Source organism: Clostridium sp. AM28-20LB, assembly GCF_003480665.1.
Classification (GTDB): Bacteria; Bacillota; Clostridia; order Lachnospirales; family Lachnospiraceae; genus Otoolea; species Otoolea fessa.
Window position 1 is genome coordinate 1 of record NZ_QUJN01000002.1, and the last position, 115343, is coordinate 115343.

At 46.3% G+C, this 115343-nt stretch carries 108 protein-coding genes, 1 tRNA gene, 10 pseudogenes and 1 riboswitch (1 of these 120 running past the window's edge); of the genes and pseudogenes, 96 read left to right on the forward strand and 23 right to left on the reverse strand.

The annotated features are described in order from the left end of the window. From DW739_RS04670 to DW739_RS04755, 17 genes and pseudogenes are all read left to right on the forward strand, one after another. On the forward strand, window positions 1-840 hold an 840-nt coding region (locus DW739_RS04670; protein WP_118742855.1), incomplete at its 5' end, for a DUF4368 domain-containing protein. Next, complete coding sequence (locus DW739_RS04675) at window positions 837-1220, forward strand: TnpV protein (protein WP_003864567.1); 384 nt, start codon at window positions 837-839, stop codon at window positions 1218-1220. The genes DW739_RS04670 and DW739_RS04675, both read left to right, overlap by 4 nt. A 109-nt stretch (window positions 1221-1329) precedes the next feature. Continuing rightward, window positions 1330-1578, forward strand: a complete 249-nt coding sequence (locus tag DW739_RS04680) for a ferredoxin (protein WP_117460718.1) — start codon at window positions 1330-1332, stop codon at window positions 1576-1578. Continuing rightward, the gene (locus DW739_RS04685; protein WP_117460719.1) at window positions 1556-1846 is read left to right on the forward strand and encodes a molecular chaperone; all 291 of its coding nucleotides are present in this window, start codon (window positions 1556-1558) and stop codon (window positions 1844-1846) included. The genes DW739_RS04680 and DW739_RS04685 overlap by 23 nt, the downstream gene beginning before the upstream one ends. Window positions 1847-2091: 245 nt before the next feature. Further along, window positions 2092-2739: a hypothetical protein gene (locus DW739_RS04690; protein WP_117460720.1), complete on the forward strand. Its 648-nt coding sequence runs from the start codon at window positions 2092-2094 to the stop codon at window positions 2737-2739. A gap of 390 nt (window positions 2740-3129) precedes the next feature. Then, window positions 3130-3699, forward strand: coding sequence for a DUF6560 family protein (locus DW739_RS04695; protein WP_235837120.1), 570 nt, complete (start codon window positions 3130-3132; stop codon window positions 3697-3699). A 283-nt stretch (window positions 3700-3982) separates the two neighbouring features. Next, complete coding sequence (locus DW739_RS04700; RefSeq protein WP_019161659.1) at window positions 3983-4732, forward strand: hypothetical protein; 750 nt, start codon at window positions 3983-3985, stop codon at window positions 4730-4732. An 84-nt stretch (window positions 4733-4816) separates the two neighbouring features. Then, the gene (locus tag DW739_RS04705; RefSeq protein ID WP_182427940.1) at window positions 4817-6352 is read left to right on the forward strand and encodes a serine/arginine repetitive matrix protein 2; all 1536 of its coding nucleotides are present in this window, start codon (window positions 4817-4819) and stop codon (window positions 6350-6352) included. A 167-nt stretch (window positions 6353-6519) separates the two neighbouring features. Then, window positions 6520-7029, forward strand: a complete 510-nt coding sequence (locus tag DW739_RS04710) for a DUF5104 domain-containing protein (RefSeq protein WP_024720781.1) — start codon at window positions 6520-6522, stop codon at window positions 7027-7029. 338 nt (window positions 7030-7367) lie between these two features. Then, window positions 7368-7838: a hypothetical protein gene (locus DW739_RS04715; protein ID WP_022616344.1), complete on the forward strand. Its 471-nt coding sequence runs from the start codon at window positions 7368-7370 to the stop codon at window positions 7836-7838. A 197-nt stretch (window positions 7839-8035) separates the two neighbouring features. Beyond that, window positions 8036-8674, forward strand: coding sequence for a CHC2 zinc finger domain-containing protein (locus DW739_RS04720; protein ID WP_118742723.1), 639 nt, complete (start codon window positions 8036-8038; stop codon window positions 8672-8674). Further along, on the forward strand, window positions 8586-9962 hold the full coding sequence (locus DW739_RS04725) for a virulence-associated E family protein (RefSeq protein ID WP_117553180.1): 1377 nt from the start codon (window positions 8586-8588) through the stop codon (window positions 9960-9962). The genes DW739_RS04720 and DW739_RS04725 overlap by 89 nt, the downstream gene beginning before the upstream one ends. 248 nt (window positions 9963-10210) lie before the next feature. Continuing rightward, on the forward strand, window positions 10211-10408 hold the full coding sequence (locus DW739_RS04735; RefSeq protein WP_005335835.1) for a hypothetical protein: 198 nt from the start codon (window positions 10211-10213) through the stop codon (window positions 10406-10408). A 47-nt stretch (window positions 10409-10455) separates the two neighbouring features. Continuing rightward, a pseudogene (locus DW739_RS04740) lies at window positions 10456-11136 on the forward strand (DNA topoisomerase); the annotation flags it as partial. After that, the gene (locus DW739_RS04745) at window positions 11133-11978 is read left to right on the forward strand and encodes an LPD16 domain-containing protein (RefSeq protein ID WP_002304387.1); all 846 of its coding nucleotides are present in this window, start codon (window positions 11133-11135) and stop codon (window positions 11976-11978) included. The pseudogene DW739_RS04740 and the gene DW739_RS04745, both read left to right, overlap by 4 nt. 13 nt (window positions 11979-11991) lie before the next feature. After that, a complete protein-coding gene (locus tag DW739_RS04750) occupies window positions 11992-12588 on the forward strand; it encodes a YodL domain-containing protein (protein ID WP_002304389.1) in 597 nt (198 codons plus the stop codon). Then, complete coding sequence (locus tag DW739_RS04755) at window positions 12585-12791, forward strand: transposon-transfer assisting family protein (protein WP_002578948.1); 207 nt, start codon at window positions 12585-12587, stop codon at window positions 12789-12791. Before DW739_RS04750 ends, DW739_RS04755 begins: the two co-directional genes overlap by 4 nt. Before the next feature lie 48 nt (window positions 12792-12839). On the opposite strand, the gene DW739_RS15050 is transcribed toward DW739_RS04755, so the two are convergent. Beyond that, window positions 12840-13433, reverse strand: coding sequence for a hypothetical protein (locus DW739_RS15050; protein ID WP_021386789.1), 594 nt, complete (start codon window positions 13431-13433; stop codon window positions 12840-12842). 163 nt (window positions 13434-13596) lie between these two features. On the opposite strand from DW739_RS15050, the gene DW739_RS15055 reads away from it, so the two are divergent. The 5 genes from DW739_RS15055 (at window position 13597) to DW739_RS04775 (ending at window position 23348) form a co-directional block, all read left to right on the forward strand. Next, window positions 13597-13935 (forward strand): TnpV protein, encoded by a 339-nt coding sequence (locus DW739_RS15055; RefSeq protein WP_118199520.1) that lies wholly within the window; start codon window positions 13597-13599, stop codon window positions 13933-13935. A 1502-nt stretch (window positions 13936-15437) separates the two neighbouring features. Further along, on the forward strand, window positions 15438-21140 hold the full coding sequence (locus DW739_RS04760) for an LPD11 domain-containing protein (RefSeq protein WP_223385287.1): 5703 nt from the start codon (window positions 15438-15440) through the stop codon (window positions 21138-21140). Then, entirely contained in the window at window positions 21140-21472 is a 333-nt protein-coding gene (mobC, locus tag DW739_RS04765) for a plasmid mobilization relaxosome protein MobC (protein WP_002578947.1), read from the forward strand. The genes DW739_RS04760 and mobC overlap by 1 nt, the downstream gene beginning before the upstream one ends. Window positions 21473-21588: 116 nt before the next feature. Next, complete coding sequence (locus DW739_RS04770) at window positions 21589-21873, forward strand: hypothetical protein (RefSeq protein WP_002578946.1); 285 nt, start codon at window positions 21589-21591, stop codon at window positions 21871-21873. Window positions 21874-21935: 62 nt separating this feature from the next. Continuing rightward, entirely contained in the window at window positions 21936-23348 is a 1413-nt protein-coding gene (locus DW739_RS04775) for a relaxase/mobilization nuclease domain-containing protein (RefSeq protein ID WP_002578945.1), read from the forward strand. Between the two features lie 278 nt (window positions 23349-23626). Here DW739_RS04775 and DW739_RS04780 read toward each other — a convergent pair whose 3' ends face one another. The 12 genes and pseudogenes from DW739_RS04780 to DW739_RS04845 all read right to left on the reverse strand — a co-directional run bounded on the left by DW739_RS04780 (window position 23627) and on the right by DW739_RS04845 (window position 31420). After that, entirely contained in the window at window positions 23627-24496 is an 870-nt protein-coding gene (locus DW739_RS04780; protein ID WP_118742724.1) for a zinc metalloprotease HtpX, read from the reverse strand. Between the two features lie 49 nt (window positions 24497-24545). Beyond that, complete coding sequence (locus tag DW739_RS04785; protein WP_002304397.1) at window positions 24546-24809, reverse strand: DUF1292 domain-containing protein; 264 nt, start codon at window positions 24807-24809, stop codon at window positions 24546-24548. Between the two features lie 16 nt (window positions 24810-24825). After that, the gene (locus DW739_RS04790) at window positions 24826-25080 is read right to left on the reverse strand and encodes a hypothetical protein (RefSeq protein WP_002588965.1); all 255 of its coding nucleotides are present in this window, start codon (window positions 25078-25080) and stop codon (window positions 24826-24828) included. A 9-nt stretch (window positions 25081-25089) separates the two neighbouring features. Next, on the reverse strand, window positions 25090-26130 hold the full coding sequence (locus DW739_RS04795; protein WP_002304399.1) for a hypothetical protein: 1041 nt from the start codon (window positions 26128-26130) through the stop codon (window positions 25090-25092). Window positions 26131-26149: 19 nt separating this feature from the next. Next, a complete protein-coding gene (locus DW739_RS04800; RefSeq protein WP_002578944.1) occupies window positions 26150-27019 on the reverse strand; it encodes a hypothetical protein in 870 nt (289 codons plus the stop codon). Between the two features lie 503 nt (window positions 27020-27522). After that, window positions 27523-27826: pseudogene (locus DW739_RS15340) on the reverse strand (toxin zeta); the annotation flags it as partial. A gap of 286 nt (window positions 27827-28112) precedes the next feature. Further along, complete coding sequence (locus tag DW739_RS04820; RefSeq protein WP_002304402.1) at window positions 28113-28658, reverse strand: AAA family ATPase; 546 nt, start codon at window positions 28656-28658, stop codon at window positions 28113-28115. Window positions 28659-28718: 60 nt separating this feature from the next. Next, window positions 28719-28867: pseudogene (locus DW739_RS15345) on the reverse strand (zeta toxin family protein); the annotation flags it as partial. Between the two features lies 1 nt (window position 28868). Then, window positions 28869-29066: pseudogene (locus tag DW739_RS04830) on the reverse strand (antitoxin); the annotation flags it as partial. Next, window positions 29067-29834, reverse strand: a complete 768-nt coding sequence (gene erm(B), locus DW739_RS04835; protein ID WP_279221036.1) for a 23S rRNA (adenine(2058)-N(6))-methyltransferase Erm(B) — start codon at window positions 29832-29834, stop codon at window positions 29067-29069. Window positions 29835-29838: 4 nt separating this feature from the next. Next, window positions 29839-30183 carry a helix-turn-helix transcriptional regulator gene (locus tag DW739_RS04840; RefSeq protein ID WP_198957774.1) on the reverse strand — a complete coding sequence of 115 codons (345 nt, stop codon included), beginning with the start codon at window positions 30181-30183 and terminating at the stop codon, window positions 29839-29841. Window positions 30184-30283: 100 nt separating this feature from the next. Beyond that, window positions 30284-31420: a site-specific integrase gene (locus DW739_RS04845; RefSeq protein ID WP_002304408.1), complete on the reverse strand. Its 1137-nt coding sequence runs from the start codon at window positions 31418-31420 to the stop codon at window positions 30284-30286. A gap of 382 nt (window positions 31421-31802) precedes the next feature. Here DW739_RS04845 and DW739_RS04850 point away from each other — a divergent pair, with 382 nt between their 5' ends. Then, window positions 31803-32180: a helix-turn-helix transcriptional regulator gene (locus DW739_RS04850; RefSeq protein WP_002578940.1), complete on the forward strand. Its 378-nt coding sequence runs from the start codon at window positions 31803-31805 to the stop codon at window positions 32178-32180. Window positions 32181-32342: 162 nt separating this feature from the next. Here the strand turns inward: DW739_RS04850 and DW739_RS04855 are convergent, their stop codons facing one another. Together DW739_RS04855 and DW739_RS04860 are read right to left on the reverse strand one after the other, a co-directional pair. Then, window positions 32343-32897: an ImmA/IrrE family metallo-endopeptidase gene (locus DW739_RS04855; protein WP_002304410.1), complete on the reverse strand. Its 555-nt coding sequence runs from the start codon at window positions 32895-32897 to the stop codon at window positions 32343-32345. 51 nt (window positions 32898-32948) lie between these two features. Beyond that, the gene (locus DW739_RS04860) at window positions 32949-33398 is read right to left on the reverse strand and encodes a helix-turn-helix transcriptional regulator (protein WP_002304411.1); all 450 of its coding nucleotides are present in this window, start codon (window positions 33396-33398) and stop codon (window positions 32949-32951) included. Between the two features lie 286 nt (window positions 33399-33684). Between DW739_RS04860 and DW739_RS04865 the strand changes: the two genes are divergently transcribed. From DW739_RS04865 to DW739_RS05010, 29 genes and pseudogenes are all read left to right on the forward strand, one after another. Beyond that, window positions 33685-34248, forward strand: coding sequence for a hypothetical protein (locus DW739_RS04865; protein WP_002304412.1), 564 nt, complete (start codon window positions 33685-33687; stop codon window positions 34246-34248). Window positions 34249-34510: 262 nt separating this feature from the next. Next, complete coding sequence (locus DW739_RS04870; RefSeq protein ID WP_002304413.1) at window positions 34511-34816, forward strand: helix-turn-helix transcriptional regulator; 306 nt, start codon at window positions 34511-34513, stop codon at window positions 34814-34816. A gap of 514 nt (window positions 34817-35330) precedes the next feature. Then, a complete protein-coding gene (locus tag DW739_RS04875; protein WP_002578938.1) occupies window positions 35331-35738 on the forward strand; it encodes a type II toxin-antitoxin system PemK/MazF family toxin in 408 nt (135 codons plus the stop codon). Between the two features lie 6 nt (window positions 35739-35744). Continuing rightward, window positions 35745-35981 (forward strand): helix-turn-helix domain-containing protein, encoded by a 237-nt coding sequence (locus DW739_RS04880; RefSeq protein ID WP_002304418.1) that lies wholly within the window; start codon window positions 35745-35747, stop codon window positions 35979-35981. Window positions 35982-36098: 117 nt separating this feature from the next. Next, a complete protein-coding gene (locus tag DW739_RS04885; RefSeq protein WP_002304420.1) occupies window positions 36099-36722 on the forward strand; it encodes a helix-turn-helix domain-containing protein in 624 nt (207 codons plus the stop codon). 4 nt (window positions 36723-36726) lie between these two features. Beyond that, entirely contained in the window at window positions 36727-38100 is a 1374-nt protein-coding gene (locus tag DW739_RS04890; RefSeq protein ID WP_002304423.1) for a site-specific integrase, read from the forward strand. Between the two features lie 85 nt (window positions 38101-38185). Beyond that, window positions 38186-38491, forward strand: a complete 306-nt coding sequence (locus DW739_RS04895; protein ID WP_002304425.1) for a hypothetical protein — start codon at window positions 38186-38188, stop codon at window positions 38489-38491. Between the two features lie 751 nt (window positions 38492-39242). Next, window positions 39243-39857 (forward strand): ParB/RepB/Spo0J family partition protein, encoded by a 615-nt coding sequence (locus DW739_RS04900; protein ID WP_242995809.1) that lies wholly within the window; start codon window positions 39243-39245, stop codon window positions 39855-39857. Beyond that, window positions 39775-40110: pseudogene (locus DW739_RS04905) on the forward strand (AAA family ATPase); the annotation flags it as partial. The gene DW739_RS04900 and the pseudogene DW739_RS04905, both read left to right, overlap by 83 nt. Further along, window positions 40104-40406 (forward strand): annotated as a pseudogene (locus tag DW739_RS04910) (NifB/NifX family molybdenum-iron cluster-binding protein); the annotation flags it as partial. The pseudogenes DW739_RS04905 and DW739_RS04910, both read left to right, overlap by 7 nt. A gap of 264 nt (window positions 40407-40670) precedes the next feature. Then, a complete protein-coding gene (locus DW739_RS04915; protein ID WP_015516636.1) occupies window positions 40671-40880 on the forward strand; it encodes a DUF6219 family protein in 210 nt (69 codons plus the stop codon). 3 nt (window positions 40881-40883) lie between these two features. After that, window positions 40884-41339: a thioredoxin-dependent thiol peroxidase gene (gene bcp / locus DW739_RS04920; protein ID WP_118293336.1), complete on the forward strand. Its 456-nt coding sequence runs from the start codon at window positions 40884-40886 to the stop codon at window positions 41337-41339. Further along, a complete protein-coding gene (gene yaaA / locus DW739_RS04925; protein WP_118522287.1) occupies window positions 41339-42088 on the forward strand; it encodes a peroxide stress protein YaaA in 750 nt (249 codons plus the stop codon). Before bcp ends, yaaA begins: the two co-directional genes overlap by 1 nt. A gap of 127 nt (window positions 42089-42215) precedes the next feature. Beyond that, complete coding sequence (locus tag DW739_RS04930) at window positions 42216-42623, forward strand: transcriptional repressor (RefSeq protein WP_107000938.1); 408 nt, start codon at window positions 42216-42218, stop codon at window positions 42621-42623. Beyond that, complete coding sequence (rbr, locus tag DW739_RS15290; protein WP_107000937.1) at window positions 42616-43797, forward strand: rubrerythrin; 1182 nt, start codon at window positions 42616-42618, stop codon at window positions 43795-43797. Before DW739_RS04930 ends, rbr begins: the two co-directional genes overlap by 8 nt. A gap of 16 nt (window positions 43798-43813) precedes the next feature. Further along, window positions 43814-44113 (forward strand): annotated as a pseudogene (locus tag DW739_RS04940) (L-lactate dehydrogenase); the annotation flags it as partial. Window positions 44114-44140: 27 nt separating this feature from the next. Continuing rightward, window positions 44141-44515, forward strand: a complete 375-nt coding sequence (locus tag DW739_RS04945; RefSeq protein WP_107000936.1) for a desulfoferrodoxin family protein — start codon at window positions 44141-44143, stop codon at window positions 44513-44515. A 90-nt stretch (window positions 44516-44605) separates the two neighbouring features. Continuing rightward, on the forward strand, window positions 44606-44764 hold the full coding sequence (locus DW739_RS04950) for a rubredoxin (RefSeq protein ID WP_107000935.1): 159 nt from the start codon (window positions 44606-44608) through the stop codon (window positions 44762-44764). Window positions 44765-45337: 573 nt separating this feature from the next. Then, window positions 45338-45610 (forward strand): annotated as a pseudogene (locus tag DW739_RS04960) (antirestriction protein ArdA); the annotation flags it as partial. A gap of 115 nt (window positions 45611-45725) precedes the next feature. Then, a complete protein-coding gene (locus tag DW739_RS04965) occupies window positions 45726-47159 on the forward strand; it encodes a phospholipase D family protein (RefSeq protein WP_118493301.1) in 1434 nt (477 codons plus the stop codon). Between the two features lie 18 nt (window positions 47160-47177). Beyond that, window positions 47178-47849, forward strand: a complete 672-nt coding sequence (locus DW739_RS04970; RefSeq protein WP_107000933.1) for a response regulator transcription factor — start codon at window positions 47178-47180, stop codon at window positions 47847-47849. After that, entirely contained in the window at window positions 47849-48892 is a 1044-nt protein-coding gene (locus tag DW739_RS04975) for a HAMP domain-containing sensor histidine kinase (RefSeq protein ID WP_118482275.1), read from the forward strand. The genes DW739_RS04970 and DW739_RS04975 overlap by 1 nt, the downstream gene beginning before the upstream one ends. A gap of 31 nt (window positions 48893-48923) precedes the next feature. Next, window positions 48924-49986: pseudogene (locus DW739_RS04980) on the forward strand (FUSC family protein). A gap of 120 nt (window positions 49987-50106) precedes the next feature. Next, a complete protein-coding gene (locus DW739_RS04985; protein ID WP_243023732.1) occupies window positions 50107-50328 on the forward strand; it encodes a calreticulin in 222 nt (73 codons plus the stop codon). A 140-nt stretch (window positions 50329-50468) separates the two neighbouring features. Further along, on the forward strand, window positions 50469-51701 hold the full coding sequence (locus tag DW739_RS04990) for an ATP-binding protein (protein ID WP_118742727.1): 1233 nt from the start codon (window positions 50469-50471) through the stop codon (window positions 51699-51701). 74 nt (window positions 51702-51775) lie between these two features. Continuing rightward, window positions 51776-51949, forward strand: a complete 174-nt coding sequence (locus tag DW739_RS14850) for a hypothetical protein (RefSeq protein ID WP_182426183.1) — start codon at window positions 51776-51778, stop codon at window positions 51947-51949. Window positions 51950-51980: 31 nt separating this feature from the next. Continuing rightward, window positions 51981-53621: a hydroxylamine reductase gene (hcp, locus tag DW739_RS04995; RefSeq protein ID WP_118742728.1), complete on the forward strand. Its 1641-nt coding sequence runs from the start codon at window positions 51981-51983 to the stop codon at window positions 53619-53621. Window positions 53622-53999: 378 nt separating this feature from the next. Further along, window positions 54000-54485: a YbaK/EbsC family protein gene (locus DW739_RS05005; RefSeq protein ID WP_118742730.1), complete on the forward strand. Its 486-nt coding sequence runs from the start codon at window positions 54000-54002 to the stop codon at window positions 54483-54485. A gap of 26 nt (window positions 54486-54511) precedes the next feature. Then, window positions 54512-55339: a Tim44-like domain-containing protein gene (locus DW739_RS05010; protein WP_022359143.1), complete on the forward strand. Its 828-nt coding sequence runs from the start codon at window positions 54512-54514 to the stop codon at window positions 55337-55339. Between the two features lie 135 nt (window positions 55340-55474). Here DW739_RS05010 and DW739_RS05015 read toward each other — a convergent pair whose 3' ends face one another. Continuing rightward, the gene (locus tag DW739_RS05015; protein ID WP_118742731.1) at window positions 55475-56431 is read right to left on the reverse strand and encodes an alpha/beta hydrolase; all 957 of its coding nucleotides are present in this window, start codon (window positions 56429-56431) and stop codon (window positions 55475-55477) included. 68 nt (window positions 56432-56499) lie between these two features. Further along, on the reverse strand, window positions 56500-58308 hold the full coding sequence (locus tag DW739_RS05020; protein ID WP_118742732.1) for a phosphatidylglycerol lysyltransferase domain-containing protein: 1809 nt from the start codon (window positions 58306-58308) through the stop codon (window positions 56500-56502). 489 nt (window positions 58309-58797) lie between these two features. On the opposite strand from DW739_RS05020, the gene DW739_RS05025 reads away from it, so the two are divergent. Then, window positions 58798-59988, forward strand: coding sequence for an iron-containing alcohol dehydrogenase (locus DW739_RS05025; protein ID WP_022359140.1), 1191 nt, complete (start codon window positions 58798-58800; stop codon window positions 59986-59988). A 190-nt stretch (window positions 59989-60178) separates the two neighbouring features. Here the strand turns inward: DW739_RS05025 and DW739_RS05030 are convergent, their stop codons facing one another. Then, the gene (locus tag DW739_RS05030; RefSeq protein ID WP_118742733.1) at window positions 60179-61468 is read right to left on the reverse strand and encodes a RelA/SpoT domain-containing protein; all 1290 of its coding nucleotides are present in this window, start codon (window positions 61466-61468) and stop codon (window positions 60179-60181) included. A 413-nt stretch (window positions 61469-61881) separates the two neighbouring features. Here DW739_RS05030 and DW739_RS05035 point away from each other — a divergent pair, with 413 nt between their 5' ends. Beyond that, window positions 61882-62865, forward strand: a complete 984-nt coding sequence (locus DW739_RS05035; protein WP_118637596.1) for a 3'-5' exonuclease — start codon at window positions 61882-61884, stop codon at window positions 62863-62865. Between the two features lie 158 nt (window positions 62866-63023). Here DW739_RS05035 and DW739_RS15350 read toward each other — a convergent pair whose 3' ends face one another. Continuing rightward, window positions 63024-65393: a TIGR01906 family membrane protein gene (locus tag DW739_RS15350; protein ID WP_347560982.1), complete on the reverse strand. Its 2370-nt coding sequence runs from the start codon at window positions 65391-65393 to the stop codon at window positions 63024-63026. 440 nt (window positions 65394-65833) lie between these two features. On the opposite strand from DW739_RS15350, the gene DW739_RS05050 reads away from it, so the two are divergent. Beyond that, window positions 65834-66496, forward strand: a complete 663-nt coding sequence (locus tag DW739_RS05050; RefSeq protein WP_107000922.1) for an HAD family phosphatase — start codon at window positions 65834-65836, stop codon at window positions 66494-66496. 140 nt (window positions 66497-66636) lie between these two features. On the opposite strand, the gene DW739_RS05055 is transcribed toward DW739_RS05050, so the two are convergent. Further along, window positions 66637-67539, reverse strand: a complete 903-nt coding sequence (locus DW739_RS05055) for an SH3 domain-containing protein (RefSeq protein WP_118471699.1) — start codon at window positions 67537-67539, stop codon at window positions 66637-66639. A gap of 576 nt (window positions 67540-68115) precedes the next feature. Here DW739_RS05055 and trmB point away from each other — a divergent pair. From trmB to trxA, 3 genes are all read left to right on the forward strand, one after another. Next, a complete protein-coding gene (gene trmB, locus DW739_RS05065; protein ID WP_107000919.1) occupies window positions 68116-68751 on the forward strand; it encodes a tRNA (guanosine(46)-N7)-methyltransferase TrmB in 636 nt (211 codons plus the stop codon). Window positions 68752-69001: 250 nt separating this feature from the next. Then, complete coding sequence (locus tag DW739_RS14855; protein ID WP_181357206.1) at window positions 69002-69145, forward strand: hypothetical protein; 144 nt, start codon at window positions 69002-69004, stop codon at window positions 69143-69145. A 61-nt stretch (window positions 69146-69206) separates the two neighbouring features. Then, a complete protein-coding gene (gene trxA / locus DW739_RS05070) occupies window positions 69207-69524 on the forward strand; it encodes a thioredoxin (RefSeq protein ID WP_107000918.1) in 318 nt (105 codons plus the stop codon). Window positions 69525-69785: 261 nt separating this feature from the next. Here the strand turns inward: trxA and DW739_RS05075 are convergent. Then, a tRNA-Lys gene (locus tag DW739_RS05075) sits at window positions 69786-69858 on the reverse strand. 735 nt (window positions 69859-70593) lie between these two features. Here DW739_RS05075 and nrdD point away from each other — a divergent pair. From nrdD to DW739_RS05090, 3 genes are all read left to right on the forward strand, one after another. Next, window positions 70594-72783, forward strand: a complete 2190-nt coding sequence (nrdD, locus tag DW739_RS05080; RefSeq protein WP_117796798.1) for an anaerobic ribonucleoside-triphosphate reductase — start codon at window positions 70594-70596, stop codon at window positions 72781-72783. 47 nt (window positions 72784-72830) lie between these two features. Continuing rightward, the gene (nrdG, locus tag DW739_RS05085; RefSeq protein ID WP_118522276.1) at window positions 72831-73328 is read left to right on the forward strand and encodes an anaerobic ribonucleoside-triphosphate reductase activating protein; all 498 of its coding nucleotides are present in this window, start codon (window positions 72831-72833) and stop codon (window positions 73326-73328) included. Between the two features lie 208 nt (window positions 73329-73536). Continuing rightward, window positions 73537-74511, forward strand: a complete 975-nt coding sequence (locus tag DW739_RS05090; protein WP_118742734.1) for a hypothetical protein — start codon at window positions 73537-73539, stop codon at window positions 74509-74511. Window positions 74512-74706: 195 nt separating this feature from the next. Here the strand turns inward: DW739_RS05090 and DW739_RS05095 are convergent, their stop codons facing one another. Continuing rightward, window positions 74707-74946 (reverse strand): helix-turn-helix transcriptional regulator, encoded by a 240-nt coding sequence (locus tag DW739_RS05095; protein WP_022359127.1) that lies wholly within the window; start codon window positions 74944-74946, stop codon window positions 74707-74709. Between the two features lie 215 nt (window positions 74947-75161). Then, a complete protein-coding gene (locus tag DW739_RS05100; protein WP_117796802.1) occupies window positions 75162-76079 on the reverse strand; it encodes an AraC family transcriptional regulator in 918 nt (305 codons plus the stop codon). Between the two features lie 449 nt (window positions 76080-76528). Here DW739_RS05100 and DW739_RS05105 point away from each other — a divergent pair, with 449 nt between their 5' ends. The 35 genes and pseudogenes from DW739_RS05105 to DW739_RS05290 all read left to right on the forward strand — a co-directional run. After that, window positions 76529-78199, forward strand: a complete 1671-nt coding sequence (locus DW739_RS05105; RefSeq protein WP_118742735.1) for a beta-L-arabinofuranosidase domain-containing protein — start codon at window positions 76529-76531, stop codon at window positions 78197-78199. Continuing rightward, window positions 78139-78513: a TnpV protein gene (locus tag DW739_RS05110; RefSeq protein ID WP_001129922.1), complete on the forward strand. Its 375-nt coding sequence runs from the start codon at window positions 78139-78141 to the stop codon at window positions 78511-78513. Before DW739_RS05105 ends, DW739_RS05110 begins: the two co-directional genes overlap by 61 nt. Before the next feature lie 366 nt (window positions 78514-78879). Further along, on the forward strand, window positions 78880-80799 hold the full coding sequence (gene tet(O), locus DW739_RS05115; RefSeq protein ID WP_002596250.1) for a tetracycline resistance ribosomal protection protein Tet(O): 1920 nt from the start codon (window positions 78880-78882) through the stop codon (window positions 80797-80799). Window positions 80800-80850: 51 nt separating this feature from the next. Next, window positions 80851-81024: a cysteine-rich KTR domain-containing protein gene (locus tag DW739_RS05120; protein WP_008724758.1), complete on the forward strand. Its 174-nt coding sequence runs from the start codon at window positions 80851-80853 to the stop codon at window positions 81022-81024. Between the two features lie 490 nt (window positions 81025-81514). Further along, window positions 81515-82024 carry a sigma-70 family RNA polymerase sigma factor gene (locus tag DW739_RS05135; protein WP_002596252.1) on the forward strand — a complete coding sequence of 170 codons (510 nt, stop codon included), beginning with the start codon at window positions 81515-81517 and terminating at the stop codon, window positions 82022-82024. 95 nt (window positions 82025-82119) lie between these two features. Continuing rightward, on the forward strand, window positions 82120-82551 hold the full coding sequence (locus tag DW739_RS05140) for a sigma-70 family RNA polymerase sigma factor (protein WP_002596253.1): 432 nt from the start codon (window positions 82120-82122) through the stop codon (window positions 82549-82551). Between the two features lie 76 nt (window positions 82552-82627). Continuing rightward, window positions 82628-83101: a sigma-70 family RNA polymerase sigma factor gene (locus DW739_RS05145; RefSeq protein WP_002596254.1), complete on the forward strand. Its 474-nt coding sequence runs from the start codon at window positions 82628-82630 to the stop codon at window positions 83099-83101. Window positions 83102-83256: 155 nt separating this feature from the next. After that, window positions 83257-84288: an AAA family ATPase gene (locus DW739_RS05150; protein WP_002596255.1), complete on the forward strand. Its 1032-nt coding sequence runs from the start codon at window positions 83257-83259 to the stop codon at window positions 84286-84288. A 330-nt stretch (window positions 84289-84618) separates the two neighbouring features. Then, a complete protein-coding gene (locus DW739_RS05160) occupies window positions 84619-84798 on the forward strand; it encodes a hypothetical protein (RefSeq protein WP_004613323.1) in 180 nt (59 codons plus the stop codon). A 6-nt stretch (window positions 84799-84804) separates the two neighbouring features. Next, entirely contained in the window at window positions 84805-85770 is a 966-nt protein-coding gene (mobV, locus tag DW739_RS05165; RefSeq protein ID WP_002596256.1) for a MobV family relaxase, read from the forward strand. Between the two features lie 8 nt (window positions 85771-85778). Next, window positions 85779-86633 (forward strand): ParB/RepB/Spo0J family partition protein, encoded by an 855-nt coding sequence (locus DW739_RS05170; protein WP_002596257.1) that lies wholly within the window; start codon window positions 85779-85781, stop codon window positions 86631-86633. Between the two features lie 45 nt (window positions 86634-86678). Continuing rightward, the gene (locus tag DW739_RS05175) at window positions 86679-86909 is read left to right on the forward strand and encodes a PC4/YdbC family ssDNA-binding protein (RefSeq protein WP_002596258.1); all 231 of its coding nucleotides are present in this window, start codon (window positions 86679-86681) and stop codon (window positions 86907-86909) included. Between the two features lie 70 nt (window positions 86910-86979). Next, window positions 86980-87171 (forward strand): hypothetical protein, encoded by a 192-nt coding sequence (locus DW739_RS05180; protein WP_002596259.1) that lies wholly within the window; start codon window positions 86980-86982, stop codon window positions 87169-87171. A gap of 54 nt (window positions 87172-87225) precedes the next feature. Then, a pseudogene (locus DW739_RS05185) lies at window positions 87226-89083 on the forward strand (recombinase family protein). A 39-nt stretch (window positions 89084-89122) separates the two neighbouring features. Then, window positions 89123-89473, forward strand: coding sequence for a hypothetical protein (locus tag DW739_RS05190; RefSeq protein ID WP_182427941.1), 351 nt, complete (start codon window positions 89123-89125; stop codon window positions 89471-89473). Between the two features lie 4 nt (window positions 89474-89477). Beyond that, window positions 89478-90515: an ABC transporter permease gene (locus tag DW739_RS05195; protein ID WP_118628367.1), complete on the forward strand. Its 1038-nt coding sequence runs from the start codon at window positions 89478-89480 to the stop codon at window positions 90513-90515. 11 nt (window positions 90516-90526) lie between these two features. Then, on the forward strand, window positions 90527-91651 hold the full coding sequence (opp3C, locus tag DW739_RS05200; protein ID WP_243023734.1) for an oligopeptide ABC transporter permease: 1125 nt from the start codon (window positions 90527-90529) through the stop codon (window positions 91649-91651). An 11-nt stretch (window positions 91652-91662) separates the two neighbouring features. Next, the gene (locus DW739_RS05205) at window positions 91663-92742 is read left to right on the forward strand and encodes an ABC transporter ATP-binding protein (protein WP_118522274.1); all 1080 of its coding nucleotides are present in this window, start codon (window positions 91663-91665) and stop codon (window positions 92740-92742) included. Then, on the forward strand, window positions 92739-93677 hold the full coding sequence (locus tag DW739_RS05210) for an ATP-binding cassette domain-containing protein (RefSeq protein WP_118742738.1): 939 nt from the start codon (window positions 92739-92741) through the stop codon (window positions 93675-93677). The genes DW739_RS05205 and DW739_RS05210 overlap by 4 nt, the downstream gene beginning before the upstream one ends. A 193-nt stretch (window positions 93678-93870) precedes the next feature. Next, window positions 93871-95559 (forward strand): peptide ABC transporter substrate-binding protein, encoded by a 1689-nt coding sequence (locus tag DW739_RS05215; RefSeq protein ID WP_118742739.1) that lies wholly within the window; start codon window positions 93871-93873, stop codon window positions 95557-95559. A 256-nt stretch (window positions 95560-95815) separates the two neighbouring features. Continuing rightward, the gene (locus DW739_RS05220; RefSeq protein ID WP_118742740.1) at window positions 95816-96523 is read left to right on the forward strand and encodes an FCD domain-containing protein; all 708 of its coding nucleotides are present in this window, start codon (window positions 95816-95818) and stop codon (window positions 96521-96523) included. A 585-nt stretch (window positions 96524-97108) separates the two neighbouring features. After that, a riboswitch (molybdenum cofactor riboswitch) is annotated at window positions 97109-97228 on the forward strand. A gap of 193 nt (window positions 97229-97421) precedes the next feature. After that, window positions 97422-97862: a DVU_1555 family C-GCAxxG-C-C protein gene (locus tag DW739_RS05225; protein WP_107000907.1), complete on the forward strand. Its 441-nt coding sequence runs from the start codon at window positions 97422-97424 to the stop codon at window positions 97860-97862. A gap of 85 nt (window positions 97863-97947) precedes the next feature. Continuing rightward, a complete protein-coding gene (locus DW739_RS05230; RefSeq protein ID WP_022359117.1) occupies window positions 97948-100869 on the forward strand; it encodes a molybdopterin cofactor-binding domain-containing protein in 2922 nt (973 codons plus the stop codon). Window positions 100870-101283: 414 nt separating this feature from the next. Beyond that, window positions 101284-103578 (forward strand): pyridine nucleotide-disulfide oxidoreductase/dicluster-binding protein, encoded by a 2295-nt coding sequence (locus DW739_RS05235; RefSeq protein WP_182427942.1) that lies wholly within the window; start codon window positions 101284-101286, stop codon window positions 103576-103578. A gap of 5 nt (window positions 103579-103583) precedes the next feature. Then, complete coding sequence (locus DW739_RS05240) at window positions 103584-103820, forward strand: DVU_1557 family redox protein (protein ID WP_022360474.1); 237 nt, start codon at window positions 103584-103586, stop codon at window positions 103818-103820. Between the two features lie 41 nt (window positions 103821-103861). Next, entirely contained in the window at window positions 103862-105391 is a 1530-nt protein-coding gene (gene trsS, locus DW739_RS05245; RefSeq protein WP_207665576.1) for a radical SAM (seleno)protein TrsS, read from the forward strand. Window positions 105392-105420: 29 nt separating this feature from the next. Next, a complete protein-coding gene (locus DW739_RS05250) occupies window positions 105421-107310 on the forward strand; it encodes a DVU_1553 family AMP-dependent CoA ligase (RefSeq protein ID WP_118742743.1) in 1890 nt (629 codons plus the stop codon). A 130-nt stretch (window positions 107311-107440) separates the two neighbouring features. Then, the gene (locus DW739_RS05255) at window positions 107441-107842 is read left to right on the forward strand and encodes a NifB/NifX family molybdenum-iron cluster-binding protein (protein ID WP_022360477.1); all 402 of its coding nucleotides are present in this window, start codon (window positions 107441-107443) and stop codon (window positions 107840-107842) included. Window positions 107843-107853: 11 nt separating this feature from the next. After that, on the forward strand, window positions 107854-109539 hold the full coding sequence (locus DW739_RS05260) for a DVU_1551 family NTP transferase (RefSeq protein WP_118742744.1): 1686 nt from the start codon (window positions 107854-107856) through the stop codon (window positions 109537-109539). 21 nt (window positions 109540-109560) lie between these two features. Beyond that, window positions 109561-110580, forward strand: a complete 1020-nt coding sequence (locus tag DW739_RS05265) for a molybdopterin-binding protein (RefSeq protein WP_118742745.1) — start codon at window positions 109561-109563, stop codon at window positions 110578-110580. A gap of 69 nt (window positions 110581-110649) precedes the next feature. Continuing rightward, window positions 110650-111726, forward strand: coding sequence for an XdhC/CoxI family protein (locus DW739_RS05270; protein WP_182427943.1), 1077 nt, complete (start codon window positions 110650-110652; stop codon window positions 111724-111726). 390 nt (window positions 111727-112116) lie between these two features. Beyond that, complete coding sequence (modA, locus tag DW739_RS05275; RefSeq protein WP_118742747.1) at window positions 112117-112977, forward strand: molybdate ABC transporter substrate-binding protein; 861 nt, start codon at window positions 112117-112119, stop codon at window positions 112975-112977. A gap of 263 nt (window positions 112978-113240) precedes the next feature. Then, entirely contained in the window at window positions 113241-114020 is a 780-nt protein-coding gene (gene modB, locus DW739_RS05280; protein ID WP_118742748.1) for a molybdate ABC transporter permease subunit, read from the forward strand. After that, complete coding sequence (locus DW739_RS05285) at window positions 114017-115105, forward strand: sulfate/molybdate ABC transporter ATP-binding protein (RefSeq protein WP_118742749.1); 1089 nt, start codon at window positions 114017-114019, stop codon at window positions 115103-115105. Before modB ends, DW739_RS05285 begins: the two co-directional genes overlap by 4 nt. Before the next feature lie 22 nt (window positions 115106-115127). Continuing rightward, window positions 115128-115343 carry the 5' end (the start) of an NTP transferase domain-containing protein gene (locus DW739_RS05290; RefSeq protein ID WP_182427944.1) on the forward strand. It continues 774 nt past the right edge of the window, so the window shows 216 of its 990 coding nt (coding positions 1-216); its start codon is at window positions 115128-115130; its stop codon lies beyond the right edge, outside the window.

The window sequence follows — 115343 nt, forward strand, 5'->3', positions numbered from 1 at the left end:
AATCCGGCAGATTGTTATGAATGTTCCACTTATAATCTTGCTTATCAGAAGTATGATCGTCACTGTACTTGCCACCATATTTCAACAAAAGCACTTAAAAGCATCATTCTGAAAACCATACAAGAGACTTGCCATTATGTTTCTTTGAATGAGCAGGAGTTTGTCTATTCTCTGCAAGAAGAATCGGCGATGAAAGATATTGCTGTTTCTGAAACTGTAAAAAACCGCATTGAAAGAAATCAGAAGCGAGTTCACGAACTGGATATGCTTATCAGGAAAATCTATGAAGATAATGTGATTGGAAGATTGCCGGACAGACTTTTTCAGAGTATGCTTACTGATTATGAAAATGAGCAGAACGAGCTGAACAAGATTATTGAGACTGACACCGCTGATATGCAACGGATTATAGGCGGTCAAAATAATGTGGAGCGTTTTCTGAAGCTGGTCAAAAAGTATGAGAACATTACAGAACTTACTCCTGCCATGATAAATGAATTTATCGACAAAATACTGGTTCACGAGCCACAAGGCAAAGGTGCAGACCGCACCACAGAGGTGGAGATATATCTTAACTATGTCGGGCAATTTCAAGTACCTGTGGAGCAGCATGAACCAACAGAGGAAGAAAGGATTGCTGCTGAAAAAGAGGCGGAACGACTTCGCAGAAAACGAGAATCCAATCGTAAGTATATGAAAAAGATTCGTGAGAAATCAAAAGAATTTGCGGAGCATGAGCGTATAGCAGAAGAAAAAAGCTCTGATAGCAATGTGTGTGTTGAACAGAACGCCACAAGCAAATCAAATCGGCAAAAAGTGAAAGGAGAAAAAATAGCATGACAGAATTGAAACCACGAATCCATGATGAATGTAACGGTCTGGACTATGTTCTTGTGGGCGATTACTATGTGCCGGACTTGAAGCTACCGGAGGAACATCGCCCTATCGGTATGTGGGGCAGACTGCACAGGACATATTTGGAGCAGTACCGCCCTGCAAGGTTATCTGCCCTCTGTTTATCCGGCGAACTGCATACTTACCTTGCTGACCTGAACGAACAGGCAGCAGAAAGGTGCAGCCTTATCATTGAGCAGATGAAACAAGCCGAGGGTGTGACCGAAACCATGAAAGCAGACAATCAGATGTTGTGGGTACAGTCCATGAACTCTATCCGTAACCGAGCCGAAGAAATCATCAGACAGGAAATGATTTACTGCTGATTTTATCAAGTCCAAAACCAACAAATTTATATCGTCAACGAAACGACAGGTATTTCCTTATGAAGTGTCTGTCGCTTTTCATTTATCAAACTTTAAGGAGGAAAACACAATGAAGATGAACCGGAATGAAATGGAAGCCCTTTATGCCTTTGGCTGTCCGAACCTGAAAGCAACTGTCAAGCGTTTGCGTATGGTAGCTGCCCTTGCACCCGATCCAGTGGCGAAGAAGCTGTTTTATATGCTTTCCGTCAAGCTGAGTGCTGAGGGTGTTGAAAGGTGGTATTGCTGCTTTTACTGCAAGCTGCGTGTGTTGAAAAACCATAGGGAGGGCTGCTATGGAGAGACTGACGAAGATTGAGAAAGAAACAATCGTTCTCTTTAATGAGGGCGAGGACAAGGCAAATATCTACACCCACAACGCCGGATTGAAAAAGAGGTTGGCTGCTTTTGCTAAGAAGTACCCTGACCTTTGCAGACTGGAAAAATCCAATGTTCAAGGCGGTGTTTCTTATGAGCTGGCAAAGTCCCGTCTGTCTATCCGCTTCCTGCCGCCCTACAGTGAGGAACGCAGACAGAAAGCCAGCGAATATGCGAAAAAGTATGGGCTGAACAGTCAGCAGGGATAGTGTGATAATCAGGGCTGATATGCGGTTAAAATGTCAGGTGCAGACCTGATGTTTTGACCGTTGCCTATCGCCTGTGAGGAAAGTATCGGGGACTATGAAATTTGCAGAAATGTGCGTTACGGGTAGCAAGATAAAAAGCTGTGAAAATTTAATGCCACTTCGGAATTATTAACACTTATTTGTAGATTTAAGGTATGGAGATATGTTAGAATAGCAATAAATAATGACGAAAGGGTAATTTTTATATGATGAAACTTAGTGAAAAAACCAAAAATTTCATACTATATGGTGTTGAAAATAAAATAGAGAGGAAAGAGATTTATAAATTTGATGGAGCAATACTTTTTCTCTGTTTTTTAGCAATGTTTATAGCAGATTCAACTCCGTCGCCCTCTTTTTACAGAATTTTTTTAATACTATTCTATGTTGTTTTCGTAATTGCTACATTTTCAAAATCAGATGTGACTGGCGAAAAAACTTTTTGGATTCATGGCATTCAAGGTTTAGGAATGGGCATTTTGTTCGGTTGGTTTGGAACTATTCTCATATTTTCAACATTAGAAAAGGAAGATTATAGTTCTTATATGGCTATTTTATTGATTGTATATATAATAAGTGCGATAGCATATACATGTTTAGTTATGTTTCTCATAAAAAAGGATATATATAATTCAGATTCTAATAAAAAAGTTATGGGAGGTTGGAGTTTCGTTTGTTTTGGAATGCTCGGAATATCCGTCGCTAAAATAATGAGTTCTAAAATACCATATATATCCATGATTAGGATAGCAGGTTTGGGATTTTATGTTCTTTCGTTACTATGTTTAATGAGTATATTTTTTTTCGTGAAGTACTTTTTGATAAAAAAATATAAGCTAAAACCGAATGAATAAATAATCTTTATATTCCACATAAATGATAATCAGCTGCATAGTTGGTCGTTTTTGTTTATCCATTTACAGACTATTTGTAATCTGCCACAACTGAATATGACCATTAAGGTCAGATGAAGAAACCGATGTATTGAGCGTAAAGCGATCATGCGTCGGTTTTTCTTATTTCATGAGCTGACAGAATTCCGACTGTATATCACCCGTGAGGAAAGTATCGAGGACTATGGGTTTTGAGGAAATGTGCGTTACAAGGCTTGAACAGGAACTCTGCACACAAATTTTTCTTCCATTCGTTAAGTTGATGAAGTATAATGAAATATGAAAAATTGAGGTTTTTAATGCTCGATTTCAAACAATCATTTTTATATATCTGGAACTATGGAGGGCAAAATGAATGATTTTTTACGAATGTGTTTTAATATAATTACACAAATAGGTCCCTATTTAGTTGTACTTCTTCTTTTGAAATATCTTGTAAATCTTCAACAAAAGAGAGCTAAAGAACGAGAGGAAGAACAGAAAAAGGGAATAATTAGGACGCATTATATAATAAAAACCGAAAAAGTACTTACTATGTTTTTTGTATTGGCGGTGTTTCTTTTTGGGGGAGCTACGGTAGCCAGTGCTATTCAACAAGATGATTTATTGCCACCAATTGGTTTTAGTATTTTCTTTATTGTTTCTTTAATCGGCTCATTGAACATGATTATGTGGAAATTGGAAGTGAACGGAGATGAAATCACATGGCGTTCAACTTTTGGAAGAAAGAGAACTTTTCGCTTTGAAGATATTACATATTGCGAGATGAAGGGAAATTCTATTCGTGTATATGTCAATGGCAAAAAATTATTCACTATTGACAGCGGTGTTGATGATAGTGAATTTATGGAGGATATAGAGAGAAGAAGAATCCCTGTAAAATCTTACTGGGCAAATCAGCATAAGAAAAATCGTAAATGACATAGATTTTATAACAGTACGATGTTAAACAACTGAATATGACCTTCAAGGTCAGATGAAGAAACCGATGTATTGAGCGTAAAGCGATCATGCGTCGGTTTTTCTTACATGAGCTGACAGAATTCCGACTGTATATCACCCGTGAGGAAAGTATCGGTGACTATGGATTTTGCATAAATGCGCGTTACGGGTAAGTAAAAAACTACTTGATAGAGTGTGAATTGAATTGTTCATGTCGGTATGATATAATTTACTGAAATGAAGCAAGAAGGTGGACTTTTGTATGAAAAAATTTTTGAAAATATTGCTAATCATTATAGGAATAGTTTTTTTAATTTTTGCAGCGCTGATATGTATTGGACTGTTTGTTGATTATGATGACCATATTGAAAATGGTCGTTATACTTATGTTCCGGAAGAAGAAAACAAAGGAAATGAGTATATTGAGTTTAAGTTGACAGATAATGGCAAAGACGATTCTAAACTTACATATTATAACTCTATCGAAGAAGCTATTTTGAATTCCCCCTTAAAAGCAGAACATGAAAATTTATCAGCTCCAGAAGATTTTCTTAATCATGTTGATGAAATATTGCATATATGGAATGGCAAACAGTATGATACGGTTTTCTATCGGGCAGGAAGTGATAACGATCCCGTTCAAGGTTTTGTGATTGTACGCTGCAAAAAAAAGATAGAAAATGAAAGTACACAATATGCGTTTGTAAATGCTACACCAGCTACCACTACACCAGATACCACTTATGGGGGAGACTTCAAAAAATTTATCCATTTATCTTTAACAATAAGTGATATTCAACAAGACTTAAATCCAAATTATCCGGATACCAGATTCGTTTTTGGCTATGCACATGATAAAGAAATTTACTCATTAGAAGTAGAAGGTCAAAAGCCAGATGGGATTATAGAATATGAAGAATATGGTAGAACGATGTATATGTGGTATTATAACGATTTGAAAAGCAATAAAAGAGGCGATTGTCTGAGCTACTCAGTAGATGTGCCAGAGTAATTTTTCAAATTGGCTAATCTGCCACAACTGAATATGACCGTCAAGGTCAGATGAAGAAACCGATGTATTGAGCGTAAAGCGATCATGCGTCGGTTTTTCTTTTTGCAAAATAGTCCGGTGGACTGTTTTGTAAAACCGAAGGAACTGACAGAGCTTGGGACGGGGCGAAGTCAGTTTGTTCGGGCGGGAGTACGGAGGGTGCAACCCTTTGTGCATGGGTACAGGGAATGCAATATCCCTGTGCAGGTCAAGGGCGGCAGCCTTGCCCAGTTAAGTGGCGTTTCGCCACTTAATACTGGGTATTACTTGACGCAGAAAGCCGCAAGGAATCAGCTTCGCTGCCCTTCTCCCCTGTCGGGGAAATCAAAAAGAAAAGGAGGAACTCATGTGAAATTAACAAGACACAATGGACGAGCCGGAAAGAATGGCGTTTATAACCCGAAGCACAATGACCGCAGTTTTGACATTGCCAACAGCGAACACATTGACGAAGAACGAGCCAAACAAAATCTCTATTGGGACTGTTACAATGGCTTCCGCAATTTCAAAAATCCCGAAAAGGAAAATGAGCTGTCTGCCACTTTTGAAGATGTGGAACAGCTTTTTTATCGTCAGCGGTATCGTGATTTTGTGACCGGACAGAACGAAAGAAATGTGAAGAACCGACACCCTGAAAGAAATAAGGAAACCGGAGATTTACTCAAAAGCAAAAAGACCTGTCCAGAGGAAACGGTCTATCAGATTGGAACGCTTGATAATCATGTTCCACCGGAATTGCTCATTGAGATCGTCACAGAATTTATGGAAATCGTAAATGAGCGTTTCGGTTCTCATGTCCATATCCTGAATTGGGCTCTGCACTTGGATGAAAGTACCCCTCATATTCACGAGCGTCATGTGTTCGACTGTGAAAATCAATATGGGGAGATTGCCCCACAACAGGAAAAGGCTTTGGAAGCACTGGGGTTTGAACTGCCGGAACCGGAGAAGCCTGTCGGAAGAAAAAATAACCGCAAGATGACTTTCGATTCAGCTTGCCGAGTGCTGCTGTTTGATGTGGCGAAAAAGCATGGCTTACAACTGGAAGAAGAACCGGAATATGGTGGTCGTGCATATCTGGAAAAACAGGACTATATTCTTTTCAAGCAAAAGGAGCAACTGGCAGCACAGGAGCAAAAGCTGGAAGAACTCACGATGAAGATTGAGGATGTGGAAGCTCTGGTGGACGAGGTTGCCGATATTGCCTATGACAAGGCGGTTGAGGTCGTTGCTGATACTGTGAAACTGGAAACGCACAAGGAGGATATTAAGCTGGTGGAGCAGTCTAAGGCATGGGTTCTCTCCCCTGAGCGTAAGGCTTCAAAGAAAGAAATCGAGTATGCAACGAAACGATTGGATGGCGTGATTGCCAGAATCACAAACGCTATGAAATCAACCATTCAGAAAATTCAAACCACGCTGATGAAACCGGAGGTCAAAAAAGCCGGAACGGAGCAAATCAAGAAGAAAGCCAAAAGTTCCATTATAGAGCAGTTGAGCCGAAAAAAGAAAGAAATGGCAGAGCGTGAAGTCAGCCGGACACTTCCGGCGAAAAGCAAAAAACAGGATATGGAACTCTAAAGCACTTGCTGTTTTCACTTTGAAAATGACAGGTGCTTTTGCTTTAGGAAGCAAGAAAATATCTTCCATTCTTTAGGTTGATGAAGTATAATGATAGTAAGAAATTTTTTGTAATGACCTTAATCCAATAAGTGATTTTGCAATTATCAAGTAAAGGATGTAATTATATGAAGAAAGTACTGTTGCTTTTCAGTGTGATTATTATACTCGGTTTAACAGGCTGCTCTAACAAATATTTCAATGACTGGTTTAGCTCTGAACAAAATGAAACGGATAAGATGTGTCAACAAATTATCGAGGCATGTAAGCAACAGGATTCAGAGAAACTCAAATCTCTATTTTCCGAAGAAAGCAAAAAGAACATTGAGAATTTAGACACTGAAATCTCTGCTTTTTTCGATTATATTGAGGGCAGTATCCAAAGTTTTGAGGGCGATTGTGCATCATCAAGTGAAAGCAACTATGGTAAAAGGAAAACGGAATTGGATGGTATGTATCTCATATTGACAGAGAAGGAACGGTATTGTATGAATTTTTATATGTATAGTGAGGATGATGAAAATGCCCAAAATGTGGGGATATATAAAATTGAAATTGCATTAGAGAGCGAAGTGGCTGAGGATAATTTTATATGGGATAATCCCCCAAACGGTATTTTTGTTGGAGGACAAAATTGATTTTTGTTATGAGAGAACATTAAAGTATAAATTTCGGATGGTATAAGAAAAACTGACTACAATTAAATCTTCACAGCTTTACTAAGCAAGAGATCCGAATGATATGCTCCCTTCATGATGACAGTTTGTTTTTTCACTGTCTCTCATAAAGGGAGCATATCAGAAAAGGTCTCCTGCTTTTTTTCCCAAAAACTGAATATGGAACTCTAAGGCACTTGCTGTTTTCGTTTTGAAAATGACAGGTGCTTTTGCTTTAGGGAGCAAGAAAATATCTTCCATTCTTTAGGTTGATGAAGTATAATGTAAGCAACAAACTTGAAGTTTAAGGGAATGATATTATGGATTTTGCTATATTTAGATTGTTTATAAGAGTTTCATTATTTGTTATAGCTTTAATTGCTTGCATTATCTATCTAATTAAAAAAAGAAAACTTATCTATTCGATATTTTTTGATAAAGAAGCGATAAAAAAAGAATATACTGGAAAAAATGATATAATATTTCTTCGATTGGCTAATACCATTCTTGTTATAGTAGCTATTCTTTTAATCTTATATTTGAAAGATTTTGTTTTAGATATGCCTTACATCATAAACAAACAGTATAGTTATGCAGAAGGATATGTAACTGAACAATCTCATGGTGGTGCAGATATATCTTCTGAAAGAAGAAGTATTTTTCTATATGATAAAGTTAAAGATGATGAAATCGAAATCACAGTATTTTCAAGGTATGTTGATAAAAATACTTATTTAAAGGTACAATATCTTCCGCATACGAAATATGGTGCTATTGTAGAAAATAAATAATTCATTCTAAAAAGAAAAATCCCAGTTTGTATAACTGGCAACCCAACCACAATTAAATCTTCACAGCTTTGCTAAGCAGGAAATCTGAAAAGGTCTCCTGCTTTTTTGCACCTAAAATTAAATATGGAACTTTAAGGCACTTGCTATTTTCGTTTTGAAAATGACAGGTGCTTTTTTCGTTTCAGGAAAGGAGTCACATGAATGTATTTGAAATTGTAAAAGAAAATGTTACTGCCCGACAAGCCGCAGAAGCCTATGGCTTGAAAGTGGGTCGCACTGGTATGGCGTGCTGTCCGTTTCACTCGGATAAGTCCCCCAGTATGAAGCTGGATGAACGCTATTACTGTTTTGGCTGCGGAGCAACCGGAGACGCTGTTGATCTCACAGCGAAGCTATTCGGTATCGGGCTGAGGGAAGCTGCTGTCAAACTTGCTGAAGATTTTGGTCTTAACTATGACAGCCGACAAAAGCCCAGTGTCCGCCCTCGTATTCGTGAGCCGACACCGGAGCAGAAATATCAAAAAGAAGAAAATCATTGCTACAAGGTGCTGACGGATTATTTTCATCTTCTTAGAGAATGGGAAAAGAAATACGCTCCTAAACAGCCGGATGAGGAATGGAATCCCCTGTTTGCAGAAGCACTGTATAAGAAGAACTATATCGAATATCTACTTGATATTCTTCTGTATGGTTCATTGGAGGAACGAAAAGCACTTGTGGCAGAACAGAGAAAGGAGGTGTTGAAACTTGAACAACGAATTGCAGAACTGTCAGCAGACAGAACCATGCACAGTAGAAGAAATCCGAAACAGCTTAGAGCAGAGCGAGAAAGGTAAGGTTTATAATACTGCCGCAAATTATAAGCGTGTTCTGCAATATGACCCACTTTTGAAAGGAGCTATCCGAAAAAATCTTCTGACCGAAAGAATCGACATTGTGAAGCCCCTCGGTTGGTATCGTGACAGCCCGACATTGACGGATGTGGATGTGAAATATCTGCTCCTATATTTTGAAGAAAACTATGGATTGACCGTAGAAAAGAAAATCATAGACGCAGTTGCGGTTATTGCCAACGAAAACCGTTACCACCCTGTCTGCGATTTTCTCAATGCCCTACACTGGGACGGAACGGAACGCATACGCTTCTGTCTGCACCGCTTTCTCGGTTCTGATACAGATGATTACACCTATGAAGCATTGAAGTTGTTTCTGTTGGGTGCTATCTCACGAGCCTTTAAGCCGGGGTGCAAATTTGAGGTAATGCTCTGTCTTGTAGGCGGTCAGGGAGCCGGAAAGTCCTCTTTCTTCCGTTTGCTTGCGGTCAATGATGATTGGTTCTCTGATGACTTGAAGAAGCTGGATGATGAAAATGTGTACCGCAAAATGCAGGGGCATTGGATTATTGAAATGTCGGAAATGATTGCAACCGCCAACGCTAAGAGCATTGAAGAAATCAAGTCCTTTCTGAGCCGCCAAAAGGAAACCTATAAGATACCCTATGAAACACATCCGGCAGACAGAAAACGACAATGTGTGTTTGGAGGTTCTTCCAATACCCTTGACTTTCTTCCCCTCGACCGAACAGGCAACCGCCGCTTCGTTCCGGTTATGGTCTATCCTGAAAGGGCTGAGGTTCATATTTTGGCAGATGAACAGGCTTCAAGAGAGTATATCAATCAGATGTGGGCAGAAGCTATGGAGATTTACAGAAGCGGAAATTTCCGTCTGAGATTCAGTCCGGCTATGAACGCTTATCTGAAAGCCCACCAAAAGGACTTTATGCCGGAGGACACAAAGGCAGGACAGATTTTAGACTATTTGGAACGCTATTCCGGCAGCATGGTCTGTTCCAAACAGCTTTATAAGGAAGCACTGGGGCATGATTATGACGAACCGAAACAATGGGAACTGCGAGAGATCAACGACATTATGAATAACGCTGTCACAGGCTGGAGGGCGTTCAGCAATCCTAGGTATTTTCCAGAGCCTTACCGCAGACAAAAAGGCTGGGAGCGTATCAGGAACGACAACGAGCCTGACAACAGCATGGATGGTTTTCAAGAAATCCCGACAGAGGAAATGGAACAGTTAGGGCTTCCGGAAGAATGGTTGAAGCAAAAATAAAAGCTCGTTGTCGCTTCGGTTGTCGAGCCGGTTGTCGGTCTGGTTGTCGGGCAAAAATCCCGAAAGCCTTGATATTGCGGCACTTTTCCCTCTCTGACAACCATGACAACCAATATTATAAAGAAAAAGGAAATAGTAAAAAGATAGTATCGCCCGATAAAGAAAAAAGGTTTTCTGATGTCCGTTGTCGGAACTTCGTTGTCAGACCTTTCCTTGTCGGGCTTTTTTCATTCAAGGAGGAATATCGTATGACAAATATTGTGAACAGTACACTACCCACCCCAAATAACCATTCGGAGAAAAACAAACCGGATGGAGTTTTTGTGATTAAGCAAGGCAAAACAAATTATAAAGTCAAAGTGTTTTTTGACCATAGTAGCGGTTTGACTGCTGAGGACAGATTGAAACGCATTATTCAGGCAGAAGCAGAGAGAGAATCTGCGTAAGTAATATAAAAAATATCCACGCACCCCCTTGACAAAAGCTTTCAGAGGATACTCTGCTTTCTGCTATGGAAACTGCCGGTGCGGACGAAATGCCTGATGAGGTGGAGCGCAAAGGTTTGGGAACGCCTGCGACCCGTGCCGGTATCATTGAGAAGCTGGTTCGCATCGGTTTTCTGGAGCGTAAGGGTGATAAGAAAACCAAACACCTGATTCCGACCCACAAGGGTACGGCTCTGGTAACAGTCATGCCGGAACAGATTCAGTCCCCATCCATGACGGCGGATTGGGAAGAAAAATTGTTGCTCATTGAGAAAGGCGAATATGCCAGCGAGGACTTTATGGACGAGATCAAAGATGTGATTGCCGGTCTGATTCAGAACTATGAAGTAATCCGTGATTCCGAGGTTATGATGTCGAAAGAAGCCAATTCTATCGGCAAATGCCCGCTCTGCGGCAGTGCTGTAGAGGACAAAGCCAAGGCATTTTTCTGTTCCAACAGAGCTTGCAAATTTGCCCTCTGGAAAAACAATCGCTACTTTGCGAGCATCGGCAAGAGCATGACTTCTGCCACGGCGCAGAAATTGCTTGGTTCCGGCAAGGTAAAGCTCAAGAATTGCAAGTCCGAAAGAACGGGCAACACCTTTGATGCCACCGTCTTTATGGAGGTATCAGATGATGGCAAAACGAAGTTCAGTATGGAATTTGAAAATGGAGGAAAGCGCAAATGACAAATGAGTACAACCCGGATGGTAAGGAAATCCGATTTATCGACAGCCATTATAAGGATTTGTTTCATATCCCCGATGGCAGCTGTGTGCAGATTCACTACCCGGATGAAATGGTTGTGAAGCCCTGCACCTTCATTGACGAGTATCATACGCAGATCGGATACAATGTGTTTCATATCTGCCAGTTTGCAGAAATTATGGAGCGCAACGGCGCAAGCTATATGCCGGAGCCTGAGATTATGGGCGATGAAGCCGCATGGAAGGTCGGAAAGGATAGAATCCTTGCGGTGCAGACCTGCGAAGATGGTTACGACTACACCCTGTTGGATGAAAACTACAACGAGATTGATGGCGGTCAGGTTGATAACCCTGAACTGTCCATGCTCGAAGTCCGCCGGGATATTCTGGAATCCTTCGGGCTGGAGCGCCGGGAACTGCGGGCAATGTTCTATGAGGATGTCATGGAGCAGGCTTTTGAAGTCGGCAGACAGGCGGTGGTGGTCAATGACCCTATCGCTGAGCTTGCTTTTAAGCTCGACCGTTTTGCAGAGAACTTCGACCCCTATGAATATATGGATCAGGTCGATGATGTGCAGGCGCATATCCAAGAAATCAAGGCAGATCTTGCCGCTGGTAATACGGCTCCGTATCGTGAGTTCCTGAATACAGCCATTGAAGAAGCCCGTGAGGAAACTGCGGTTGAGGTTGCCAAAGTGCTGAAAAGTCAGCTGGATAAGCTCGACTCTCCGAAGCGTGAGTCGGTCATGGAAAAACTGGCACAGGCCGCAGAAAAAGCTGCGCCTGCCAGTCCCTCTCCCAAACGCAAAGAGCCTGAACGATAAGGAGGACACGGATATGAAAAACGAAAAATGGGATGATGTTCACGGAAATACCACCCCGGATGACAGAATGGTTGCTTTTCTGGAAAGCCCCACGGATTCCTATGCGATTCTTCAGCTGCGGGAAGATGTAGACGATAATATCCCGCTCATGTTTGCAAATTACAGCTACCTTCAGAAGAAAGAAATGGAGCCTGAGATTGACCGTTACGAGGTGGTCTATCATGGCTCCATTTCTATGTCCGAGGATGTGAATCGGCAGCTGGAAGATTTGTATGTAAAGTTCAATATTGACCACCCGGATGATTTCCGTGGTCACAGTATGTCGGTCAGCGACATCGTAGCCTTAAAGGTAGTCGGTGAGGTATCCTTTCACTATGTAGATTCTGTTGGGTTTCAGAAGCTGGAAAACTTTATGAAGTCCGAAAACTACCTGAAAAACGCAGAGATGGCAATGGAAGATGATTATGGGATGATTGACGGTATCATCAATAACGGAAAAGCGTCCGGATTAGAGGAACGTCCTTCGGTGTTGGAGCAGTTAAAGGAAAAGCCCGTGCCGGATGTTTCCCATAAGCCGCCCAAGAGCCACCCGGAAAGGGAGATTGAATGATGGATTTCACACAGGATGAGCGGAACATGATGATGCTTTACAGCCCTGGCACAAGGTCAGGGCTGTGTGAAGCACTGACACTGATGAAGGAACAGCTTTCGGAGGACGAGTCAGAGCTTTTTGCTTTGGCAGACTCGGTTCTCCGTAAAGTTTCAGCCATGGACGATGCCGCCTTTGAGAAGCTGAACCTTTATCCGGATTGATAGGATTGGAGGGATACAATGAACGCAAAAGAGCGATTTTATTCCGGATTAGCAAAAGAAACGATTGGGAAAATCACCTCGAACACAGATAACTGGACTTCGTTTTTGAGAACGATGTCCCGCAACTATGAGTTCACCTATCCGGAACAGGTGATGATTTATGCTCAGCGCCCCAATGCGACCTTTTGCAAGCCCTATGAGGACTGGAACGCTGAAAATTACCGCAGATATGTAAAGCGTGGCTCTACCGGCATTGCTCTGTTTGTGATGAACAGGGATAAACCGTATCTGCGCTATGTGTTTGATGTGGCGGATACCGGCGTTCGCCGTTCTTCCCCGGAACTGAAACCGTGGGAGGTGACGCCTGAAAACCGCTCCTATGTCATGGAAGCGATGGAGCGTACCTTCGGTGTTGCCGCTGACGGGGTACTGGAAGCACAGCTTGAAGATATTGCATCCGCACTGGCGGCTGAGTATTGGGACGATTACAAAAAGCAGTTCCTCGACATCGTTGCCAACAGCTTCCTTGAGGAGTATGATGAACTCAACATCGAAGTAGCTTTCAAAAATGCGGTGGCAAACAGCGTATCCTATACGATGTATTGCCGGTTCGTGGAAAGTCCCGACAACTACTTCGAGCATGAGGATTTCCAGAAGGTGTTTGATTTTAACACCAGACAGACGGTAAATGCCCTTGGTACTGCGGTGAATGCCATCAGCACAAGGATGTTTCAGGAAATCGAAAAAGCGATTGGAGAACATGAGCAGATTAAAGCTACCGAAAGGAGTACAGATTATGAGCGAGATGACTTACAGACAGGCCGGAGATTATCAGATTCCGAACCTTCAGTTGGAGAACGAGGGAGAGAAACCTCTGGGCAAGTACGGCAGGATGCGTCGAGCATTTTTGGAACAGAACAATCCGATGCTCCTGAACGACATGATTCTGACGGAGAGCCTGTTCCCGCACCTGTGGGAGATCGAGGAAACAGCGAAAGCCAGAGTGGAGTTTCTGATGGAGCAGTACCTGAAGGACAGCCCCGCACCGGACAAGGAAACGCAGCAGATGGCGTGGGTGCAGCACATGAACAGCCTGAAAGCACAGGCGGAGGAAGTCGTGATGACGGAGCTTATCAACAGCTGAGTCTGAACCTTTTCCTCTCCGAAAATGAACAAATCAGTTTTATCGACCGAGCAGAGAGCTTTACGCCCTCTGCTTTTTCTTTTGCCCAGGAAGAAATCGACCACTTCCTTCTGCTTGGTAGCAATACCGATGAAGCCCGAAAAGTCGTAGCGCTGGAATATATGAAGCAGAAGCCGTTGGAAGAAATCGTTCAGACCTTAAAGCAGGTCTATCACGGCGGCTATGGTCTGAAAGAAGATAGCGGGAATATCTGTGCGTGGTATGCCGAGGACGGTATCCACCTTGCCAAAGGTTCCTCTGCCATTGACAGCCCCAGAGCGCAGATCGTTTCTTGGGAAACGGTTGCCGAGCGCATTGGAGAACTGCTTGAAAATGGTCGGTTCGCAACTAATGTGGAACTGGTAGAAGCATCCGGATATGAGCGTCAGAAGTTGGCAGAATCCCTGTGGCATCTTTATCACGATTTGAGTGAAGAAGCCCGTTCCAGCAACTATCTGGCAATTCTTCATCAGGAACCGTTTCGTGGTTTCCCTGACGAAACCGCAGACTTGGCTGAAAAGTTGGATGACCCTCGTTTCCACGCAACCTTGGTACAGCAGTATTCGGAATTTAGAAAAACCCTTGCGGAAAATCCCGATCTGCTTCGTTTTCACTATCACAAGCTGAATCTCATTCAGAAACAGCTGTATGAGTTGAATATGCCTTTGCGTGAGTATCAGACCGATATGATGCAGATGCCCCTTGTCCGCCAGTTCATTACGGATGATGAAGTCAATGCAGACTTGACCCGTGGAAGCGGCTTTTCCGGTGGTAAAGCCCGTATTTATAACTACTGGCAGGAGAATCATTCTGCCAAGGAAAAGATGGACTTCCTGAAGCATGAATACGGAACCGGTGGTCATTCCCATGCCTGCTCTGGTGCAACGCACAGCGGTCAGGATCACGATGCCAAGGGTGTTGCTTACACCAAGAGCGGTTGCGATAAATTGCAGATGTCCTGGGCGCAGGTGGTGCAGAGAATCGACGGTCTGATACGAAAGGGACGCTACCTCAGCCCGGAGGAAGAAGCGGAACGACAGGCTATCGAAGAAGCTAAAACTGATCCGTTGGAAGATGTTTATGACCGTTTCGCAGTGATTGATACCGAGGATGGCGAGTATGCGATCTGGGATAATCAGACCGATGACTACTATGTAGACCCGGAAGGCGTTACGGAATACTTCACGGACGAATGGCTTGCCAATGACTATTTGGAGGAAGTTCGTCAGTCCGTAGCTGCGATGGAGTCGGTTCAGCCAGAAGCGCCTGTGGCAGAGCCTGCCGAAGTTGTGGAAGCATCTGCTTCCGAGGAACCGAAATGGAATTATCAGGTCGGTGACACGGTATATCTGGACGATACAGCTTTCCGTGTGGAGCAGATCACGGACAGAGAAGTTCAGCTGCGTGACCCTACGCTTGCTTATCCCATCTTCCGTGCCGAGAATCGTGAGAATTTCGAGCGTATGCTCTCTCAGGACGAAAGAAACCATGCGGTAAGGGTTGATGCCCAAACCGAAGAAAAGCCCGTTACAGAGGATTTTCTGGGCAAAACCGAACCGAGGGACTACACCCCTGAGTATCAGCTGTTAGACCGTCTGCGTATGGACTGCGAATACTTCCTTGGTGCAGGACAGCACAGCGAAAAGCATCTGTGGGCAGGCAACCGCCATGCACAGATTGCCAAGATGCGTGAGCTGTATGAAATGATTCCCGACAAACCAGAATGGCTGACACCTGAGATGATTAACAGCTACGAGGAGCGCATGGCTCCCCGCTATCTGGTTGCCGCCTACCATCACTTTGAAAACGGCTTCGATGATAAACTGGACTACTACACTCTGGAAGAAGCGGAAAAAGCTGCCCAGGGCTATGTGGACGGAACCATGGAGGATGACGGATTCAAGTACGATGGTGCTGCCGTTTACGATCAGCAGGAGCATAAGTGCATCCGTATCTATGGGGACTACCCTGACGAAAAGGCACACGCACAGGTCAGAGCCAGTGCGGAACCCGAACAGCAGGAACCGGAACACTTCATCGATCATTTTTATGTTGCCGAGGACATTCAGAAGCGGGGTGCGCTGGACATCAAGGAATACAGTTCCTTTGATGATGCCCTGCGAGCCTACTATGCACTTCCTGACACGCAGAGAAAAGCCCTGGGTGCAATGAATACCAGAGATCTGCCGGGTAGTCTGGACTTCGTACAGTGCGTAGATGGAAAGGACACCATCATTCAGGATTATGCCCAGGTGGACGGATGGCAGAATGCCGAAGTCATGGACATTATCGCTCAGCTTGAGCAGTCCATCACCACCAGAGAAATCCCACCTGTTCCTGCGGTGAACTTCCACATCACGGATGACAACATCGGTGAAGGTGGACCGAAGCAGAAATTCGCAAGAAACATCGCAGCCATTGAAACTCTGTTCAAACTGGAAAGCGAGAACAGGAACGCCACTACCGAAGAACAGGAGATTTTGTCGAATTATGTCGGTTGGGGCGGTCTGGCAGATGCCTTTGACCCGGACAAGGGAAATTGGGCGAAGGAGTATCAGACACTGAAAAACCTGCTTTCCGAAGATGAATATGCTGCGGCAAGAGCTTCCACCCTGAACGCACATTACACCAGCCCTACGGTCATTCGCTCCATCTACGATGCGGTCGGACAGATGGGCTTTGAAACAGGAAATATTCTGGAGCCTGCTATGGGTATCGGCAACTTCTTTGGTATGCTCCCTCCTGAAATGCAGAGCAGCCGTTTGTATGGTGTGGAACTGGATTCCATCACCGGCAGAATTGCTCAGAAGCTCTATCCCAACGCAGAAATCAAAGTAGCCGGTTTTGAAACGACAGACCGCCGAGACTTTTACGATCTGGCTGTGGGTAATGTCCCTTTCGGCAACTACAAAGTGTCCGACAAGCCGTATGACAAGCTGGGATTCTCCATTCACAACTATTTCTTTGCCAAGGCTTTGGATCAGGTTCGTCCCGGTGGTGTGGTCGCTTTTGTGACAAGCCGTTACACCATGGATTCCAAGAACTCTGACGCAAGGCGATATATGGCGCAGAGGGCGGAACTGCTTGGTGCAATCCGTCTGCCAAACGATGCCTTTAAGAAAAACGCAGGCACGGAAGTCGTGTCCGACATCCTGTTCCTGCAAAAGCGTGACCATCCGATTGACATTGTACCGGAATGGGTAAACCTTGACCGCACCGAAGAAGGACACACCATGAACAGCTACTTTGTCGCTCATCCTGAAATGGTTCTGGGCGATACGGTGGAAGAAAGTACCGCCTACGGCATGGACATTACAGTGCGTCCCATTGAGGGCATGGAACTGTCCGAACTTCTGAAAGAAGCAGTTTCCCACATCCAAGGAACCTATCAGGCTGTGGAGCTTCCCGAAGCTGACAAGGGTAAGGAAATCGAAACCATTCCTGCAACCCCGGATGTAAAGAATTTCTCTTATACCGTGGTGGATGGCAATGTGTACTTCCGTGAAAACTCCCTGATGCGCCGTGTAGACCTGAATGAGAAAGCAAAAGACCGTGTGATGGGCATGGTGGAACTTCGTGGTATCGTCAACGAGCTGATCGAATATCAGCTTGAGGATTACCCGGATGAAATGATTACTCAGAAACAGGCAGAACTGAATGATGCCTACGATGCGTTTGCCGCAAAGAACGGGCTTATCAATAATCGAGCCAATGGTCAGGCATTTGCTGACGATTCCTCCTACTATCTCCTGTGTTCTCTGGAAAATGTGGATGAGGACGGCAATCTGAAAAGCAAGGCGGATATGTTCACCAAGCGAACCATCAAGCCGGAACGCAGAGTGACGAGCGTGGATACGCCGTCCGAAGCTCTGGCAATCTCTATCGGTGAGCGTGGCAAGGTGGATTTGCCGTTTATGGCACAGCTGCTTGGAACACCTGGAGAATACGATGCGATTCAGGCAGAGCTTCGAGGGGTGATCTTCAAAGACCCGATGGCTCCCGATGCTGTGGAAGTTGGATGGCAGACTGCCGATGATTACCTTTCCGGTGATGTAAGAAGCAAGCTGCGTGTCGCACAGATGGCGGCAGACAGGGATTCTTCCTTCCACATCAATGTGGAAGCCTTGCAGAAAGCACAGCCGAAGGACTTGGATGCGTCCGAGATTGATGTGCGTTTGGGTGCAACATGGATTGATGCCGATTATATTCAGCAGTTCATGGAGGAAACCTTTGAAACGCCGTATTACTTGCGCCGTTCCATTGAGGTCAAGTTCTCCGAGCTGACCGCAGAGTGGCGCATCAACGGTAAGAGTTCTCCCAACTACAACGATGTGGCGGCGTATGTCACCTACGGTACAGAGCGAGCCAACGCATATCGGATTCTGGAGGAAACGCTGAATCTGAAGGATATTCGTATCTATGATACGATTGAAGATGCAGATGGTAAGCAGAAGCGTGTCCTCAATAAAAAAGAAACTACCCTGGCACAGCAGAAACAGCAGGCAATCAAGGATGCGTTCCGAGATTGGATTTGGAGAGATCCGCACAGACGAGAAACCCTTTCCACCAAGTACAACGAACTTTTTAACTCCACCAGACCTCGTGAGTATGATGGCTCTCATATCCGTTTCGGCGGCATGAACCCGGATATTACCCTCCGTGAACACCAGAGAAATGCTATCGCTCATGTGCTATATGGTGGAAATACGCTGCTTGCACACGAAGTTGGTGCGGGCAAGACCTTCGAGATGGCTGCATCGGCTATGGAGAGTAAACGGCTTGGATTGAGCCAGAAATCCCTGTTCGTTGTGCCGAATCACTTGACCTTACAGTGGGCAAACGAGTTCCTGCACCTCTATCCGAGTGCCAAGCTCCTTGTTGCCACCAAGAAGGATTTTGAAACAGCAAACCGTAAGAAGTTCTGCGCTCGTATCGCAACGGGTGACTATGATGCAGTCATCATCGGTCACAGCCAGTTTGAAAAAATCCCGCTTTCTGCCGAACGACAGGAACGGCAGCTGCGGGAGCAGATTGATGAGATCGAGGGTGCGATTGCGGAGCTGAAATGGCAGCGTGGCGAAAACTTCACGATCAAGCAGATGGAGAAAACACGAAAATCATTGGAAGCCAGACTGGACAAGCTCCTTGCCGCTGACAAGAAAGATGATGTCATTACCTTTGAGCAGTTGGGTGTAGACCGGCTGTTTGTGGACGAAAGCCATGCGTTCAAGAATTTGTTCCTCTACACAAAAATGCGAAATGTGGCAGGTCTGTCCACCTCCGAAGCCCAGAAATCTTCGGATATGTTTATGAAGTGCCGCTATATGGATGAGCTGACCGGCGGGCGTGGTGTGATCTTTGCAACCGGTACTCCAGTAAGTAACTCGATGACCGAGCTTTATACGGTCATGCGCTATCTCCAGTACAGTACGCTCCAGCAAAAGAACCTGACCCATTTTGATTCCTGGGCATCGACCTTCGGAGAAACAACAACTGCGATTGAGCTTGCACCGGAGGGAACCGGCTATCGTGCCAGAACCCGATTTGCGAAGTTCTTCAACCTGCCTGAACTGATGAATATGTTCAAGGAGGTTGCCGACATCAAGACCTCTGACCAGTTGCATCTCCCTGTTCCCGAAGCAAAGTTTGAAACGGTTGTGGTTCAGCCCTCTGAGTACCAGAAGGATATGGTGGCTTCCCTTTCAGAGAGAGCAGCAGATGTTCATGCCGGTATTGTAGACCCGTCCGTCGATAATATGCTCAAGATTACCAGCGACGGACGAAAATTGGGACTGGATCAGCGGCTAATGAACACCCTGTTACCCGATGACCCTGACAGCAAGCTCAATGCCTGCGTGGGAAATATCCTGCGTATCTGGCAGGACGGTCAGGCTGACAAATTGACCCAGTTGGTGTTCTGCGACCTTAGCACACCGAAAAATGATGGAACCTTCAATGTCTATGATGATGTCAAAACCAAGCTGATTGCAAACGGTGTGCCTGCGGAAGAAGTTGCCTTTATCCATGATGCAGATACCGAGGCAAAGAAAAAAGACCTCTTTGCCAAGGTTCGTACCGGGCAGGTGCGAGTGCTTCTTGGCAGTACGCAAAAGATGGGTGCAGGAACCAACGTCCAGGACAAATTGGTGGCAGTTCACCACTTGGATGTGGGTTGGCGTCCGTCTGATATGACCCAGAGAAACGGTCGTATCATCCGTCAGGGCAACCGGAACAAAGAGGTTCAGGTGTATCAGTATGTGACCGAGGGAACCTTCGATGCCTACCTGTATCAGACCTTGGAAAACAAGCAGAAGTTTATTTCTCAGATTATGACCTCCAAATCACCGGTTCGCTCCTGTGACGATGTGGATGAGCAGGCGCTGTCCTATGCGGAGATCAAGGCGCTGTGTGCCGGCAATCCGCTTATCAAGGAAAAGATGGACTTGGACATTGATGTGGCAAGGCTGAAGGTGCTGAAAGCTGACCACCAGAGCCAGCAGTACCGTATGGAAGATAAGCTTCTGAAATACTTCCCGGCTGAGATTGAAAAGCAGACAGGCTATATTCATGGCTTTGAAGCTGATATTAAAACCGTGGAAGCACACCCGCAGATTGCCGATGGCTTTTGCGGCATGGAAATCATGGGCAAAGCCTACACCGAAAAGGCAGATGCCGGTGAAATCCTCCTTGCGGCTTGTAAGGACACGAAAAGTGCCGATCCGGTTCCTCTTGGCAGTTACCGTGGCTTTCAGATGGAGCTTTCGTTTGACAGTTTCCGGAACGAGTTCGATGTGACCCTGAAGGGCGCTGTGAGCCACAGAGTAGCCCTTGGAACGGACGCACGAGGAAATATCACCCGACTGGACAATGCCCTTGCAGGCATCCTTGAGCGCTTAGAACGAGCCAATGAGCAGTTGAATAATCTCTACAATCAGCAGGAAGCAGCCAAGGCGGAGGTTGGAAAACCGTTCCCGCAGGAAGCAGAGCTGACAGCCAAAAGTCAGCGACTGGCAGAACTGGATGCAGCCCTGAATATGGAGGACTCTGTGGAAAATCGTGACGAAAGAAGCGAGTCAGAGCGTCCTTCTGTGTTGGCTGATCTGAAATCCAAAGCGGAGCATATCCCGCCTGCAAAATACTCTGAAACCCGTGAGGAGGTGTTGTAATGGCAAAGCGAGATCAGGATGTTCATTTCCTTGCATCCAAGGAGGAGGTCGAGCGAATCCATGAGAAGATGGACGAGCTTGGCATCCGCAGCATGGGAGCCTATCTGCGGAAAATGGCTCTGGATGGTTACTGTATCAGACTGGATTTGCAGGATGTGAAAGCCCTGGTTTCGCTCCTGCGAATCTGCTCCAACAACCTGAACCAGTACGCAAAGCGAGCGAACGAAACAGGCAGCATCTATCGTGCTGACATTGAGGATTTGCAAAAACGGCTGGAGGAGATCTGGACGGACATGAGAGAAGTTCTTGTTCGCCTGTCCTCAATCCAGTAATCCGACAACTTGTTGGGAAGTCGCAGTTTCGGCTGCGGCTTTTACATAAGGGTTGACATCATTGCGTTATGGAAGATACCCTTGTACAATATAATTAAAAGAAAGGGGTTGAGCCTATGAAGCTGGTATTGAAGATATTGGCACTGCCGGTGCTGTTCGTTGTAAAAGTGATTTGCATTCTTGGAAATCTGCTTACAAATGTTGTGTCCTATGTAATTGGTTTATTGCTCTTGGTCATTGGCGGATCTGCGATTTACTGCATTGTAAAGGCTTTGTGGCAGTCCCTGCTTATTCTTGTGGTTCTTGGAATTGCGACAATAGCAGCGGTGTTCTTGCTCGTCTGGGCTGTTATGAAAGTCGAGAATATTGGAGAAAGTCTGGGAGCATTTATCAGGTCATAAGATAATATCAGAGAAAAGTCACCGACCGGTGGCTTTTTCTTTTTGGGAAGGAAGTGATGGGAATGGCAGCGACAAGATTGATTGCACTCCATGTGAATAAGGGAAAGACGGTCGCTCAATGTTTGGCAGACAGAACCGACTACTCACAAAATGCCGCAAAAACCAATGATGGCGAATTTATCAGTTCCTATGAGTGTGATCCAAAGACAGCAGATGAGGAATTTCTGCTTTCCAAACGGCAGTATCAGCATATTACCGGCAGACAGCAGAAGAACAATATCATCGCATACCAGATACGCCAGTCCTTTAAGCCGGGAGAAATCACCCCGGAAGAAGCGAACCAAGTCGGCTATGAAACAGCGATGCGATGGACAAAGGGAAAACACGCTTTCATCGTTGCGACCCACATCGACAAATCCCACATTCACAATCATATCATTTATAATTCGACCTCGCTGGATGCCACACGGAAATTCAAAAACTTCTTTCTTTCCGGTCTGGCGGTGCAAAGACTCAGTGATATGGTTTGCCTGGAACACGGGCTGTCCATTATTACACCGAAGCCGTATCGGGAGCGCCAGAAAAGAACTGTTTATCCCAAGAAGCGTACCCAGCGTGACGAATTATGTGATGCGATTGATGCGGTGCTGAAGCAGAAACCAAAGAGCTTTGATGGCTTTGTTCAGGCTCTGGCTGACATGGGATTTGAGTTCAAGGATGGAAAGCAGCCTGCGTTCAAGGGCGAGAATCAGAAGCGTTTCATTCGGCTGCGTTCCCTGGGCGAAGGATATAGCAAAGAGGAAATTCAAGCGGTTATCTCCGGCAAGAACCTGCACAAATCAAAAGGCGGCTCTGCCAAGGCTCCTGCCCCGAAGCAGTTCCAGATGCTGATTGATATTCAGGCAAAGATGGCCGAGGGCAAGACGGTCGGTTATGAAAAGTGGGCGAAGAAGTTCAACCGAAAAGAAGCTGCCCGAACGGTAATCCTACTGAAAGAAAAAGGCTTGGGCAACTACGACGATCTGACTGCTCATATTGAAAATCTGTCTGCCCGGTTCGATGCGCTTTCTGATTCTATCAAGGTCGCAGAGAAACGTATGGTTGAGGTTCAGGCGTTGCAGCAGCACATCAAAAATTATCGCAACACAAGGCAAATTTATATCGAGTACCGCAAGTCTGGATATAGCAAAAAATTCTTTGAAGAACACCGTCAGGAAATCACAATTCATAAAGCGGCGAAGCAAGCCTTTGATGAATTGCAGATTACAAAGCTCCCGTCCATGCAATCATTGTATGAGGAGTTTCATCAGCTGGCAGTCCAGAAAAAGCAGGACTACGCTGAGTACCGTCAGATCAGAAAAGAGAAAGAAGAACTGCTGATTGCCAAACGGACGGTTGAAACGATTTTGAATATCGACAGGCAGAAAGAGCAGGAAAAAGAGAAAGAGAAAGAGGAAAAGAAGAACTTCCGTTAAAGCAAAAAGCCACGGTCTGCACTCCCCAAAGGGTGCGGATCGTGGCTGCTTTTTTGCTTTTCGATTTCGGTGCTTTCAACCATGGGCAAATTTTTATTCTACTGTTCTTTGAGAAACGATTGAAAATCGTGTAGCCATCATCGGCAGATGATGTTCAAAGGGGATTGGGGATGCTTCCCCAACAAGCAAATTTGCGAAGATTGCACCGAAGGGAAAATCGAGAAAATGAGTGAACCTGTACAGGTTTACACTGCTTGCCAATTTGTGAGATTATGAATTTAGTATCGAGAATAGGGTACACCTAAATTTTGCAATGCTGCAACCCTATCATCGTTGCATGGATGAGTTGAGTATATTGCACTGAGAAAACCATCATGCGGAACATCTGAGATATGTTGGTCTAATACCGTCGCTAATTCAAGACCAAAACCAATTTTATAAGCAAATTCATCAGCCAGATACTCATTTTGTCTCATAGACCACATCAGAAAAAGCATACAGAACTTTACCCATAACCAAGAAAGTGCTGTTGATATTCCTGCGAAAACTGCGGTAATTATACCCATTACACCACTACGAGAGCATATTGCGAACAGCCCCATGATTGCAGAAAAAATCCAGTAGGATATTTTGATTAACAGGAGGCACCCGGATATAAATATATTGCCCCCGCCAATCAATAATTGGATAACAGTATGTCCGTATGAGAGATGTCCGATCTCATGGGCGAGAATTCCAAGTATCATATCATCGGAGAGTAAAAGCAATCCGTCAGTTATGCATAGTGTTTGCCTACCTAGAGCAAATGCATTTGGAGCAGGATCATGGATAATCTTCACTTTCACTTTTTTAGGACAGTATGATGTGTTCTCTTTTGCTTTATCTAAAACATATTGAACCAGCGGGACAACTCGAAGTTTTATATCTACTCTTTTTATATCGCTTGCTCCTGCGAAGGCAGCCAGGCACATTTCGCCTAATGGGGATAAGCTGATAGCTACTGTGAAAAAGTAAATACAAATCAGTTCAACAATGCTTCCTGACGAACTGAACACAGCAACAATCAGCAGAATATTAAGAGTAAAGAACAGAAGAGTTCCTAAGTTTGAGAAGCGAACAATTCTGCCTACACGATGCCAAATATCCATAATGCACCCCCCTTTTATCGTGTTGTTGGTTTGAGCTTGCATTGTTTAATTACTCAAATGTAAAGAAATCTTTGTTTCGCTCTTTGAACAGAGCAAAGACAGTCTCTAACACAAATTCGTTTTCAACACCAACATATTCTTCTGTTTCATCGTCAATTTCTTTCAGCTGCAAAATAACAACTTGCCCATCCGAATCTCCAATAGGAAGCAGGACAACATATTCGTTCTGGCGATACGGTATTAAGTCAAGAAATTCAAATTCAACTTCGTTCCCATTCTCATCATTCAAAGTTATAATGTTGTCTTCATCCATGTCGTCGTTCCTTTTCTTAATATAAATAATTATCGTTGATAATGATGCCTAATAGTTCAAAGAGATTATCCTTTTTGGAAAGAATGCATTTTTTCATGGCTTGTTTAATTTGTTCCGTTGAAATGCTATCAGGCAACATTTCCCTTGGGACACCATGACCGAATTGCCGAAAATACTGTTCTTCGATTTCATAATACTCATTATCAATTTTCGGTTCAGGTGTATTAAGGAAGCTATTCATAAAATCTGCAACGCTCTTGTTTTTGTCCATTGTATGCACCTACCTTTCTCTGCTCAAGACCCTAACATGATTATCTGGTCTAATAGAATCAATCATTGAAGAAAAAATACCAAACGCTGTAGGAAAGAAATTTGCTAATAGCTCTAATTTGCCTTGGTCTCCCATAGACGCTTCAAAAAAGTGGGCAAAGGCTTCTGCTTGTAGATTGCCCGGTCTCGTCCAATAGTTCCTTGAGTGACCATAATTTCCGTGCAATTGACCATTTGTTGTCGCATCAATTAAGTCCGAGAAGGAGTGAGCTGAATCCTGCCTAATACGGGTCAGAAAAGCAGTTTGCTTTTCCACTGGAAGATTGTTATATAAGCTCAGGATTCTTTGTCCGTCCTCAACCAGTGCCTCAGCAAATTCTGGAGTATTGGATAGATTGCTCCGATAGTTGCACGAAGCATGGTCGATCATGTGAGCAAGCTCGTGGAAATAAGTTGTTCCTGCACCTCTTGGATTTGTCATATCAGAAGCTGCATTGTAGTAGACTCCTCGTGAATGCCCTATATAATTTCCCGGTGAGTAATGTGCTGTCTGATCCGGTGGATATTCAGAATCTTGTATCATCAGTTTACCAGCGAAATGGTCAAACACTTCTCTGACATTCTGCTCTGCATTTTCATGGCGTTGTGATATAACAGCGATATATCCGTCTGGTGTGCTACCTTGGGTTAGCACGCCAAGGCAATACTGATAAGACGAATTACCAACATTAGGTGTTTGCAGACCCTGGAGGAAAGAATTTCGTGCAGAAGGAGTGTCCAAATTAACATTATCATATTCTTGTACACTTTTGGCAAGTGAAGCAACGTATTTTTCGGCCTGAAGCATAATCTGTAAAATATCATTCAGGGCTTTGTTGCAATCTTTTACGATAGTTCCCAGCTCATCGTACTTCTTGTCATTCCATCCAATTCCCAATTGCTGATATTTCATCTTCACAGAACTTCTTGTAGTTTCGATAGAAGAAATGGAGGTCCGCATATTTTTCAGTATTGTCAGTAATTGAGTTGCATCAGCATTTACGTTGCTCAAACACTCACCTCCTCATTTGTTAATCATTTCGAGTGTAGCTACCTGTTACTAAAACCGGGATATATGTATCAAGCGATTGAGCTGCAAGTGTTCGATGTCGCCCATCACTCTGAAATACATAATAAGAACCTACCTGCGCAACCTGGACAGGATTATTGTAATAGCTACGAATGGTATCATCTAACACTGGGTTTTGTGAAAGCTCATCCAAAGACATTCCTGACTCAGTATTTTGACGAACATCTTGGATGTGCGAAGCTCGCCTTAGAATGTTTTCTCTCGACCATCCCTCTCGACCATTCCGTGTCCAAAATCCTTCCGGGTTCCCAAGTTCTCGGTCACTGAGATAAACTCCTTCAATATCCCTTGCTCTAACGTATACGAGTTCTGGATTTTCATTTCGAGAAAAGGTATAGTTCCCGTTCTCCCAATAATCTCGATATTCTTCATAGTGATTTCCACGGGAAAAATATCGTTCAGCTGATAGTCTGTCTTGAACAAATGCAAGATTAGAACCAAAGGTATTTGACTCAAAGGTGGTTGTATCTGCACTTGATGGTGTAACAGCAAAACTACTGGTCTGAGGTGTGCTTGCAGATATTCCATTTGTAGATCCTAGTTGAACACTTTCGTATTCACTAAGGCTCTTGGCGAGTAAAGCCACATATTTTTCTGCTTGAAGCATAATTACCAATATGTCATTGAGAGCCTTGTTGCAGTCTCTTACAACCACGCCCAACTCGTTGTATTTTTTATCTTGCCATCCAGCACCTAACTGTTCATATTTCATCTTTACAGATTTTTTGGTAGTTTCGATGGAGGAAATGGAATCCTGCATTTTTTTCAGCATTGCGAATAGCTGAACGGAGTCAGCATTTACCATACTCATTTCATCACCTCCTGGCAGCGGATTTTGTGAAGTGCAAAGCGGCGATGTGTCAGGAAAGTCTGACACATCACTGCTTCGGCAAGATTTAATTTAGAGAGGAAAGAAATTGTTCCAACTCAGCAGCGGTCGGTGCAATGTACGGTTTCATCTGGTAAGTATCCTTAACACCGTCTGTGAAGTATACGCTCCTTTCTTTTTTCGTTTTGTTGGTTCATTTTCGCCAGTGTGTTCGTGTCGTTTGCTGTGACGAGAACGCAACATAGACACAAAGAAAACACAAGGGCGAGCTTGCTCGTTTATATACCCTTGTGTTTTCGACTGGATATGTTAAGGTAACAAACAGTAAATGACACGTTACAGACTGCAAAATGTACCAACTGAAAAAAGAAAGAATACCGTTGTGTGCTTTATTTCTCGATCAGCTTTTCAAACATGAGGAAAGGTTTTTATAAAAAAAGAGTAGTTACCGTTTTTTGGTAACTACTCTTTTCCTTTTTTAAGGTTTAAAGTCCTGGAAGTTTAGGTGTTTTGGGTATTGGTGGTGTAGGTAGCTGCAAGCTTTCCAATTTTTGTTGAATTGCTTTAAATTCAGGGGTTTCTTGGTGTTGATTTTGAACCATTTTTTGCTCTATTCTCTCCAAAGTCGGTTGAATTTCTTTCCCTGATACTTTACGATTTAATTCTCTTTCTAAGGTCTCTTTCGGACTAATGGAAGGCGTTTCTAAACTTGAATAGAAGTTTCACTCCTTCTCTATTATAAAGCCTTATATCGCTAAATAAGCCCGTTTTATGAAGGGTTTCTAAGCTGAAATGAACGGGTTTACACCCGGCCTTGACCTCCGCCCGCTGTCCCGCTGAATGGGTGGACAAGGCGGCCAATCCCTCAAAGTGCTTGGACGCTCTCTTTCTGATTTTGGAGCGTTTCTTTTCTAAAAATTGAAATGGGCGGGAAGCCATTTTAGGGCTTTCCCGCCTTGATTACTTTTTAGCAAAGACGGGCGTGACTGTCAACGGCGGCGCATGAAATGCGCCGTTCATCTTGACCGTTGACTGGCTCGGCTGGCTTTGCTATCTTCCTGACAAATGGGAATGTCTAAGATAGTAAAGACGTCCCACATGCAACTCTTTCTTTTATTGCGGAAACCGTATCTTTAATTGTGAATGTAGTTGTGTCTATGACATTTGATTCATATATCCCCAAACCGGAAAATTGCTCCCACATTGTTTCCACTAATTCAATATTTGTTTTTCTATCTAATTTTGAGCGTTCCACAGCTCGCTTCATAGTTTCTTTTTTACTCGCTCTTAATACAATATAGTGTACCTCGTAATCTTCTTGGGCAAGAGCTTTCCATGGCTCCAAAAACCATGGCCCGACAATCCCATCTACAATTACATCATATCCGCCACGAGCATATCGCTTTGCAGCTTCTAAAAAGGCTTCAATGACAACCAGATTTTGCTTGTTGGATTCTGGCAAATGTGGTGGTATTGCGCCTTTGCTTAAGTAATGAAAAAAGTCATCGGTGTGCATATGCACTGATTTATCCATATCTGATTCCTTTGCGACAATTGACGCAGTTGTTGTTTTTCCTGTCCCCGGTGAGCCTGTAATCACAATAATTCTTCCTTGATTCATCTGTATTTTCCCTCACAATTTGAATTTATCACTTTGTTCCTGCCTGCTCAATCATCTTCTTCGCAAACTGGTTTTCCCTGACCCTGATTGCCCACCAAGTAAAAAAGCGGTTGGCGATTCAACCGCTTTTTTACTTGAACCAATTCTTCTAAATTATCATTTAAGCGATTCTCAAACTGTTTGTCAGTAAAATTGACTATATTTGCCATATTAAGCCACTTTCTCTTTATTCAAAACTTGTTTTGAGTAACGATTCATTGACCGCCAATACTCATGAACGGCTTGTAATTCTTCTAAAGAATAATCAAAAAGATTTACACGTTTTGCAAGCTTTAATTGGTTTAATAAATTGACTTCCAATAATTGAGAGTCATTTTTATTTAATTCATGGTTCAAAACATAGTTTAATTATTCCCTCCCGTTAAATAATAGATAACTATTAAAAATAGACAATACTTGCTCATAAGTAACGGTACTTAAATTGTTTACTTTGGCGTGTTTCATTGCTTGATGAAACTGATTTTTAGTAAACAGTTGACGATATTCTCGATTGACCCATTTTGAAACAAAGTACGTATATAGCTTCCAATATTTATCTGGAACATCTGTGGTATGGCGGGTAAGTTTTATTAAGACACTGTTTACTTTTGGTTTAGGATGAAAGCATTCCGCTGGCAGCTTAAGCAATTGCTGAATCGAGACTTGAGTGTGCAAGAGCAACCCTAGTGTTCGGTGAATATCCAAGGTACGCTTGTAGAATCCTTCTTCAACAATCAGATAGATGTCAGACGCATGGCTTTCAAAAACCACTTTTTTAATAATTTGTGTGCTTAAATGGTAAGGAATACTCCCAACAATTTTATACCTCTGTTTGTTAGGGAATTGAAACTGTAGAATATCTTGGTGAATTAAAGTGACACGAGTATTCAGTTTTAATTTTTCTGACGATAAGTTGAATAGATGACTGTCTAATTCAATAGACGTTACCTGTTTACTTATTTTAGCCAGTTTCGTCGTTAAATGCCCTTTACCTGTTCCAATTTCGTAAACGGTATCGGTTTCTTTTAAATTCAATTGTTTTATTATTTGGTTGAGTACTTTTTCACTCGTTAAAAAGTTTTGAGAATATTTTATATTTTTGTTCATGTAATACCCCTTTTTATTTGCTGTGAATATTCGCTCATTTTTCTTCCTCAATAAAAACTCTACCAGCTAACCAACATTCGTCTAATTCATTTGGGAATAATTCAAGCTGGCGAATCATATAATGTGTACTTGGAATGTAATCAAAATAAAACAATAGTGCTAGATATAAACTCCATGGAATTGGGCGTGTCCGATTTTCGTAGGCACTATAAGTTTGTCGTGAAATACCAACAGCCGAAGCAATTTCTTCTTGTGATGCACCAACTTTTCCTCTGAGTGCGGGTAACTCAATCGCCAATTGAGTGGCCAAGTTCTCTTTCTCATCTTTACTAAAATTCCAAAACTGCTTATAAGCATCTCGCCCTACAAATTGAATCAATAAATCTCCTCCTGGGTATACTCTTTCGTAGAGTACATTACTCCACGAAAAAACACCGCCAAACACTGAAAACTCAGCATTATTTGACGGTGTTGACAATTTATTTGACGGCTAATAAATCAGAAAGCCGTTGCATATTTTCTCTTTTTAAATCCATGGATGGGTGTACATAGCGATTCATTGTAATATTCACGCTGGCATGACCCAATATTTCGCTGAGACTTTTTACATCGAATCCAAGCTCTATGCACCTTGTAGCAAATGTATGACGTAACGAGTGATAATTTGCGGAGGTGATTCCGCTGTTTTTCAATACCTTCTTAAAATGATTTTGCATGGTTCTTGGTTCTAATGGATTCTGATCGCTATTGGTTAGGATGTAGCCAGTAGAAGAAGCTTTGTGTGCTGTAAGAATAGTCATTAAGCCATGGGGTACTGGAATAGTACGGATGGAGCAAGCACTTTTTGGTGTGGTAACAACAATCCTTGTCTTGTATTCACTGTTGGTTCTATCTTGGATTCTCTGGAGCGTTTGATGCACGTGGATTGTGTAATCTGAGAATGAAACATCTTCCCATCGTAACGCACAAATTTCACCTACTCTGAGACCAGTGAATAAACATACTAATATACCAATATTGCAGGAATCAAGATTAGAATACAAGTATTGGCATAATTTTTCCTGTTCAGCACGACTCAAAACTCTCATTTCCTTCGTTTGACGTTTTATCTGTATAGATCGTGCGTCACAAGAAATGGCTTTCCCGTTTCGGGTGGCAAATTGTAAGACATTTCGAATTAGAGATAAAATATCTGAAACAGTTTTAGAGGAAAGTCCATTCTCCTTTAATCCACCAGAAACAAGGAAAAAATTACACTGCGTTTCAATAAACTCGTGTGTTATATCACGCAATTGTTTGCTTCCGAACACAGGAAGTATATACGAGCTGAGAAGATTCCTATATTTGTTGCTTGTAGATTCCTTCACTTTAGGACATATAGCTTGAAACCATTCCATAGCAACCTGTTCAAATTGATCTGAGCTAATTTCTGGATCGACAGTGACAGAATTACTCGTGCACGAACTTTGACTGATAAGTTTTGCCTTGACTTCTCGATATGACTTTGCATAAACATAACCGTAATTGGCTTTGCCTGTAGAAGATCGGGACTTAATGTATCTTCCTTCCCATCTGCCGTCTTTCCTTTTGTAAATATTTTCTCCTTTTCGTGCCATAAGGTACACCTCCTTCAATATGACTATAATTCTGACGGCAAATTGTGACTTTGGAACTTTCTAAGATGGATTTTTGTGCAAAACCTCGTGTTTTATGTCCCTAACATATTGACAAACAGTGCGACAATTTGTAAAATAAAGATATAAACTAAAAAAAACAGAGAAGAATGCGATTCGTGGAGTAATGTACTCTACGAATTTTTTATTTTAAAGAACCTCAAGATAGCTCATATTGTCGTCTTGGGGTTCTTTTCATTCTATCATTTAATGCAATCTGCCTATAAAATTTTATCATATTGCATTTATAAATGCAACTTGCACCCGATGTTGGTTGTTGAGATTTTTGGTACATTTTATAATGTATAGCAGAATCATACACAGCATGGAGGTGATTGAAACGCAACCGGAAATTGATTACGTTAAGATTGGTCAGCGCATTAGAGCTGCCCGACTGGAAAAGGGTTATAGTCAGGCTGATTTGGGTGCGTTGGTTGGTTGCTCGAACAATCATATGAGCCATGTTGAAGTTGGACAGACGAAAGTTTCTTTGGCAATGCTTCTAAAACTGGCATTCGTCTTGGAAAAGAACTTTGACTATTTTTTACTGGATACCCCATATGCAAAATGCGACAGCATCATTGATAATGAGATTGCTGCAAAACTGAAAAAGTGTAATGTAACAACATTGATAACCGTAGGAAAGTTGATTGATGTCTTGATTGACCAGCAAGAGATGATAAAAAAAGCGGAGCTTGATTGATATAATGAAAAAGAAGCCCATTGACGGTACAGAGTGAACTGCTATGGGGTTCTTTTTTGCAGCACAATATACTGATTCTTTAAGAAGCAAAAAGTCCACCAGTCATGATGCACTACGCATCGTACTGGTGGACTTTTTCTGTAAAGATATAAAAATAGATATTCATATATCGCCATAACCAATGTCGTTATCGTAGGCATGAAGATCTTCTTTCAGGAAATCTGCTTTACGAATATACATCGAATTTACCAGCTCTCCTTTTTCGTGGAGCAGGCTGAATTTGTAGTCTAATAATGCTGCCGGTACATAGAGCATTTTAGCCGTTTCAAAAAATGTGTGTTCCGAAAGGCATTCCAGGACTTTCCCATCTTCTAACAGAAGCTCCGCCGCAAAGAAGTTTGCTTCATTTTCTTCGATTGATCTATCATCAAAAACTTCCATTTCTTGAAAGCCGTGCATCATAGCGATTTTTGTATGCAGGACAGCGTGTCCTAATTCATGTGCGACTAATATACGCTCCAGGATACCGTTCACATTGTGATCTATCACGATATTCTTTTGTCTGGACTGGTAATAGAAGAAGCCCTTCAATTTCTTCTGTAAATCGTAATAGTGGATTTTGATACCTAACAGCTGACATAGCTCGTAAGGGTCTCTGGTGTGATATTTTCGCACAAGCTTATCGACAGTTTCAATGATATGCTCTGCCGTTTTCATTTGCTTCACCTCCGAATCGCACACAGAAAACATATTCTGTGCTTGAGGATTTTACTCTTTATCTTTATGCTTTCTGTATTTCTTCGGAGTGTACTTTTCCCGTGCTGTTTTCTTAGAGTCCATATAAACTGACATAATCGCCTGGAAGAATACATCTTTTGCGTCCTCGTCCAATTCTCCACCGGCAAACAGAGAATTTACACGACCCAACACTTCCTGAGCTTCTTTTGCTCCTTTTGAACCGAAGTTTTCCTTTGCCTCTAAAATAAACATATCCTGATCTATATGGCTCTGGCTATCCGTTTCAGATTCGTCCAAAAGATAGGACACAGAGATATGCAGTGCTTCAGCAAGTTTTCTGATGTTGCTTTTTCTGGGGAGTGTTCCGAGCTGCTCATAGGTGTAAAGGGATCTTTCGGAAATGCCGGTCATCTGGGCAAGCTCCGTTTGAGATAGGTTCATAGCCAAACGAGCTTCTTTAATTTTTTCTCCAAATGTCATGGTAGTATCCTTCCTTTCAAAAAATATTTATTCGTAACTTCCGATTATTTGTTGACAAACTTCTGGAAAATGCTATAATAAGAATCATAACAGAAGTTTTAATTCCACTTAATTATATATCGGAACTTTTATAAAGTCAAGAACTTCCGATTTCACTTCTGTTATTTTAATCAAATATCGGAAGTTATAGTCATTCTTGTCCCATGGTATTTGTTTCCCTTTAGCCAAGTGACAGGAGTTAGAAAGGAATTCTTATTTTATGGATTAGGCTGAAAGGAGATTCTGAATGAGCAGATATAATACACAGGTATTAAGCAGTATTCGAATGCTTTGCCGGATGCAGAACATTGACGAGAAGGTTCTGTATGAAAGAGCAAAGCTGATTTTATCCATATATCGAGAGGTGTGCTGGTCTACCATTGATCGTGCGAATGATGTATGTGATACCCTTATTTGTACTTACGGTGACAGCTTAGATGGTGCATTGATTTATCTGGAGAACTTTGCTCCGGATGAAGCGAGAGAACGATTTGAAGAACGCATTCGCAGCTTATTTGAGACAAAGTGGATCATTGAACTGGTAGATATGGCTATGTTGAAAATCAGAGAATATCCAGATAAAGGCGCTCTGTACTGTGAGATTATCTCAAAGGCATATCTCAACCGCTTCAAGTACAGGGAATCAGAAATGCTGGAGGTTTTGAATATGGAACGCAGCACCTACTATGACCGAAAGAAAGAAGCGATACTGTTATTTGGTCTGTCACTTTGGGGAACAGCCATTCCTAAATTGAAAGATTTCCTGGAAAGTGCCCGGGAGGAAGAAGCATTGTGTTATTGTGAATGCTAAGACAGGATTTTAGTCCGACTAAAATCCGATGAAAATACGACGGTTCCCCTACTGAAAGTCCGACTTGTCCAGTGTTAAAATGGCTATGCTGGGAGATAGCGGCATAAAATTGAATAGAGAGAGTTACGCCTCGTGCCTGTAATGGGTACGGGGCTTTTTTTATACCTGCCTATTTTCCCCCATAATTAACACAAAGGCATGAACGAGAGCTTGGAGTAATTTACTCCGGCTCTTTTTTTATGCCTGCAAGGAGGACAGGCAGATGGCAAAGGGTATTGAGAATCGGGCACGATCTCCTCCCGCTGTTTTTGATTTTGCAACTTCACAAATTCAAAAACACGGAGGAACGAAAATGTATTACGACTTGGTTGAAAGCGGAAAAAGAATTAAAGCCTTGAGAAAGGAACATGGGCTTACACAGGAACAGCTTGCGGAGCAGTTAGGTGTTGCCGCAAACACCATTGCACGAATTGAAACCGGCAACAGAGGTATCTCTATTGATTTGGCAATCGAACTGGTTGTGCGCTTTGAGACAACCCTTGATTACATATTTTTAGGTCGTGAATAACCTCAAAACTATACCTACGAGGCAATAAAAACTTGCATGAGGAACAGGTACAATTTAGATACAGCCAAAGAAAATCGGCTGCTTGATCCTTGAAAACTGAATACACAGTCATCGAATACGTTCCTGTTGCCGGTGCGAGAGCATCAGCCACATCAGCGGTACGCCGAGACGTATCGGATAGAGAAACAGAACGACTTTCTTCTATAAATTAAGCGCTTGTCTCTCTCCCGATGCCAGCGATCAATACTGGCTTGTAAATATTGGGTTGCTCCCAATACGGCCATGAAAGCAACAGGATTAAAGATACTTCTCTACGGAGCTGGCGGAGAACCCGGCAGAGGTTAGATTCCTATGGAACTGATTCGCAATCAGTCGTTCGGTGATTCCCTGAGGGCGTAAGCCCTCTTTCCCAGGGGTGCGTGGCAAATATGGGACACATAGACTTTTGGACTGACTGCCTGATTCCTTTCTGGCAGTCAGTTATTACATAGCCAACGAAAGGAGGTCATGGCACATGATGAAAGAAAATTGGGTATATTGCCGTGGTGATATTTATTGCGCCAAGCTGGACCCGGTAGTTGGGTCGGAACAAGGCGGCATCCGTCCGGTTATCGTCATTCAGAACGATACCGGTAATAAACACGCTCCCACATTGATTGTGGCAACGGTCACCACCAGAATCCATAAGAAAGCGAATATGCCGACGCACTTTGTTATTTACGACAATCCTGCATTCAAAGAAGCGTCCGTTGTTCAGCTGGAACAGATTCGTACCATTGATAAAAGCAGGATTGATAATTACTTAGGTAAGGTAACGCCCCGTGAAATGGTAGCGATTGAGAAAGCCTTATCTGTCAGCCTGGCAATGGAACAGCTGAAAAAGCGTTCCCCAAAACATAAAGCAAAGAGAGCGAAGGAGTGAACATAAATGTTTGAAGAAAGAATCGCTGCCATGAATCAGCGCACCGAAGAAGCGATGGCTGCTAACGCAGTTCAGTTTGATAAGAGAACCTATACGGTTGATGAGATTCAGGATATTCTGGGCATCAGCAGAACCAGCGCATACAACCTTGTGAAAAAGAAAGTTTTCCATAGCGTCCGCATCGGTGGCAGTATCAGAATCTCCAAAAAGAGTTTTGATGAGTGGTTGGATCATCAAATGTAAGATTTGTCAAGGGCGTCGTACAACCCGGCGACAAACTTCAAAACATATTGAGAGTTCGATAAAATGTAGCCATGACAAGAAACACATGGCTACATTTTTTACATAGGAGGTTGTACGATGGCGGAAATGAGAAAACGCACGAGTATGTCTGTTCTGGAAATGGGCAGGATGCTCGGTCTTGGTAAAACGGAGTCATACTGGCTCATTAAGAAGAATTACTTCAAAACCATTCTTGTCGGCAACACCATGAGGGTGATGATCGACAGCTTTGAAGAATGGTATGCCAATCAGTTCAAATACCAGAAGGTCGATGGAACCCCTCCCGGCGAGGAATTGAAGAAAACTACATATTCAATGGAGGAGCTTGGACAGCGCCTTGGGCTGAAAGAAGCGACTGCTTACGAACTGGTTGCCAAAGGGCATTTTGATGTGGTCGATGTCCTGGGCAAGCGCAGAGTGACAAAGGAGAGCTTTGAAAGATGGTATGCTTCTCAAACCGATTACCGCACGGTAGAGGATCAGGAACTGGATGCAGATATTATGGCATCCACCTACGGTCTGCCGGAAATGGCAAGAATGCTTGGGGTACATCGTCAGACCATTTACTATATCGTTGCCAATGAAGATTTTGAGCTTATCAAGGTTGGCAGGTATAAGCGAGCTACCAAAGAGAGCTTTGAAAAATGGTATCACAATCAGACCCGCTACCAGTTAGCGGAAGATAGACAGGAAAGGAGCTGATTACATGGCATCTATCGTTAAGAGAAAAAAGAAGTATTCTGTGGTTTATACATACACCGATGAGAACGGCAACAAGCGTCAGAAGTGGGAAACCTTTGAAACGAATGCCGAAGCAAAGAAAAGGAAGTTGCAGGTTGAATATGAGCAGGAGTCCGGAACCTTTATTCCCCCTTCTGCTAAAACCGTCAATGATCTTTTGGATGAGTATATGTCAATCTATGGTGTGAACACCTGGGCGATGTCTACCTATGAAAGCAGAAAGAGCCTGATTGCAAACTATATTCGTCCCCTCATCGGTGATATGAAGCTGGAGGATGTCACGCCGAGAATCATGGACAAGTATTACCGAGATTTGCTTTCTGTCAAAGCGGTTTCTTCTAAGTATGTAAAAGCCCGTACAGAATATCTGACTCCGCATACTGTCCGAGAGGTTCACAAGACATTGCGAAATGCTTTCAATCAAGCGGTCAAGTGGGAATTGATGACCAGAAACCCTGTGGAGCACGCTACGCTGCCGAAAGAAGAACACAAGACCAGGGATATCTGGACAGCAGAAGTGCTCCAGAAGGCTCTGGAAGCCTGTGACGATGATATTCTTCGTCTGGCTATTAACCTTGCCTTCTCCTGTTCCCTGCGAATGGGCGAGCTTCTGGGGCTTACCTGGGACTGTATTGACATTTCCCCCACCAGTATTGAACTTGGTCAGGCAAGCATCTTCGTTGAAAAGGAGTTGCAGAGAGTAAATCGTGAAGCGATGGCAGATCTGGACGGTAAGGACATCATGTTCAAGTTCCCACCGACCTTCGCCAGTACGCATACCGCATTGGTTCTCAAAACTCCTAAGACCAAAACAAGTGTCCGCAAGGTGTTCTTACCGAAAACCGTAGCGGAAATGTTGGTACAGCGAAAGGCTGACATCGAAGAACTGAAAGACCTTTTCGGTGACGAGTTCGTAGACTTCAATCTGGTTTTCTGTTCTTCCAATGGCAAGCCGATTGAGGGGCAGGTTATCAACCGTGCTTTCAATAAGCTGATTGAGGAGAAGGGACTGCCGAAAGTGGTTTTCCATAGTCTCCGACATTCCAGTATCACTTACAAGCTGAAGCTGAACGGCGGCGATATGAAATCCGTTCAAGGCGATTCCGGTCATGCACAGGTCAAGATGGTAGCGGATGTTTACTCCCATATCATCGACGATGACCGCAGACTGAACGCTGAAAGAATGGAAGCTGCGTTCTACTCAGGCAGACAGGCAACGCCTGAGCCGGTTCAACCAGCCGCAACGGAAAGCTCCGCTGATGATAAAGAACTTCTTCTGAAGCTTCTGCAAAATCCGGAAATGGCAGCACTCCTGAAGTCGCTGGCAAAAACATTATAGTAACTGCAAGGGCAGATCCTTTTACATAGCTACAATAGCTGTAAAAGGGTCTGCCCTTATTTTTTTGTTATGGAGGTCAACGAGTATGGATAGAATCTTTATGGACGAGTATTACGAGCATCTGAGAGCTGACAATATCGAGGCATTTTCCAAGGAAAGGAACGACGAATATGTTGGCAGAGCTGAGGAATACAAAGCAGCAAAGTCGGCATTGCTTGAAGGATTGGGACTTGAGCATTTGTTTGACCATAGCCATGAACTGACTCCGAAAGAGAAAGAAATATGGATGCTGTTCGATAGGGTTGATGTAGCAGAGCTTCTTGCAAGGGATGCTTTTGCCAAGGGTGCTTATATGCTCGGCGCTGAGGATAGAGAGATTATGCTGAAATAAAAAAAGACCTGCTTCGGCGGGTCTAAATTACATAGAATCATTGAGTCTGAAAAACCTTTGAAATTCTTAATAATTCTGGTTGAAAAATTCATTTTGAAATGATATATAAAACAGACTGAAATCTGTGTCTAAGGACACCCGCACCCTCACACGAGAATGAATAGGATTTCCTATCATTTCGCATCACGAGAAGTTACATAGTGACATTTACTTGCACTTGCAACGTCCACCAAAAATCGAAAGACTTGCTAATTTCGAGCCAATCGGACGGTGTAAAATCCCTCTGAATTAGCTATCACAGCGTAGTATCAGATGGGATTTGAAATGCTGAAAAACCTTGTATTTCCAAGCATTTTTAAGCATTAGATGCCACTTCCCGATGTCGTATCGGGTCTACTCCTAAGCACTAGTTGAGGGTTCGATTCCCCCTGGGAACGTGCATTTTTTGCAGCAATGATCGTAAAAGTTCATTGCTGCTTTTTCTTTTTTCCGGTGCTCGTGAGCACCGAGAGAACACTTAAACGCAGATATTGAGCACCGAAATTTCTTAACGGGCACCAATGCAATAATTCAGTCCTGGTACCGAACGGAGATAACTACAGCGTAGGATAAGGATTGGGGTGTCAATGAATGTAAATATGGTTTTCTTGCCTGAACAAAACAGGCCTGACGGATCTATCCGCTCAGATTAGATTAAGAATCTATTCTGGGCGGATTTTTTCATTACAGATATTTTAGAGGAGGATAGCTTATGGATAAAAAAACGGATGTAAGAGATCCGGATGAAAAAGTTGTTGAGATTGAAATGGAACGGTTAAGAGCATTTTCAAATCATCCATTTAAAGTGATCGGAGACAGTCAGATGATTGAGCTGCAGGACAGCATAAAAAAGTATGGTGTACTGAATCCATTGATTGTTCGTCCAAAGATTGAAGGCTACTACGAAATTATTTCTGGCCACAGAAGAAAATATGCGGCTGAGAAGCTGGGATATAAGAAAATTCCGGTAATCATTTGTATGTTGCAGGATGATGAAGCAGTAGTGATCATGGTCGATTCCAATTTGCAGAGAGAGCAAATTACACCAAGTGAAAAGGCCTATGCCTATAAGATGAAATATGATGCCATCAAAAAAAAGGCAGGCAGAAAGAATTGTAGTCAAGTTGACCACAATACAGGAAAGAGGAGTATTGACGTAATCGGAGAACTTTGTGGTGACAGTGCGAAGCAGGTGCATAGCAGTATCAAATCAAAAAGGTGGAGTTGGAAAGACGGTATCGTGCGTGAATTTAGGAATCGGATTGGCACAGGAAGGGAAAAAGGTTCTTCTGATAGATGCAGATCCGCAGGGCAGTCTCACAATTAGTTTAGGGTATGAGGAACCGGATGAAATGGAGTATTCTCTTGCAACGCTGATGCTAAATATTGTGAATGATGAAAAACTGAACATGGAAAAAACAATCCTTCATCATAAGGAAGGTGTGGATCTGATACCGGTCAATATAGAATTATCAGCGATTGAGGTATCTTTGGTAAACGCAATGAGCAGGGAACTGATTATGAGGTCACTTATTGAGAGATTAAGGGAATTTTATGATTTTATCATTATAGATTGTATTCAGAAGTAGTAGATACGAATGGAAGCGGACATGGTGCATTGGCAGGAGTTCTTAATGCATTAAATGCCGATGTTTTGATCTGCGGCGGAATAGGAGGAGGTGCCCAGACTGCGTTAGCGGCAGCAGGCATTAAGCTTTTTGGCGGAGTTTCAGGAGATGCAGATAAAGCAGTAGAAGCTTTTATCAATGATACACTTGATTATAATCCAGATGTTAAGTGTTCTCACCATGAGCACAGCCACGGAGAGGGACATACATGTGGTAAACATGGATGTGGAAACCATAGCTGTCATTAAGAAGAATAGCAAAAAATACAATACGAAAGGATGCGTCAAGGTAATGGGAGAATTATCGTGATACATCCTTTTGTATTATTTGATAAGATGGCAGATTACATTTTCAATAAGGCGGTTAAAAACTGTGAATGCTACATCGATCTCTACATGGATTGAGTATTTTTCTTTTCTTACTTGTAGAAAGTGATGAATGGAAGGTATAATATTGTTAATGATCCAGAGATATTTATTTTGGAAACAGCTTAATCAATTTGGAGGTATAAAATGAAAGCACATAAATATTGGTCAATCGGAGCAATAGTTACAATGGTTGGAACTTTTTATACAGGATATAAAGGGTTAAAAGCAGCACACAAATACTTTGCATTTGGCTCTCTGATATGCATGATTATGGCAGTCTATTCTGGTCATAAAATGATTTCAGGTAATAAAAGAACAAGAAAACAGGTGGAAAATACAAAAGCGGAGGAATAGTAAATGTTAGAGATAGGAACAAAAGCACCGGATTTTGAATTGCCGGATCAGAACGGAGAAGTGCATAAATTAAGTGATTATTTAGGTAAAAAAATAATTTTATATTTTTATCCAAAGGATAATACACCAGGATGTACGAAGCAGGCATGTGGCTTTTCTGAGCGTTATCCACAATTCACCGAGAAAGGTGCGGTGATCCTTGGAGTCAGTAAGGATTCTGTAGCCTCTCACAAGAAATTTGAGGAAAAATATGGATTGGCATTTACACTTTTGGCAGATCCGGAGCGTAAGGTGATCGAAGCATATGATGTCTGGAAAGAAAAGAAAAAATATGGCAAGGTTTCTATGGGTGTGGTAAGAACCACATATCTTATTGACGAGCAGGGAATCATTAGAAAGGCAAATGATAAAGTCAAGGCGGCAGATGATCCTGAAAATATGCTTAAGGAATTAAATTGATGAAGATTATATTGTCACCTGCAAAAAAGATGATTGTAGATACAGATAACATAGCACCGGTTGAACTGCCTGCCTTTATTGATAAGACAGCAGAGATATTGAGCTGGATGAAAAGCAAATCAAAAGAGGAACTGAAAGCTATCTGGAAATGTAATGACAAGATTGCAGAGCAGAACTTTCACAGATTGGAAAATATGGATCTTTATAACAGACTTACTCCGGCTGTTTTAGCATATGAAGGAATTGCATTTCAATATATGGCACCAGCTGTGTTTGAAATCCAGCAGTTTGAGTATCTGCAAAATCATTTAAGAATCCTGTCTGCGTTTTATGGCATTTTAAAACCACTGGATGGTGTGACTCCTTATCGCCTTGAAATGCAGGCAAAAGCTGAGATTGAAGAAACAACAAATCTATATGATTACTGGGGGGACCGGTTATATCATTCAGTAATTGATGACAGCAGGATTATCATTAATCTTGCATCAAAAGAATACTCGAAATGTATAGAAAAGTATCTGACACCACAGGACAGATATATTACGATTGTATTTTGTGAGTTATCCGGAGATAAATTGGTAACAAAAGGTACCTATGCCAAGATGGCTCGTGGTGAAATGGTCAGATTCATAGCGGAAAATAATATTGAAAATCCGGTGGAGATTCAGAAATTTGACAGACTCGGATATTCGTTTAGGTCTGATTTATCTTCAGATTCAGAATATGTATTTGAACGCAAAATAAAATAGTTATTCAGGTAAAAGATGCTCAGTTTAGCACCTTTTATAATAATGAGAATTATTACTATTTTTATTGACAACAGGATGATGGTGGTATATAATCCTTATTAAGAACTAATCCTAATAAGGAGGACGGATGACAAGTAGGAGAAATACCATTCAAAAAGATCTCGTAAGAAATACCGTATACGAAATGAGAAGACACGTTACGGCAATTGAAGTGTATGAATTTATAAAAGAAGCATATCCATCAATTGGAAAAGGAACTGTATATAGAAATCTTGATATATTGGTAGAGGAAGGTGCATTAAGAAAGGTTGAAGTTCCGAATGGACCGAACCGATTTGATTTTACATTGAAAAATCATTACCATGTAAGATGTATAAAGTGCGGTGAAATTTTTGATGTGGATATGGATCAAATACCGGATTTGCTGGAAAGAATTCATAACACTCATGGAATTGAATTTGTGGATTACGATATTTCATTTAAAGGCATTTGCCCGAAATGCAGGGAGAAGGTAAAGGAGGAACAGCATGGATAGGAAAGCAATGTATAAGTTGAGTTATGGACTGTTTATATTGACCGCTAAAGAAGCAGAAAAAGATAACGGATGCATCATTAATACAGCCATTCAGGCAGCTTCGGAACCAAACCAGTTAAGTATCTGTGTAAATAAGGCAAATTATACGCATGATATGATTCAAAGAACCGGAAAATTTACTGTATCAGTCTTAAGTCAGAAGGCACAATTTGAATTGTTCAAACATTTTGGCTTCCAATCAGGAAGAGATACCAATAAGTTTGAAGCATTTGAGCAGTGTGCCAGGGGCACGAATGGTATTTATTATATTACAGAAGGTACAAATGCATACATTTCTGTGACAGTTACTAAAACAGAGGACTTAGGTTCACATACGATGTTTATCGGTGAGATAACCGATATGGAAGTTTTAAGCAATGTTCCTTCAGTAACATATGATTATTATCAGAATAACATTAAGCCTAAGCCACAGGAGGTTGGAAAAACAGAGGACAGTCAGACAATATGGCGTTGCAGAATTTGCGGATATGAATATGTAGGCGAGGAATTACCGGATGACTTTATATGTCCTTTGTGCAAGCACCCGGCATCAGATTTTGAAAAAGTAGTAAAGAAAACGGAGGTAAAAGAGATGGCAGAAAACAAATATGTAGGAACACAGACAGAGAAGAATTTACAGGAGGCATTTGCGGGGGAATCACAGGCAAGAAATAAGTATACCTATTTTGCTTCTGTAGCGAAAAAGGAAGGTTACGAGCAGATGTCAGCATTGTTTTTAAAGACTGCAGATAATGAGAAAGAACATGCAAAGATGTGGTTCAAGGAATTAGCAGGAATTGGTGATACAAAGGAAAACCTGGCGGCAGCGGCAGAAGGCGAAAATTATGAGTGGACAGATATGTATGACGGCTTTGCTAAAACAGCTGAGGAAGAAGGATTCCCTGAGCTTGCAGCAAAATTCAGGGCAGTAGGTGAGATTGAGAAGCACCATGAGGAAAGATATCGTGCACTTCTTAAGAATATTGAAACTGCACAGGTATTTGAAAAGAGCGAAGTTAAGGTATGGGAATGCCGTAACTGCGGACATATTGTGGTAGGAACAAAGGCTCCTGAGGTATGTCCGGTATGTAACCATCCACAAAGCTATTTTGAAGTACATGAAGAGAATTATTAAGGAGATAAGATTATTAGCAGTCAAGAACAGTGCTTATGAAATAATAAATAAAAAGCACGCTACATATTATGGAATGGCAATGTCTGTAAAAAGAATCTGTGAAGTAATTATGAGAAATGAAAAATCAATACTTCCGGTATCGCACATAATTCATGGCGTATATGATATTGACGGAGTATCGTTAAGTATGCCAGTTATTGTAGGTGTTGATGGTATTGAGTCTAATATACCTATTAATTTAAGTGGTGAGGAAGCATTAAAGCTTAAGAAATCTGCAGATTCTTTGAAAAAGATTATAGAGACGATTGAACTATAAATTATACACATGGAAGGAGATAAAAGCATGGAAGTAAAGTATTATATATGTAAGCATTGTGGAAACATTGTTGAAAAGGTAAAGGATAAAGGTGTTCCTGTAATTTGTTGCGGAGAACCTATGCAGGAATTAAAAGCCGGTGTGACAGATGCGGCTGTTGAGAAGCACGTGCCTGTATATACAGTGGAAGGCAATTATGTTCATGTCGTGGTCGGAGAGACAAAACATCCAATGCTTGAAGAACATTTCATTGAGTGGATTACATTAAATACCAATCAGGGAATATACAGAAAACAGTTAAATCCAGGGCAGGAGCCGATAGCAGATTTTTGTCTTTGCGATGGTGAACAGGTAGAAGAAGTATATGCATATTGTAACCTGCATGGATTATGGAAATGCTAAAAGCATTTATACATATTAAGATTTAAGAACAACACAAATATAACCGTAATATAGGCTGTGTATTAATGTATTTACAAGGAGGAACAACAAATGAAATATGTATGTGATGTTTGCGGATGGGAATACGATGAGGAGAAGGGATATCCAGAAGGTGGTATTGCACCTGGTACAAAGTGGGAGGATATTCCGGAAGATTTTGAATGTCCGTTATGTTTTGTAGGCAAAGACCAGTTTTCAAAGGCTGAATAAAAATGAAAGCAGGACTAATGGATGTATGAAATGAAACCAGAATATTATAATGGAATAAATATGATAGAATTGACATAATATTGGAAAATCTTCGTGATTATACAGTAAAACACTTTACTGATGAAGAGCAGTATATGGAATCTATTAATTATAAGAAGTTATTTACACAGAAAGTTCAACATCTGAAATTTATACACAAACTTGATGAATTTATAGAACATCATAATGATGAGATAGAAGATCAAGATGAACAGATTATGGTTATATGTGTAGAGTCTGCGGATAGAGGATAGGGGAATGTGCAGCATGTTTCCGTATTACTCCCATGTTGTTACCAATTGCTATCCTTTTGCTACCATTCTACCTCTTTTTTTCAGAATTGACCTGTGCTAATATTATCATAGACAAATGAGACATGAGCTACAAACTTACATTTCATTTGTTTCTCTTTTGCAAAAGAATACGGACAAAATATAAAGCGTCTGCTCATTGTCGGAATGGTGATGAGTATGGCGCTTTTTTTGATGCCGAAAACCGGGTGATGACCTGAAAAATGAAACAGGAGGAAATAGCATGGCATATGAATATGGCCACGATTGCCCATTTGAAGCTTACATCACGAATCTCGGAAAATATAACGAAGGGGAGTTGGTAGGCGAATGGGTAAAGTTTCCTACCACATCAGAAGATCTGAAAAAAGTATTTGAACGAATTGGAATCGGTTCAAAAGATGACTTTGGTAATCCTTATGAAGAATGGTTCATAAGTGATTATGACTGTTATGTCGATGGGCTGTATGAAATGCTGGGAGAATACGAAAGTCTGGATGAACTCAATTATCTGGCTTTCTTTAAAAAGAAGCCGGTCATATTTTTTATGAAAAATAAATTTTGTTGAGGTTAAATTGAGATTGACTTTGTATTGTATAAGTATGAAATAAAAAGGAATCAGGTGCTGTACAATGAAAAAGCATAAAATATGTAAAATCCTTCTTGTTATACTGGCAATTTTTTTATGTGTGGCTTTTTATGAATTGCTCGGAATCTGCGTTGCATATAAAGAGCAGCCGGAGGTGTCCAATACAACCAAAAAAGAAACAAAAAATGGGTCATGGAACGAATGCAGTGAAAATACAGAACGGGCAGTAATCATAGAAAAGAATCCAGAAGCGCTTTTACAAAGAGTGCGTTTGATCAAGAATGCAAAAAAGGAAATTATTCTTTCTACTTTTGCATTTCAATCCGATGAAAGTGGAAAATTGATTTTAGGAGCACTGCATGATGCGGCAGACAGAGGTGTACATATTCGTCTGTTAGTAGATGGAATGGAGAGCTGGATTGATATGGAAGGAAATCCGTATTTCTATGGATTATCTTCCCATGAGAATGTTGAAATTAAACTGTATAATAAGGCCAATCCGTTGAAACCGTGGAAAATGATGGGTAGAATGCATGATAAATATTTGATTGCAGATGGAAAGAGATATATTCTTGGGGGAAGAAATACATACAATTATTTCCTGGGTGATTTTCCGGGACATAAGAACTATGACAGAGACGTGTTAGTGGTTTGCGATGAACCTGAGAAAGAAAATTCAGTTAACCAGTTGTCAGAGTATTTTGAAACCATATGGAATCAGGAAGACAGTGGTTATTTTCATAACAATAAAAAACTGGTAAATAGAAAATCTGTAAAGAACGCAGTTTTAGAGCTGCAGAACGGCTATCAGAAATATTTTGAAGAGAATAAGGAAAGAATCTGCGATACCGATTACACGGACGAAACTTTTGAGACAGAAAAGATTGCATTAGTTTCAAATCCTATCCACACAGGTCCCAAGGAACCAGTAGTCTGGTATCAACTGGGAGAACTAATGAAAAATGCAAAAGAGCGCGTGAAAATTCATACACCATATATTATCTGCAATGATATGATGTATAATACATGGAAAGAGATTGCGGAGAGAGTTCCGGATTTTTCTATCATGACCAATTCGGTTGCCAACAATGGAAATCCGTTTGGTTCTGCTGATTATGCGAGAAACAGAAACAGAATTTTAAATACAGGAATTGATATCTGGGAGTATGAAGGCGGCTATTCTTACCACGGAAAAAGCATCCTGATCGATGATGATCTATCCGTAATCGGTTCCTTTAACATGGATATGAGAAGCACGTATCTGGATACGGAACTGATGCTTGTAATACGTAGCAAAGAGATTAATAAACAGTTGGAAGAAGGCATGATGGAATATGAAAGAGTGTCCCGACAGGTATTGGAAGATGGAACCTATCGTGATCCGTATCATGTAGAGCCAATTGAATTGACAAAGAAGCGTCAGAGAAACGTACTTTTGGTACAGCATCTGCTTGGATGGGCAAGATATCTGTTCTGATAAAGGAGGAAGAAGATCGTGTTTCAAATATTAATTGTAGAAGATGATAAAGAATTAAGCCAGCTATTCCAAAAAGTGCTTGAGAAGAATGGATATCAGGTCAAAAGTGCATCGGATGGAGCACTGGCATTAGAAATATTGGATAAAGAGTATATTGATCTGATCATTTCCGATATTATGATGCCGGTTATGGATGGTTATGAACTGGTGTCGAAACTCCGTTCAGCAGGATATCAGATACCGGTACTTATGATCACTGCGAAAGGTTCCTTTGATGATATGCGCCAGGGATTTCTTTCGGGAAGTGACGATTATATGGTAAAACCGGTAAATGTGAATGAAATGGTTTTAAGAGTCGGAGCACTGCTTCGCCGTGCACAGATATTGAATGAACACAAAATTGTGATCGGTTCAACAGAGTTTGATTATGATGCAATGACGGTTACAACTGATAAGGAAAGTCTTGTTTTGCCTAAAAAAGAATTCCTGCTTTTATATAAGCTTGCAGCTTCGCCAGGCAGAACATTTACAAAACAACAGTTGATGGATGAAGTATGGGGATACGAGACGGAGGCAGACCCACATACGATAGAGGTACATATAGGAAGAATCAGGGAGCGTTTGAAAGATAACCCGGATTTTGAAATCGTAACAATGCGTGGAATTGGATACAAGGTGGTGAAAAAATAATGGAACAAAAGAAAGAAAAAGGATTGCGGATCCGATCCTGTCTGACTGGTGCAATCTGGCTGGCACTTGTATTTTCAACAGTCATATCTGCGTTATTATTTGCTTTTTTGAATCATTTTTTTAATCTGCCTGGTAGCATACCTGTGCTTGGCTGGCTTTTGATTTTCAATACATTGATTGCAGGGCTGATCACTTCCTTTATCAATGCAAAGTTACTGGAACCAATTACCAGACTTAGTAAAGCAATGAAGGAAGTTTCGCAGGGAGATTTTGAACAGCACTTGGAAACGAACAGCCGTATCGCAGAAGTTGGAGAATCTTACCAGAGTTTTAATGTGATGACAAAAGAGCTTCGTGCAACAGAAGTACTGCAGATGGATTTTGTCTCCAATGTTTCTCATGAGTTTAAGACCCCGATCAATGCCATTGAAGGATATACAATGCTGCTTCAGGGAGAAGAACTGTCTCCGGATCAAGAGGAATATGTAGAAAAAATCTTATTTAACACCCAAAGACTTTCTGGATTGGTTGGTAATATTTTGCTGTTATCCAAGTTAGAGAATCAGAACATACCAATGAAAAAAACAGAATATCGTTTGGATGAACAGATCCGTCAGGCATTTCTTTCCCTGGAGACAAAATGGACAGAAAAAGAAATTGGTTTCCAGGTAGAGCTGGAGGAAGTTAAATATACTGGGAATGAAGGACTTTTTATGCATATATGGATGAATCTTTTAGATAATGCGATTAAGTTCAGTCCTGCAAAGGGGACAATTATGATGTTTCTGAAGCAGGAAAAGGATTCTGTAATGTTTATTCTGGAAGATGAAGGACCGGGAATAGAAGATGATGTGAAAACCAGAATATTTGACAAGTTCTATCAGGCAGACGGTTCTCACAAAGCAGAAGGAAATGGTCTCGGCCTTGCACTTGTGAAACGGATCGTAGATAGTGCTGGCGGGACGATCAAGGCAGAAAACCGGGAATATGGTGGATGCAGATTTGTTGTAGAGCTTCCAATACAGAAAGATGAGGCCATATAAGTTTAAAAAAAACAGATAGAGGAGGAATTACATGACATTTTATCAGGAGTTGCAGTTAAATCAGGCAGGTTCTAAAAATCTGTTGAAAAAGAGTGAAACACTAAAAGAAAAATTATATCATATGTGGGTATATCTGGTGAAGATAGCTGTTACAATGGCATTTTGTTTTTTATTTGTTACTATTTTCAGTATCTTATTTGGAAATGAGAATAGTATTGTGGGTGTAGTAGTTTTATTATGCCTTATGGTATTTCGGAATGCGGATCTGGGGATCCACACCGGACAATCTACGATGCTTTTGGCTTTGTTCTTTGTAATTATGACCGTATGTCCGCATTTAGCAAACCAGCTTTCACCGGTACTTGGAATGCTGTTAAACATTGCTGCACTGGCAGTGTTGATTCTGTTCGGATGCCATAATCCATTCATGTTTAATCAATCTACATTGGTTCTTGGGTATCTGCTGCTATATGGTTATGATGTTACGGGAAAAAGCTATCAGGTGCGATTAGTCGGAATGGCTTTAGGTGCAGCACTTACCTGCTTCGTATTTTATCGAAATCATAAAAACAGAACGTATAAAAGAAATTTGAATGATTTGGTACAGGAATTTGATATATCTTCTTCCAGAACAAAGTGGCAGTTATGTCAGATCATATGCGTACCGGCAGTACTCTGCATTGCGGAACTCTGCAATATGCCACGGGCAATGTGGGCTGGAATTGCGGCAATGTCAGCAATCTTACCATTTATGGAGGACATGCAATACAGAGTCCGCAAAAGGATTGTCGGAAATATTGCAGGTGTAATATGCTTTATAGTACTATATTTTCTGCTTCCGTCATCCATCTATGCATACATAGGAATCCTTGGCGGAATTGGTGTAGGACTTTCTGCAAAATATGGCTGGCAGGCAGTATTTAACACATTTGGTGCTTTGGCCATTGCTACAGAGAGTTATGGACTAAAAGGAGCAGTTGGTCTTAGAGTGATTCAGAATGTTTTTGGCGTTGTATTTGCATTAATATTTTGTTCTATGTTTTATTGGCTTATGTCGAAAAAAGGAAACAGTGGTAACCGTAGATGCAGAATAACGTGGGATGGAAAGAAAAAGGGTTAATCCGGAAATGGCAGCTTTGCTGACGAGTCTGGCGAAGAGTATGAAGATGTAAGGGAAAATTTAAGATCTGTTGGCTTTGGGAAGAATCCTAAGGGTGACAGATCTTTTTTTATACCTGCCTATCTTCCTTCATTTTAACACAAAGGTAATCTTCGTATTTAAGAAAGTCCAGGAAAAGAAGAAGGAACAGGAAGCGGCAAAGCCTGACCCAGATGCTGATTATGTGGACGATGACGAGGACTATGGGTACGATCCGGAGTTTGAGAACGATGATGCAGATAGCTCCGTCGATGAAGATGATAATGAACCTGTGTAAACAGGATAGGCTTGATGCCTGGGGCAGCCTTTACATAATTTCCACTTTCAAAAAATAAAAAATTTTATGTTTTTGAAAGCGACATCTTGCATATACTATTAGCAGACAGTATAATAAGTACAGTGAAGCGGTTTCGAGAAATGAAAAAATTTCAATTTTTGAAAGCGGGTGACGATATGAAAACAATCACGAGAGCAAAATATCTCAATAGAATCATTGAACTGAATGACACTCCTGACATCAAGATCATCACGGGCATTCGTCGCTCCGGTAAGTCCAAGCTGATGCAGGCGTATATTGAGTATCTGAAAAGCCATTTTGAAAACATCAATATTATCTTCATTGACTTCATGGATTTGGCGTATGAGGAAATCAAGGAATACCATGCCTTACACGCCTATGTGGAAGAACATTATCAGGAAGGTAAAACGAACTACCTGTTTGTAGACGAGGTGCAGATGTGCCCCAAGTTTGAGTTGGCAATCAATAGCCTGTACTCTAAGGGAAAATACGACATCTATGTAACAGGCTCTAATGCTTTCCTGTTGAGTGCAGATCTGGCAACTCTGTTTACCGGACGCTATATTGAAATTCATGTGTTTCCTTTCAGCTTCCAGGAATATTGCCAATATTATGATGATGTTAGTGATAAAGATAACCTCTTTGATGATTACGCTATCAAGGGCGGTTTAGCAGGTTCTTACGCTTACAGAACCGAAAAAGACAGAACAAACTATATCAAAGAGGTCTACGAAACGATTGTTACAAGGGATTTGGTGCAGAAATATGCGCTCCCGGACACTTTGGTTTTACAGCGTTTGAGCGAGTTCCTTATGGATAATATCAGCAACCTGACTTCTCCTAATAAGGTCAGTCAGCTGCTGACAGCAAATGAGACTCCGACCAATCATGTAACCGTCGGCAAGTACATTAAGTATTTGTGCAATGCTTTTGTATTTTATGATATTAAGAGATACGACATCCGAGGCAAGAAATACCTTGAAAGCTCTGAAAAGTTCTATTTGTGTGACAGCGGTATTCGATATGCAATACTGGGAAGCAGAAATATGGATTACGGCAGAGTATATGAAAACATCGTTTGCATCGAACTTCTTCGCCGTGGATACGATGTCTATGTCGGCAAGCTCTATCAAAAGGAGATCGACTTTGTTGCTCAGAGAGGCAGCGAGAAGATTTATATTCAGGTCAGTGACAACATTTCCGGGCAGGAAACATTTGAGAGAGAATGCTCTCCTCTGCTTCAGATCCGAGATGCTTATCCGAAAATGATTATTGCCAGAACCAAACATCCAAAATATAGTTATGAAGGAATCGAAATCCATGATATAGCCGATTGGTTGCTACAAGAATAAGCAGGGCGAAATATCTCCGTCATTCTCTTTTGAAATGATGGAGATATTTTTATTATGGCGGAGATTACAGAAAATTGTATCAGGCTGCAAAAATCCTTCCGGAACTTTTAAATCAGATGACAAATAGCACCACGGATGACGCTATTCTTGACGCTGATGGCGCTAATCATGGCGCTGATAATATGGAAGGCAGCTTCGTTATCTATCCCTATCAAGAATATAAATCACGAGAAATGCAGATTATATAAGACACGATAGATGCGATAGGAGGAGTGAACAATGGACCAGAAAATGTTTTGTTATCAATGTCAGGAAACGACCGGATGCAAGGGCTGTACGGTGGTCGGTGTCTGCGGTAAGCAGCCGGATGTGGCGGCAATGCAGGATTTGCTTGTGTGGGTGACGAAGGGTATCAGCGCGGTGACGACACGGCTTCGCGAGGAGGGACGTGCGGTGGCAGATGAGGTCAACCATCTGGTTACCGAAAATCTGTTTACGACGATCACGAATGCCAATTTTGATAAGGCGGCGATTGAAAAAAGAATTGAAAAGACGCTGGAAATGAAGACGGCACTGTGGGAGCAGCTGGAACGTCGGGACAATCTGCCGGAGGCGGCTGGCTGGACAGGTGAGCCGTCTGAATTTATAAAAAAAGCGTCGGAAGCGGGCGTTCTGATCGGGCAGAACGAGGATATTATTTCCCTTCGCAGCTTGATTACGTATGGCTTGAAAGGTTTGTCTGCCTATACCCGGCATGCGAATGTCCTGCTGCAGGAGGACCGGGAGGTGGATGCATTTTTACAGCGGGCGCTTGCGGCGACGCTGGATGACGGTCTGAGTGTGGATGATTTGATTCACCTGACGCTGGAAACTGGCGAATATGGTGTCCGGGGAATGGCGCTTTTGGATCGGGCAAACACCGAGACTTATGGAAATCCGGAGATTACTACGGTTGATATCGGTGTCGGAAGTAATCCGGGCATTCTTGTTTCGGGACATGATCTGCGCGATATGGAAATGCTTCTGGAGCAGACGCAGGGAACCGGCGTCGATGTATATACGCACTCGGAGATGCTTCCGGCGCAGTATTATCCGGCATTTAAGAAATATCCGAATTTTAAGGGTAATTACGGCAATGCATGGTGGCGTCAGAAGGAGGAATTTGAGATGTTCAATGGACCGATCCTGATGACGACGAACTGCATCGTGCCGCCGAAGGATAGCTACAAGGATCGTCTCTACACAACCGGTGCGGCGGGATATCCGGGCTGCACGTATATCAACGGTGGAATCGGAGGAAAGAAGGATTTTTCAGTGATCATCCAGCATGCGAAGCGCTGTGAGCCGCCGACCGGGATTGAGCAAGGGCAGATTGTCGGCGGCTTCGCCCATGCACAGGTGCTGGCGCTGGCAGATAAGGTAGTGGATGCGGTTAAATCGGGAAAAATCCGAAAGTTTGTCGTCATGGCGGGGTGTGATGGGCGGGCTAAGAGCCGCACTTACTACACCGATTTTGCAAAGGCGCTGCCGGAGGACACGGTAATTCTGACGGCTGGCTGTGCGAAATACCGCTACAATAAGCTGAATCTGGGCGATATTGAAGGAATTCCGCGTGTCCTGGATGCGGGGCAGTGCAATGATTCATATTCCCTGGCGGTCATTGCGATGAAGCTGCAGGAGATTTTTGGGCTGGATGACATCAACGACCTGCCGATTATTTACAACATTGCCTGGTATGAGCAGAAGGCGGTCATTGTTCTTCTGGCGCTTCTCTCACTCGGTATCAAGAATATCCATCTTGGACCGACGCTTCCGGCATTTTTAAGTCCGAACGTGGTAAATGTATTGGTGGAAAAGTTTGGAATCACGGGAATTGACAGCGTGGAGAGCGATGTGGAATTATTTTTCGGGGAGAAGTGATAAATACAGGACGGAACTGGATAAGAGGGAATCGAACAAAGCCGGAATCTGGGGCTAAAGCGGAGATGGATTTGCAAAAAGCCTGTGCTGGTTTTACAAAAGCGGTCGGAACGATCTTGAAAACGGCAGTTAGTGAAATAGGGGGCGGTTCTCTGGCAAATGCAGGGAACTGCCTTTTTGTGTAATAGGAAATTCCTTGGAATTCCCTATTACACAAAAAGGCACTAACGTGCCAATGATGCGCATTCTTTTTTATTTATAGAAATATTGATATGGAAAATGAAAGTGTGATATGATGGGAAAGATGAATGAGTTCTAAAATATAAAAGAAATTGATACGGCAGATCAATCGATAGAGGATACGGGAGGAAAACAGCCATGTCACTGGAAAAAGCAGAAAGTTACTTAAAGGAAGCCGGATTTTTGGATCATGTTATTGAGTTAAAAGAGTCCACAGCGACGGTTGCGCTGGCAGCGGAGGCATTAGGCGTGGAGCCGGGGATGATTGCGAAAACGATGTCCTTTTTGCAGGGAGAACAGCCGGTATTGATTTTGACAGAAGGTACTGCGAAAGTGGATAACCGGAAATATAAAGATACGTTTCACGTGAAAGCAAAGATGATCCCGTTTGAGCAGGTGGAGGAGGTTACCGGTCATGCGCCGGGTGGGGTCTGCCCGTTTGGTATCAAGGATGGAATTGAAGTGTATCTGGATGAGAGCCTGAAGCGTTTTGAGATGGTTTATCCAGCAGCGGGAGACGACCACAGCGCGGTACGTCTCACGATCCCGGAGTTGGAAGAAGTGTCCGGAGCGAAAGGCTGGGTGGATGTCTGCAGGGAGCCGGAGGATCAGCAGCACGAGTAGGTGTGGGAGATTTTAGGAGAATTCATATGAGAGATGTGAAAGCAACGGGGAGAAGCAGGGGAGAAAATGAAAACGGCGGAATCAGGGTGGGTTCCAGATTGGGAAAGAAAGGTCGCCTGTGCCGGAAAACGTTCGTCCGTCTGCTTTGCCTGACAGCAGCCATGATGGTTCTTGGATCTTTTACCGCCTTTGCCAGAGCGGGAGGTGCTTCTGGCGGCGGAGGCGGCGGAGGTGGTTCTTCCCATCATCATACAAGCAGCAGCCGGGGACAAGGCGGACGAGCGGGTGCGTTTCAGGCGCTTTTGCTTACGGGAACCTTTGTGATTCTGGGAAGTGCCGGAACCATTACATACCTGCACCGGGCAAAAAAGAAACAGGCAGCAGCCCGTGAAAAATTGAAAGAATTTTCCATTGGAGAAGATCATTGGGATCGGAGTGAGATACAGGAGCGGGTGCGGGAATCATATTACCGGATTCAGGAATGCTGGCGGGATCGTGATCTGGAAAAAGGGCACCCTTACCTGAGCCAGAAGATGCAGCAGGAGTTTCAGACGAAATTTGAGTGGAGCAGGATGCGCCATGAGGTGTTTGTCATGGAAGGGATCCAGCTTCTGGATGCGATTTTGGTGGAAGCGGAGAATGAGGACGGCGACGACCGCGACTATATCTGGTATTTGATCCATGGAAAGATGATCGACTATGTGTATCACGAAGAAACAGGAGAACTTTTGAAGGGCTCCCGGAAAATGGAAGATTTCTTCGAATATTGGAGGTTTGTTCTGGAAGATGGAAACTGGGTGCTGGATGAGATCTGCCAGAAGGAAGAAGTGGATAATGGGCGGAAGTTGTGCTGAGAGGTGCTTTGAGTTGAGTGCTCGAAACACGGCAGCTGCGGATGCTGTCCGGTAGAGATGCTTGAAGAGGAAAAGTATAGAACCTAAAAGTGAATGGAGCAAGGAAAGCGGAGCAGCAGGAAGAGTGAGGATACTTTAGCTGCGGCGCAGAAATGCCAGAATTGCGCGCAGATAAGGCGTCGGTGTCCGGAATATGGAAGTATGCCGTCCCCCGGTCATTAAAAGAAGCCGACTGGTTGGAATCTGCCTTGCTAACCAGCGGGAGTGTGAGGGCTTAATGAGATCCCGGGTTCCGGCGATCAGCAGCACAGGAACGGAGATGGTTTGCAATTTCCGGGCACTTAAACGGGGCGAGTGAAGTAAAAGAGAAGTCAGATTTCGACGGCGGAGGACGCGGTGCGTCAGCCGGGTAAGAAAGTCAGGCTTCTTTTTTTGTTCTGCCGGAATCCGGGGGAAAATTGAGCCGAAATGACCTTGCCTTTCTTTGTCGGCACAAACTGCGGATGTGGCGGAAACAGAGAAATTCTTCTGAAATGGCAGGGAAACTTTCGGGGTGGACAGTGCAGAGACCACAGAGGACCCGGAGGACGCAGAGGCAGAAGAGAAGCTGCATTTTAAAACAGGCAGCAGGAGATTCCCCAGGAGATTTAAAATGCTGTGCAGCATTTGGGCGGCAAGGTGCAGCGGCGTGAGCAGCCCGTCCGGTGAGGCGTTGGCGCTGATACAGATGAGCGTTTTCAGCCGCTCCGGGTATTTGCATGCGATCTCCAGCCCGATATTGGCACCATCGCTGAATCCCAGCAGATGGACGGAGGAAAGATGTAAGTGGTTAAGCAGGGCGATAACGTCGTCTGCCATATCCTCTGTAGAGAACCCGTGGAGCGCTGTGTGGACAGACAGCCGGGAACGCCCATGTCCCCGGCTGTCCATCAGAATCACCTGAAAATCGGGCAGAAACGTGCGCAGAAATGGGTAAAAGACGGCAAGGGACTGGCTGTTTCCATGCAGGATAAGGAGCGGTGTGCCGCTGCCGTACTGTTCATAGTAGATTTCTGCGCCGGAGGTGGTAAGATAACCGGAATGTTTCATCATAAGAGCGCCTCTTTTCTGGTAAAAAAATGAAATTTATCAGGCTGCATCCAGCATGATAAAAGCTAAGTTTAGTCTGCCTTTTTATCTGCATCTGTCTGCTTTCTTGTGTCGGGCTGCTTCGTGCTGGAAGAAGCAGTCCAACTTACCTGGCGAGATGGTTTACTTTGATGTGTCGGGGAAGTCCTCTTGTTTCTCAGTCGCTGCGCCCATCCTTTTACCAGATCCTCCGCTGCCTCGCGGATCTGATGCGGATTCTGAATCGTCACAAGGGCATAAAACATGTCTGGTGTTGGAATCTTCGGCAGGTAAATATAATAAGAAGGAACCCATTCGGTCGGGCTGTATTTTTCCTTGGCACGGTAGAGATCGCGGAATCCATAACAGTCATTCAGGTGGTTGTAAGCGAAGCAGAGCAGCTTTTCGACCGGATTAGAGCTGTCATTTTCCAAGCCAGCGAGCGGGGCAACACCGAGGCTGCCATACTCAATGCCCTCGTCTTTGAAAACCTGAAATGCGTCGTAAAGAATCGTCTCCATCACGCCGCTCGGTGCGCCGGTTCCGTGGCGGGTGACGTCCGCCATGTAGCCTCTTTTGCCGAGAAATGGGACAAACACGATGAATGCCACGATTTTTCCGTCGGCGTCGGTGGCGTAGAAATAACGCTTGTCCATCGGATTTTCCAGCCCGACAGTTCCCATAACGAAAGTCAGCATCGAACTCTTTTTCTGTTGCAGCCATTCGTTCGTGATGCGGTTCAGATCTGCCTCAATCTGTGCATCCCGCTGTTTCAGCGGGCAGTATTCATGGACGACGACCCCGGCTTTCCGGGCGTGGTTGATGTTCATACGCATCTTGGCGCCTTTCTTGCCAGAGATTTCATAGTCCGCAAGGTGGAAACGGGCTTCCTCCCCGTTTTTGACCCATCCAAAGCCCTGCTTTTTATATTCTTCCAGAAAATGGTCAGTGACGCTGATAAAAAACAAGTTGTGAGCGCTGCGCTGGCAAAATTCTTTAAATTCTGCCAGGAGAACCGGAAAATCGCTATCCGCGCAGATGGGATCGCCGTTGATGACGATGGTGCTGCCGACGACTCCGTAGGGGATGACGCCGTCTACCTTCTGACCGAAATATAGGAGCTTGTCATCCTCCAGCGTCAGGTAGGCGCTGGGATTCTGGCTGTACAGGTTGACGAGGGTGCGGGCATGCATCAAATCCGAAGCATGGCTGACTGGATGCAGCAGCCATGGGCGGACCGCATACAGAATGGAGGCGAGGATGCAGCCCCAGCTGAACCAGAATGTAACCAGTTCGACTACATGTGTTTCACGTGAAACATTGCTCGGATTTCCCATGCCGAAAATCATGGCAGTTCCCTGAATGAGACTATCCATCAGCGAGTCAAGAGAGGTTTCTCCCAGCGGTTTTACCGAAAAATGATAGCTGATACCGGCATTGACGATGATGCCTGCCAGTGCCAGCAGCAGAAACAGGAGAGAGCGTCCGAGGCTGCGCCGGTCAGACGGGCAGCAGAAGTCCTTCCGAAAACACAGGAGAAGCAGAAATAATACGGCTTCTGCCAGGTGGAACGGAAGATACAAAGGCGAAGAAAGTGCTGTCAGCCCGCGTAAAAAGCTTAAAAACAGCAGGATAACAGCAATGTTCCAGGCGGCGCGCTTCCGTTTCCAAAGCTGGAAGGTCAGGATGAAGAGCACGACAGAAAAAGCACGCTGTACCATGTGACCCATTTCCAGAAGGATACCGACGCGGTTTGCCAGTCCCAGCCCTGGCAGGAAGCTGAGAATAAAAAGTACAAGGGAAAGAACGCCAAGTGCGCCGATCAAGGTGTTTTCCAGTTGGATTCGTGAGTTCTGTTTCATATTATAATGTCCTCCGTGTCAGTCTTGTACAGATATAATCTGTAAGGTGCTATGAAACGGGCATAAGCGCACAGGCGGCTTATGCTTGCCCTTGTTATAGTACGGAAAAACAGGGATGTCAAGATAAGATTTTGCATGGAAATAGGAGTGGAGAAATTCCGTTACTGTTTACGGGTAGGCACTTTTGGAACCGAAGGTGCCGTAAGAAAACATGGTGGCAGCAGGAATTCTTTGTGATAGAGGCAAAGGCACAGGGGTATTATGCAGACAGAAAAGGAACGGTTCAAAATGGAGAAAAGAAGCAGTTTGTTGGATGATTGACAAGCGAGGAACGCAGTTTCTATGGAAATCAAAGTAATAAAATGTAAAATTTTTGAAAAATACACAAATATATCAAAAGTGAATAGTTAAAACAGTTGAAATCCACCAGAATGCGTGCTATAATCTGGGTATAGGGTGGTTAAAAAATTAACAGGAGGTAGTATCAATATGGCTAGATTTACATTACCGAGGGATCTCTATCATGGAGAAGGATCTTTAGCGGAACTGAAAAATCTGAAAGGCAAAAAGGCAGTCGTTGTCGTTGGCGGTGGTTCCATGAAACGCTTCGGTTTCCTTCAGAAAGTAGAAGATTATCTGAAAGAAGCTGGCATGGAAGTGGCTCTGTTTGAGGGAGTAGAGCCAGATCCGAGCGTTGAGACCGTTATGAAGGGCGCAAAGCTTATGCAGGAATTTGGTCCGGACTGGATCGTAGCGATCGGCGGTGGTTCTCCAATTGATGCAGCGAAAGCGATGTGGGCATTCTACGAGTATCCAGATACCAAGTTTGAGGATCTGATCACTCCGTTCAATTTCCCGACACTGCGTACAAAAGCAAAATTCTGCGCGATTCCGTCTACTTCTGGTACAGCAACTGAGGTTACGGCATTCAGCGTTATTACCGATTATCATAAGGGTATCAAATATCCGTTAGCAGATTTCAATATCACACCAGATGTAGCGATCGTGGATCCGGAGCTGGCTGAGACCATGCCGCAGAAGCTGACCGCAAACACCGGTATGGATGCGATGACCCATGCGATCGAGGCGTATGTATCCACACTTCATTGTGATTACACCGACCCGCTGGCACTTCACGCAATCAAGATGATTCATACCTATCTGGTTAAATCTTACAATGGCGACAAAGAAGCGAGAGCACGTATGCACAACGCACAATGCCTGGCAGGTATGGCATTCTCCAATGCACTGCTTGGTATCGTCCATTCCATGGCACACAAGACAGGTGCAGCTTACTCCGGCGGACATATCGTTCACGGTGCAGCGAATGCGATGTATCTTCCGAAGGTTATTAAATTTAACTCCAAGGAACCGGAGGCAGCTTCCCGTTATGCAGATATCGCGAAGTTCATCGGTTTACAGGGAGACAGCGACGAGGCTCTGGTTGACGCTCTGATCGCTGAGATCAAAGAGATGAACAAGCAGTTAAATATCGCTCCGAGCATTAAGCTCTATGAGGGCGGAATCATTGACGAGAAAGAATTCAATGATAAACTGGCAACCGTAGCAGAGCTGGCAGTTGGCGATGCATGTACCGGTTCCAACCCGCGTTCGATCAATCCGGAGCAGATGGCGAAACTTCTGACCTGCTGCTTCTATGATACAGAGGTTGATTTCTAATTTAAGAAGCTTCTGAATTTAGAATGCAAAATTAGAATGTAAAACATCGTGTTTCGATGTTGGAAGCGGTTCTGAAAAGAATCAAATATGTAAAATAAAAAGCCATCCGGCTAAAAACTGGATGGCTTTTATCGTTGTGTTTTTTTGTTATCTGGTGTTTTGCATTTTTGGTGATTGGCGCGTTTGTGTCCTATGCGTTTTCTGCGTGGCTGTTTTTCTCAACGTTTTCTCCGTCTGCCATTGCGTCATGCTGTCCGGTCAGCTGTGCCAGAAGTGCTTTCGCTTCCTCCGTACAGCGGAGAATCTGTGCCTGGTCCGGCAGCTCGATGTCGTGGATCAGGACATTCCGCAGCTTGCGGAGCTGGACAATCTGGTTGATCATTTCTTTGTCAAAGAGATCCATCCGCTTGAGTGTATTGATATTGAAGGCACCGCGGGAACGCGTCGAGGTGCGCCGCGCAGTCTTGTTGAGCAGGCGCTCTAATGGTACCCACTCCTCGAGGAACTGGTTGACTGCCTGCAGGGTTTCCGGTGAGGCGGTCTCCGGTTCCGTCCGCAGCTCCTGGTAGCACTGGTAGCGCTTTTCATTGCCGGAGATAATCTGATCGATGATCTGCTGGGAAATGGTGCGCCGATCCTTTTCAAATTTGACAGACCGCAGAATCGGGGTAATATCTTTGAGACCGGTGAGCTGTAAGCGCTGCAAAAGCCGGTAGAGCAGGGCAATATTTCCCATTCGAAGCTCGATGTCCTCGGTTTTGAGATGGCTGCTCAGGAAGTTATAGAGATAGGACGCCAGCTCGTACTGGCTTCCAAACGCGGCATTGCGGCTGCGGAGCCGCTCATTTCCGGCTGCCTGTAGGCGCTCCAGCGCGATCTCACCGGCAAGGACCAGACCATTTAACTCATCTAAGATCGACAGCTCTTCCTCAGATAAAGTTCCCTGCATCGGCTTGTAAATCAGGTCGTGTTCAACCTCAGACCACGCGTGCATGATCAGGGATGCCACCTGGATCTCGATGCGCGCCGCTCCGTATTTTCTTTGTGATTCATTTAAAATTTCATCGCGCATCCGCGCGCGGTAATGGTTCGCCCAATAGCCGGAAAACCGTTTGTGGTAAGTCGGGGGTTTCGACTGTTCTGGGAACTGTTTAAATTCCAGGATATTGAAAAGCTCCGAGATGATCGCATCTACCTTGCCGCGATCACCGGGGAAATACAGGGAGACGCGCACGCCGGACAGATCGGCAATGTCGTTGTAGATTTCCTCGAGTGTCTGGTATGGTTCTTCACGTCTGGAATTGCGCCGCTGCACTTTTGTGCGGAGTCTGGCGGGATTCTTGGCGCGAGAGGTCACGATCGCCCGGATACCGGCATTTTGCAGGGCAAGCTGGAGTTTCTCTGCCGCGAGCCGGCCGGCTGCGTCGTAGAACGTCCATTTCATCTTGTATGTATCGATAAATTGTTGTATTAAATCCATAAGCAGCCCCTCCCAAGGTGCATAATAAAGCTTAGAAGAAAGCATTCTGATAAAAGAAATGCTTCTTCTTTCTATCATGAAGTATAGCAAAGATGGAAGCACTCTGCCAGTGGTTCTATGTAAAAAATATGTTACTGTACACGCATACGTGTCCAGTAACGGAATTTGCCGTGGCTTCGCATTTAAATACGGCAAATTCCTGCTGCCACCACGTTTTCTTACGGCACTTTCGGTTCCAAAAGTGCCTACCCGTGTATAGTAACAAAAATATTACTGTCCCCACATGTGTGCCCGGTAACCTAATATGGACTTATACACAGATTTGTGGTAAAGTTATGGACAGTGACAACGTGAAGAAAGAAAAGTAAGAGGTAACGCAGAGAAAACGGAACCGTTACAAAGAGACGAGAATTATGGGACAGTTTATAGTATTGGATCTGGAATGGAACCAGAGTCCGGCGGGCAAGGAAGGCTCGATGAACCGGCTTCCATTTGAGATTATTGAGATAGGCGCGGTAAAATTAAATAAAAATCTTCAAATCATTTCGGAATTTCGCCGTCTGATCCGCCCGCGGGTGTACCGGCAGATGCATTATAAGATATCAGAAGTGACGCATATGTCGATCGAGCAGCTTGACACAGAAGGCGAGGATTTTGTGCGTGCGATGACCGAATTTTTAGAATGGTGCGGGGATGATTACCGGTTCTGTACGTGGGGCTCGATGGATCTGACCGAATTGCAGCGGAATATGGTATATCACGGGATGGAGCTGCAGTTTCCATCGCCGCTTCTCTATTATGATTTGCAGAAAATCTATGCCCTGATCCACGGCACCAAACAAAAGGAGTCGTTAGATACCGTGGTAGAGGAATTGCACCTCACGGAAGATCGCCCGTTCCACCGGGCGCTGGATGATGCGTACTACACGGGGCGTGTCATGAGTGAGATGGACTTTTACAGCATGATGGAGTATGTTTCAGTGGATTATTACCAGCCGCCGCTGACGGAGGAGGAAGAGATCTACCTGGAATTTCCAGAATATGCGAAATTTGTGTCGCGTGAGCATGAGACGAAGGAAGAGATTTTGGAGGAACGGCGTGTGGCGGAGATGGTTTGTTACAAATGCCGCCGGACCTTGCGGAAAAAGATCCGCTGGTTTTCCTCAAACCAGAAATTTTACTTCTGTCTGGCGGTCTGCCCGGAGCACGGTTATATGAAGGGAAAGATCCGGATGAAGAAGTCGGAGGACGGCTCGTTCTTTGCTGTTAAGACGACGAAGCTGGTCGGTGAAGAGGGAGCGGCCTACGTGGAGCAGAAGAAGGAGGAAACGAAGAAGAAGCGCGCGGAACGCAACAAGGCGAAGAAGTCTGGAAAGGCGGCAGAAACAGCCGAGTAGGGTGAAGGCAGCCGGGCGGATGGAGCGTATGAAATAGGAATTAGAGAAAAGAAAAAATTCATAGAAAAGAGTTACTGGATATGGAAATGTTTCTCCTGCCTGTTTAGAGTAAGGTAAAAGAAGAGAATTTCCACATCTGGTAACTCTTTTTGTGTCAGTTATGGGATTTTATGCGATCGTTTCTTTCTTTTTTTCGCCAGCGCCGTTCGGCGGTCCTGCATCATCAGGTCGAAATCTGCTTCGGACATTCCGCTGTCGCGCAGACGTTCCGCGCGCCGTCTGCGGCGTTCTGCGAGGGCGTCCTCCTCCTGGCGGCGCTGCATCTGGAGAAAACGGATGCCGGCGGTGACCGCGCCGATCACGACAAGAATGGCGGTCAGTGCAGCGATGAATGCCGGTGGAACGCGGACGGAAATATGAAACAGCTGTCCAAAGGATTTACCGGTGGAACTATTTTCCTGATTAGCAGCCGATTCGGGCGGATTGGAGAGCGGCAAGGCCTCCGAGGAGCCGTTTGAAAGGGCAGTGTCGGAGCTGTCCTGCGCGGTAGCTGTTGCCGCCTGGGATACAAGCTTTTCGGGAATATCTGCCGCTGTCTGGCTGCTGTCGGTGAGGGTCAGATATGCCTGGCCAACCTTGTGATCGCCGAGCGAATAAGTGACACAGGCGATCGTGCCGTCCGGTGCGCCAGCCGGGATCTCATAGTCGAAGGAGGTCGTTGTCTCCGAGAAATCCGCTGTTTTTGGAAGTACCACGCGGCTATCTGGGTCGATGGACAGGGATTCGCCCCCGGCGGTAGATACATCTGCAATTTTCAAATCTTTTCCGATATTTGAAAAAGTTTGATCATAATCTGCAATTTTGACCGACTGGAAATTGTTAAATCCAAAGTCGAGCAGCCGGCTGGTATCCTCATACTGCGTGTTGTTGCTGTGCAGGATGACGGTAATCAGTGTCGTATCGCCCTGTCTGGCACCATTGACCAGTGTGTTGAGGGCGATGGAGGTATAACCGGTTTTGCCGCCGAGGACGTCCGGACGGTAGTACTGCGGCCAGTTCTTTTTGACCAGCTTATTGCCCGGGGAGATGCCCTGTCCCTCGGGATTTTTCTGGTTCGGCGGCAGTTTATAGTAGGTTGTCTCGACGATCTTGGCAAACGTAGGATTTTCAAATGCCGCCCGCGTGATGAGCGCCATGTCGTAGGCGCTGACATAGTGTTCCTCGTTATTCAAACCGCTCGGATTTGCAAAATGCGAATCCTGGCACCCAAGCTCGGCGGCTTTTTCATTCATCAAAACAGCAAATGCATCAGCGGAGCCAGCTACGTGCTCGGCGAGTGCGTTGGCAGCCTCATTGGCTGATTTTAAAAGCAGGGCGTAGAGGCAGTCCTTGACGCTGGCAGTATCGCCTGTATCGTATCCGGCGCTGCTGCTGTTGGATTCCACGTTGTAGACCGCGCTCTCGGAAAAGGTGACTGTCTCATCGAGGGAACAGTGCTCCAGAACGATGAGGGAGGTCAGAACCTTCGTGATACTGGCAGGAGAGTAGGTTTCATGGATATTTTTTCCATATAAAACGACTCCGGTGTTGGCGTCCATGACGATCCCGGCATCGGAGTCAATGGAAATGTCCGCTGGCCAGTCGGTGGAGGCAAGCGCCTGCATCGGGGCGGCGAGCAGGGACAGCAAAAGTGTACCAATTAAAAACAAGGACAACTTGCTGCCTGTGCTGCCAGCTATTTTCGTCTTCAAATCCGGGGCAGCCGGGTGGCTGGAATTACCTGGAGAGCTGCCGCCTCCGGAATTTCCGGAATTTTCTGCTCCTGATTTGCCCCTGCGGTGTTCCCGCAGGATACATGCAAGGCAGAGAAGAAACAGGGCGCCGGTCATCAGGCAGAAGGTGATGCCGATCCGGGCGGCGGTGTCCATGAAAAATGGTTCCGGCACGATGTTGATCAGAAGATCGGTCCGCGGATCGAGCTGCCAGAGATCATTGGTAAAGAAGATTTTGTGGAAAATAATAAAATATTTCGTAAAATCAGTGGAAATGATCCCGGCAAGCAGGGCGGTCACGCCCAGAAATAAAACCGTCCCGGCGCAGAGCATCCGTGGCAGCAGGTGTTTTAACGGAACCTTGAAAAGTGCCAGCAGTGCAACCGATGCCGCTGCCAGAAACAGGCAGAGGCGGCGCAGCGCCAGTCCTCCGAGAAAGAGGTTGCGGACATCCGCCATGTGCGCCTTCTCCCTGGCGTTGAAAAATTCGCGCGGCGTCCCGTCTACGACGGTGTCAATGTTCAGATCGTCGCGGCTGCCGCGCAGATATGCCATCATCTCGTCCGTCACGTAAAGCAGGTCGTCCATCTCCATATGGACATCATCGGCAACCTGGTAGCGGGTATATTCATTTTCATAATAATGCGGCGTCCAGTAGGCGACGGCTTCCACCGAGGTAATCAGAAACACGATCATCAGACTGAAAGCACAGATAAGCCCCAGAAGCCAGCTTAAATATGTTTTTTTCTGTGTCATATAAAACCTTTCGCGGCTGTCAGGTTGTGGTACAGCTGCAGCCTTTCATTTTATGTGATAAATTTGTAAAGAGGTCGTTTGTTCTATTTTCCTTGAAACGGCTCTGTATGTTAAAGTTTCCGTTTCGTTATCCAGTATAACAGTTTCGGGGAAGCATGAAAAGGCGCGAAATGGAAAAATATGTGAAATTTTTGTTACTGTTTACGGGTAGGCACTTTTGGAAGCGAAAGTGCCGTAAGAAAACATGGTGGCAGCAGGAGTTTGCCGTATTTGAATGCGAAGCCACGGCAAATTTCGTTACTGGGCACGATGCGTGAACAGTAATAAATTTTTCGAAAGAATGGCGGGAGGGTGGAATAGGGGCTTGCCAGCTGGCGGGGGATTCCTGTATACTGGGGGAAGATGTTATAATCTAGAGCAGAAAGAGAGAGGATACGAATATGATAAAGGCAGTCATCTTTGATATGGATGGGGTCATCATTGACAGTGAAGGAATTTATCTGAATTATCTGTATGAATATGCAAAAACGAAAAATCCGGAGGTGACTCTGGAGAGTCTGCACGGGACGGTGGGGACGACGAAGCAGGACTGCTGGATGGTTGTGGAGAAGGCGATCCACAATGGTCAGACCTGGCAGGAGCTGCATGACGAGTATCTGGGGCGCTGGACGGACATTTTTAATTCGATTGATTATCTCTCGATCTTCCGCCCGGAGATTCTGGATGTGATGGATCGCCTGAAAGCAGAGGGCTTCCGGCTGGCGGTCGCATCCGCGACGAATATTGAGCAGGTGGAGCGCATTTTAAAGGAAAATGGCGTGGCGTCCCGTCTGGAGCGGATGATCAGTGCGAGTACGTTCAAGCGCAGCAAGCCGGATCCGGCGGTTTACCTCTATACGGCGGAGCAGATGGGCCTGCAGCCGGAGGAGTGCCTTGTGATTGAGGATTCGACGGTCGGCATCACGGCGGGGCACTGCGCGGGAATGACAGTGGCGGCGCTCATCGATAACCGTTTTTCCTTTGACCGGAGTCTGGCGGACTATGAGTTAAATTCGCTGGAGGAGATTGTGCCGCTGGCGGAGAAAATTCGGGATTTGAAGTAAAATTTGAGTTGAGTAAATTCAGGGATTCATTGCGGAAAGTATAATTGCGAAAGTGATGAACCATTGTACAAAGAAAATGAAAAGGAACCATGTATGTCAGGGAGAAGAATCACTGCATGTATGGTTCCTTTTTTGGCTGATTACTGCGAAACCTGCCGGATAAAGTCTCTGGAAACGTAGGCTTCCTGTCCGTTGTAGCTGATTACCGCCCATTTTTCGTCGTAATCACGGAGATATTCCACATCGGTATCTGGTGCCAGAACGCCAATCCTGTCGGTGTCGGTGGATGGTTCCGGACGGACATTGACTGTGTCGGTGGTCCGGTAAACGGTCGATTCTGCGGCAACGGTCTCTGCCTCGGTTTCTGGAGCCAGCGATTCGGTGCTGACGGCTGCAGTAGAATCCGGTTTGGCATCCGTCGCAGGGCGTATCATCTTGATGATCAAAAGCAGCAGGATGATAATAATAATCAGAAGCACTGGTTTAATAATGCTTCGAAATTCAAAAGACGGACCGCCTGCATAGGCGCGCGGACGGCGTCCCCCGGAGTTGCCGGAACGTGTGCCGGCAGGTTTTCCGTTTCCAGAGCCGGCAGAGGGATGGCGGCTGTTCCCGCGAAGGCGGGAAGAAGCGGAGGTTGGAGCTGCACTTCGGGAAGCCCGGGTGGATTTTTTTGTGTCATTGTAGTCATTTGCGAAGGTGTAGACCTCCTGCGACAGAAGGTGATGCGCCTGATTGGCGTTGTAGGCGCTGTTGTCTCCCTCATGGATCGCCTTGTTGCCGATCGTGCGGATCTTGTGGTAATGTTCGCAGGTGGTCTTGCTGATTTTTCCGGCGCTGTAGAGGGCATCGATCATTTCCAGAAGGCCGGTCTCCAGAATGCCATACCGCTCGCAGAGGCATTTGACCATGTATTCAAGGGTCTGGCGGGCTTTCACCATCGCCAGGTTATAATTCTTCTGTCCGATCAGGCGCTCGGTCTCGCGAACCCCGCCGTGGATTTGTTCCCAGGTGCTCTGACCTGTGTTAGCTGTTGTTCCCATAGGCATATCCTCCTGTGTATATGATGCAGGTCCGAAACCGGCGTGCCGACGGCTGTTCCCGGACGGATCCTGACTTTTGAATGTCCGGCAAACGGGTGAAAAGACGGCAGCCATTTCGTGACCGTATGTTTGGTTTTGTTCTAAAATTATTATAATATAATCGGTTGAATTATTCATCTATAAAATGATGAAAATTGGAAAAGTTATGAAATTTGTAAGAAAAGGACACAAAGTCGGACGGATTAGAAAGGACGGCATGGAGGAGAGTGGAGGCTGTTTATGGGCAGGCATTTTTGGAACCGAAAGTGCCGCAAGAAAACGTGGGGGCAGCAGGAATTTGCCGTATTTAAATGCGAAGCCACGGCAAATTCCGTTACTGGGCACGTATGCGTGAACAGTAACACGGGGATCGTAAAATGGTGTGAAAATAGAGCACCTTTGCTTGCGAAATGGGGGCTTCAATGGTAAGATAAGGATAGATCCGGCGGGTAAGCCGGGGCGTCTCAACGGAATGATACGGTACGGAAGAAAGTCCATCCGGGACGGCGCAGATTGTAGACAGCAGGAGGAACGAAGATGAGATTACGCCATATACCGGGCGCAGAGCAGATGATAGAAGAAAACCCGCATGTGGTTCATGGGGCGAAGGAGAAGAAGGGAACCTGGCAGCAGATTTTTGGAAATGACCATCCGATCCGCATCGAGGTGGGTATGGGTAAAGGTCAGTTTATTTTGGAGCAGGCGTCCCGCAACCCGGATGTGAATTTTGTGGGTATTGAGAAATATTCGACGGTTCTTTTAAAGGCGATCCGCAAGAGAGAACAGATGGAACTGTCCAATATCTATTTCTTATGTGAGGATGCCAGAGAACTGGCAGAGATTTTTGGACCGGGGGAAGTAGAGCGGATTTATTTGAATTTTTCGGATCCGTGGCCGAAGGACCGCCATGCGAGACGGAGACTGACCTCGCCGCCATTTATGGCAGTGTACGATCAGGTTCTCCAGAAGGATGGAAGAGTCGAGTTCAAGACGGACAACCAGGATTTATTTTCCTATTCCCTGGAAGCCATCCCGGAGGCGGGCTGGCGCATCACAGAATATACCCGTGACCTGCACCACAGCGAGATGGCAGAGGGCAACGTCATGACCGAGTACGAGGCAAAGTTCTCGGCGCAGGGCAAGCCGATCTGCAAGCTGGTGGCAGTGCGGTAGGAAAATCGTTACTGGGCACGGGTAGGCACTTTTGGAACCGAAAGTGCCGTAAGAAAACGTGGTGGTAGCAGGAATTTGCCGTATTTAACGGTTATCTGAGCTGGCAGAGCCGGAATAAAGAAAATAAAAGCTGCATATATTTACTATAATATAAAGAAGGATGGCTGGATGCGCGGCGGTGCTTTTTGTGAGAAACCTGGACTCACATGAATGGTAACGAGGTGCGCAGAGCGTTTGCCAGAAGTCAGGAATGGATATTAAAAAGCAGCTTACACGGAAACTCATTCAGGCGACCAGCGATAAAGTGGAATTGAATAAACAGGCATTAAAATGGAAAAAATCGATGGAAGAGGCAGCAAAGGCACTGGGAGGCGGTAAAAAGAAGCCGTCGTAAAGAGAAACAGGGCACTTCTGTTGACTGCCTGTATGGATAGAACGAAAGGAGGAAATGAGTGATGGAAATGAAGTTTACGACCGCGAATTTTGAGGAGGAGGTACTGAAATCGGAGATTCCGGTACTGGTTGATTTTTATGCAGACTGGTGCGGTCCGTGCCAGATGATGGCGCCGGTGATCGGGCAGCTGGCGGGCGAGTATGAGGGAAAAGTGAAGATCGGAAAGCTGAATGTCGATGAGAACCCGGATATTGCAGTCCAGTATAAGGTTATGTCGATCCCGACGATGATTATTTTCCGGAATGGGGAAGTGTTCAGCAAGGAAGTCGGCGCTAGTTCAAAGAAGGAAGTGGAGAAGGCGATTGGGCGGGCGCTGTAAAAGCTGCGTCTTTGGAGTATGGCGTGGGGCAGTTTGAAAAGAGTCGCATCTTTGAAATCCGGCGTGCGGCAGCTCGAAAAAGCTGGCGCTTTTCCTCGCTGTCGGGCATTCGCCCTATAAAGAAAAAAAGAGATAACGGATGCTGCTTATGTGCAAGCACAACGCGTCATCCGCCATCTCTTTTTTTCTTTGCACGCCTCATTGCTAACGCACAAAGTGCCTGCCCCACAGCTCTCGGTCTGCGAAACAAGCACTTGATAGTGCGCCTTCAGGGACTCGAACCCTGGACAAATAGATTAAGAGTCTACTGCTCTACCAACTGAGCTAAAGGCGCTTATTTTGTTTTCTTGCGGATGCCTCATCCGTAAGACATGTGTTATTCTACTCCATCCAGAATAAAATGTCAACAGTTTTTTAAATATTTTTAAAAATATTTTAAAAAGCATTATTTTCGGTATTTTTAAAACAGATAAGGGTATGGGCGAAGGAGACTCAGAGGGTATATGGGATGCAGCCATGGGAGAAATGACGAGGTGGGTTTTGCACATGGGACGGTGGATAAGTCTGGAAAGAACGTCGTGGAAAGGGGATCACAGATTTGGGTGTTTGTAAAGGGAGAAAATGATTTTTGTGCAAAATTCTGATTCGAAAAAATATAGGGGAATCCTCTTCCATTTTTAATCTAATTGGTGTATGCTTAAATACGTCACGACGAACACACTATATATTGTGTTATGAAAGAAAACGAGTTCAATATTTTGTGTGTAATTCTAAAAATTACCTAAATACAAATCAAAAATAAAGCCAATCGTAAGACAAGTCGGAACGGAAAAGAATCCTGTCAGTGAAGGCATCCGGACATGAAAAATAGCCTGTCAGAAGAAGGCGTTGCTCTCATGAATGAGGAAATGAGAGTAAGCTGGGGGACGGGAAATGGATACAGATGGATGTTCGATGTATGCCATAAAAGTAGAAAGAGAAATCACAGAAACGGGAACCGGCGAGTCAATTTATAGATTATAGAAGACAAGTCATAAAACGGGCTTAAGGGTAAGGAGAGGGAACAGGGATGGAAGACACAGTAACAACCAATGTAATCAAACGAAATGGAGAAGAAGTACATTTTGACCGGGCGAAGATCGTAAATGCGATCACGAAAGCAAACGGCAATGTGGAGCGTATTCACCAGATGAACCCGTACCAGATTGAAGCGATTGCAGATACGATCGCCGAGCAGGTGCAGGAGATGCCGCACGCGGTGAATGTGGAAGATATCCAGGATATGGTAGAGACCAGCATTATGGAGATGCGTGGTTATGAGGTTGCACAGAAATATGTGCGCTACCGCTACCGCAGGGAGTTAAAACGCAAGTCCAACACGACCGATAACGGCATCCTGGCACTTTTGGACCATATTAATGAAGAAGTGAATCAGGAAAACTCCAACAAGAACCCGGTCATCAACTCGACCCAGCGTGACTACATGGCGGGCGAGGTCAGCAAGGACTTATCCAAGCGTGTGCTGCTGCCGGAGGAGATCGTCCGCGCGCATGAGGAAGGCATCATCCATTTCCATGATACCGACTATTTTGCACAGAAGGAGCACAACTGCGACCTGATCAATCTGGAGGATATGCTGCAGAATGGCACTGTGATCAGTGAGACGATGATCGAGAAGCCGCACAGTTTCTTTACGGCCTGCAACGTGACTACCCAGATCGTGGCGCAGGTAGCCAGCAACCAGTATGGCGGACAGTCCTTTACTCTGGCGCATCTGGCACCGTTTGTGGACATCAGCCGTCAGAAGCTGCGCAAGAACGTGATTGCAGAGCGCACCGAGTGCGGCGAGGCACTGGATGAGGATATCATCAACCGCGTGACCGAACGCCGTCTGCGCGAGGAGGTTAAGAGCGGCATCCAGACGATCCAGTACCAGCTTATCACCCTGATGACCTGTAACGGACAGGCTCCGTTTGTCACGGTATTTATGTATCTGGACGAGGTTCCGGAGGGACGGACCAGAGATGACCTTGCGATGATCATCGAGGAAGTGATGCTGCAGAGAATGCAGGGCGTCAAGAATGAAAAGGGCGTCTGGATCACACCGGCGTTCCCGAAGCTTATCTATGTGCTGGATGAGGACAATATTACGGAAGGTTCGAAATATTGGCACCTGACTGAGCTGGCAGCGAAATGTACCGCGAAACGGATGGTTCCGGACTACATTTCTGCTAAGATTATGAAAGAATTAAAGAAGGGCGAGGTTTACCCGTGCATGGGCTGCCGTTCTTTCCTGACGGTAGAGGATTCCCAGATGCTGCCGAACGGCAAGCATAAATTCTATGGACGTTTCAACCAGGGTGTTGTCACGATTAACCTGGTCGATGTGGCTTGTTCTTCGGAGGGAGATATGGACCGTTTCTGGCAGATTCTCGATGAGAGACTGGAACTGTGCCATCGTGCGCTCCGCTGCCGTCATGAGAGGCTGCTCGGCACGATCTCCGATGTGGCGCCGATTCTGTGGCAGAATGGTGCGCTTGCCCGCCTGAAAAAGGGTGAGACGATCGACAAACTCCTGTACAACGGCTATTCTACGATTTCTCTGGGATATGCAGGTCTGTATGAGATGTGTATGCGGATGTTAGGAAAATCCCACACCGATCCGGAGGCGAAGCCATTTGCACTGAAAGTTATGCAGCGTCTGAATGATAAATGCAAAGAGTGGAGAGAGGCGGAGAACATCAGCTATTCTGTATACGGCACGCCGATGGAGTCTACGACTTATAAATTTGCAAAATGCCTGCAGAAGCGCTTCGGTATCATTCCGGGCGTTACGGATAAGAACTATATCACGAACAGCTACCATGTACACGTATCCGAGAAGATTGACGCGTTCAGTAAGCTGAAATTTGAGGCAGAGTTTCAGAAGCTCTCCCCGGGCGGTGCGATCAGCTACATCGAGGTGCCGAATATGCAGACTAATATTCCGGCAGTTCTCTCTGTGATGCAGTTTATCTACAATAATATTATGTATGCGGAGCTGAACACCAAGAGTGATTTCTGTGAGAAGTGTGGCTATGACGGCGAGATCAAGATTGTTGAGGATGAGGCTGGCAAGCTGGTGTGGGAGTGCCCGAACTGCGGCAACCGCGACCAGAACAAGCTCTTTGTCGCACGCCGTACCTGCGGCTACATCGGAACCCAGTTCTGGAACCAGGGACGTACCCAGGAGATCCGCGATCGGGTGCTGCATCTGTAGGATGTGGTGAAAGCCTCCGAGAGTACATTGGTCTAGGGGAGGAAGATATGTATTACGGAACCATCAAAAAGCATGATATTGCCAACGGTCCTGGCGTGCGCGTCAGCTTGTTTGTGTCGGGCTGCCGCCATCACTGCAAGGGCTGTTTCAATGCGGAGACGTGGGATTTCCGATATGGACAGTTATATACAGAAGAGACGGAGAAAGAGATTTTAGCGGCATTGGAGCCGGGATATATACAGGGCTTTACGCTGCTCGGCGGAGAACCGTTTGAGCCAGAAAACCAGATGGAACTGGTACATTTACTCCGGAAGGTGCGCGAGACGTATCCGGAGAAGGATATCTGGTGCTACAGCGGCTATCTGTGGGATCGGGATCTGGCAGCCGGCGGCGTGGTCCATACAGAGGTGACAGACGAGATGCTGTCCTATGTGGATGTGCTGGTGGACGGAGAGTTCGTGGAAGCGGAGAAGGATCTGACCCTGCAGTTTCGCGGAAGCCGGAACCAGAGGATTCTGGAGCTTAAGAGAATAGGAAGAAAATAATAAGAATGAGATAAAAAGCTGCTGCAGATCGGAAAAAACTTTCTGATCTGCGGCAGCTTTTTGCATTACAAGGGAGGTACAGCAAGCATATACGTGCCTTTGTAATCCGGGGCAGGCTATCATAAGTGGATATTTTCTTCAAGGGGCATAAATAACCCACCTAAGCATCCGCATTTGTGGTAAGATGGACTTAATAGGGGGTATAGCTATGGAGTCTGGAATTCTGATGATTGTGATAGTGGTTATTGGTGTCTTTTATCCGGTATATACAGCCTGGATTTCTCTGGTGGCGGCACCGGTGTATCTAAAGATAGGTTTCCTGTTTGCGATGGCAGGAGCACTTCTCGTCATGAGAATCCTGCGGAAAGAAAAGCAGATAAAATGGATAGTTCTGATCGGCATTCTGGGGGCATATGCCTGGAGTCTGTATAGTTGGTATGACGAAGAGTGCCATTACCAGTATGCGAGAAGCGTGCATGGAGATTCGGGCAATGCTTTGATGCTGTTTGTTGGCACCTTTACATGTCTGATACCGTTGTTTTTGCTGGATGCCGAACTGACCTTTTGGATGGAGTCCCGGAAGAAAAAGAAAGAAGAGAGTCCTGAATCTGAGAAGGAAACAGAGAAAAAAGAAAACCGTCTGGCAGCAGGAATGAAAAACTGGTTTGGAAAGCATCGCCAGACTCTCTGTACGCTGCTTATCTGTGCGATGGGCTGTGGACTTCTCGTGGTTCTGCTATATCCGTATAAGTGCTGGGAGGAAGGATGTTACAATCTGGCCTTTGATGGCATATACTGTGAACAGCACAGGGCAGAGAAGATAGAAGAAAGTAAACGGGAAGAAGAGGAACGTAAAAAAAGAGAACGGGCTGAGCTGATAGAATTACAGAAGAAAAAAGAAGAAGAGGAATCCAGAAGCCATGAGGAATATCTTAAACGGATAGAAGAGGATCCCTTGTGGGAACTGAAACAACGGAGTCGTAAAAACACACCTGCGCAGAGGGGAATACCACCGGTGCAAAAGAATCTCCAGAATCCCTATGCAGCGTATGATGCAGGATATGATGATGTTATGGAAGGTGATGATTATGACTGGGATCGCTACCGCCGGGATTCAGAATATGCCGATGGTGTAGATGATGCCCTGGATGAGCGGGAAGAGTATGGACGGGATGACTGGTAAGGTATCTTGCTGGTGGACGCCTTATATATAATATTCGGATAGGTTAAGCGGTACTGTCTTTTCAGAGGCGGTACCGCTTCTGTTTTTAAAAATAGGATCACCAAAAAGAGCTGTCACAAAAGCCGGTGCAAACCGTCGGTTGACAGCTCTTTTTTGGCGTGCGATCCGCACATGAAATCACTTGTTTCCGAATGTTTAATACATTCCATCGTAAGGATCTTCTTCCTCATGAACTTCAAATAGATCGCCGGGCGTACAGTCCAGTGCGGAGCAGATGCGGGCGATGGTGCTGAAGCGGATGGATTCAGTTTCATTGTCCAGAATTCGGCTGGCATTTTTATAGCCAAGCCCGGTCATGGCGATAAAACGGTATTTCGTCAGACGCTTTTCAGCCAAAAGTTTATGAATGCGAAGTTTAATCGTGACAGTTTTCAATTCGGAATTTCCTCCTTTGTATACACACAGTGTCACATTAAATATAAAGGATTTTCAATGTGCGGATAACTGGCTTAAACAATAGCTGATGTAAAGAAACTGATAGATACATTAAAAAACTGTTCACTGGTTTGTGTAAAAAAAAGAACTGCCACGCTCATGACAGTTCTTACGAAAACAAATAGATAGTAAAAAACATCAGCTGTGAATCGCCTCTAAGGCGCCTCACTCCCCCCATTCTCTTCTGCGTAAAACATCCGGTACTGCGCCGGGGTGATGCCGATCTCCTGCTTAAATACGCGGATAAAATAGGATGGGATCCGCAGTCCTACCATCTCACCGACCGACTGGATCGTGGCGTCGGAGTGGAGGAGAAGCTGGGAGGCGTGTTCGATGCGTAGTTTTTTCAGGTACTGCATCGGGCTGGCACCGTATGCCTGGTGGAAGCTGCGGATTAAGTGGGACGGGCTGTAGGAATACTGGCGCGCCAGATCGTTTAAGGAGATCTCCTCCGTGTAGTGGGCATCCAGATAGTCGCGCAGCGTCCGGGCGATGCTTTCCTTCTCGCGGCTGTAGCAGTACGGCGCATAGAGAACCTGGAGAAATTCAATGAAATCATTCTGGAGCTCAAACGGCGTCCGCACGGAGGACGGAAAGCTCTTTTTCTGTGTGTATTTGCTGAAAGAAACCAGGTTCATCCGCTGCAGGTACTTTTCCAGCTTCTCCCGGTTGGCTTCCGGCACGGTGCCGGTGCGCGGCAGGGAGAGAATGAAATTCTGCGGCGAATAGTAAAATTTCGGCGCGGCGCGCCGGGTTACGTTGTCCGGGTAAAATTCATCGGACAGGCTGTATTTGCCGTTGGTATAGAAATGCACCCAGCTCGTCGTGGTCTTTTCCTGGCAGACGCGGCTGCCGCGGTGCGGGGTATCGGGGGTAATGATAAAAAACTGCCCGGCATTCAGTTCAACGCGGAACGGATCCTGTTCGAGATATAAAGTTCCGCTGTGAACATAGATAAGATCAAAGACATTTCGGATCGTCCGGCGCTCATGGATATCGCCGGGGCGGTAAACACATCCGCCTCCGACGATAAAATAAGGAAGGGGCGGACAGTTTAAATTAATAAAATTCATGATGTATGTACTCCCGTTTAAATAAAAACAGCCACGTAACAGGAATCCTGTCTGAACCGCAGAGAAGCAAACGAAAAACAGGACAACTTTGTCAGGTTGTTAAACAAATTTAAAATATCAATTTTATTATATCAAATAGAGAGAAAAACAGCAAGAATCTGTTTGGAAAATCCCTTGTATTTGCAGAAATAAAACACTCTACTTGGGAAAATAAGAGGGGATGAATGAAAAATAAAGAAAAATCAGAGAAAAAGAAAGAATGAAATCAGGCTGATTTTGTTCTATAAAAATACGCGTATTCTTTTCTATAATATGCAAAATGTGTTAGATCGCTTTTCTACTATTTGAATGGTATACTTATAAGAAAACATACAAAAAAAGAAGTCTTTTTCAGATTATTAATAGGCGCTTACGGATAAGTGAATAATAAATCAGGAGGTTTTCTGTGAATGATAAAAAAGGAGACAAGTTTCATTGATTTGAAACAGGTAAAGATAGACGACCCGTTCTTTTCGCGGGTACAGAATGTGGTAATTCACACGATGCTTCCGTATCAGGAACGGGTGCTTCACGATGAGGTGTCCGGAATCCGAAAGAGCCATGTGATTAAAAACTTCCGCATTGCAGCGGGAGATGAGAAAGGAACGTATTACGGGCGTGTATTTCAGGACAGCGATCTGGCGAAATGGCTGGAGGCGGTGGCGTACTCACTGACCGTCGAGGCAAATCCAGAGCTGGAGGCGCGTGCCGATGCGATCATCGACCTGATCGGGCGGGCGCAGCAGCCGGACGGCTACCTGGATACCTATTTCATTGCGGCGGAGCCGGAACATAAGTGGCAGAACCTGACGGACTGCCATGAGATGTACTGTGCCGGACATATGACGGAGGCAGGCGTCGCGTACTATCAGGCGACGGGAAAGACGAAGCTTTTAGATATCTGCTGCAAGCTGTGCGATCATATCGATCGGCGGTTCGGACGGGAAGCAGGCAAAGTAACCGGCATTCCGGGACATGAGGAGATCGAGCTGGCGCTGATGCGGCTTTATCAGGCAACCGGGGAAGAGAGATACCGGAAGCTGGCGGCATATTTTATCGATGAGCGCGGACGGGATCCGGAGTTCTTCCATAAAGAAGCGGCGGCTAGAAGCTGGAGCCGCACCGATTACATGGACAAGCAGCCGCCGTCCTACATGCAGAATCACAAGCCGGTGCGTGAGCAGGATACGGTGGAAGGACACGCGGTCCGCTGTATGTATCTTCTGACGGCGGCGGCAAACCTGGCAGCGCAGAATCATGATGAGGCGCTGATGGCAGCCTGCCGGAAGATGTGGGACAACATGGTAGACCGGCGGATGTACATAACGGGTGGAATCGGTTCCACCTATTACGGCGAGGCATTTACCGTGGATTATGATTTGCCGAATGACACCGCTTACGCGGAAACGTGTGCGGCGGTGGGGGTCTGCTTCTTCGCGAAACAGATGCTGGAGGCGGATCCGGACGCGCGGTATGCAGATATTCTGGAGCGGGAGATTTACAACGGAACTATCAGCGGCATGCAGTTAGACGGAACGAAATTCTTTTATATCAATCAGCTTGAAGCCAATCCGGGCATGCCGACCAACGCATATGGCGAAGAAGAATACACACCGGAGCGGATCGGCTGGTATGACTGTGCATGCTGTCCTCCGAACCTGGCGCGTCTGATGACCTCACTTGGTTCCTATGTATGGTCTTCAAGTGAAGATACGATCTATTCCCACCTGTTTGTCGGGGGAACGGCTACCTTTGAAACAGCGGGCGGCGTGAAGATAGCGCTTACATCGAAATATCCGTGGAACGGCTCCGTTACCTACACGGTAGAACCGGAGCAGGCGGGAGCAGAATTTACTTTGGCAGTCCGTTATCCGGGCTGGTGCCATCAGATGCAGGTGAAGGTCAATGGCATACCGGTTTCCGGGGCAGTCAAGACAGACAAGGGCTACTGGATGATCCAGAGATGTAGGACGGATTTTGCGGACATTCAAAATAAAAAAGAATGTGGAGGTAACAGACAATGGCAAAATCATTATTTGAGGAACTGGGCGGCAAATACGAAAGGCAAGGGGATTATTTGATACCGTGCTTAACTGTACCCGCCGAAGAAGAACAGGCAATAGGCATCTGGGGGCAACGGCATTTAGATTATCTAAAACAGTACCGTAAAGTTACATACACCAATCTTCTTACAAGCGGCAGGCTAAACGCCTACCTTGCCGACATCAACAGACAGGCACAGGAACGCTTTGAAAGGCTCATAGAGGGTATGAAACAGGCACAGGGCATAACGGAACAGCTAAAGGCAGAAAACGCCTTAGAATGGACAGGATGCCTCAATAACATAAGGGCTTGTGCGAGGGAGATTGTGGAAAAGGAAATTATTTTTGCATAAACAGATGATTAGTGGCAGGGGGAAATCCTGCCGCTTTTTCTGCTTTAGTTTGTCAGCTTGACAAATAAAGGGTTAAGGAATATAATTAGATTCAGTATTATACAAGGAGTTAATAAATATGCGGCAAGGTATTCTTAAATAAACTGTCAATTTGATAGTGGGAACAAAAAGTAGCAGTCTCGTTTCACTTTTAATATGGGGCTTAGTTTTTTGTACCCAGTTTAAGAATACTTTTATCATGTAATTTTATATGCCCGAAAACATATAAGTGTTTTGGGGCTATTGGAGTTATTTACCCAGTGATAGGAGTATTTATCACTGGGTATTTTTATGCCCTTTTTTGGGTGTTGATAGGAGGAAAATCACATGAAAATAATTAACTTAGGCATTCTGGCTCACGTTGACGCAGGAAAGACAACATTAACGGAAAGTTTATTGTATACCAGTGGTGCAATTGCAGAACTAGGGAGCGTAGATGAAGGCACAACAAGGACAGATACAATGAATTTGGAGCGTCAAAGGGGAATCACTATCCAGACAGCAGTGACATCTTTTCAGTGGGAGGATGTAAAAGTCAACATTATAGATACGCCAGGCCATATGGATTTTTTGGCGGAAGTATACCGTTCTTTATCCGTATTAGACGGAGCAGTATTATTAGTTTCTGCAAAGGATGGCATACAGGCACAGACCCGTATACTGTTTCATGCACTACAGACAATGAAGATTCCGACAATTTTTTTCATCAATAAAATTGACCAAGAGGGGATTGATTTGCCAATGGTATATCGAGAAATGAAAGCAAAGCTTTCTTCGGAAATTATAGTGAAGCAAAAGGTTGGGCAGCATCCCCATATAAATGTAACGGACAATGACGATATGGAACAGTGGGATGCGGTAATTATGGGAAACGATGAACTATTAGAGAAATATATGTCAGGGAAACCGTTTAAAATGTCAGAACTGGAACAGGAAGAAAACAGGAGATTCCAAAACGGAACGTTATTTCCCGTTTATCACGGAAGCGCTAAAAACAATCTGGGGATTCGGCAGCTTATAGAAGTGATTGCCAGTAAATTTTATTCATCAACGCCTGAAGGTCAATCTGAACTATGCGGGCAGGTTTTTAAGATTGAATATTCAGAGAAAAGGCGGCGTTTTGTTTATGTGCGTATATATAGCGGAACATTGCATTTGAGGGATGTTATTAGAATATCTGAAAAAGAGAAAATAAAAATCACAGAGATGTGTGTTCCGACAAACGGTGAATTATATTCATCCGATACAGCCTGCTCTGGTGATATTGTAATTTTACCAAATGATGTTTTGCAGCTAAACAGTATTTTGGGGAACGGAATACTGTTGCCGCAGAGAAAATTTATTGAAAATCCTCTCCCTATGCTCCAAACAACGATTGCAGTAAAGAAATCTGAACAGCGGGAAATATTGCTTGGGGCACTTACAGAAATTTCAGATGGCGACCCTCTTTTAAAATATTATGTGGATACTACAACGCATGAGATTATACTTTCTTTTTTGGGGAAAGTGCAGATGGAAGTCATTTGTGCCATCCTTGAGGAAAAATATCATGTGGAGGCAGAAATAAAAGAGCCTACTGTTATATATATGGAAAGACCGCTTAGAAAAGCAGAATATACCATCCACATAGAAGTCCCGCCAAATCCTTTCTGGGCTTCTGTCGGGTTGTCCATAGAGCCGCTCCCTATTGGAAGCGGAGTGCAGTATGAAAGCAGAGTTTCACTTGGATATTTAAATCAATCGTTCCAAAATGCGGTTATGGAGGGGGTTCTTTATGGCTGCGAGCAGGGGCTGTATGGATGGAAAGTGACAGACTGTAAAATCTGTTTTGAATATGGATTGTATTATAGTCCTGTAAGTACCCCCGCAGACTTTCGGCTGCTTTCCCCTATCGTATTGGAGCAGGCTTTAAAAAAAGCAGGGACAGAACTATTAGAGCCATATCTCCACTTTGAAATTTATGCACCGCAGGAATATCTCTCACGGGCGTATCATGATGCTCCAAGGTATTGTGCAGATATTGTAAGTACTCAGATAAAGAATGACGAGGTCATTCTGAAAGGAGAAATCCCTGCTAGATGTATTCAAGAATACAGGAACGATTTAACTTATTTCACAAATGGGCAGGGAGTCTGCTTGACAGAGTTAAAAGGATACCAGCCAGCTATTGGTAAATTTATTTGCCAACCCCGCCGCCCGAATAGCCGTATAGATAAGGTTCGGCATATGTTCCACAAGTTAGCTTAACAGCTTGCAAAAGTCATATAAAATGAGATTTGAAAGGATTAGAGACTAATTATGATGAAATGCGAATGGATATTGTGTCCTGTTTGTGGGAACAAAACCCGTAATAAAATTAGGAAGGACACTGTTTTGGAGAATTATCCCCTTTATTGTCCAAAATGCAGACAAGAAAGATTGATTAAAGTTGACAACTTGAAGATAACTGTCATCAAAGAGCCAGACGCTTAAGACGCAGAGCCGATGAAATTGTGGAACAATTCACGAATCATCGGCTCTTTTTGTTTCGTATTTGAAAGAACAAACTCACCAAATAAAAAAAACGATATTCGGGTGGGTTATTTTGTTATACCCTAAATTACCCTCTGAATTTGTTTTTAAATTTGGAGGGATTTTTTTATGTCCTTTTTTCGGGCAGTTATCTATCTGCTCATACGAAGCAAAATTTATCAATACATAGCATATCAGAGAACGGCAGGAAACCAGTTAAAAAAATTTCTGCCTATGCAACGGCACTTCCTGCCTTGAATGTAGAAGTACAATCTCCATACAACAGAATTAATATTTCCCATAACCGTAAAGGTCATAGAGCCTTTGCGGTTTTTCTTTTGTCGATTTTTGTTGGAAAGTGCCATAGGGCTATTAGTGGTGTTAGGTGTCGTTCGCCACCTCTCCATCTGGATTTTGAACATTTCAAAAATTCAGATGGGAGGTACTTACAGTGAAATACGCACCGAGAAAGGTATATATCAAGGAAAGCGGCAGATATGTGGAACTGTCCTATACGGATTTCTGCCGCCGCAGGGAATCCGACCAGACCTATATGGACAAGCTGTTTATCCCCATTCAAGGCTGTCTGCTTGAAGTCGTGAGGGAGCAATACACGGACTTCTACCGAGATAAGGAACGGTGGCGTTATCTGAAAAAATTAGATACGAAGAACAGCCTGCTTTCTCTGGATGGATTTACGGACAGCGAGGGGAAGCCTTTAGACTTTATCGCTGATGAAGCGGCAGACATTGCGGAAACCGTTGTCAATGCGGTTATGGTGGACAGGCTGAAAGCCGCCCTGCCTTTGCTGTCGGATAGTGAACAGGAATTGATACAGGCAATCTTTTTTGACGGACTTTCTGAGCGTGAAGTCGGGGCGAGGTTCGGCATAACCCAGAGCGTTGTGAACAAACGCAAAGCCAGAATCCTAAGAAAACTAAGAAAGATAATAGAAAATTAAAATTTAAGGCGTTCAGCCCCCTTGTTTTTTCCTTTGGGAAAATGAGGGGGTTTTTCTCTGCCCTCTCAATCAATTCTGATTGGAGGAAAAGAAGCATGGCATATAACCACGGACGGGAGGACAGGAAATGGCGTATCTGGAAAGAAGCGGAGGAAAAGCTGCTGCGTGAGTGCGGCGTTGATGAAGCGACCATTGAGCAGATACGCATTGCGGACAGGGCAGACTTCAATTCCAACAGGCGGTTTTACCGATGGACGAATGACATTGCGGAATACCTTGAGGACATGGCAGACAGGGAGCGGCAGACGGAAGTGGGTACGGTTGCGGAGTTACTGGACGAGATTGAGAGCGAAAATCTCTATCAAGTATTAGTCGCGGTGGACGGGCGTACCTTGAAAATCGTCCTGCTGAAAATGCAGGGGTATTCCACAAAGGAGATTGCCCCGCTCGTGCATTTGACGACTGGTGCCATCTATGCGAGGTTAGACCATCTGCGGAAGAAGCTACGAAAATTTTATAGCGTCTAAAACAGCCTGCCGTCCTGCGGGCTACTGGGTGAGGGATGGAAATCCCCTCACTTATTTTTTGCAGGAGGCAAGCGGGATGGCATACAGAGTTAAGGCGTACACGCTTCGGGAGGAATCCACGGAAAGCGGCACAAGGTATTTTATCAGCTTTAAGGACGGGCAGGGCAAATCCCACGAGTTGGAAGTGTCGGAACAGTTCTTTATGGAGTTTCGGCAGATGGAACGCAGGAACAGGAATCTCCTCCAATGGGACGAGCGGCACAGGGAGTTTTCGGAAGTATGGGACGAAACGCTGAACAGGCGGGCGTTGAAGCTGCCTAAGAGCATAGAGGAACAAATGATTGAGGCAGAACGGGCAGAACTGCTCTGTAAGGCGGTTGACGGACTGCCAGAGATACAAAGGCGGCGTTTCCTGCTCTACTACGAGTATGAGTTCAATTTTTACCAAATCGCCGCTATGGAGCATTGCACCGCTTCGGCAATACAGAAATCTGTTGCGATTGCAAAGGAGAAAGTAAAGGCGGAAATGAGGAAGTATCTCCAACCGTGACCGACACCGCCCGAAAAAGAAATCTGTTTTTTATTTGTGTGGGATTGGCGGCATTACATACTCTCACTTTTTCTTCGTGGGAGTAAATCTATTTTTAAGGAGGTCAACGCCTATGTGCAACGAAAACAAAAACACCGCCCGAAAGGAGGAAAGCCATGCAGAAGTTACAGACAGTCAACGCCGAAACGCTCCTTTATGAACCGCTTGAGAAGCCGTCCTTTGTGGTGGACAGCCTTATCCCCACAGGCTTGTCGCTGTTCTGCGGCTCACAGAAGATAGGAAAGAGCTGGCTCATGCTGAAGCTATGTTTATGCGTGTCGCAGGGACTTCCCTTGTGGGATATGCCGACAATGGAGGGCGACGTGCTTTACCTCTGCCTTGAGGACACGTTCTGCCGTATACAGGACAGGCTGTTCCGATTGACGAACGAAGCGAGCAGGCGGCTTCACTTTGCCGTGGCAAGCTGCAAGCTGTCAGACGGTCTTATCGTGCAGCTTGAAGATTATCTGAAAGATTACCCAAACAGCAGGCTTATTGTCATTGACACTTTGCAGAAAGTCCGTACAGCTTCAAAAGACAATGCCTACGCAAGCGACTATGGGGACATCTCACTAATCAAAGACTTTGCCGACAGGCATTCATTGGCGGTCATTGTCGTACACCACATCCGAAAGCAGAATGACAGCGATGTGTTCAACAAGGTGTCTGGGACGACAGGCTTAACGGGGAGTGCGGACGCTACCTTTGTTCTGGAAAAGGAGAAACGGGCATCCGACACCGCCAAGCTGTATGTGACGGGCAGGGACACGCCCTATCAGGAATACACGCTGCGTTTCCGTGATTGCAGTTGGGAACTTGTGGAGAGAAAAACGCAGGAGCAGCTTGCGAAAGAAACGATACCAGACGTCCTTTTTCGGTTGGTGGATTTTATGAGGGATAAGGAAGAATGGGCAGGCACGGCAACGGAGCTGTTAGCCGCTATGCGGGAAACGGAAACCATACCCACGGTGATTACGAAATGGCTCAATGAATACCGCACCACATTTTTAAATGAGAACCATATCGTTTATCAGTACAGCCGCAAAAAACACGGCAGGCAGATTTCGCTTGCAAAGCGGGCGGGTGACAGCGGTGACGGTGGTGACAGCGATATTGGGATACCCCCTGTTACTGTCATTGACGCTTAAAGCCGTGTAAAGCTGGCGACTCTGCCCTGCGGGTGACAGCGGTGACGGCGGTGACAGTGATTTTAGGATACCCTGCCGCTGTCATCCCTGCGGGAGAACACCCCGTAAACGCAAAGTGCAGGCGTAGGATTTACCCGCCCTTTTCGGCGTGTAAAACCACCCCTGCGGTCAGAAAAATCCTTCCGATTTTTCCGACTGCGTTTACAGGGTGTAACACACTACACTTTGCCCTGCAAAGTCGTGTGCCAGACGTTCCCTCTGGACTCCCTTATGGCAGGTCTTACGCCCTGCTTATCCTACGCTCCACGCTTCGGATAAAAGAATGGCAGCATGACGGTGACGGCTCTTGCGAGGGGGTATTCCAAAAACACCGTCATCATCGACATGACCGTCATGCAGGGAATAAGGGTGACAGTTGAGGCAGTCGGTAGGGGGTATCCCAAAACTGCTGTCACCGCCGTCACCGCTGTCACCCAAAGGGCAGTTTACCCGCCGAAGAAAGGAAGATGATGAATTATGCCCTATGCAATCCTGCGTTTCCAGAAACGCAAAGCGGGCGGCGTTGCGGCTTGCGAACGCCACAACGAGCGTAAAAAAGAAGCCTATAAAAGCAATCCAGATATAGATATGGAACGCTCGAAAGATAACTACCATCTTGTGAATCCGCCGAGGTACACCTACAAGAAAGAGATTAACCGCATGGTAGCCGAAGCAGGGTGCAGGACGAGGAAAGATAGCGTGATGATGGTGGAAACGCTTATCACGGCTTCGCCAGAATTTATGAACAGCCTGCCGCCCAAAGAACAGAAAGCGTATTTTACGATGGCTCTGGATTTCATTTCAGAGCGTGTCGGGGAGAAAAATATCCTCTCCGCAGTCGTCCACATGGACGAGAGAACGCCGCATATGCACCTCTGTTTTGTGCCGATTACACCAGACAATAAGCTGTCTGCCAAAACAATTTTAGGCAATCAAAAGAGCCTGTCCGAATGGCAGACCGCCTACCATGAGCGGATGTCCTCACGGTGGAATCAGCTTGAAAGAGGTCAGTCCTCAATGGAAACGAAGCGGAAACATGTCCCCACATGGCTCTATAAGTTGGGCGGCAGGCTTGATAAACAGTATGAGGAAATTGTGTCTGCACTGTCCGACATCAACGCCTTTAATGCAGGGAAGAAGCGTGACAAGGCTCTGGAACTGATTGCGGCATGGCTCCCAGACGTGGAGAAATTCTCAAAGGAAATCAGTAAGCAGAGTGCCTATATCAATAGCCTAAAGGAGCAAATCGGGCAGGAATCAGACTATGCGGGGCGTATGCGTGATGAAAAGTATGAGCAGGAACTAAAGGTGCAGAAAGCGAACCAGAAGATATTTGAGTTGCAGAGAACCAACGAGCAGATGGGGCGGCTGCTCTCAAAGATACCGCCCGAAGTGTTGGAAGAATTGCAGAAAAACCATAAAAGCAGAGCGAAAGAAAGGTAGATATGTGAATGAAGAAACAGGATTTTAAGGTGTTAAAGACCAAAGACTTGTACCCGTTTCCCGACAATCCGTTTCATGTGGCAGAGGATGAAACGCTGTCAGAATTAGCGGAAAGCATCAAGGAATTTGGCATTGTCACGCCGATAATCACACGCCCGAAAGAGGACGGGAACGGCTATGAAGTGATTGCAGGGCAGCGGCGTGTCCGTGCGTCTGAACTTGCAGGGATAAATACCGTGCCTGCGTTTGTCCTGCCCTTAGACCGTGACCGAGCCATCATCACCCTTGTAGACAGTAATTTACAGCGTGAGAATATCCTGCCATCAGAGCGGGCGTTTGCCTACAAGATGAAATCCGAAGCCATGAAGCGGCAGGGTTTCCGCACAGACTTAACCTCGTCACAAGTTGTGACGAAGTTGCGGACGGACGACAAGGTGGCACAGGGCTTCGGCGTAGGCAGGATGACCGTACAAAGATTTATCCGTTTGACGGAACTGATACCGCCGATTTTGCGGATGGTGGACGAGGGGAAAATCGCCCTCACGCCTGCGGTGGAACTGTCCTTTTTGAAGAAAGACGAGCAGGAAAACCTCTTTGCCACGATGGAGAGCGAAGAAGCAACGCCCTCACTCTCACAGGCACAGCGGATGAAAAGCCTAAGCCAGAGCGGGCGGCTTGACATGGATACGATATTTGCAATTATGACGGAGGAAAAGGGAAACCAGAAAGAAACCTTGAAAATCAACACAAGCAAGCTGAAAAAGTATTTTCCGAAGAACACAACGCCGAAGCAGATGGAGGAAACCATCATTAAACTTTTGGAGCGTGAATTGCAGAGGAAACGGGGCAGGGACAGCCGCTAATCTTCTCTTTTCGGGAGGTAAATGCAGAAAATTGAGGTATGAAGAATGAAAGAAATCCAGTATGAGATTGTAAAGGAAATCGCCGTATTGTCTAAGGGCGACAGCGGCTACACAAAAGAAATCAATCTTATCTCATGGAACGGAAGAGAGCCGAAATATGACATCCGCAGCTTTTCCCCGAACCGTGAGAAGTGCGGAAAGGGTATCACGTTGAACGCTGATGAAGCAGCAGCACTCCTTGAAGCATTACAGAAAGAAGTAAACAGCGGGGATTGATGGTATCTGATTGACAGGGCGGGGCGTTTCCAGACGTTCTCCTGCCCTGTCTGGAAAGGAAGATTTAAGTATGGGCGAGGATAAGAAAGCAGATAAAAAGAGAAAGCGTATCGTGCCGAAAGCACCAGTTCAGATGATAATCAGCCGTGAATATGTCGGCACGCAGACAGTCACAGAAGCGTTTATCCCGATTATTTCCGAGGATATTCGGAAGAAGATTGCCGAGGGCGACACCTTCGACAATGAGGGGCTGTCCGCTTAGAATGTACGCAATGGAACATGAAAACAGATAGGACAGATATGGAGGTTTTACAGTATGGCAGGAATAAGAATGGAGAACAAGATTTATGAAGTCGGCATGTACTGCCGCTTGTCAAAAGACGATGGCACGGATAACGAGAGTGCGAGCATTGCGACACAGAAATCCATCCTCACGGATTATGTGAAAAAGCAGGGATGGCACTTAGCAAAAACGTATGTGGACGACGGTTACTCTGGTACAAATTTCCAAAGACCAAGTTTCCAGAACATGATTAAGGACATTGAAAGCGGTCTGATAAACTGCGTTATCACGAAAGATTTATCTCGTCTGGGGAGGAACTATCTTGATTGCGGACTGTATCTGGAAGTGTTTTTCCCAGAGCATAATGTGAGGTATATAGCGGTCAATGACGGCGTGGACACGCTCAATAAATCCGCTATGGACATCACGCCTTTCCGCAACATCCTAAACGAAATGTATTCCGCCGATGTGTCGGTCAAGATAAAATCGGCGTACCGAGCGAGGTTTCAGCAGGGGAAATTCATGGGGACGACAGCACCATACGGTTACGTCAAAGACCCCGCCGACCACAACCATCTGCTGATAGATGACAAAGTTGCCCATGTGGTAAGGGAAATATTTGACCTTGCGTTAGCGGGCAACGGAATCGCCAAAATCCGCAAGCACATCAACAAACAGCATATCTTACGCCCCGCCGCTTATGCGGCGGAGCAGGGGGCAACAGGCTATGAGAGGTATTTTGAGGAGAATGAGGAGAACCGTTATATTTGGAGCGAGAACAGCGTAAGGGGCATTTTAAGAAGCCCGATATATGCGGGAAACCTTGCAGGCTACAAGCGGATTGCCGCCAACATGAAAAGCAAGAAACGCCCCTCTAAGCTGCCCGAAGAATGGGAAGTGATACCAGACACCCATGAGGGGATAGTCACGCAGGAGGAATTTGATACCGTACAGCAGCTTATTACAAGCCGCAGATTACCAGAAAACAAGGGCGGCTTTGAGAACATCTTTGCAGGCGTTATTAAGTGTGCGGACTGCGGCTATGCGATGCGGGCTATGAGTGCCAACAGGAGGAAACGCCCCGACATCATCGACTGCGTACAATATTCCTGCAATAATTATGGCAGATACGGTAATATCATGTGTACCGCACACAGCATTGAAGCGAGGGACTTGTTCAACGCTGTCCTCACCGACATCAACCGATTTGCGGATATGGCAGTCAATGATGAAAAGGCAGTGAGGGCGATTGAAAAGCGGCTCACGGAAACAGACCAGAGCAAGGCAAAGGCACTGGAAAAGGAGCAAAGAAAACTGAACAAACGCCTTGCAGAACTGGACAGGCTGTTTTCCTCACTCTATGAAGATAAGGTGATGGAGCGTATTACCGAGCGGAATTTTGAGATGATGTCGGGAAAATACCAGAAAGAACAGCTTGAAATTGAAGCAAGGCTGAAAGAGGTAACGGAAACGCTCAGCGACAGCTATGAGAAGACGCAGGGTGTCCGTGATTTCCTCTCCCTAATCCGCAACTATCAAGGCATTAAGGAACTGGACGCAACCATCATAAACGCACTTATAGACAAGATACTTGTTTCGGAACGTGAGAAACTTACAGACGGAATGGTGCGGCAGGAAATCAAGATTTATTATAAATTCATCGGCTTTGTCGGTGAATTACATATCACACCGACAAAGCGGTGGACTGCGTTAAAGCCTAAGAATTGTACGGTGTGCGGTGTTGAATATGTTCCCCGCTCTGGCATATCGAAGTATTGTCCTGCTTGTGCCAAGAAGATACAGAGGGAGAAATCAAACGAGAGCAAACGCAGGAGCAGGGAGCGAAACAGACAGGCATGTATTGAACTGTCCGCAAAAAATGACCGACTGAAGCTGGCAGCCTGGTGATACTGTTTCCTGCGAGATGGAGATGGAGCCGGAGCGGGTCTATGCACACCCGATGGTGCGGGCGGATGCCGGATGCGTGGCACTCAGACGCGGACCAATCATCTACACCTTTGAGGGCGTGGACAACGGAGAGGATCTTCAGACACTGCGGATTCCGCGGGAGGCGAAGATTGAAGCGCTTTCGTATCAGGCGGATCTGCTGGAAGGTATCGTGGCGCTGCGCGTGACGGGCTGCCGGAAGAAAGCGGCGGTTAATCCGGCGCTTTATGCAGAAGATGCGGCACCGGAAAAGATGGTAACCCTGCAGGCAATTCCGTACTATGCATGGTGCAACCGCGGCATGACGCATATGCGCGTGTGGATGCAGGAATAGAGAGATAAAACCGTTTGTCTTATTTTATACTTCGGAGTTGAAAGAATATCCGGGCTATAAGAGAAGGAGAGAGACGTATTATACTAAGAAAGAAGGGAGTACGGACATGAAGAAATATATCGGAAAACGTATCATGATTTCTCTTGTCACGCTTCTGATCATCATCCTGGTACTTTTTATGCTGCTGCAGCTGATGCCGGGATCTCCGTTCAACGATGAAAAGCTGACCGCGGATCAGATTGCGATGATGTCGAAGAAATATGGACTGGACAAACCGTTGATCGTACAGTTTTTCACGTATGTGAAGAACCTGCTGCAGGGCGATTTTGGTGTATCGTATGTTATCTCCAAGGATACCTCCATCTCGGTTCTGTTAAAGAACCGTGTGCCGGTCAGCTTTGGAATCGGACTGGAGGCAGTTTCCTTCGGTGCGGTAGTCGGACTGATTTTAGGTATTCTGGCAGCGCTCAAGAAAAATAGCTGGCTTGATACCATCTGTACTGTGATTTCAGTTCTGGGCGTCAGCCTTCCGTCCTATGTTTTTGCATTGGTTATGGCATATTTCATCGGCTACAAGGCACAGTGGCTGCCGCTTCTGTTTGACGGCAAGAAGTTCTTCGCATCGTCGATCATGCCGATGCTGGCGCTGTCGATGTTTACGGTAGCGACGGTGGCTCGATTTACGAGAACCTCCCTTCTGGAGGTGCTGGACAGCGACTACATGCTGCTTGCGGAGAGCAAGGGAATCACGGGACGCCCGCTTCTGGTGCGCCATGCACTTCGAAACGCGCTGATCCCGATCATTACGGTACTGGCGCCGCTGGTTGTCGATCTGATGATTGGTTCCCTGGTTATCGAGAAGATCTTCTCGATTCCGGGCATCGGAAGTTTAATGATTGCAGCGATTCAGTCCAACGATTACAACGTGACGATTTCGCTGGCATTTATCTACAGTGTCATGTACATTGTCCTGATGCTGGTGGTTGACGTCCTGTACGGAATTATCGACCCGAGAATCCGTCTGGCGAAGAAATCGGATTGAGAGGTGATGGCATGAAAAAACGGAGTGACGAAAAGACAGATGAGAAAATGACAGTCGGGGATGTGGCTTCCGTTCGGGAGCATGTGTTATCACCCGAAGAATATTTAAGCCAGATCGAATTTCTGGACGATGATTTTGAATTCCAGCACAAAGACGGCTTTGAACATGTCGATACAAACTTTGCAAGCCAGAGCTACTGGAAAGAGGCAATTGCACGGTTTAAGAAAAATAAGGGCGCAATGTTCAGCTTTGTCTGTATTCTGTTTCTGATTGTGATGGCGCTTGTCGGACCTCACATGAACCAGTTTACCTACGATCAGCAGATTATTACCAACCAGAACATGGCGCCGAGAGTGCCGGGACTGGAAAATATGGGTATCTTAGATGGTTCTGAGACGATCCGTACATCCACCGGAAGCAAAGAAATCAACTATTATGAGAGCAACGATCTGACCGATACCTACTACTGGTTTGGTTCCGATTCGCTGGGACGCGACCTCTGGACCAGGACCTGGAGCGGAACGCGGATCAGCCTCTATGTAGCGGTTCTGGCGGTATTCATCGACCTTGCGTTTGGTCTGACGTATGGACTTGTATCCGGATATTTCGGCGGAAAAGTCGATATGATCATGCAGCGTATCGTCGAGATACTAAACAGTATTCCGTACCTGATCACGGTTACCCTGCTTTTGTTAGTTATGAAACCGGGGCTTATGTCTATCACGTTCGCCCTGATGTTTTCCGGGTGGCTGGGCATGAGCCGAATCGCCCGCGCGGAGGTCTTAAAGCTGAAAGAGCAGGAATATGTGCTTGCTTCCCGGACGCTGGGAGCAAAGAGTTTCCGCATTATTTTCAAAGAGATTTTACCAAATATTTTTGGTCCTTTGATCACACAGACGATGTTCTCGATCCCGCATGCGATCTTTACCGAGGCATTCTTAGCCTTTATTGGCCTGGGGGTGCCGGAGCCGATGGCTTCGCTGGGTTCCCTGATTTCGAGTGGATATCAGAACTTTACAAGCCATCCGTACATGATCGTGTTCCCGTTAATTGTCATGGGACTTCTGATGCTGTGCTTTAACATGCTGGCGGATGGTCTGCGTGATGCATTGGATCCGAAGATGAAGGATATGTAGGAGGAAATGGCATGGAGAAAAAAGAAGAAATTTTACGAGTGCGGAATCTGGACATTTCCTTCGAGACGACAGCCGGAGTGGTCAATGCCGTCCGGGGCGTCAACCTGACGGTAAACCGGGGCGAGACGGTTGCAATCGTTGGGGAATCCGGTTCCGGTAAATCGGTTTCTGCGAAGGCGATCATGGGAATCCTGGCAAAGAACGGAACGATCGACCGCGGACAGATCACATTTTCATATTACCGTAACCCGGAGGAACGGGTCACCAGAGAAATTCTGCAGATGAAAAAAGAGGAAATCCGCCGCCATATCAACGGAAAACGGATCGCGATGGTCTTCCAGGATCCGATGACCTCCTTAAACCCGCTGATGCCGGTTGGGAAACAGATCATGGAAGGCATGATCTGGCATTACCATACACCGAAGGAAGAGGCATATGAGAAGGCGCTGGAGCTGATGAAGCTGGTCGGCATCACCGACGCGGAGAAGCGAATCAAAAACTATCCGCACCAGCTCTCCGGTGGTATGCGCCAGAGAATCGTCATTGCGATCGCACTGGCGTGCGATCCGGAACTTTTAATCTGCGACGAGCCGACGACGGCGCTGGACGTTACGATTCAGTCGAAGATTCTGGAGCTGATTCAGGAGATTCAGAAAAAACGGCAGCTGTCGGTTATCTATATCACGCACGATCTGGGCGTCGTTGCGAAGGTTGCCGATTATGTCAACGTCATGTATGCAGGCAAGATCGTCGAGAGCGGCACGGTCGAGGATGTATTCTACGATCCGCGCCACCCGTACACATGGGGACTTCTCTCCGCGATGCCAGATCTGGGAACGGACGACGAACGTCTTTACACAATCCCGGGCAGCCCGCCAAACCTGCTTCACAAGGTAACGGGTGATGCGTTTGCACCGCGGAATAAATATGCGTTAAACATTGACAGTCGTCTGGAGCCGCCGATGTTCAAGATATCGGAGACACACAGCGCCGCGACATGGCTGCTGCATCCGAAGGCGCCGAAGGTCGATATGCCGCCGGAGCTTCGGGATCGAATTGAGAGAATGAAGAAAGAGGGGGGAATCGCATGAGTACAGTGACAGAGACAAACAAAAAGCCCCTTCTGGAAGTAAAAGGACTCAAGCAATACTTTCCGGTCAGCCGGAAATTTACCGTAAAAGCGGTTGAGGATGTCAGTTTTTATATCAATCCGGGCGAGACCTATGGTCTTGTGGGGGAATCCGGATCGGGAAAGACGACGATCGGGCGGGCGCTGATCCGCCTCTACGATCCGACCGCAGGACAAATTACCTTTGACGGGATGGATATTTCCGGAAAAATGAGCCGCCAGACAGAGGCGAGACTCAGAAGTGATATGCAGATGATTTTCCAGGATCCGATGGCATGTTTAAATCCGCGCCAGAAAGTAGCGGATATCATTGCACAGGGGCTGGATATCCATCACCGGTACCATTCCCAGAAAGAGCGGACCGAGATGGTGGCAGACATCCTCCACAAGGTAGGTCTGGCGCCGGAACATGCAAACCGGTACCCGCATCAGTTTTCCGGTGGTCAGCGGCAGCGTGTCGGCATCGCCCGGGCGCTTGTCATGAACCCGAAGCTGATCATTGCCGATGAGTGTATCTCGGCGCTCGATATGTCCATTCAGGCGCAGGTTGTCAACCTGATGAAGGACATCCAGGACGAGACGGGGCTTGCATACCTCTTCATCGCCCACGACCTCTCGATGGTTAAATATATTTCCGACCGCATCGGTGTTCTTCATCTGGGCTACCTTTTGGAGACGGGCACGACGGAGGAGATTTTCTCCCATCCGGTACATCCGTACACCCGAAGCCTGATTTCGGCGATCCCGAACCCGAACCCGGTGGTAGATCGCCGCCGGATTGCACTGCACTATGATTATAAGACGAGCGGCCTGGATTACGGCGCAGGTACGATGCATCAGATTGAGGGCACACATTTTGTGCGCGGAACCGATGCAGATTTGGAAAAATGGGTGTAGATTTAAAAGAAAGCCGATGCATTCCGGCACAAAATCAACCATAATAAATGTGATAAAATGACCTGTTTAGCGGGTGATTTTATAGATGAGCCGAACCAGCAGACAACTGAGGATAGACAGCCGGGACCAGGAAATGCAGCATGAAACGGGAATGGTTTGGTTTTATTAAAAAAACAAAAAAGGAGGAAGTATTATGAAGCTAAGAAAAGTAATGGCGTGGACGCTGGCTTCTGCCATGTTTGCTGGACTTTTGGCAGGCTGCGGCGGATCGACCCAGACAACAGAGACAGCAGCGGCTGAATCTGGAAGCGAAGAGGGCGGCAGCTCGGCTGAGGGCGGCAAGGTGCTTCGCTATCAGGCAAGCACTCTGGTAGACTCCCTGGATCCGGCACTTTCCAACGACTACACATCCAGTGGTGTTATCTCCCAGTTTATGATGGGTCTGATGACCAAGGATGAGTCAGGTGCTCCGGTTTACGGCGTGGCGGAGAGTGAGGAGAAGTCCGAGGATGGTCTGACCCTGACCTTCAAGATCCGTGACGACGCAAATTGGTCCAACGGCGATCCGGTAACGGCAAACGATTTCGTTTACGCATGGAGACGAGTAGCCGATCCGGCAACTGCAAGTGATTACCAGTTCTTTATCACAACCGCCTGCATCGCAAATGCGGAAGAGGTAACAACAGGTGAAAAACCGGTTGAGGAACTGGGGGTAGAGGCAGCGGACGATAAGACATTAGTCGTAACTTTAAGCTCCCCGTGTGCTATCTTTGATTACCTGATGGCATCCGGCGCATGCTTCCTGCCTTTAAATCAGAAATTTGTAGAGAGCTGCGGCGGCAACTTTGCAACTTCCGCAGATACCCTGCTAGCAGATGGTCCGTTCAAGGTATCTTCCTATGAGCCGTCTGCCATGAAAGTAGAATTAGTAAAGAATGATCAGTTCTTCGGTGCATCCGATGTCAAACTGGACGGTGTTGAGTTCTCGATCATTACCGACAGCCAGACAGCAGCCCTTTCTTTTGAGAATGGCGATCTGGACATTGTAACATTAAGCGGCAACCTGGTAGAGCAGTACGAGGATGATCCGAGATTCTCCACCAGAAGTGACGGTTACAACTGGTATCTGACCCCGAACATGAAGAAAGAGGGGCTTGACAATGTAAATATCCGTAAGGCACTGGCAAAATCGTATGACAAAGAAGCGATCACAACCCGTGTTCTGAAAGATGGTTCCACACCGATGGATTACTTCGTACCGCAGGGTCTTGCTACCAATGAAAAAGGCGAAGATTTCCGCGAGGCAGCAGGCAGCGCATACGACAGCTGGACCTACGATGTAGAGGCAGCAAAAGAGCTGTGGAAGACAGGTCTTGGCGAGCTTGGAAAAGATTCCTTATCTTTTACCTTAATGTGTGAAGATACCGATTCTGCACAGGCTGTTGCACAGTTCTTGCAGAGCGAGTGGCAGAACAATCTGCCGGGTCTGACCATCGAACTTCAGGTGCTTCCGAAGAAAGCCCGTCTGGAATACATGCAGAAGGGTGAATATGATATTGGTCTTACCCGCTGGGGTCCGGACTACGCAGATCCGATGACCGATCTGGATATGTGGGTAACCGGCAGCTCTACCAACTACTCCCAGTTCTCCGATGCAGACTACGATGCAACCATCCAGTCCGCAAAGAAGGGCGATCTGGCACTCGACCAGGATGCTCGTTGGGAGGCTTTAGTTGGCTGTGAGAAGACACTGGCAGATCAGTGTGTTCTGTTCCCGATTTACGGACAGTCTGTAGCTGTTATGACCAATCCGGATGTAAGCGGTATCCAGTATTACTCCGTAGGACTTCCTTATCTGTTCATCAATGTAGATAAAAAGTAATAAATAAAAACAGATGGATCAAAATCTGAAATGATTTTAGATTCAAAGCGGACCGCAGAGTGAGAAAATGTACCCTGCGGTTCGCTTTTTTGTTATTTTATGGCATTTTCGCTGTCAAACTGCAGCCTGCTTGTAACGGTTCACAGGTGGGAATTTTCTGAACTGAAAATTCCGTACGATACAGTAAGGGATGATTTACACGAATCGGAAATGATGATACAATCATAGAAATAGTACAGAGTATTGAGGTGGAAAGATGGCAGGGAAAAAACGAAACAGCAGCTTTGAAATACTGACAGCCATGCAGGACTTAAACACCCCGGCGGGAGCACTCCAGCTGGCGCAGATCCTGCATCTTCCGTCCGCCAGCATCGGGCGGGAGCTTCTGGAGCTGGAGAAAGCAGGGCTGCTTGTCAAGGTGCAGAACAAGGGGCGGATCCTGACGCCGCAGGGCGAACGCTTTCTGGAAGAAGAACGGTCATACCGGGAGAAGATGAAGGCGGCGAATGAGCTTATCGAGGCGGCGTCGATGGAGACAGAAAGCGGGCTGGAGGATATTCTTTTGGTGCGGAAACTCCTGGAGGGATATGCGGCGGAGGCATGTGCAGAGCGGATTGAGCCGAAGGAACTTCAGAAATTAAAAGATCTGCAGGCAGACTATCTCTATGCAATCCGCCATGGAAGGGCGGGAAGCGAGGAAGATCTGGCGTTCCATCTGAAGATCGCGCATCTCTCAGGCAGCCCATCTATCCTGCGGATGTTAAAGCTCATCCTGACCGACCAGGACGCTTATGCGCGCTTCAACCAGGCGGCAGTCCGCTCTGACGAAGTCCGGGAAAATGAACACGAAAGCCTTCTGGCAGCGATTGAAGCCGGAGACGGGGCACTGGCGCGCCGGGAGATGGAGCGGCATCTGGAGCATGTAGGGGAGAACCTGCAGGCGTATTTTGCGGGGAGAAAGTAGGATTTGTACGGATTATAAATAAGAAAAAATTTATGCAAATCACATCTTCGATGCGGAATTTGTATGTGCAAGAATTCTGTTCTTAAATATGCTTGCGTTATCTGAAATAAAAAATAATGGTTTGCAGAATAAAATTTAAAACAGAAAAAGAAAATGAAAAAAGGATACTTAAAAATGTGAGGATTTATAGCGGATAAATAACAGATATTCATGTTTGATTATGAATCGAAAAGATATAAATTTCATACAAGTGAAATCAAAGTGAACAAAATTCACGTTTAAACAAATGAAAATGAAAAATTATGAAAGCGTGTGAACCGTTATTTTTTTAAAAAATACTCGATCAAATAGTAGAAAGGAAGAATACAAATCTTCAAATAATACAACATTTGAACGGAAGTTATGCTGAAATTCTGTAAGTAAACAGATATTACAAGGGTAAAATAGCATGTTGAAAATCCCGTATTGAGGTAAAATAAGGGGCGAACAAGTGTCCTGTCGATGTAAAAAATTTCAAAATTATGAAAAATGAGATTGACTTTCGATGAAAAGCAGAGTACCATAGAGGTATCAAAACCAAAATAGAAACAATCTGTTTTTCGAGCCGAAATTGCTAAGCGGGAAACCGTATGCAGTCAGGCCAATGGGTACATCTGGAAATGGAAGTGCCTTCCGCATTTGAAAAGAAAGAGAGATTCGCTTTACATCGATGGATACGGGAAGCTGTCAGGCTTCTTGTATAGATAGGGTATATATGTGCTGACAGATAGGTATAGATATAGGTGTATCCATATCTATAGGTGCAGATGTATATACAAACTCGGATACGTTAAGCGGTACTGTCTTTTCAGAGGCGGTGCCGCTTTTCTTTTTGTGTTTCTAAGAACAGGAGGTGCGGATGGAGCCGGATATTAAAAAACTGAACCAGCTGCTTTTATCGGGAAGCTGCTGCAGTCAGGCACTTGTTTCGCTGGGACTTACCCTTAAGGGCGAGGAGAACCCGAGCCTTCTGAAGGCATCTGCAGCACTCTGTCTGGGAGTCAGAAGCGGGCTGACCTGCGGAGCTTTGACCGGTGCGGCGATGATGATGGCGCTCTTTGAGCCGGAAGCGGCATACAGCGAGATGATACCGGAACTGGCAGACTGGTTTCAGGAAAACTATGGTGAAATCTATGGAGGAAGTGATTGTCATTCGATTTTAGGAGATAACATGGCCAACAAGGCACTTCGGTGTCCCCAGGTGGTAGAGAATACCTACCGCAAGGCCAGAGAACTTCTGGAGGACTATGGCGTGGATCTGGCGGATCTGGCAGAGATGCTGGAAAACGCGGATGACTAAGGAATCGTAAGTATTGGGTATGATGCGGAAGGATAGTCGGAAGCATCAGGGCTCTATTTATTTTAAAGAAGGAGGACGAAGCAGCATGAAATTAAGAAAAATGATGTTGAACATCAACGGTGTGGATCGTATGTTTATGTGCGATCCGGAAAACGATAAACTGTCAGATGTTCTGCGCCGGATCGGTCTGACCGGTGTTAAGGTTGGATGTGGAACCGGTGTCTGCGGTTCATGTTCCATCATTCTGAACGGACAGGTAATCCGTTCCTGTACCAAGAAAATCAGCCAGGTAGAAGAGTATTCCAAGATTACCACCATCGAGGGTATCGGTACTCCGCAGCATCTGCATCCGTTACAGGTTGCATGGATGAACTGCGGTGCTGTACAGTGTGGTTTCTGTGTACCAGGCTTCATCGTTTCCGCATATGCTCTGTTAGAGCAGAACCCGGATCCGACCCGTGAAGAGGTTCGTGACTGGTTCCAGAAGACAAGAAACGTATGCCGTTGTACCGGATACAAACAGATTGTAGATGCAGTTATGGCTGCAGCTAAGGTTATGCGTGGCGAGTGCAGCATCGAGGATATCAAGTTCCACAATCCGGAAGATGGCAACTACTACGGAAAACCGGTTGTTCGTCAGGATGCACTTGGTAAGGTTTGTGGTCTGACCGACTACGGCGATGATCAGGCTCTTAAGATGCCGCAGGGCGTTTTATATGCAGCTATCGTTCAGCCGAAGGTTACCCATCATGCAAAGATTCTGGCTATCCATACTGAGGAAGCTGAGAAGATGCCGGGCGTTGTTAAGGTTATCACAGCAAAAGACCTCATCGCAGCAGGCGGAACTAACATCATGGCTGAGGGTCAGTTCCATGAGAGAAGTACTGTTATGACACCATCCCGTAAAGTTCTTCAGGATGAGAAGATCTATCGTTACGGTGATGTTATCGCTATGGTAGTAGCTCATACACATCGTCAGGCTCGTGCAGCAGCCGCTAAGGTTACGATGGAATACGAGCAGCTGCCAGAGTATCTGACATATCTGGATGCAGTTATGCCGGATGCTATCCGTATCCATGAGGATACTCCGAACATCTTCTGCGAGCAGCCGGTATTAAAGGGAGCAGGTCTGGAAGATGCAGAAGAGGTAAGAGACTTAATCGACAAAGCACCGCATGTAGTAGAAGGAAGCTTCTCCTCCTCACGTGAGCCGCATCTTTCCATCGAGGGTTGTGTACTTCAGTCTTACTGGGGCGATGATGGCCTGCTGACCATTCAGTGTAAATCCCAGTGTGTATACTCCTCGATCGGACGTCTGGGTAACTGCCTTGGTGTACCGAAGGATAAATACCGTATCATCATGAACCCGACCGGCGCAAGCTTTGGATGGTCTACCAACGCAGGCGATATCGCACTGTGTGCAGCTTGTACCGTAGTTACCGGCGAGCCGGTATCCCTGTCCATGTCCTATGAAGAGCATCAGCACTTCAGCGGCAAACGCTGCCCGGCATACTCCAATGGCCGTCTGGCATGTGATAATGAAGGTAAGATCCTGGCTGCTGAATTTGATATCGGTATGGACCACGGCGCTTACTCCTGGGGCGGTGACGACGTTATGACCAAACCGGCACGTTTCACCTTCTTCCCGTACAATGTACCGAACGTAGCAGGTCTGGTTCGTGTAGCCAACGTTAACCATGCATTTGGTACTGCTTACAGAAGCTACGGTTCTCCGCAGGCATATACACTCAGCGAGCCGCTGATGGATATGATGGCAGAAGAACTGGGCATGGATCCGTTCGAGTTCCGTTATAAGAATATCTGCCGTGAAGGCGATAAGAATATCAACAGCTATGTATATCCGCAGTATCCGATGGAGAAGATCATGGATACCATGCGTCCAATCTATGAGAAGGCGGTGGCTGATGCGAAAGCGGCTGACACACCGGAGAAGAGAAGAGGCGTTGGTATCGCATGGGGCGGCTTCAACGTTACTGAGGGCGGCGGCGACAGCGCTGAGGTTGCTCTTGAGCTTATGCCGGGCAACAAGATCCGCAAATACGACACATGGCATGCAATGGGCCAGGGTGCTACAACCGGTTCTCTGGTAGTAACACTGGAAGCTCTGAAAGAAATGCATCTGACACCAGAAGATATCCAGCTGATTCAGAATGATACCAAGACCTGTCCGGATACCGGTATGGCTGGTGCCAGCCGTTCCCTGTACATGGATGGTAATGCAACCATCATCGCAGCTAACAAGCTTTTGGCAGCTATGAGAAAAGAAGATGGTACACTTCGTACCTATGATGAGATGAAGGCAGAAGGCATCGAGACCAAGTATCTCGGCCGTTACGAGACCAACACAACTCCGGGTCTGTGCCGTCTGGATCCGAATACCGGTATCGGCGACCCGACTCCGGCATTCACATACTGCCTGAACCTGGCAGAGGTTGAGGTTGATACTAAGACCGGTAAGACTACCGTTCTGAAATTCACCTGTGTTGACTTCGTTGGACGTATCGGTAATATCGATGCTGTTAACGGTCAGGCATACAGCGGTATCATGCATGGTATCGGCTTCGCCCTGAAAGAGGACTACGCAGACGTTAAGAAACATGCGAACATGTTTGGCGCTGGTACTTCCTACATCAAGGATGTTCCGGATGATATCAACCTGATTCATATCGATGGCGCTATCTCTGATGGTCCGTTCGGTTCTTCAGGTGCTTCTGAGGCATTCCAGGCATCTGGCCACTGTGCAGTTCTGAATGGTATCTACAATGCCTGCGGCGTACGTATCCATGAGATCCCGGCACTTCCGGAGAAGGTAAAAGCTGGTCTGGATGCAATCGCAAAGGGCGAGAAACCGTACGAGCCGAAGAAATACTTCCTTGGTTCCGATATGTATGAGGAACTGGAGAACATCAAAGAGAATCCGGTACAGGTAGGAACCCAGAGCTTCTACGTATCCCTGGATGATCCGACAGCTGAGCGTCCGTTCTAATCCGATTCGGAAGAGGAATGCGTGGCTGCACATGAAGCGGGCAGCTGCGGCAAGGCGTATCGCGTGATTGTAAATAAGAATTAAATAAAAGCTGCTGCGAACCTGCAGAATCTATGTTTAGAGAGGTAGGTTTTGCAGCGGCTTTTTTGTAATTATGGTATATAATAAAAAGTATTAAAAGTTGGCTCTTAGAATTTTTACTTATCGATGGAGGACGGGATAAATGATTCTGGGAGAGGATAAATGGTTACTGTTCACGGGTAGGCACTTTTGGAACCGAAAGTGCCGTAAGAAAACGTGGTGGCAGCAGGAATTTGCCGTATTTAAATGCGAAGCCACGGCAAATTCCGTTACTGGGCATGTATGCGTGAACAGTAACGATAAATGCAGGAGAAAAGAAGGGAGGTCCGCCCTGTGAGCTATTTGGAAGATTTTGAGAAGACGCTGGCGGAGAAATGCCATCAGAACGAGCCGCCGTTCTGCCAGGCAGCCTGTCCGTTCCGGCTGGATATCAAGGGGCTGGAAGAAAAGTGGAAAAAGGGACGTTTCAACGCGGCGTACCGGACCTATCAGAATACGGTGGGATTTCCGGATATTGTGTCGAAGCTGTGCAGCCATCCGTGCGAGAAGGCATGTCTGCGTGCGAAGCTGGACGGGGGGATCGCGATGGGGCTTTTAGAGCGGGCGACTGTCGAGTACGCGAAGCGGAAGGCACCGAATGCGTATAACCTGCCGTCGAAAGGAAAAAAGATCGCGATCGTCGGAGGCGGTCTTTCGGGGCTTGGCTGTGCACTGCGTCTCTGCAATAAAAAGTACGAGGTAACGATTTATGAGCGGGAAATGGTTCTGGGCGGTCAGGCGAGAAACCAGATGGATCCGGCGGAATTTGATGCGGAGATCGAGGCACAGTTCCAGTTTGAGGAATTTTCACGCCATCTCGGTGAAACGGTAACGGATCTGGAGGCACTCCGGGCGGACTATGATGCCGTGTATGTGGCAACTGAGGCAGATGGCGCGGACTTTGGTCTGGAAATGGACCCGGACGGCGCATTTGCAACCCGGACACCGGGCGTTTTCATTGGAGGTTCCCTGACAGGCGGCGACAGCATGAAGGCGCTGGCAGATGGGCTGGCGGTTTCGCTTGCGATCGAACGGTATCTGAAAACGGGCGGCATGAATGAGCCATTTCGAAAGGAAGGGACACTTTTAAAGCTTCAAACGGAAGGGATCGAGCGTGCCGAGCGGGTGGTTCCGGCAAACGGGGAATCGTATACGGAGGAAGAGGCGATGCAGGAGATCGCGCGCTGCCAGAAGTGTTCGTGTGATGCCTGTATGCGTGCCTGTGATCTGATGCGCCTGCATGAGAAAACACCGCGCCGTTTGTATGAAGAGGTTTACATAACAATCCATCCCGGTACGTTATCGCGCGATGGTACGTGGGCGACCAGACTGATCAGCACCTGCGACCACTGCGGGCTTTGCAAGGAAGTCTGTCCGCAGCATATCGATTTCAGCCAGTTTCTGCTTGACAGTATGCGGGCAATGCAAAAAAAAGGCGCGATGCCGTGGCCATTCCACGATTTCTGGCTGCGCGACATGGCGTATGCCTCCGGAAAAGCGGGGCTTACGCGGAAACCGGAGAATGTTAAGAAGAGTTCCTATGCATTCTTTCCGGGATGCCAGCTCGCCGGTTCGGATCCGCGCTATGTGACGCGGACGTATGAGTGGCTGCGTTCCAAAAAGCCGGATGCGGCGATCTGGATGACCTGCTGCGGTGCGCCTGCCGAGTGGGCAGGCGAAGTGGACATCCACGCGGCACATCTGGAGGAAATGCGGCGGCAGTGGAGAGAGCTTGGCGAACCGACAGTGGTTTTAGCATGCCCGAACTGCCGGAAGATGTTTGAAGAATACCTGCCGGAGCTTCCGGTTGTCTTTCTGGCGGAAGTGATGGAAGAGTGGGGCATGGAGAAAGATGCTGCTTTGGAACCGGACAATGCTGAAAAGGGTGAAATGGAAGCAGGAAGTACCCAGCAAGCGCAGTCGTATGCCTTGTTTGATCCCTGCGCCAGCCGCTATTACCCGGAATTGCAGGAGAGTGTACGCCATCTGGCGGATGCGGCGGGGATTACGTGGGAAAATCTGCCGTATGACGGGAAAAAGGCGCGCTGCTGCGGATACGGCGGGCATATCGGGATTGCTTCTCCGAGCCACACAAGCTATATGACAACTTCCCGTGCAAAAGAGGAGGAACTGCCGTATGTGACCTACTGCGTCAACTGCCGGGAGTCCTTTGCAGGACAGGGCAAGGAGGCGGTACATATCCTCGATTTGCTGTTTGGGTTAAATGGCGCGGGACGTCCGGCAGCGACGGTAACAGAGCGCTGGCACAACCGACTGGCGGCAAAACGGGAACTGCTTAAGACATATTGGAATGAGACGATCGAAGAGGAAACACACATGAAATTAGAAGTTGAGAAGGAACTGGAACGCAAATTGTCAGCGGGTCAGATTTTGATCGAAGATATGGAGCAGGTCATTGAACACTGTGAGCGGGAAGACCGCGGTATTATCGACCCGGAGACAGGACATCGGATCGGGCATCTGAAGATCCAGCATATGACCTACTGGGCAGAGTACGAGGTGCTGCCGGACGGCGGTTATAGGCTCTGGAATGGCTACAGCCACCGCATGAATCTGGAAGGAGAGTGATGAGTATGCCGACGATCGATGGAGGCGGAAGAGATCAGCGGATCAAAGAGGCGTTGGAGAAAAAAGTCATCTGCCGCCGGTGTCAGGTGGAGATGGTGCCGAAATCCACATTTTTTGACTATCTGGGGCACAATTTCCACACCGAGATCCTGTGCTGCCCGAAGTGCGGCGAGGTATATCTGCCGGAAGCGCTGGTAAAAGGACGTATGGCGGATGTGGAGAGAGAGCTGGAAGATAAATAGGAGATATATAGATTGGGATAAGGGGATGAAGGAAGATGATAATGGATTCACAGGATAGAGGCGTCCTGCCGGAAGAAATGCGCCATACATACAGTGTCTGTCCGGTCTGTTTAAAACGCATTCCGGCAAAGCGGGAAGAGCGGGACGGGCAGATATATCTGGTAAAAACCTGTCCGGATCACGGGACATTTTCCAGTGTAATCTGGAGAAATAAGCGTAAGTTTGCCGACTGGCGCGGGGAACGTCCGGCGGTGGGAGAAAATGAAAATCTAAATTGCCCGGCGGGCTGCGGTCTATGTGCGGAGCACAGACGCGCCACCTGCTGTACCTTGCTGGAGATCACAGCGCGGTGCAATATGAACTGTACCTTCTGTTTTGCGGAGCCGGACGGGGCCAAGGATCCGTCCTTAGACACGATAAAACGCTGGATCGACGATCTGACGGATCCGGGAAAAACACTTTTGCAGCTTTCCGGCGGGGAACCGACAGTGCGGGACGATCTGCCGGAGATCGTGGCGTATGCGAAGCAGGTTGGCTGTAAATATGTGCAGTTAAACAGCAACGGTCTGCGCCTGGCGGAGGACGAGGCGTTTGTAAAGCGTCTGGCAGATGCGGGACTTTCGTTTGTATTTATGCAGTTTGACGGCGTGGACGATGCCGTATATGAAAAACTGCGCCGCCGCCCGATGCTGGAAGTGAAAAAACGGGCGATCGAGCAGTGCGGCCGGTATGGAATCGGCGTGACGCTTGTTCCGGTCCTTGTTCCGGGCGTCAATACGGAGCAGATCGGGGACATCATCCGGTTTGCCATTCAGCGGTCGCCGTATGTGCGCGGCGTGCATTTCCAGCCGGTCAGCTATTTTGGACGTATCCCGGAGCTGCCGGCGGATGATGACCGCTATACGCTGGATGAACTTTTGGAGGCGGTTGTCAGCCAGAGCGGGGGGCTTATCAAAGAGGAACAGATCGCGCCATCCTGCTGCGATCACCCGATGTGTGGGTTCCACGGGGATTTTATCGTGATGCCTGGGGATAAATTGATGCCGTTGACAAATTATAGTGGAAAAACCGAGACAGAACCGGAGGGCGAAGGCTGCTGCTGCGGTCCGGATCCGGCGGAGAAGAACCGTGAATTTGTCGGACGCCGCTGGGAACGGCGCGATGTGGAAGAGGCGTGCTGTTGTGGAGAAAGCCAGCCGGAAAAAGAAAGCTGCTGCTGTGGCGGAACCCAGCCAGAACCAGAAAGCTGCTGCTGTGGCGGAACTCAGCCCGAACCAGAAAGCTGCTGCTGTGGCGGAACTCAACCAGAACCAGGAAACTGCGGTTGTGGCGGAACTCAGCCCGAACCAGAATCCTGCTGCTGTGAAGAAGAGTCGCTTGACATAACAAATATGGAGGACTTCTTAAAGCGTGCCAAAAGCCATGGCTTCACGATCACATCCATGGCGTTTCAGGATGCCGGCAATCTCGATATCGAGCGCCTGCGCCAGTGCAGCCTGCATGTGTATAAAGACGGGAAGAAGATTCCGTTCTGTGCATACTACTTGTCTCCGATGGAAAGAGGCAGATAATAGAAGCGCAGAAAGGAGAGGTGCAAAAAATGAATACAAATGAGTGCAGTCTCTGCCGACCGGGCGGATTTGCGCTGACGAGGCAGATGTTCCAGTTTGCGGGAATTGAGATACCGGAGGCGGGAGCGGCAGAGACGGAGTCTACAGACCCTGCAGTGTCGCTTCGCGTCATCGACATCGGCTGCGGAACCGGCGGCACGATGCGATGGCTTTCTGAGCATTTCCCGGGCTGGCAGATTTCCGGATTGGATAAGAATCCGGATGTGCATGAACCTGGCTGGATAGAGACTGGATGTGCGGAGAAACTGCCATATCCAGCTCAGACGGCGGATATCATTCTGATGGAATGCAGTTGTTCCAAGGCTGCGGAACCGGCGGCGGCGCTCCGGGAGGCGTACCGGGTGTTAAAACTGGAAGGATGGCTTTTGATGAGCGATATGTATGCCCGGAAGAAAGAGCTTTTCTTAGACGGGATGCTGGGACGGCTGGAGTCTGCTAAAACAATCCGTGACCGGCTGGCGGAGGCGGGATTTGTGCTTGCAAAGATGCAGGACGTGTCGGGAACATTGGCGGAGTGGATCGGGCAACAGATCTTCGATGGGAATCTGGAATCCGTCTGCGCAGCGCTGGGGGCGGACCGGAAGATTTTAAAAGAAGCGGCCTGCGGTTATTTTATTGCGGCGGCGCAGCCGTCCGGGTTATGGCGGACACTTTCGTATGTAAAGGAGAAAAGTCCATTTTATCAGAAGAAATTTACATCCGTCTGGGGACAGCTTGGGGAAATGGCAGGTTCCGATGTACGGCTCGCACCGGATTCGTTTTCATGGGCGGATTTCCGGACACTTCCCCTCACAACCCCGGAGGAACTGAAAGCGGAGCCGGAAACATTTTTATGTGTTCCAGCCAAGGAGATCGCGCGGATCATCACGCTGAAAACCTCCGGCAGTACAGGGGCACCGAAGCGCCTGTTTTTTACCGAAGACGATCTGATGCAGACGGCGGATTTCTTTGAAACAGGGATGCAGTACATGGTAAAGCCAGGCGATCGGGTCACGGTTTATATGGAAGGACCGGGATTTTTTTCGATTGGAGGACTTTTAAAAGAAGGATTGGGGCGCATTCAGGTGGAGACGAAGGTTCATGGACTGATTCACGATATGGAAGCGGCAGCGCGGGACGGCGAGGGGGCAGACTGCCTGATCGGTGTCCCAAGCCAGATGTATGCGCTGGCAGCCCATGCGCCGGGACTTGGCCCGAAAACAGTGCTTTTAAGTGCTGATTATGTGCCGGTCAGCGTGCAGCGTTTTTTGGAAAAAACATGGAACTGCCGGGTCTTTACACACTGGGGGATGACGGAAACTGGTTACGGCGGCGGCGTACAGTGTGGGGCGCGTGTGGGTTACCATCTGCGGGACCGGGACCTTTTGATTGAGATTCTGGATCCGGATACGGGACAGCCGGTTCCGGAAGGGCAATACGGCGAGCTGGTTCTGACAACGCTTCGGCGGCGGGGAATGCCGCTTGTGCGCTATCGGACCGGCGATCTGGGGCGGATGATTGCAGAACCGTGTGCCTGCGGATGTTTAAAGCCCAGACTTGATAAGGTTGAGGGACGGCTGGATGACAGCGTCCGGCTGTCCGGCGGAAAAGTACTTTCCATGCACATATTAGATGAGCTTTTATTTGCCCTGGATGAGGTGGAAGATTTTCAGGCATCTTACAATGCGGCGCAGAAGCATCTGACGGTGGCTGTTATGAAGAAAGCGGGTTATGCAGATGCGGTAGGAAGCAGAGTGAAAAATGTCAAAGCAGCATTAACGGAATACTTTGGGAACTGCCTGACCGTCTCAGTGATAGAAAAAGAAATTTCCCCCTATATCGGTTCGGGAAAAAGGCGGCTGATCATCGAGGAAAAATGAAAAATGAGTGGTAAAATTCAATATCATGAAAAACTTGACGATAAGTTTTAATTGCAGTATCATAAAATTAAAAATAATCGAGAAATTTTGAAAAAAATCAGTAAAATTTGACAAGAACAAGGAGAAAAAAATGAACATAGCGATTGCATCAGAGACAGAGGAGATCGACGGACTGGTGCCGGCGACTTTTAAGGAGAGTCCGTTTTTGATGATTATTGACGCGGACAAGAACCAGATTTTCCATGTCTATGGAAAACAGGATCCGGACAATCTGGTATTTGCGAAGAAGGTGGTAGAACATGACTGTGAGGCAGTCATCTGCGGACCGATCGAGAAAGAACCGTTTGAGATACTGGTAAAGGCGGGCGTGACCCGTTATCTGGGAAGCGGGCATACGGTTCAGAAGGCATATAGCTATATGAACCGTTATAAACTGGAGCTGATCCGCGACTACATCGGCGGACCGGGACCATTTGGACACAGCCATGATTTCAGCTGCGAGTGTGGGGAAGAAGAGGAACACGAGCACTAGGAAAGGACAGAATGCGGACGATTTATTTGATCCGGCATGGGAAGCCGGAATTTCCAGATGAACGGAAATATTGCATCGGGCGGACGGATCTGCCGCTTTCAGAGGAAGGGCGGACACAGATTCGGGCGCTGGGGGAGACATTTGCGGGACGCAGAATTGAAAAGATTTATACCAGCCCGTTAAAGCGCTGCCAGGAGTCAGCCGCGATCCTGCAGGAAGTGATTGACAGAAGTATTCCGATTGAGGTCGTAGATGGTCTGGCGGAGATTGACATGGGGGAATGGGATGGTCATTCCTTCGATGAAATCCGGGAACAGTTTCCAGCGGAGTATGTGGCACGAGGGGCAGATATGTACGATTTCCGACCGCCGCAGGGAGAGAGTTTTGCAGATTGTGCAGGGCGCGCCAGGACAACCTGGAATGAACTCCGGATGAAGAGCCGGGGCGATATTCTGGTAATCGGGCACGCGGGTTGGTTCCGGACACTGATCAGCGGCTGGGAGAAGCGGAAAAAGGCAGAACTTTTGCAGATTCCCTTTGGCTACGGACAGGTGTATGAAAGAAAGGATTATGTATTTGACGCCTTGATCTCGGCGGCGGGGCGATCCTCGCGGATGGGGGATTTCAAACCGCTCATGAAGCTCGGCGCCCAGACGGTTCTGGAACGTGAGATACAGACGCTGCGGGCGTGCGGCGTACATGAAATCACGATCATTACCGGACGACGGGCGGAAGATATACGCGCGGCGGCTGCGGGACCGGGAATCCATTTCATCCATAATCCCGCGTATGCGGAGACGAAAATGTTTGATTCCGTCTGCCTGGGGCTTTCCTATTATGAGAAAAAGCGGAAAACGGCAGGAAAAGAGACGCTGGATGGCATTTTCTTTTTCCCGGTGGATGTGCCGCTGTTTACGCCATTTACGCTGGAATATGAAAAATACCGGTTTGCGGAAGGCGATGGGGATGTCTATCTCCCGGAGTATGAGAAAACACCGGGGCATCCGCTTCTGATCCGTGCAGATGTGATCGCAAAACTGCTGCAGCATGACGGGACGATGGGGCTTAAAGGCGCTTGTGAACAGCCGGGAATCCGCCGGATTTCCCTGGATGTGCCGGATCCGGGCTGCGCGTTTGATGCGGATACCCAGGAAGAGTTTCAGAAATTGCGTGACTGGGAGAGAAAACGACCTGTCCCGGACAAAGAGGAGTGTGAACGTCTGCTTGCATGGTTCCGCACGCCGGAGGCGACGGTGCGCCATAGCCGGGTGGTTGCGGAGCTGGCCGTGAAATTGGCAGATAGAGTTCTAAAGCATAGGGCGGAAACATGTGTGGAGATGACATACAAAAGCCCCCCAATTGATAAATATAAAATCTACGCGGCGGCGCTTCTTCACGACATCGCCAAAGCATATCCCGAACATCCGGAAACAGGGGCGAGATGGCTGCGGCTTCTGGGACATACCGGGATCGCGGATATCGTTGCGGATCATATGGATCTGCCGGAAGAAAAGCTGGGATATTTGAATGAAAGCCTGATTGTGTACCTGGCGGACAAGCAGGTACAGGGAGAACGGCGTGTAACGATCGAAGAACGGTTTGCGGCAAAACGGGAGAAATTTAAGGATAACCCGGAGGCGCTGGAGGGCGTGGAACGGCGGTATCAGCTGGCAAAGCGTGCGGAGGCATTACTGTAAAAAGGAAAAGAGGAAAATCATATGAAATTAATGAAAACAACCGAGGCAGTCGGACAGGTACTCTGCCATGATATGACACAGATTATTCCGGATGTGACGAAGGATGCCGTATTCCGTAAGGGACATATCGTGCGCGAGGAGGACATCCCGGTACTGCTTTCGATTGGAAAAGATCATATTTATGTCTGGGAAAAGGACGATACAAAATATCATGAGGACGAGGCGGCGGACATTCTGCGCGGCATCTGCCAGAATGAGTATATGCGTGCAACCGATCCGAAGGAAGGCAAGATTGAGCTGATTGCGGAGTCGGACGGTCTGTTTCAGGTTGATGAAGAACGCCTCTTAAAGGTCAACAGCCTGCCGGAGATGATGATCGCGACCCGCCGGACGAATTTCCCGGTAAAAAAAGGTGATAAGTTAGCCGGAACCCGTGTGATCCCGCTGGTAATTGAAAAAGAAAAAATGGAAGAGGCGAAGAAGGCAGCGGGTTCAGAGCCGCTGTTAAAGCTGCTTCCGTATAAAAATAAGAAAGCGGGCATTGTGACGACCGGAAATGAAGTGTTCTATGGACGGATTGAGGATAAATTTGGCCCGGTCATCCGGGAAAAGCTTCAGGAATTTGGTGTGGAAGTTCTGGGACAGAAGATTATAGGGGACAATCCGGATAAAATCACGGAGGCAATCCAGGAATGGCTGGATCAGGGCGCCGATTTTGTTGTCTGTACCGGTGGCATGAGCGTCGATCCGGATGATACGACACCGAGCGCGATCAAGCAGACCGGGGCGGAGGTTGTCTCCTACGGCGCGCCGGTACTTCCGGGTGCGATGTTCTTGCTGGCATATATGAAGGACGGAAGACCGATCATGGGACTTCCGGGCTGCGTGATGTATGCGAAGAGGACCATCTTTGATCTGGTGCTGCCGCGTGTGATGGCAGATGTGCCGGTGACAAAAGCAGATCTGGCGAAGATGGGCGCAGGTGGTCTGTGCTTAAATTGTCCAACTTGTATTTTCCCGAACTGCGGTTTTGGTAAATAATCGAGCCAGAGAGAGGCGATGAGGCAGCAACCGCGATGGCACAACTGCGAAATGAGAAATGGATGGCTCATGCAGTATAAAAGAGAGGAAGTGCGTGATATGAATCTGTATGGGGAGATTCTGAAAAAACTGGAAGGGACGCCGTGTCTGGCGCTCGAGAGAAGCTTTGTGGGAGAAGAGGGAAATCTAGCAGATATGCGCTGTGAACTGAAAGAAGGTGCAGAGGCGTCGGAGATTGGAAAAGAAGCCCTGACACAGGGGCAGCCGGTCTGTGGGCGCGCCGGAAGCAGTTGGAATGTGGCGGAACCATTTTTCCCGAAAGAGCGCCTGATTATTCTCGGAGGCGGCCATGTGGCTCTTCCGGTGGCAGAATTTGGCGCGCGCGTCGGATTCCAGGTAACTGTGGTGGACGACCGCCTTTCCTTCGCGAATCCGGGACGTTTCCCGATGGCAGAGAAGGTGATCTGTGATGACTTTGGGCATGCGATCAAAGAACTCAAGATTCAGGAGAGCGACTATATCTGTATCGTTACGCGCGGACACCGCCACGATGCGGACTGCCTGCGTATGATTGGAAAAGGAAAAGAACCGGCGTATCTCGGCATGATTGGTTCGAGACGCCGCGTCGGTATCGTGAAACAGGAGCTTCTGGAAGAGGGTTACGATCCAGAGCGAATGAGCCGTTTAAAGAGCCCGATCGGTTTAAAGATCGGCGGTGTGACACCGGAGGAGATCGCGATCTCGATTCTGGCGGAGATCATACAGGTAAAGCGCATGGATCGGGAAGACAAACGTGTGAAAAACCGTTCCGATCTGGATTTTGATGTGCTGAAACGCCTGGCAGAGGAGCCGGATGAGTCGAAAGCAGTGGTCACGGTGATTGAATCAAAGGGATCCTCCCCGCGCGGGGCAGGCGCGAAGATGATTGTCTACCGGGACGGACGGATTCTCGGCAGCATCGGCGGCGGCTGCAGCGAGGCGGCCGTGCTGGGCGAGGCACGTTCTCTGATCGGAAGCGGCAGGTACAAAGTAGTTCATGTAGATCTGACCGGCGAGGCAGCGGAAGATGAAGGAATGGTCTGCGGCGGCATTATGGATGTGCTGGTGGAAGACTTTGCCACGGATCGGGAACCGTGTGACCGGTAAGGAAACCGAAACGGCGGCGTATTTGGATACAAAATTTCAAATAAATGAAAAATAAAAAGATAAAAATAAAATATATGAAAAATCATCATAATAATTTCACGAAAATAGACGGAAGGGTTTGGAAAGAACAACTGGAAAATTCATAAGAATAAAGGGAAAATGCAGAAAAAAGCCACGTTATTTTTTGGTGCACATAATGACCATGTGCATTCAATAAGAATCATTGTAAAGATTGACAAAAAAAGTGCCACGTGCTACTATTTGATTAGCAAATATCATTATAATTTTCCGAAAATAACGGAAGGGTAAAAACCACATTGCTATGGCGTGAGGAATCGAAACGAGGAGGATGCCGGAAACGTGTGCGTGAAATGAGGGAGAAACCAAGATATGAGAAAAACGTGGGCACTTGTAATGGCAGCAGCGATGGCGGCAGCATCCCTGACCGCATGTTCATCCAGCAAACCGGCTGAGACAGTAGCACCGGAAACGGAGGCAGAGGCAGCTGAGACAGAGGAGACCGAAGCAGAAGCAGAGGCAACCGGCGACCAGCAGGAGATTCTGGTAGCGGCAGCAGCCAGCCTTCAGTACGTTATGGAAGACAAGATTCAGCCGGCATTTGAGAAAGAGAATCCGGACATCAAGCTGAGCTTTACCTTTGACAGTTCAGGAAAGCTGCAGACCCAGATCGAAGAGGGCGCAGATGCAGACGTATTCTTCTCCGCAGCGATGAAGCAGATGAACGCGCTGGAGGACGAGGGACTGGTTGATGCAGATTCTGTCGTAGAGCTTCTGGAAAATAAGATCGCCCTGATCGTTCCGAAGGATTCCACACTGGGAATTACCGGTTTTGAGGATATCACAAAGGCAGAGAAGATTGCACTCGGCGATCCGGAGAGTGTTCCGGTTGGACAGTACGCCAAGGAAGCCTTTGAGAACCTGGGTATGTGGGATGATGTAGAGGCTAAGACAAGCTTTGGTACCAACGTAACCGAGGTTTTAAGCTGGGTAGCAGCCGGAAGCGCAGATGCAGGTATCGTATACCTGACCGATGCAACCACCAGCGATCAGTTTGACCAGGTAAAGGTTATCGGATATGCACCGGAAGGAAGCGTATCGAAGGTTATCTATCCGGTTGGTGTTGTAAGCGCAAGCACAAAGAAAGATGCAGCACAGAAGTTTGTAGATTATCTGGGAACCGATGATGCGCTCTCCTTCTTTGCGGAGTATGGCTTCACAGCAAATAAATAAGCCGGGAGCGATGACTGTCTGGGATATGCAGCCGACTGTGTGAATAGAAAGCAGGACAGCGAAGGACAGACAGTGAACCATGTATGGAATAAAATCCGCCGCAGAATGCAGGGTCCGTTGAAAACCAGGTGTTCTGCGGCAGTTTTTATCTCAGTCGAGAAGACTCCCACCTCTTTAGGTGGCGAATAATAGCAAATTTGTCTCAGTGGGAGTTGGGTCTCACGGACGTTCGACTTGATTCATAGGAAAGGAGGGGAAGAAAGATGGACTGGTCTCCGATATGGATATCGATGAAAACAGTAACGCTGTCGATCATTATTACGTTTTTTCTGGGAGTCTGGATGGCGCGGCTGGTGGTATCGGCACGCTCTGAGAAAGTGAAAATGGTGCTGGACGGCATCCTGACGCTTCCGATGGTCCTGCCGCCGACGGTAGCAGGCTTCTTCCTGCTGATGATTTTTGGTGTAAAACGACCGCTCGGACAGCTGTTTCTGGAATTGTTTGGCGTCAAGATTGTATTTTCATGGGTGGCAACGGTGATCGCGGCGGTGGCGATCTCATTTCCGCTTATGTACCGGGCAGCGCGCGGCGCGTTTGAACAGGTCGATGTGACGCTTATCTATGCGGCTCGGACGCTGGGATTTTCCGAGAGCCGCATTTTCTGGAAGGTAATTCTGCCGTCGGCGATGCCGGGCGTCCTCAGCGGCGCGATCCTTGCCTTTGCAAGAGGACTGGGCGAGTTCGGTGCGACCGCGATGCTGGCGGGCAATATCGCCGGAAAGACGCAGACACTGCCGCTTGCCATCTATTCACAGGTGGCGGCTGGAAAAATGTCGATGGCATACCAGTATGTGTGGATCATCGTGGTGATTTCCTTCCTGGTCGTCGTGCTGATGAATGTGCTGTCGCGGCGGGATATGCGCGGAAGCAGCAATCATAAAAAGAAAGATAACAGTGTGGAAGCGGGCGGTCAGGATGCAAAGGTTTCGGTGGAACTGTTTGCGGACAGGGAAGCGGATGCACAGAAGGGAGGCGCGGGATGAGCCTGCAGGCGGCAATCAAAAAGAGATTTTCCGGCTTTTCGCTGGACGTATCGCTTAACACCGATGGCGGCGTCATGGGCATTCTCGGCGCCTCCGGAAGCGGCAAGAGCATGACGCTCAAGTGTATCGCCGGAATTGAGACGCCGGACGAAGGGCGGATCGTGTTAAATGGCAGGGTGCTCTTTGATTCGGAAAAGCGCATCAACCTGCCGCCGCAGAAGCGGAAAGTCGGTTATTTATTCCAAAATTATGCATTGTTTCCGAATATGACCGTAGAAACCAACATTGCAGCGGGGCTTTCGGGCAGCAAGGAGGAAAAACAGGAAGCGGCTGCCCGCATGATCCGTCTCTTTAAATTAGAAGGGCTTGAAAAAAGGTATCCGTCCCAGCTTTCCGGCGGACAGCAGCAGCGTGTGGCGCTGGCGCGCATTCTCGTCTATGAGCCGGATGTGATCATGCTGGATGAACCATTTTCGGCACTTGATTATTATCTGAAGGAACAACTGCAGTTCCAGGTGCGCGAGGTACTCCGCGGGTACACGGGCGATGTGCTGATGGTCAGCCACAGCCGGGACGAGGTCTATCGGTTCTGCGAGAAGAGCATCATCTTAAACCGCGGACAGGTGGCGATGAAGGGAGAGACGCGGGCGATTTTCCAGAAACCGGAAAATGTCACTGCGGCACGCCTGACAGGCTGTAAAAACTTCAGCCGGATCCGGCGGATCGGCGAATATGAGGTGGAGGCGCTCGACTGGGGACTCACGTTTCAGACCGAAGAAGCGGTTGCCGCGGAGCATGCCTATATCGGCATCCGGGCGCACCAGTTTTACCCAGCGCGCGGCAGTGCGAATGAATTTACGTGCGAGTGGGGGGACACACTCTGCCAGCCATTTGAGTGGGATGTTTTGCTGCGTCCGGTGGAAAATGCAGGGGCAGCGGGTGACAAAGAAAATGCACTGGAACGCGAGGTGATCTGGTGGAAGGTAGACTATAAGCAGAGTGATTCACTAAACCAGTATCAGCGCGGAGACTGCGTCCGGCTGGGAATTGCACCGGGAGATATCATGCTTTTAAAAGAAGGTTAGAATGATAGAAAAGGGGATATGTATGGCAGATGGGAAAACAGGCGCGATCATCCTGGCGGCAGGGCGGTCGGCGCACATGGAAGAATTAAAGCCGATGCTCCGGATGGGGCAGACCACGATGATACAGAGGGAGATCGACACGATCCGGCAGGCGGGGATCTCGCCGATCGTCGTCGTGACCGGGTATCAGGCAGATGTGCTGGAACGTCATATTTCACACCGTGGTGCGGTCTGTATC

Coding starts and splice junctions, on each gene's coding strand:
- DW739_RS05110 (WP_001129922.1), top strand. CDS start 78,139: ATGGCAAAATCATTATTTGAGGAACTGGGCGGCAAATACGAAAGGCAA.
- DW739_RS05175 (WP_002596258.1), top strand. CDS start 86,679: ATGAAAGAAATCCAGTATGAGATTGTAAAGGAAATCGCCGTATTGTCT.
- DW739_RS04900 (WP_242995809.1), top strand. CDS start 39,243: ATGGATAAAAAAACGGATGTAAGAGATCCGGATGAAAAAGTTGTTGAG.
- DW739_RS04705 (WP_182427940.1), top strand. CDS start 4,817: ATGCGTCGGTTTTTCTTTTTGCAAAATAGTCCGGTGGACTGTTTTGTA.
- trsS (WP_207665576.1), top strand. CDS start 103,862: ATGGATTCACAGGATAGAGGCGTCCTGCCGGAAGAAATGCGCCATACA.
- DW739_RS05140 (WP_002596253.1), top strand. CDS start 82,120: ATGGCATATAACCACGGACGGGAGGACAGGAAATGGCGTATCTGGAAA.
- DW739_RS05180 (WP_002596259.1), top strand. CDS start 86,980: ATGGGCGAGGATAAGAAAGCAGATAAAAAGAGAAAGCGTATCGTGCCG.
- DW739_RS04850 (WP_002578940.1), top strand. CDS start 31,803: ATGGAGGTGATTGAAACGCAACCGGAAATTGATTACGTTAAGATTGGT.
- DW739_RS05270 (WP_182427943.1), top strand. CDS start 110,650: ATGCAGTATAAAAGAGAGGAAGTGCGTGATATGAATCTGTATGGGGAG.
- DW739_RS04885 (WP_002304420.1), top strand. CDS start 36,099: ATGGCGGAAATGAGAAAACGCACGAGTATGTCTGTTCTGGAAATGGGC.
- DW739_RS05205 (WP_118522274.1), top strand. CDS start 91,663: ATGGAGAAAAAAGAAGAAATTTTACGAGTGCGGAATCTGGACATTTCC.
- nrdG (WP_118522276.1), top strand. CDS start 72,831: ATGTATTACGGAACCATCAAAAAGCATGATATTGCCAACGGTCCTGGC.
- DW739_RS05255 (WP_022360477.1), top strand. CDS start 107,441: ATGAACATAGCGATTGCATCAGAGACAGAGGAGATCGACGGACTGGTG.
- DW739_RS04875 (WP_002578938.1), top strand. CDS start 35,331: ATGATGAAAGAAAATTGGGTATATTGCCGTGGTGATATTTATTGCGCC.
- DW739_RS05170 (WP_002596257.1), top strand. CDS start 85,779: ATGAAGAAACAGGATTTTAAGGTGTTAAAGACCAAAGACTTGTACCCG.
- DW739_RS05015 (WP_118742731.1), bottom strand. CDS start 56,431: ATGATGAAACATTCCGGTTATCTTACCACCTCCGGCGCAGAAATCTAC.
- DW739_RS05230 (WP_022359117.1), top strand. CDS start 97,948: ATGAAATTAAGAAAAATGATGTTGAACATCAACGGTGTGGATCGTATG.
- DW739_RS04895 (WP_002304425.1), top strand. CDS start 38,186: ATGGATAGAATCTTTATGGACGAGTATTACGAGCATCTGAGAGCTGAC.
- trmB (WP_107000919.1), top strand. CDS start 68,116: ATGAGATTACGCCATATACCGGGCGCAGAGCAGATGATAGAAGAAAAC.
- DW739_RS05250 (WP_118742743.1), top strand. CDS start 105,421: ATGAATACAAATGAGTGCAGTCTCTGCCGACCGGGCGGATTTGCGCTG.
- DW739_RS04675 (WP_003864567.1), top strand. CDS start 837: ATGACAGAATTGAAACCACGAATCCATGATGAATGTAACGGTCTGGAC.
- DW739_RS05210 (WP_118742738.1), top strand. CDS start 92,739: ATGAGTACAGTGACAGAGACAAACAAAAAGCCCCTTCTGGAAGTAAAA.
- modA (WP_118742747.1), top strand. CDS start 112,117: ATGAGAAAAACGTGGGCACTTGTAATGGCAGCAGCGATGGCGGCAGCA.
- DW739_RS05100 (WP_117796802.1), bottom strand. CDS start 76,079: ATGAATTTTATTAATTTAAACTGTCCGCCCCTTCCTTATTTTATCGTC.
- trxA (WP_107000918.1), top strand. CDS start 69,207: ATGGAAATGAAGTTTACGACCGCGAATTTTGAGGAGGAGGTACTGAAA.
- DW739_RS04945 (WP_107000936.1), top strand. CDS start 44,141: ATGGAAGTAAAGTATTATATATGTAAGCATTGTGGAAACATTGTTGAA.
- DW739_RS04890 (WP_002304423.1), top strand. CDS start 36,727: ATGGCATCTATCGTTAAGAGAAAAAAGAAGTATTCTGTGGTTTATACA.
- DW739_RS15050 (WP_021386789.1), bottom strand. CDS start 13,433: ATGCTCGAAGTAGTTGTCGGGACTTTCCACGAACCGGCAATACATCGT.
- DW739_RS04965 (WP_118493301.1), top strand. CDS start 45,726: ATGAAAAAGCATAAAATATGTAAAATCCTTCTTGTTATACTGGCAATT.
- DW739_RS04720 (WP_118742723.1), top strand. CDS start 8,036: ATGAATGTATTTGAAATTGTAAAAGAAAATGTTACTGCCCGACAAGCC.
- DW739_RS04690 (WP_117460720.1), top strand. CDS start 2,092: ATGATGAAACTTAGTGAAAAAACCAAAAATTTCATACTATATGGTGTT.
- DW739_RS04915 (WP_015516636.1), top strand. CDS start 40,671: ATGAAAGCACATAAATATTGGTCAATCGGAGCAATAGTTACAATGGTT.
- DW739_RS04775 (WP_002578945.1), top strand. CDS start 21,936: ATGGCAGCGACAAGATTGATTGCACTCCATGTGAATAAGGGAAAGACG.
- nrdD (WP_117796798.1), top strand. CDS start 70,594: ATGGAAGACACAGTAACAACCAATGTAATCAAACGAAATGGAGAAGAA.
- DW739_RS04855 (WP_002304410.1), bottom strand. CDS start 32,897: ATGAAAACGGCAGAGCATATCATTGAAACTGTCGATAAGCTTGTGCGA.
- DW739_RS04770 (WP_002578946.1), top strand. CDS start 21,589: ATGAAGCTGGTATTGAAGATATTGGCACTGCCGGTGCTGTTCGTTGTA.
- DW739_RS05260 (WP_118742744.1), top strand. CDS start 107,854: ATGCGGACGATTTATTTGATCCGGCATGGGAAGCCGGAATTTCCAGAT.
- DW739_RS15350 (WP_347560982.1), bottom strand. CDS start 65,393: ATGACACAGAAAAAAACATATTTAAGCTGGCTTCTGGGGCTTATCTGT.
- DW739_RS04860 (WP_002304411.1), bottom strand. CDS start 33,398: ATGACATTTGGAGAAAAAATTAAAGAAGCTCGTTTGGCTATGAACCTA.
- DW739_RS04990 (WP_118742727.1), top strand. CDS start 50,469: ATGAAAAAATTTCAATTTTTGAAAGCGGGTGACGATATGAAAACAATC.
- DW739_RS04710 (WP_024720781.1), top strand. CDS start 6,520: ATGAAGAAAGTACTGTTGCTTTTCAGTGTGATTATTATACTCGGTTTA.
- DW739_RS05265 (WP_118742745.1), top strand. CDS start 109,561: ATGAAATTAATGAAAACAACCGAGGCAGTCGGACAGGTACTCTGCCAT.
- DW739_RS04820 (WP_002304402.1), bottom strand. CDS start 28,658: ATGAATCAAGGAAGAATTATTGTGATTACAGGCTCACCGGGGACAGGA.
- DW739_RS04790 (WP_002588965.1), bottom strand. CDS start 25,080: ATGGACAAAAACAAGAGCGTTGCAGATTTTATGAATAGCTTCCTTAAT.
- DW739_RS04785 (WP_002304397.1), bottom strand. CDS start 24,809: ATGGATGAAGACAACATTATAACTTTGAATGATGAGAATGGGAACGAA.
- DW739_RS05105 (WP_118742735.1), top strand. CDS start 76,529: ATGATAAAAAAGGAGACAAGTTTCATTGATTTGAAACAGGTAAAGATA.
- DW739_RS04780 (WP_118742724.1), bottom strand. CDS start 24,496: ATGGATATTTGGCATCGTGTAGGCAGAATTGTTCGCTTCTCAAACTTA.
- DW739_RS05220 (WP_118742740.1), top strand. CDS start 95,816: ATGGCAGGGAAAAAACGAAACAGCAGCTTTGAAATACTGACAGCCATG.
- DW739_RS04870 (WP_002304413.1), top strand. CDS start 34,511: ATGGCAAAGGGTATTGAGAATCGGGCACGATCTCCTCCCGCTGTTTTT.
- DW739_RS14855 (WP_181357206.1), top strand. CDS start 69,002: ATGGATATTAAAAAGCAGCTTACACGGAAACTCATTCAGGCGACCAGC.
- DW739_RS05090 (WP_118742734.1), top strand. CDS start 73,537: ATGGAGTCTGGAATTCTGATGATTGTGATAGTGGTTATTGGTGTCTTT.
- opp3C (WP_243023734.1), top strand. CDS start 90,527: ATGAAAAAACGGAGTGACGAAAAGACAGATGAGAAAATGACAGTCGGG.
- mobC (WP_002578947.1), top strand. CDS start 21,140: ATGGCAAAGCGAGATCAGGATGTTCATTTCCTTGCATCCAAGGAGGAG.
- DW739_RS04695 (WP_235837120.1), top strand. CDS start 3,130: ATGAATGATTTTTTACGAATGTGTTTTAATATAATTACACAAATAGGT.
- DW739_RS05050 (WP_107000922.1), top strand. CDS start 65,834: ATGATAAAGGCAGTCATCTTTGATATGGATGGGGTCATCATTGACAGT.
- DW739_RS05010 (WP_022359143.1), top strand. CDS start 54,512: ATGAGAGATGTGAAAGCAACGGGGAGAAGCAGGGGAGAAAATGAAAAC.
- DW739_RS05035 (WP_118637596.1), top strand. CDS start 61,882: ATGGGACAGTTTATAGTATTGGATCTGGAATGGAACCAGAGTCCGGCG.
- DW739_RS05285 (WP_118742749.1), top strand. CDS start 114,017: ATGAGCCTGCAGGCGGCAATCAAAAAGAGATTTTCCGGCTTTTCGCTG.
- modB (WP_118742748.1), top strand. CDS start 113,241: ATGGACTGGTCTCCGATATGGATATCGATGAAAACAGTAACGCTGTCG.
- DW739_RS05145 (WP_002596254.1), top strand. CDS start 82,628: ATGGCATACAGAGTTAAGGCGTACACGCTTCGGGAGGAATCCACGGAA.
- bcp (WP_118293336.1), top strand. CDS start 40,884: ATGTTAGAGATAGGAACAAAAGCACCGGATTTTGAATTGCCGGATCAG.
- DW739_RS04975 (WP_118482275.1), top strand. CDS start 47,849: ATGGAACAAAAGAAAGAAAAAGGATTGCGGATCCGATCCTGTCTGACT.
- DW739_RS04865 (WP_002304412.1), top strand. CDS start 33,685: ATGAGCAGATATAATACACAGGTATTAAGCAGTATTCGAATGCTTTGC.
- mobV (WP_002596256.1), top strand. CDS start 84,805: ATGCCCTATGCAATCCTGCGTTTCCAGAAACGCAAAGCGGGCGGCGTT.
- DW739_RS05005 (WP_118742730.1), top strand. CDS start 54,000: ATGTCACTGGAAAAAGCAGAAAGTTACTTAAAGGAAGCCGGATTTTTG.
- DW739_RS05055 (WP_118471699.1), bottom strand. CDS start 67,539: ATGGGAACAACAGCTAACACAGGTCAGAGCACCTGGGAACAAATCCAC.
- DW739_RS04950 (WP_107000935.1), top strand. CDS start 44,606: ATGAAATATGTATGTGATGTTTGCGGATGGGAATACGATGAGGAGAAG.
- hcp (WP_118742728.1), top strand. CDS start 51,981: ATGGACCAGAAAATGTTTTGTTATCAATGTCAGGAAACGACCGGATGC.
- DW739_RS04760 (WP_223385287.1), top strand. CDS start 15,438: ATGCTCTCTCAGGACGAAAGAAACCATGCGGTAAGGGTTGATGCCCAA.
- DW739_RS15055 (WP_118199520.1), top strand. CDS start 13,597: ATGACTTACAGACAGGCCGGAGATTATCAGATTCCGAACCTTCAGTTG.
- DW739_RS04685 (WP_117460719.1), top strand. CDS start 1,556: ATGGAGAGACTGACGAAGATTGAGAAAGAAACAATCGTTCTCTTTAAT.
- DW739_RS05020 (WP_118742732.1), bottom strand. CDS start 58,308: ATGAAACAGAACTCACGAATCCAACTGGAAAACACCTTGATCGGCGCA.
- DW739_RS04800 (WP_002578944.1), bottom strand. CDS start 27,019: ATGAGTATGGTAAATGCTGACTCCGTTCAGCTATTCGCAATGCTGAAA.
- DW739_RS05215 (WP_118742739.1), top strand. CDS start 93,871: ATGAAGCTAAGAAAAGTAATGGCGTGGACGCTGGCTTCTGCCATGTTT.
- DW739_RS04755 (WP_002578948.1), top strand. CDS start 12,585: ATGATGGATTTCACACAGGATGAGCGGAACATGATGATGCTTTACAGC.
- DW739_RS04745 (WP_002304387.1), top strand. CDS start 11,133: ATGACAAATGAGTACAACCCGGATGGTAAGGAAATCCGATTTATCGAC.
- DW739_RS05190 (WP_182427941.1), top strand. CDS start 89,123: ATGGAGCCGGAGCGGGTCTATGCACACCCGATGGTGCGGGCGGATGCC.
- DW739_RS05120 (WP_008724758.1), top strand. CDS start 80,851: ATGATGAAATGCGAATGGATATTGTGTCCTGTTTGTGGGAACAAAACC.
- DW739_RS04715 (WP_022616344.1), top strand. CDS start 7,368: ATGGATTTTGCTATATTTAGATTGTTTATAAGAGTTTCATTATTTGTT.
- DW739_RS05160 (WP_004613323.1), top strand. CDS start 84,619: ATGACGGTGACGGCTCTTGCGAGGGGGTATTCCAAAAACACCGTCATC.
- yaaA (WP_118522287.1), top strand. CDS start 41,339: ATGAAGATTATATTGTCACCTGCAAAAAAGATGATTGTAGATACAGAT.
- DW739_RS04680 (WP_117460718.1), top strand. CDS start 1,330: ATGAAGATGAACCGGAATGAAATGGAAGCCCTTTATGCCTTTGGCTGT.
- rbr (WP_107000937.1), top strand. CDS start 42,616: ATGGATAGGAAAGCAATGTATAAGTTGAGTTATGGACTGTTTATATTG.
- DW739_RS05025 (WP_022359140.1), top strand. CDS start 58,798: ATGGCTAGATTTACATTACCGAGGGATCTCTATCATGGAGAAGGATCT.
- DW739_RS04930 (WP_107000938.1), top strand. CDS start 42,216: ATGACAAGTAGGAGAAATACCATTCAAAAAGATCTCGTAAGAAATACC.
- DW739_RS05225 (WP_107000907.1), top strand. CDS start 97,422: ATGGAGCCGGATATTAAAAAACTGAACCAGCTGCTTTTATCGGGAAGC.
- DW739_RS04880 (WP_002304418.1), top strand. CDS start 35,745: ATGTTTGAAGAAAGAATCGCTGCCATGAATCAGCGCACCGAAGAAGCG.
- DW739_RS05030 (WP_118742733.1), bottom strand. CDS start 61,468: ATGGATTTAATACAACAATTTATCGATACATACAAGATGAAATGGACG.
- DW739_RS04700 (WP_019161659.1), top strand. CDS start 3,983: ATGAAAAAATTTTTGAAAATATTGCTAATCATTATAGGAATAGTTTTT.
- DW739_RS04750 (WP_002304389.1), top strand. CDS start 11,992: ATGAAAAACGAAAAATGGGATGATGTTCACGGAAATACCACCCCGGAT.
- DW739_RS05150 (WP_002596255.1), top strand. CDS start 83,257: ATGCAGAAGTTACAGACAGTCAACGCCGAAACGCTCCTTTATGAACCG.
- DW739_RS04845 (WP_002304408.1), bottom strand. CDS start 31,420: ATGGCACGAAAAGGAGAAAATATTTACAAAAGGAAAGACGGCAGATGG.
- DW739_RS05240 (WP_022360474.1), top strand. CDS start 103,584: ATGCCGACGATCGATGGAGGCGGAAGAGATCAGCGGATCAAAGAGGCG.
- DW739_RS04735 (WP_005335835.1), top strand. CDS start 10,211: ATGACAAATATTGTGAACAGTACACTACCCACCCCAAATAACCATTCG.